Origin of the sequence: Microbulbifer donghaiensis, assembly GCF_900129095.1 — a bacterium.
Lineage (GTDB): Bacteria > Pseudomonadota > Gammaproteobacteria > Pseudomonadales > Cellvibrionaceae > Microbulbifer > Microbulbifer donghaiensis.
This window is the reverse complement of the sequence record NZ_FQVA01000007.1, coordinates 1-115343: the sequence shown is the minus strand read 5'-3', so window position 1 is coordinate 115343 and position 115343 is coordinate 1. Positions and strand designations below refer to the sequence as shown.

Annotated in this window: 98 protein-coding genes, 8 tRNA genes, 2 pseudogenes and 1 riboswitch (1 of these 109 running past the window's edge); of the genes and pseudogenes, 25 read left to right on the top strand and 83 right to left on the bottom strand. The window is 59.5% G+C overall.

Annotation, left to right across the window (positions count from 1 at the left end):
• On the bottom strand, positions 1-421 hold the 5' portion of the coding sequence (locus BUC36_RS16930; protein ID WP_073277382.1) for a prepilin-type N-terminal cleavage/methylation domain-containing protein. It extends 365 nt beyond the left edge of the window; the window shows 421 of its 786 coding nt (coding positions 1-421); the start codon lies at positions 419-421; the stop codon falls past the left edge of the window.
• Between the two features lies 1 nt (position 422).
• Positions 423-1088: a GspH/FimT family pseudopilin gene (locus BUC36_RS16925; RefSeq protein WP_143187031.1), complete on the bottom strand. Its 666-nt coding sequence runs from the start codon at positions 1086-1088 to the stop codon at positions 423-425.
• Positions 1089-1810: 722 nt separating this feature from the next.
• On the opposite strand from BUC36_RS16925, the gene BUC36_RS16920 reads away from it, so the two are divergent.
• Complete coding sequence (locus tag BUC36_RS16920) at positions 1811-2986, top strand: efflux RND transporter periplasmic adaptor subunit (RefSeq protein WP_073277378.1); 1176 nt, start codon at positions 1811-1813, stop codon at positions 2984-2986.
• Between the two features lie 12 nt (positions 2987-2998).
• Positions 2999-6139, top strand: a complete 3141-nt coding sequence (locus BUC36_RS16915; protein ID WP_073277376.1) for an efflux RND transporter permease subunit — start codon at positions 2999-3001, stop codon at positions 6137-6139.
• Between the two features lie 84 nt (positions 6140-6223).
• Here the strand turns inward: BUC36_RS16915 and BUC36_RS16910 are convergent, their stop codons facing one another.
• Both BUC36_RS16910 and BUC36_RS16905 read right to left on the bottom strand, forming a co-directional pair.
• Entirely contained in the window at positions 6224-7237 is a 1014-nt protein-coding gene (locus tag BUC36_RS16910) for a M14 family metallopeptidase (protein WP_073277374.1), read from the bottom strand.
• Entirely contained in the window at positions 7215-8660 is a 1446-nt protein-coding gene (locus BUC36_RS16905; RefSeq protein ID WP_073277372.1) for a glutamate-cysteine ligase family protein, read from the bottom strand. Before BUC36_RS16905 ends, BUC36_RS16910 begins: the two co-directional genes overlap by 23 nt.
• Before the next feature lie 559 nt (positions 8661-9219).
• On the opposite strand from BUC36_RS16905, the gene BUC36_RS16895 reads away from it, so the two are divergent.
• On the top strand, positions 9220-10164 hold the full coding sequence (locus BUC36_RS16895; RefSeq protein WP_073277368.1) for an AEC family transporter: 945 nt from the start codon (positions 9220-9222) through the stop codon (positions 10162-10164).
• A gap of 409 nt (positions 10165-10573) precedes the next feature.
• Here the strand turns inward: BUC36_RS16895 and BUC36_RS16890 are convergent, their stop codons facing one another.
• The 3 genes from BUC36_RS16890 to BUC36_RS16880 form a co-directional block, all read right to left on the bottom strand.
• A complete protein-coding gene (locus tag BUC36_RS16890) occupies positions 10574-11263 on the bottom strand; it encodes a hydrolase (protein ID WP_073277366.1) in 690 nt (229 codons plus the stop codon).
• A gap of 87 nt (positions 11264-11350) precedes the next feature.
• The gene (gene ycaC, locus BUC36_RS16885) at positions 11351-11977 is read right to left on the bottom strand and encodes an isochorismate family cysteine hydrolase YcaC (RefSeq protein WP_073277364.1); all 627 of its coding nucleotides are present in this window, start codon (positions 11975-11977) and stop codon (positions 11351-11353) included.
• A 47-nt stretch (positions 11978-12024) separates the two neighbouring features.
• Positions 12025-12891: a pirin family protein gene (locus BUC36_RS16880; RefSeq protein ID WP_073277362.1), complete on the bottom strand. Its 867-nt coding sequence runs from the start codon at positions 12889-12891 to the stop codon at positions 12025-12027.
• 119 nt (positions 12892-13010) lie between these two features.
• Here BUC36_RS16880 and BUC36_RS16875 point away from each other — a divergent pair, with 119 nt between their 5' ends.
• A complete protein-coding gene (locus tag BUC36_RS16875; protein WP_073277458.1) occupies positions 13011-13916 on the top strand; it encodes a LysR family transcriptional regulator in 906 nt (301 codons plus the stop codon).
• Positions 13917-14003: 87 nt separating this feature from the next.
• Here BUC36_RS16875 and BUC36_RS19405 read toward each other — a convergent pair whose 3' ends face one another.
• The 4 genes from BUC36_RS19405 to BUC36_RS16855 form a co-directional block, all read right to left on the bottom strand.
• The gene (locus BUC36_RS19405) at positions 14004-14354 is read right to left on the bottom strand and encodes an alginate export family protein (protein WP_407661788.1); all 351 of its coding nucleotides are present in this window, start codon (positions 14352-14354) and stop codon (positions 14004-14006) included.
• 162 nt (positions 14355-14516) lie between these two features.
• Complete coding sequence (locus BUC36_RS19110; RefSeq protein ID WP_200797309.1) at positions 14517-16172, bottom strand: phospholipase A2 family protein; 1656 nt, start codon at positions 16170-16172, stop codon at positions 14517-14519.
• 1168 nt (positions 16173-17340) lie between these two features.
• Positions 17341-17428, bottom strand: a tRNA-Ser gene (locus BUC36_RS16860).
• An 80-nt stretch (positions 17429-17508) separates the two neighbouring features.
• A complete protein-coding gene (locus tag BUC36_RS16855) occupies positions 17509-18075 on the bottom strand; it encodes a nitroreductase family protein (RefSeq protein WP_073277356.1) in 567 nt (188 codons plus the stop codon).
• Positions 18076-18312: 237 nt separating this feature from the next.
• Here BUC36_RS16855 and BUC36_RS16850 point away from each other — a divergent pair, with 237 nt between their 5' ends.
• Positions 18313-19707 carry an adenylate/guanylate cyclase domain-containing protein gene (locus BUC36_RS16850; RefSeq protein ID WP_073277354.1) on the top strand — a complete coding sequence of 465 codons (1395 nt, stop codon included), beginning with the start codon at positions 18313-18315 and terminating at the stop codon, positions 19705-19707.
• 29 nt (positions 19708-19736) lie between these two features.
• On the opposite strand, the gene BUC36_RS16845 is transcribed toward BUC36_RS16850, so the two are convergent.
• The 15 genes from BUC36_RS16845 to msrB form a co-directional block, all read right to left on the bottom strand.
• A complete protein-coding gene (locus BUC36_RS16845) occupies positions 19737-20300 on the bottom strand; it encodes a hypothetical protein (RefSeq protein ID WP_143187029.1) in 564 nt (187 codons plus the stop codon).
• 14 nt (positions 20301-20314) lie between these two features.
• Positions 20315-21559 (bottom strand): DcaP family trimeric outer membrane transporter, encoded by a 1245-nt coding sequence (locus BUC36_RS16840; RefSeq protein WP_073277351.1) that lies wholly within the window; start codon positions 21557-21559, stop codon positions 20315-20317.
• A 67-nt stretch (positions 21560-21626) separates the two neighbouring features.
• Complete coding sequence (locus tag BUC36_RS16835; protein ID WP_073277349.1) at positions 21627-23114, bottom strand: alpha/beta hydrolase; 1488 nt, start codon at positions 23112-23114, stop codon at positions 21627-21629.
• 55 nt (positions 23115-23169) lie between these two features.
• A complete protein-coding gene (locus tag BUC36_RS16830; protein ID WP_073277347.1) occupies positions 23170-23691 on the bottom strand; it encodes an HdeD family acid-resistance protein in 522 nt (173 codons plus the stop codon).
• Between the two features lie 176 nt (positions 23692-23867).
• Positions 23868-24698: an NADPH-dependent 7-cyano-7-deazaguanine reductase QueF gene (gene queF / locus BUC36_RS16825; RefSeq protein ID WP_073277345.1), complete on the bottom strand. Its 831-nt coding sequence runs from the start codon at positions 24696-24698 to the stop codon at positions 23868-23870.
• A gap of 8 nt (positions 24699-24706) precedes the next feature.
• Complete coding sequence (locus tag BUC36_RS16820; protein WP_073277343.1) at positions 24707-25480, bottom strand: ABC transporter permease; 774 nt, start codon at positions 25478-25480, stop codon at positions 24707-24709.
• A complete protein-coding gene (locus tag BUC36_RS16815) occupies positions 25477-26412 on the bottom strand; it encodes an ABC transporter ATP-binding protein (protein WP_073277341.1) in 936 nt (311 codons plus the stop codon). The genes BUC36_RS16820 and BUC36_RS16815 overlap by 4 nt, the downstream gene beginning before the upstream one ends.
• Positions 26413-26678: 266 nt before the next feature.
• Positions 26679-26754 (bottom strand) — tRNA-Gly (locus BUC36_RS16810).
• Positions 26755-26793: 39 nt separating this feature from the next.
• Positions 26794-26869: transfer RNA gene (locus BUC36_RS16805), tRNA-Glu, on the bottom strand.
• A 139-nt stretch (positions 26870-27008) separates the two neighbouring features.
• Positions 27009-27084 (bottom strand) — tRNA-Gly (locus BUC36_RS16800).
• Positions 27085-27123: 39 nt separating this feature from the next.
• Positions 27124-27199 (bottom strand) — tRNA-Glu (locus BUC36_RS16795).
• A 220-nt stretch (positions 27200-27419) separates the two neighbouring features.
• Positions 27420-27495 (bottom strand) — tRNA-Gly (locus BUC36_RS16790).
• Between the two features lie 2 nt (positions 27496-27497).
• Positions 27498-27573 (bottom strand) — tRNA-Glu (locus tag BUC36_RS16785).
• A gap of 186 nt (positions 27574-27759) precedes the next feature.
• Positions 27760-28524, bottom strand: a complete 765-nt coding sequence (locus BUC36_RS16780; RefSeq protein WP_073277339.1) for a DUF1499 domain-containing protein — start codon at positions 28522-28524, stop codon at positions 27760-27762.
• Positions 28521-28928 carry a peptide-methionine (R)-S-oxide reductase MsrB gene (gene msrB / locus BUC36_RS16775; RefSeq protein WP_073277456.1) on the bottom strand — a complete coding sequence of 136 codons (408 nt, stop codon included), beginning with the start codon at positions 28926-28928 and terminating at the stop codon, positions 28521-28523. The genes BUC36_RS16780 and msrB overlap by 4 nt, the downstream gene beginning before the upstream one ends.
• Positions 28929-29006: 78 nt before the next feature.
• Here msrB and BUC36_RS16770 point away from each other — a divergent pair, with 78 nt between their 5' ends.
• A complete protein-coding gene (locus tag BUC36_RS16770) occupies positions 29007-30221 on the top strand; it encodes a pyridoxal phosphate-dependent aminotransferase (protein ID WP_073277337.1) in 1215 nt (404 codons plus the stop codon).
• A gap of 5 nt (positions 30222-30226) precedes the next feature.
• Positions 30227-30625 (top strand): hypothetical protein, encoded by a 399-nt coding sequence (locus BUC36_RS16765; protein ID WP_084536214.1) that lies wholly within the window; start codon positions 30227-30229, stop codon positions 30623-30625.
• Positions 30626-30772: 147 nt separating this feature from the next.
• Here the strand turns inward: BUC36_RS16765 and BUC36_RS16760 are convergent, their stop codons facing one another.
• The 5 genes from BUC36_RS16760 to BUC36_RS16740 form a co-directional block, all read right to left on the bottom strand.
• Positions 30773-31705: a class I SAM-dependent methyltransferase gene (locus BUC36_RS16760; RefSeq protein ID WP_073277335.1), complete on the bottom strand. Its 933-nt coding sequence runs from the start codon at positions 31703-31705 to the stop codon at positions 30773-30775.
• A gap of 95 nt (positions 31706-31800) precedes the next feature.
• A complete protein-coding gene (locus BUC36_RS16755) occupies positions 31801-32937 on the bottom strand; it encodes an ATP-NAD kinase family protein (RefSeq protein WP_234995044.1) in 1137 nt (378 codons plus the stop codon).
• 1 nt (position 32938) lies between these two features.
• Positions 32939-34072: a 4-phosphoerythronate dehydrogenase gene (locus BUC36_RS16750; protein ID WP_073277333.1), complete on the bottom strand. Its 1134-nt coding sequence runs from the start codon at positions 34070-34072 to the stop codon at positions 32939-32941.
• The gene (locus BUC36_RS16745) at positions 34069-34977 is read right to left on the bottom strand and encodes a 5'-3' exonuclease (RefSeq protein ID WP_073277331.1); all 909 of its coding nucleotides are present in this window, start codon (positions 34975-34977) and stop codon (positions 34069-34071) included. Before BUC36_RS16745 ends, BUC36_RS16750 begins: the two co-directional genes overlap by 4 nt.
• The gene (locus tag BUC36_RS16740) at positions 34974-35576 is read right to left on the bottom strand and encodes an elongation factor P hydroxylase (RefSeq protein ID WP_234995043.1); all 603 of its coding nucleotides are present in this window, start codon (positions 35574-35576) and stop codon (positions 34974-34976) included. Before BUC36_RS16740 ends, BUC36_RS16745 begins: the two co-directional genes overlap by 4 nt.
• Before the next feature lie 309 nt (positions 35577-35885).
• On the opposite strand from BUC36_RS16740, the gene BUC36_RS16735 reads away from it, so the two are divergent.
• Positions 35886-36572 carry a hypothetical protein gene (locus BUC36_RS16735; RefSeq protein WP_073277329.1) on the top strand — a complete coding sequence of 229 codons (687 nt, stop codon included), beginning with the start codon at positions 35886-35888 and terminating at the stop codon, positions 36570-36572.
• A 67-nt stretch (positions 36573-36639) separates the two neighbouring features.
• Here the strand turns inward: BUC36_RS16735 and tusA are convergent, their stop codons facing one another.
• Complete coding sequence (gene tusA, locus BUC36_RS16730; protein ID WP_073277327.1) at positions 36640-36888, bottom strand: sulfurtransferase TusA; 249 nt, start codon at positions 36886-36888, stop codon at positions 36640-36642.
• A gap of 132 nt (positions 36889-37020) precedes the next feature.
• Between tusA and BUC36_RS16725 the strand changes: the two genes are divergently transcribed.
• Positions 37021-37305: an antibiotic biosynthesis monooxygenase family protein gene (locus BUC36_RS16725; RefSeq protein ID WP_073277325.1), complete on the top strand. Its 285-nt coding sequence runs from the start codon at positions 37021-37023 to the stop codon at positions 37303-37305.
• Here BUC36_RS16725 and BUC36_RS16720 read toward each other — a convergent pair.
• The 4 genes from BUC36_RS16720 to BUC36_RS16705 form a co-directional block, all read right to left on the bottom strand.
• Positions 37302-37958 (bottom strand): alpha/beta family hydrolase, encoded by a 657-nt coding sequence (locus tag BUC36_RS16720; RefSeq protein ID WP_084536210.1) that lies wholly within the window; start codon positions 37956-37958, stop codon positions 37302-37304. The two genes, BUC36_RS16725 and BUC36_RS16720, sit on opposite strands and share 4 nt — an antisense overlap.
• Positions 37951-38175: a YheU family protein gene (locus BUC36_RS16715; protein ID WP_073277321.1), complete on the bottom strand. Its 225-nt coding sequence runs from the start codon at positions 38173-38175 to the stop codon at positions 37951-37953. Before BUC36_RS16715 ends, BUC36_RS16720 begins: the two co-directional genes overlap by 8 nt.
• Positions 38176-38275: 100 nt before the next feature.
• Complete coding sequence (locus BUC36_RS16710) at positions 38276-39082, bottom strand: class I SAM-dependent methyltransferase (protein WP_084536208.1); 807 nt, start codon at positions 39080-39082, stop codon at positions 38276-38278.
• Positions 39083-39097: 15 nt separating this feature from the next.
• The gene (locus tag BUC36_RS16705; RefSeq protein WP_073277319.1) at positions 39098-39403 is read right to left on the bottom strand and encodes an MTH1187 family thiamine-binding protein; all 306 of its coding nucleotides are present in this window, start codon (positions 39401-39403) and stop codon (positions 39098-39100) included.
• Positions 39404-39535: 132 nt separating this feature from the next.
• On the opposite strand from BUC36_RS16705, the gene BUC36_RS16700 reads away from it, so the two are divergent.
• The 4 genes from BUC36_RS16700 (at position 39536) to mnmC (ending at position 43247) form a co-directional block, all read left to right on the top strand.
• Positions 39536-40066: a glycine cleavage system transcriptional repressor gene (locus BUC36_RS16700; RefSeq protein ID WP_073277317.1), complete on the top strand. Its 531-nt coding sequence runs from the start codon at positions 39536-39538 to the stop codon at positions 40064-40066.
• An 83-nt stretch (positions 40067-40149) separates the two neighbouring features.
• Positions 40150-40620 carry a tRNA (uridine(34)/cytosine(34)/5-carboxymethylaminomethyluridine(34)-2'-O)-methyltransferase TrmL gene (gene trmL / locus BUC36_RS16695; protein ID WP_073277314.1) on the top strand — a complete coding sequence of 157 codons (471 nt, stop codon included), beginning with the start codon at positions 40150-40152 and terminating at the stop codon, positions 40618-40620.
• A 15-nt stretch (positions 40621-40635) separates the two neighbouring features.
• On the top strand, positions 40636-41169 hold the full coding sequence (gene fldB / locus BUC36_RS16690) for a flavodoxin FldB (RefSeq protein ID WP_073277312.1): 534 nt from the start codon (positions 40636-40638) through the stop codon (positions 41167-41169).
• A 95-nt stretch (positions 41170-41264) separates the two neighbouring features.
• Positions 41265-43247, top strand: a complete 1983-nt coding sequence (gene mnmC / locus BUC36_RS16685) for a bifunctional tRNA (5-methylaminomethyl-2-thiouridine)(34)-methyltransferase MnmC2/FAD-dependent 5-carboxymethylaminomethyl-2-thiouridine(34) oxidoreductase MnmC1 (RefSeq protein ID WP_073277310.1) — start codon at positions 41265-41267, stop codon at positions 43245-43247.
• A 30-nt stretch (positions 43248-43277) separates the two neighbouring features.
• Here mnmC and BUC36_RS16680 read toward each other — a convergent pair whose 3' ends face one another.
• Positions 43278-43898, bottom strand: a complete 621-nt coding sequence (locus tag BUC36_RS16680; RefSeq protein WP_073277308.1) for a DUF502 domain-containing protein — start codon at positions 43896-43898, stop codon at positions 43278-43280.
• A 24-nt stretch (positions 43899-43922) separates the two neighbouring features.
• Here BUC36_RS16680 and BUC36_RS16675 point away from each other — a divergent pair, with 24 nt between their 5' ends.
• Positions 43923-44687, top strand: a complete 765-nt coding sequence (locus BUC36_RS16675; protein WP_234995042.1) for a glutaminyl-peptide cyclotransferase — start codon at positions 43923-43925, stop codon at positions 44685-44687.
• 113 nt (positions 44688-44800) lie between these two features.
• Here the strand turns inward: BUC36_RS16675 and BUC36_RS16670 are convergent, their stop codons facing one another.
• Positions 44801-45235, bottom strand: a complete 435-nt coding sequence (locus BUC36_RS16670; protein WP_143187027.1) for a hypothetical protein — start codon at positions 45233-45235, stop codon at positions 44801-44803.
• A gap of 150 nt (positions 45236-45385) precedes the next feature.
• Between BUC36_RS16670 and recQ the strand changes: the two genes are divergently transcribed.
• The 3 genes from recQ (at position 45386) to BUC36_RS16655 (ending at position 49879) form a co-directional block, all read left to right on the top strand.
• Positions 45386-47185 carry a DNA helicase RecQ gene (gene recQ / locus BUC36_RS16665; RefSeq protein ID WP_073277302.1) on the top strand — a complete coding sequence of 600 codons (1800 nt, stop codon included), beginning with the start codon at positions 45386-45388 and terminating at the stop codon, positions 47183-47185.
• A 133-nt stretch (positions 47186-47318) separates the two neighbouring features.
• Positions 47319-48815 carry a CoA-acylating methylmalonate-semialdehyde dehydrogenase gene (locus BUC36_RS16660; protein ID WP_073277300.1) on the top strand — a complete coding sequence of 499 codons (1497 nt, stop codon included), beginning with the start codon at positions 47319-47321 and terminating at the stop codon, positions 48813-48815.
• A gap of 389 nt (positions 48816-49204) precedes the next feature.
• Positions 49205-49879 carry a DUF4919 domain-containing protein gene (locus BUC36_RS16655; RefSeq protein ID WP_073277298.1) on the top strand — a complete coding sequence of 225 codons (675 nt, stop codon included), beginning with the start codon at positions 49205-49207 and terminating at the stop codon, positions 49877-49879.
• A 53-nt stretch (positions 49880-49932) separates the two neighbouring features.
• Here the strand turns inward: BUC36_RS16655 and BUC36_RS16650 are convergent, their stop codons facing one another.
• From BUC36_RS16650 to BUC36_RS16585, 14 genes and pseudogenes are all read right to left on the bottom strand, one after another.
• Positions 49933-50397: a GFA family protein gene (locus tag BUC36_RS16650; RefSeq protein WP_073277296.1), complete on the bottom strand. Its 465-nt coding sequence runs from the start codon at positions 50395-50397 to the stop codon at positions 49933-49935.
• Positions 50398-50477: 80 nt separating this feature from the next.
• Positions 50478-50945 carry an AAC(3)-I family aminoglycoside N-acetyltransferase gene (locus BUC36_RS16645; protein ID WP_073277294.1) on the bottom strand — a complete coding sequence of 156 codons (468 nt, stop codon included), beginning with the start codon at positions 50943-50945 and terminating at the stop codon, positions 50478-50480.
• 90 nt (positions 50946-51035) lie between these two features.
• A pseudogene (locus tag BUC36_RS16640) lies at positions 51036-51266 on the bottom strand (glutathione transferase); the annotation flags it as partial.
• Between the two features lie 97 nt (positions 51267-51363).
• Positions 51364-52068: a hypothetical protein gene (locus BUC36_RS16635; protein ID WP_073277292.1), complete on the bottom strand. Its 705-nt coding sequence runs from the start codon at positions 52066-52068 to the stop codon at positions 51364-51366.
• Between the two features lie 417 nt (positions 52069-52485).
• Positions 52486-54177 (bottom strand): diguanylate cyclase, encoded by a 1692-nt coding sequence (locus BUC36_RS16630; protein WP_073277446.1) that lies wholly within the window; start codon positions 54175-54177, stop codon positions 52486-52488.
• Between the two features lie 142 nt (positions 54178-54319).
• On the bottom strand, positions 54320-54817 hold the full coding sequence (locus tag BUC36_RS16625) for a nucleoside deaminase (RefSeq protein ID WP_073277290.1): 498 nt from the start codon (positions 54815-54817) through the stop codon (positions 54320-54322).
• Between the two features lie 112 nt (positions 54818-54929).
• Positions 54930-56654 carry a diguanylate cyclase gene (locus BUC36_RS16620; protein WP_073277288.1) on the bottom strand — a complete coding sequence of 575 codons (1725 nt, stop codon included), beginning with the start codon at positions 56652-56654 and terminating at the stop codon, positions 54930-54932.
• Between the two features lie 131 nt (positions 56655-56785).
• The gene (locus BUC36_RS16615) at positions 56786-57058 is read right to left on the bottom strand and encodes a CDGSH iron-sulfur domain-containing protein (protein WP_073277286.1); all 273 of its coding nucleotides are present in this window, start codon (positions 57056-57058) and stop codon (positions 56786-56788) included.
• Positions 57059-57200: 142 nt separating this feature from the next.
• Positions 57201-57944 (bottom strand): OmpW/AlkL family protein, encoded by a 744-nt coding sequence (locus BUC36_RS16610; RefSeq protein ID WP_159436037.1) that lies wholly within the window; start codon positions 57942-57944, stop codon positions 57201-57203.
• A gap of 404 nt (positions 57945-58348) precedes the next feature.
• Entirely contained in the window at positions 58349-59161 is an 813-nt protein-coding gene (locus tag BUC36_RS16605) for an OmpW/AlkL family protein (RefSeq protein ID WP_407661787.1), read from the bottom strand.
• Between the two features lie 585 nt (positions 59162-59746).
• Positions 59747-60556: an OmpW/AlkL family protein gene (locus tag BUC36_RS18625; protein WP_084536201.1), complete on the bottom strand. Its 810-nt coding sequence runs from the start codon at positions 60554-60556 to the stop codon at positions 59747-59749.
• Positions 60557-60874: 318 nt separating this feature from the next.
• Positions 60875-61180 carry a BolA family protein gene (locus BUC36_RS16595; protein WP_073277278.1) on the bottom strand — a complete coding sequence of 102 codons (306 nt, stop codon included), beginning with the start codon at positions 61178-61180 and terminating at the stop codon, positions 60875-60877.
• A 35-nt stretch (positions 61181-61215) separates the two neighbouring features.
• The gene (djlA, locus tag BUC36_RS16590) at positions 61216-61998 is read right to left on the bottom strand and encodes a co-chaperone DjlA (protein ID WP_073277276.1); all 783 of its coding nucleotides are present in this window, start codon (positions 61996-61998) and stop codon (positions 61216-61218) included.
• A gap of 272 nt (positions 61999-62270) precedes the next feature.
• Positions 62271-63155 (bottom strand): LysR family transcriptional regulator, encoded by an 885-nt coding sequence (locus BUC36_RS16585; RefSeq protein ID WP_073277274.1) that lies wholly within the window; start codon positions 63153-63155, stop codon positions 62271-62273.
• A gap of 96 nt (positions 63156-63251) precedes the next feature.
• Here BUC36_RS16585 and BUC36_RS16580 point away from each other — a divergent pair, with 96 nt between their 5' ends.
• From BUC36_RS16580 to BUC36_RS16570, 3 genes are all read left to right on the top strand, one after another.
• A complete protein-coding gene (locus tag BUC36_RS16580) occupies positions 63252-64277 on the top strand; it encodes an NADP-dependent oxidoreductase (RefSeq protein ID WP_073277272.1) in 1026 nt (341 codons plus the stop codon).
• Positions 64278-64351: 74 nt separating this feature from the next.
• On the top strand, positions 64352-65056 hold the full coding sequence (locus BUC36_RS16575; RefSeq protein WP_073277270.1) for a type 1 glutamine amidotransferase: 705 nt from the start codon (positions 64352-64354) through the stop codon (positions 65054-65056).
• A gap of 576 nt (positions 65057-65632) precedes the next feature.
• Complete coding sequence (locus BUC36_RS16570; RefSeq protein WP_159436036.1) at positions 65633-66781, top strand: alginate export family protein; 1149 nt, start codon at positions 65633-65635, stop codon at positions 66779-66781.
• A 361-nt stretch (positions 66782-67142) separates the two neighbouring features.
• On the opposite strand, the gene BUC36_RS16565 is transcribed toward BUC36_RS16570, so the two are convergent.
• Genes BUC36_RS16565 through BUC36_RS16555 form a run of 3 tightly spaced genes read right to left on the bottom strand, consistent with a single transcriptional unit; the run spans position 67143 to position 70553 of the window.
• The gene (locus tag BUC36_RS16565; RefSeq protein ID WP_073277266.1) at positions 67143-68456 is read right to left on the bottom strand and encodes a sodium ion-translocating decarboxylase subunit beta; all 1314 of its coding nucleotides are present in this window, start codon (positions 68454-68456) and stop codon (positions 67143-67145) included.
• 20 nt (positions 68457-68476) lie between these two features.
• Positions 68477-70264, bottom strand: a complete 1788-nt coding sequence (gene oadA / locus BUC36_RS16560) for a sodium-extruding oxaloacetate decarboxylase subunit alpha (protein ID WP_073277264.1) — start codon at positions 70262-70264, stop codon at positions 68477-68479.
• Positions 70265-70319: 55 nt separating this feature from the next.
• Positions 70320-70553, bottom strand: a complete 234-nt coding sequence (locus tag BUC36_RS16555; protein WP_073277262.1) for an OadG family protein — start codon at positions 70551-70553, stop codon at positions 70320-70322.
• Between the two features lie 433 nt (positions 70554-70986).
• Here BUC36_RS16555 and BUC36_RS16550 point away from each other — a divergent pair, with 433 nt between their 5' ends.
• Positions 70987-71991 carry a tRNA dihydrouridine synthase gene (locus BUC36_RS16550; protein ID WP_073277260.1) on the top strand — a complete coding sequence of 335 codons (1005 nt, stop codon included), beginning with the start codon at positions 70987-70989 and terminating at the stop codon, positions 71989-71991.
• A gap of 107 nt (positions 71992-72098) precedes the next feature.
• On the top strand, positions 72099-73817 hold the full coding sequence (polX, locus tag BUC36_RS16545) for a DNA polymerase/3'-5' exonuclease PolX (protein ID WP_073277258.1): 1719 nt from the start codon (positions 72099-72101) through the stop codon (positions 73815-73817).
• A 120-nt stretch (positions 73818-73937) separates the two neighbouring features.
• On the opposite strand, the gene ftsH is transcribed toward polX, so the two are convergent.
• The 7 genes from ftsH to BUC36_RS16510 all read right to left on the bottom strand — a co-directional run bounded on the left by ftsH (position 73938) and on the right by BUC36_RS16510 (position 84048).
• Positions 73938-75848: an ATP-dependent zinc metalloprotease FtsH gene (gene ftsH, locus BUC36_RS16540; protein WP_073277256.1), complete on the bottom strand. Its 1911-nt coding sequence runs from the start codon at positions 75846-75848 to the stop codon at positions 73938-73940.
• Between the two features lie 123 nt (positions 75849-75971).
• Positions 75972-76979, bottom strand: a complete 1008-nt coding sequence (locus BUC36_RS16535) for a HupE/UreJ family protein (RefSeq protein WP_073277254.1) — start codon at positions 76977-76979, stop codon at positions 75972-75974.
• Positions 76976-77977: a peptidyl-prolyl cis-trans isomerase gene (locus BUC36_RS16530; RefSeq protein ID WP_234995041.1), complete on the bottom strand. Its 1002-nt coding sequence runs from the start codon at positions 77975-77977 to the stop codon at positions 76976-76978. Before BUC36_RS16530 ends, BUC36_RS16535 begins: the two co-directional genes overlap by 4 nt.
• A 127-nt stretch (positions 77978-78104) precedes the next feature.
• Positions 78105-80426: a DUF3604 domain-containing protein gene (locus BUC36_RS16525; RefSeq protein ID WP_084536197.1), complete on the bottom strand. Its 2322-nt coding sequence runs from the start codon at positions 80424-80426 to the stop codon at positions 78105-78107.
• Positions 80427-80648: 222 nt separating this feature from the next.
• Entirely contained in the window at positions 80649-82955 is a 2307-nt protein-coding gene (locus tag BUC36_RS16520) for a DUF3604 domain-containing protein (protein WP_073277252.1), read from the bottom strand.
• Positions 82956-83428: 473 nt separating this feature from the next.
• A tRNA-Arg gene (locus BUC36_RS16515) sits at positions 83429-83505 on the bottom strand.
• A 240-nt stretch (positions 83506-83745) separates the two neighbouring features.
• The gene (locus tag BUC36_RS16510) at positions 83746-84048 is read right to left on the bottom strand and encodes a hypothetical protein (RefSeq protein WP_234995040.1); all 303 of its coding nucleotides are present in this window, start codon (positions 84046-84048) and stop codon (positions 83746-83748) included.
• A 223-nt stretch (positions 84049-84271) separates the two neighbouring features.
• Between BUC36_RS16510 and BUC36_RS18880 the strand changes: the two genes are divergently transcribed.
• Complete coding sequence (locus BUC36_RS18880) at positions 84272-84955, top strand: hypothetical protein (protein ID WP_143187025.1); 684 nt, start codon at positions 84272-84274, stop codon at positions 84953-84955.
• 42 nt (positions 84956-84997) lie between these two features.
• Positions 84998-85858, top strand: a complete 861-nt coding sequence (locus BUC36_RS16495; RefSeq protein ID WP_073277244.1) for a M90 family metallopeptidase — start codon at positions 84998-85000, stop codon at positions 85856-85858.
• A 49-nt stretch (positions 85859-85907) separates the two neighbouring features.
• On the opposite strand, the pseudogene BUC36_RS19270 reads toward BUC36_RS16495, so the two are convergent.
• The 9 genes and pseudogenes from BUC36_RS19270 to BUC36_RS16450 form a co-directional block, all read right to left on the bottom strand.
• Positions 85908-86417 (bottom strand): annotated as a pseudogene (locus BUC36_RS19270) (nucleotidyltransferase family protein); the annotation flags it as partial.
• A gap of 148 nt (positions 86418-86565) precedes the next feature.
• Entirely contained in the window at positions 86566-88839 is a 2274-nt protein-coding gene (locus BUC36_RS16485; RefSeq protein ID WP_073277240.1) for a glycosyltransferase, read from the bottom strand.
• Positions 88840-89039: 200 nt separating this feature from the next.
• Positions 89040-90113 carry a GNAT family N-acetyltransferase gene (locus BUC36_RS16480; RefSeq protein WP_143187024.1) on the bottom strand — a complete coding sequence of 358 codons (1074 nt, stop codon included), beginning with the start codon at positions 90111-90113 and terminating at the stop codon, positions 89040-89042.
• Positions 90110-91027: a glycosyltransferase family 2 protein gene (locus BUC36_RS16475; protein WP_073277235.1), complete on the bottom strand. Its 918-nt coding sequence runs from the start codon at positions 91025-91027 to the stop codon at positions 90110-90112. The genes BUC36_RS16480 and BUC36_RS16475 overlap by 4 nt, the downstream gene beginning before the upstream one ends.
• Positions 91024-92007 (bottom strand): polysaccharide deacetylase family protein, encoded by a 984-nt coding sequence (locus BUC36_RS16470; RefSeq protein WP_159436035.1) that lies wholly within the window; start codon positions 92005-92007, stop codon positions 91024-91026. The genes BUC36_RS16475 and BUC36_RS16470 overlap by 4 nt, the downstream gene beginning before the upstream one ends.
• A 342-nt stretch (positions 92008-92349) precedes the next feature.
• Positions 92350-96348, bottom strand: a complete 3999-nt coding sequence (locus BUC36_RS16465; RefSeq protein WP_073277231.1) for a translocation/assembly module TamB domain-containing protein — start codon at positions 96346-96348, stop codon at positions 92350-92352.
• Positions 96348-98150, bottom strand: coding sequence for an autotransporter assembly complex protein TamA (locus BUC36_RS16460; RefSeq protein WP_234995039.1), 1803 nt, complete (start codon positions 98148-98150; stop codon positions 96348-96350). The genes BUC36_RS16465 and BUC36_RS16460 overlap by 1 nt, the downstream gene beginning before the upstream one ends.
• Positions 98151-98243: 93 nt before the next feature.
• The gene (locus tag BUC36_RS16455; RefSeq protein ID WP_073277227.1) at positions 98244-98618 is read right to left on the bottom strand and encodes a hypothetical protein; all 375 of its coding nucleotides are present in this window, start codon (positions 98616-98618) and stop codon (positions 98244-98246) included.
• Positions 98619-99039: 421 nt separating this feature from the next.
• The gene (locus tag BUC36_RS16450; protein WP_073277225.1) at positions 99040-101016 is read right to left on the bottom strand and encodes an acetoacetate--CoA ligase; all 1977 of its coding nucleotides are present in this window, start codon (positions 101014-101016) and stop codon (positions 99040-99042) included.
• Between the two features lie 181 nt (positions 101017-101197).
• On the opposite strand from BUC36_RS16450, the gene BUC36_RS16445 reads away from it, so the two are divergent.
• Positions 101198-102091, top strand: coding sequence for a LysR family transcriptional regulator (locus BUC36_RS16445; RefSeq protein ID WP_073277223.1), 894 nt, complete (start codon positions 101198-101200; stop codon positions 102089-102091).
• A 15-nt stretch (positions 102092-102106) separates the two neighbouring features.
• Here the strand turns inward: BUC36_RS16445 and BUC36_RS16440 are convergent, their stop codons facing one another.
• From BUC36_RS16440 to BUC36_RS16385, 12 genes are all read right to left on the bottom strand, one after another.
• Positions 102107-103825 carry a phytoene desaturase family protein gene (locus BUC36_RS16440; RefSeq protein WP_143187033.1) on the bottom strand — a complete coding sequence of 573 codons (1719 nt, stop codon included), beginning with the start codon at positions 103823-103825 and terminating at the stop codon, positions 102107-102109.
• A gap of 29 nt (positions 103826-103854) precedes the next feature.
• Positions 103855-104325 (bottom strand): Dps family protein, encoded by a 471-nt coding sequence (locus BUC36_RS16435; protein ID WP_073277221.1) that lies wholly within the window; start codon positions 104323-104325, stop codon positions 103855-103857.
• Positions 104326-104479: 154 nt separating this feature from the next.
• A complete protein-coding gene (locus tag BUC36_RS16430; RefSeq protein WP_200797308.1) occupies positions 104480-105499 on the bottom strand; it encodes a Vgb family protein in 1020 nt (339 codons plus the stop codon).
• 26 nt (positions 105500-105525) lie between these two features.
• Positions 105526-105921 (bottom strand): c-type cytochrome, encoded by a 396-nt coding sequence (locus BUC36_RS16425; protein ID WP_073277219.1) that lies wholly within the window; start codon positions 105919-105921, stop codon positions 105526-105528.
• A 9-nt stretch (positions 105922-105930) separates the two neighbouring features.
• Positions 105931-106680, bottom strand: a complete 750-nt coding sequence (locus BUC36_RS16420) for a HesA/MoeB/ThiF family protein (RefSeq protein ID WP_073277217.1) — start codon at positions 106678-106680, stop codon at positions 105931-105933.
• A 3-nt stretch (positions 106681-106683) separates the two neighbouring features.
• Positions 106684-108207, bottom strand: coding sequence for a thiamine phosphate synthase (thiE, locus tag BUC36_RS16415; protein ID WP_234995038.1), 1524 nt, complete (start codon positions 108205-108207; stop codon positions 106684-106686).
• Between the two features lie 22 nt (positions 108208-108229).
• Positions 108230-109036 (bottom strand): thiazole synthase, encoded by an 807-nt coding sequence (locus tag BUC36_RS16410; protein ID WP_073277212.1) that lies wholly within the window; start codon positions 109034-109036, stop codon positions 108230-108232.
• 16 nt (positions 109037-109052) lie between these two features.
• Complete coding sequence (gene thiS, locus BUC36_RS16405; protein WP_073277210.1) at positions 109053-109253, bottom strand: sulfur carrier protein ThiS; 201 nt, start codon at positions 109251-109253, stop codon at positions 109053-109055.
• Positions 109253-110326, bottom strand: coding sequence for a glycine oxidase ThiO (gene thiO / locus BUC36_RS16400; RefSeq protein ID WP_143187023.1), 1074 nt, complete (start codon positions 110324-110326; stop codon positions 109253-109255). The genes thiS and thiO overlap by 1 nt, the downstream gene beginning before the upstream one ends.
• A 141-nt stretch (positions 110327-110467) precedes the next feature.
• The gene (thiC, locus tag BUC36_RS16395; RefSeq protein WP_073277207.1) at positions 110468-112393 is read right to left on the bottom strand and encodes a phosphomethylpyrimidine synthase ThiC; all 1926 of its coding nucleotides are present in this window, start codon (positions 112391-112393) and stop codon (positions 110468-110470) included.
• A gap of 246 nt (positions 112394-112639) precedes the next feature.
• Positions 112640-112738, bottom strand: a riboswitch (TPP riboswitch).
• Between the two features lie 83 nt (positions 112739-112821).
• On the bottom strand, positions 112822-114189 hold the full coding sequence (safD, locus tag BUC36_RS16390) for a sulfoacetaldehyde dehydrogenase SafD (RefSeq protein ID WP_073277433.1): 1368 nt from the start codon (positions 114187-114189) through the stop codon (positions 112822-112824).
• Between the two features lie 13 nt (positions 114190-114202).
• A complete protein-coding gene (locus tag BUC36_RS16385) occupies positions 114203-114952 on the bottom strand; it encodes a sulfite exporter TauE/SafE family protein (RefSeq protein ID WP_073277205.1) in 750 nt (249 codons plus the stop codon).
• Between the last annotated feature and the right edge of the window lie 391 nt (positions 114953-115343).

Below are 115343 nucleotides of genomic sequence, written 5' to 3'. Positions count from 1 at the left end.
TGCGCAGGCGAATTTGCACAACACCGTTATTCAGCCTGAAGCCGAAGATATTCCCATCATCCAATGTGCCATTATTGTTCGAATCATATGCGTAGAGGATGCATTCACCGGAAGTGCTGATGCCATTTGGATCAGCTACGGAAGGTCTAACGCTCAGGGCGGTAACATCCACCGTATTAAACGGATTCTGTGTCGGATCTGATGCAGCATCCCGCCAATAGCCCGCGCGACGGACATCCTGCACCATCACGCTCATTAGCGTTGTCATTTCCTGGTTCAGGCGACTGGCAGAAATAGAAGCGCCGCTATTGATAACCGTTGTCACATAAACGGAAGAGGCAGCTCCAAGAACGACAAGCCCAATAGTCAGGGATATCAGCAGTTCAACCAGGGTAAATCCACGCTGTTGTTCAAGTCTCATATCAGCAGTCTCCGTCGTCGGACGGAGCCCCGTCCCTATAACCGTTTACACTCCCATCGGGCGAGCAGATTCTGACTTGCCCCAATAGGCCAACCTTGATCAGTAACTGCCGGCCACCGTTTGACTGCAACAGGATTTGGCCGGTGCTGACGTTTCCGGAGTTTTCCATCGCCGTGCCGCGAATAGGTTCGAAGACAATTCTGTTCGCATTGGTGAATTCGGAAAGCGTCATGTCGATGTCATCGTGATCGGCATCGGTGAAACGCATGAGAACTTTATCCGCTGTATCAACAGCACCATCAATGCCGTGCACAGTGCCATCACCATCGTCGACAACCAGGGTGCAGGCGTCATTCTGCGAAGCATCTGTTTCGGCCGTGTCGCAGGTGCCGGTATTGGTGTCGCTGAGACCATAGGACCAGGTGGAGGACCCATCGGCAGAAAAATTGACCCCGACTTCCAATTTACGGCTGATTGCTTCGGAGCGTGCTCGTTGTAGGTGGGAATAGACTTGCTCACTGGCGCCCTTCAGCTCCAGTGCATCGAAGAGGTTCCTGAGACTTGGAACACCGAGGGTTAATAAGATGGAAGCGATCACAATCGTGATCATCACTTCCAAGAGGGTAAAGCCTGGGTCGACTGCTTTATTGATATTATGGGGGCGCACCGAAAATCACTCCTTGATATTAGCGTTGGCGGACAGCTCTCCAGAGTTGCATTTACTCTCTGGCGGTAGTCGAACACCTTTATCCAGCGCTTGGGCTGCGGCAGACGACTTGTCAAACCACAACAACTGAAAAAACAGTTCCGGGGCGATCTCAGGCAATCATTGCCCTGCCCCCTTCACGCACTGGCGCTTTGCGATGCTTCCCTGCAACGCAAGGGTTTATATTAACGCCATTGCTTAACTTCGCAATTTTTTTTTGACAAATCTCACATTTTGAACTTCTACAGTGCCCAACCTGTTCAAAATTCGGCCGAAACAACCCAATTTCTACCGATCTGCTTTGGTCTCCCAGCGCTAAGCAGACCAAGACTTACCTGTCTGACCCGCCCTACCTGCTCTTCCCAGTGCGCCCTTCTGCAGGTGACTTACATCAGCGGCTCAAGCAAAGGCCTTGAATACCTTAATCATCCCCGCTCACTCCAGGCACCCAATTCATCTTCACAGCTCAATTTTTCCCGCGCTCGATAATTTTTTTTACCCCCGCATCCAAATCCGATCCTCGGGCGGTCAATAGAATCAGTGGCAACGGGCATTCACCGCTGATCCGACTCAGTCCGGCTTCCGCTCCGTGGTCAACTGTTGGGAGTTCGTGATTTGATGGGACCCAAGCCGTAAGAACGGCCGCCCTTGGCGAATTTTGTAATCCAGGCAAGATGAGACAAATGAAAAACAAATATTTGAAAGCTGCGGCGCCGGTTGTGGTACTCGCAGTGGGTTTTGGGGTTGTACAACTGATGGCCGCCACCAAGCCGGCGCCAGAGAAGAAGGAAGAGGAACAGCGCCTGGTATCGCTGATGTACGCCGAGGCCCGGGAACAGGCGGTGCACCTCGCGGTGGCGACCCAGGGTGAAGTTCGCCCTCACACCGAAATAGATCTCACCCCCCAGGTCGCCGGTCGCATTGTCGCAATCTCCGACAGCTTCGCCGAAGGTGCCGGCTTCGAGGCCGACGAGACACTGATTCAACTGGATGACGCCGACTACCGGCTGGCTGTGGCCCAGGCGGAAGCCGGCGTGGCCCAGGCCGAAGTCCTGTTGCTGCAGGCGAAGGCGGCGGCAACCATCAAGCGCCAGCAGTGGCTCTCCATCAACCCGAACAGAGAGCCGACGCCACTGCAGGTCAACCAGCCCCAGGTCGAAGAGGCCGAAGCCAAGCTGCGCTCTGCCAAGGCGGAACTCGCCGATGCCAAGCTCAACCTGGCGCGGACACAGATAAAGTTGCCCTTCCGCGGGCGCGTGATCAACCGACAGGTGGGCGTGGGCCAGTATGTGACCGCCAGCGCTGCGCTGGGCCGTGTATTTGCCACAGATCGCGTCGAAGTTCGCTTGCCGCTGACCGACTCGCAATTACTGGAGCTCGACCTGCCGATGGGCTTCGTCGCCACGAGCGAACGCCCCGGGCCACAGGTAACGCTGTCCGCCCAGGTCGGGCGCGAACAGCACCAGTGGTGGGGCCGCATCGTGCGCACCCAGGCGGCGGTGGACCAGCAAACCCGGCTGATCTATGCGGTGGCTGAAGTAGAGGATCCCTACGGCAAGGGCGCCAGCAGCGGCCAGCCACTCGCCGTCGGCCTGTTTGTCAGCGCCGAGGCAGAAGGCGTGCAGGCGCACCAGGCGCTGGTACTGCCGCGGGAGGCGCTGCGCAATGCCGACAAGGTGTATGTGATCGATGAGAACAATCGCCTGAATATCCGCACCGTGGAAGTGCTGTCCACCTCCGAAAACCGTGTGGTCGTCGCCTCCGGCATCGCGGATGGCGAACGGGTGGTGACCTCCACCATCGCCAACGCGGTAGACGGCATGGAAGTTCAACCCGTCACCCAGCTGGCACGGAAGTAACGGAGCGCATCTATGAACAAGTTGATTGAATGGTGGGCGCGCAACAGTGTTGCCGCCAACCTGGCGATGGTGGGTATTTTCGTTGCCGGCATCATCGGCTTCGCCAGCATGGAACGGGAAATGGATCCGCAGGTGCGTTTCCCGGGCCTGGAGATCCGGGTTTCCTGGCCGGGCGCCGCGCCGCAGGAGGTGGAAGAGCAGATCGTCGCCCGTATCGAGGAGGCGGTCAGCGACCTGGACAATATCGAATGGGTGCGCTCGACCTCCTCCGAGGGCCAGGGCGAGATCTATATCCTGGCGGAGTCCAACGTCGACTTCTCCCGCTTTATGAACGACATCAAGATCCGCGTCGACGGTATCTCGTCTTTCCCGCGCGACATCGAACCACCACAGGTACACCAGTGGGTGAACCGCAACGAGTTTATCCGCGTGGCGGTACACGGCGACCTAAGTGAGCGCGAACTGAAGCGGCTGGCGGAACAGCTGCGGCGCGAGGCCGCCACCCTGCCGGCAATCTCCGTAGTGGAGCTGTTCGGCACGCGCATGGAAGAGGTTTCCATCGAGGTCAGCGAAATGGCACTGCGCCGTTATGGCATGACCTTCCAGGAACTGGCCGACGCCATTCGCGCTAACTCCCTCAATCAATCCGCCGGCACCGTGCGCACCGAGGTGGGCACCTACCAGCTCAAGGTGCGCAACCAGGCCGATACCGAGCAGGAATTTGCCAATATCATCGTGCGGCAGACGGCGGACGGCGGCACCATTCGCGTCGGCGATGTTGCCAACGTGGTGGACGGCTTCGAGGACAACGAAATCCTCGCGACCCTGAACGGCGAGCCGGCGGTGCTGCTGCAGGTGATGACCACCGAGACCATGGACATCGTCACCGCCTCGGACTCGATCCGCAAGTGGATCGCCGAGCGCAGCGAGACACTGCCGGCGGGCGCCAGGCTCACGCTGTGGACCGACAATGCCGAAGACTTCAAAGGCCGCATGGAAACCATCGGCAGCTCTGCCTTCCAGGGGCTGATGCTGGTACTGCTGGTGCTGGTATTCAGCCTGCGGCCGAAAGTGGCCTTCTGGGTGGCCATCGGCATCGCCACCGCCTACGCCGGCGCCTTCGTGTTGCTACCCAGCGTCGGCGTGTCCCTGAACATGCTGTCCACTTTCGCCTTCCTGCTGGTGCTGGGGATCGTCGTGGACGATGCCATTGTGGTCGGCGAGAGCATCCACAGTGAGTCCCACAGCCCAGAGCACGCAAGCGATCGCAGTGGGCGCCTGAATGCGGCAGTCCTCGGCACACAGCTGGTAGCCAAGCCGGTAATCTTCGCCGTCGTAACGACAGTTTTGGCCTTCTTGCCGTGGATTTTTATCAGCGGTTCCACCAGCGAGTTCACCCGGCACATCACCTGGGTGGTGATTCTCGCCCTGCTGTTTTCCCTGGTCGAATCCCTGTTTATCCTGCCGGCGCACCTCCGCAACCTGAAGCCGCGCACCGAGCTCGGCCGATTCGGGCGCGTGCAAAAACGCATTGCCGACAGCATCGTTCACTTTGCCCAGAATCACTACCGCCGCATCGGCCAGTGGGCCGTCGATCGCCGCTACCTGACGCTGAGTATCTTTATCGCGGTATTGATGATCGGTTTCGGCATGTTTGGCAGTGGCTGGGTCAAGAAAAGCTTTATGCCGGACATCGAGTCCGACCAGATCGTCGTCAATGTCGTCATGCCCGAGGGCGCCCCCTACAGCCGCGCATTGGAAGTGCTGGCGCAATTGCAGGATGCAGAGAAGCGCCTGGAAGAAGAAGTCAACCAGCGCACCGAAGGCCAGGGCGTGCTGATCGAGAACTGGTATACACGCTCCCGGCGTGACAGCGTGATCGCCATCGTGCAGCTGGCGCCGCCGGAAATGCGCGACATGTCGGCCAAGGATGCAGCCTTGCGCCTGCGGGAGCTGCTCGGTGATGTACCGGACGCGAAGGAAGTTTCGGTGCAGTACTCGCTCAACGATAATGGCCCCGGCTTCGAGCTTTCCATCCGCCACCCGGACCTCGATGTGCTGCGCAGCGCTACCGCGGAGCTGGAAACCCAGCTGCGCACTTACGGAAGCCTGTACGACGTGCGCAACAACCTCGAAGGTGCCTCCGAGGAGATTCGCATCGACCTCAAACCGGGCGCGGCGAAACTCGGGCTGACGCTGGCGGAGGTCAATCGCCAGGTGCGCCAGGCCTATTTCGGTGAAGAGGTCCAGCGGCTGCCCCGCGCCGGACAGGACGTCAAGGTGATGGTGCGCTACCCGCTGGCCTCGCGCCGCTCCATCGAGAGCCTGAAGGACTTCCACGTGCGCACTGCCGACGGCCGCGAAGTCCCGCTGCTGGCGGTAGCGGATCTCGAATACGCGCCGGGCATCAAGCGTATCCAGCGCTGGAACGGCAATCGCGCAGCACGCGTGATGGCGGACCTGAAGGACGATGTGCGCGGTGACATCATGGACGACCTGAACGAAAACTTTTTCCCCGAGTGGGAAAAGCGCTACCCGGGTATCGTTCGTGGTGCCGTGGGCCAGGCCGAGGGCGAGAAGCGCTTTATCCAGGAAGTGCTGGGGCTCTACACCATGGCGTTCTTCGCCATGTACAGCCTGCTGGCGGTGGCTTTCCGCAGCTACTTCCAGCCGATACTGATCCTGATCGCCATTCCGTTTGCGTTCGTGGGCGCCATCTTCGGCCACGGGGTGATGGGCATGACCATGGCCATCTTCAGCTACTTCGGCATCGCCGCGGCCGCGGGCGTGGTGGTCAACGATAACCTGGTGCTGATGGACCACAGCAACCGCCTGCGCGACCAGGGCATGGATCCCATGAAAGCGATCGTGGAAGCCGGCGTAGCCCGTTTCCGCCCTATCCTGCTGACCACGGTCACCACCATTGTCGGCCTGCTGCCGATGATGATGGAACGCAGCATTCAAGCCGCCTTCCTGCAGCCCATCGTGGTGGCTTTGGCGTTCGGCGTATTTGTGGCCTTCTTTGTCACACTGCTGCTGGTGCCGGCGCTCTACACGATCGGGCTGGATATCAGTGCAGGCGCTACACGAGCTAAAGAGTCCGTAAAAAGCAGGATGGTGGCGCTAACCGCGAAAGCCTCAGCCAACAGTTGACTGGTGACCGGAGCCGGACAACCGGCTCCGGCCTTTGCATAGCTACGCGCTAATTTACGATGCTCGCAGCTGAGCAATTCTCACCTAACTGCCGCTATAGGGCTCCATCAAGTACCCGAGGGAGTCCTCCCGCGCAACATCCCTGTCTTTCGTGAACATGGACGGAACAAGATCCTGCAATGCAATCACCTTGCCGTCACGGAATCCAAAATACTTCTCGGTTACCAGCCTGTCACTGTTGTCCAGCACCGCCAGCTGTGGTCCCCCGGGGCGCGCGTAGGCGATTACCGTACCCTTGGTGATACATTGGAAGTTAAAGTGGTCGAACGAGCGAATAAACGAGAAGTCCCTGTCCGTGTTCTCATCGAAATCGAAGTCAAAATCGCAGTAATAAGGTACCTTCAAACGCGCCACGGTATGGTAAATGCGGCAATCGTCTAATGGCGGCTGCTTGTTCACTCCCGCGACCAGCAGTTTTTCCAGATAGGTAAATAGATGCGCTATGCCCTCCGGCAATCCCGGCAGCCCACATTCCAGCGTTACCGAGGGGCAAATTTTGGCAAAGGCGTTGGAGTTAACTTCGTGCGGTTCGGTAAAGTAAATCACGATGTCGGTGAAGCCATCAGCAAGACGCAGGAAATCCGCCGAGGTTCGATTCACGCAGGCGTAATAAGGGTTTCGGCCCGTGGTATTGTGGATATCGATATTGGCGATCACCCCTCGATCGCGGGCATGGCCAAGAACCTCGCGCGCCATTCGCGCTTCCGGAGTCTCGCCCCCGCCCCAGATCCGATTGAAATCCGGCTGCCCTGGCAGGTGCCGGATTCCCTGCGCTGCCGCCGCCACGTTGCCGAAAAAAATTATCAGCGAGCGCGGCAAATTATGGCGGTACTTCTTTAGCAGTCTCTGCAGAGCGAAGAAGCCCGTCGTTTCGTTACCGTGCAGCAAAGTACTGATCATGAGTGGTTCTTTAGCAAACCCTTCGAGCGAAACCAGTGTTGGTCCGCCGAAGAGTTGCCAAAGGTTGCGCGGGTGGTCGACTTGGAAGAAAGCTTCAGGCAGCGTCTCGAGATAACTAAGCTTCACTTTTCCACTCATGTACCGGAATATCCTGTTTCTGGTACTGGTAATAGGCTTCCAGCAACCTCTGGAAATTCGCCCCGTTTGTATTGATGTAGGCTCGCTGCCAGTTGGACCCGTTCTGACCGCCAATCACGCGCGGGCGAATAATTCTGGTGACATAGGTGTAGATATCTTCCGGATCGACTCCCAGAGACTCCAAAGCCTCCTCCGCGGGACCGATCAATTCATCCAGCACTAACCTCTGCAGATTCCAGAGCCTGCCATCAATCCACTCCACCTCGGCATTCAGACCATACTTACAGGCCTGGAAGAAATTCCTTTTCACCGCGGCAAACGGCAGCCGGTCTTCGGGTGCCTCGGGCATTCGCGCGAAGTAGGTTGCCAGGCCGAGGAATAGCGCAGTATTGGCGACCACATCGGGCATAGAAGGCCCGGATGACGGCACCCGGTGTTCAATCCGCAGGTGCGGGGTACCGTCGCTGCCAATGCCAATCAACGGGCGGTTCCAGCGCCAGATAGTGCCATTGTGCAGGCGCAGGTGACTGAGTTCATCCGGGGCGCGATCATAGTTATCCGGCAGCAAAACCGGGTAACCATCCAGGTTTTCCAGAAATAGCTCCAACAGGGATTCGCGCACATAGCCATTACCGAGGGAAACCCGCTTCGCCACGGAACCATCCAGATTGCGGAAACTGCCGAGGTTGACTGCCTGCTCAAAGATCGGGATACGGGTCTCACTCCAAAGCGCCTTGCCATACAGGAACGGCGAGTTGGCGGCGACCGCCGCCATGAACGGCGAGGTAATCGTAGAGGCGTTGAAGAACCGCTTGCCCTCGGCAAGGGACACCTGCAGATGCACCTGTACCGAGGTCGCCGCCGCCTCGAGCATGATGTCCGGGTGAGAGACCCGCAGCACCTCCTTGCCCTCCAGAGACAATACCGTGGGCTGATTGCGCCGCAGTTTCATCACGCGGTTGTTCAGGGCGAAATACCGTTTGTTGGGATAGATATGCTCCAGCGTGAGCATATTGGCACGGATGGTCGGCAGTGATCCTATCGCGATGGCGCGCAGACCCATGGACTCCGCTTGCCGGGTACAGCGCTGCCAGAGTGAGGACAGGCTCCGATGCAGATCGCTGAACACCGTCTTCCGGATCGGCGCGGGAACGCTGTTCAGCTCAAAGTTGAACCGCGAAATCTCCGGTACCACCAGCTCATCGTTTACCTGCGCCAAAAAGGCCTCGCTCTCCGGCGCTGGCACAAAATCCAGGTCCGTCAGCCATCCCTCGAGTTCGAGCCCACACATCGGGCTTTCCGGTACCTCAAATCGTTCCTGCTTAAACCAATGATTGAGGATATTGGTCTCCGCGCGCAGCCTGCGCAGAAATTCCTTTTCGTCTGCATCGCTGAATTCTGTGGTCGCTATTTCCTGGCCCATAGGAAGCTCCCGGTAGTCCCCGTTTTAGCTCGTACGCTGCCAGCCCGGGCTCGCCGGGCAGCCATATTTCATAAAGCCAGCATACTGCAAAGAGGACTCAGTCAGGGGCTGGGAGCGGCATCTACTGTCGCGTAAATCACGCTTCCCTGATCTGGATCAATTAATGGCACCACGATCAACTAATCCGAGATATGGCCCCGCCGGCTAAGGGCAACGAGGTGTTTCCTCCGATATGGAAGACGAGGCGTATAGCCCTCCGGCTGGTGCCGCTAAGAAGGACACTATTTTGGACAAGGCGTCGGATTTTTCCGCTTTTTTATTCCGATGGAACAGGAAATTCCGGCATTTATACCAATCGACAGCGGGTAATAAATCTACTATGACGTCAAACACCGAGAAGGAGGAACCTGAAGATATTTATCGTGCTAGTTTCATTTTCTATGAATTAACAAGCGACCGATTCGTCGAACAACTTCTTGAGATTTTTCGAATGTGATTGCGCCGACTGTCTGTCCGTCACCATATTCATCCAAGTACAGGAACGCGAAAAAACACTGCGATGACTGAGGTCCTGCTCAATTCTCTGGTACCGATTTTCGCCGTCATGGCACTCGGTTATTTTGCCGGCTGGATCCGCGATATCGACAACCGCCATGTCTCGGAACTGAACGCCCTGGTGATGGACTTTGCGCTTCCAGCCTCCCTGTTTGTGGCCACAGCGTCCACACCCCGCTCGCTGCTGCTGGCGCAATGGCCGCTGCTACTGGTCTTCCTCTTATCCATGCTCGTGCTTTACGCGCTGTCGTTCTGGATGCAGCGCCGCTTGTTTCGGCTCGGAGCGAGCGAGGCTGCGGTACAGGCCCTCACAATCGCCGCCCCCAACTATGCGGCCGCGGGCCTGCCCCTGGTTGCCGCCGTGTTCGGTTCGAGCGACACCATTTATGTCGCCCTCGCAATCGCCACCGGCTCGATTGTGCTGTCGCCGCTGACACTGGCCATTCTCGAGGCCAATCAGGTAACAATGGGCGGACAGATGACTCCCGCTGCGATTCTGCAATGCACCGGCCGCTCACTACGCAAACCCATCGTGCTTGCTCCCCTCGCCGGAATGACGTTCTCCTTACTTGGAATCCCCCTCGCGGAGCCGATCAAAGACTCCTTTCAATTGATCGGCCAGGCGGCCGGCGGCGTCGCCCTCTTCCTGACCGGGCTTATACTGTCCGCGCAGAAAATTGTATTTAGCGCTAATGTGCTGAGCGGGACCGCGCTGAAGAACCTTGCCCATCCCCTGCTGGCTCTCGGGTTGATCCTGGCCCTGCCGATGGAACACGACACTGCCCGCGCCGCACTGCTGCTGTGCGCCCTGCCCTGCGGCTTTTTCGGCACCTTGTTCGGCTTGCGCTACGGACTTAAATCCCACCTGCCGGGATCAACCCTGATTGTCAGCTCACTGGCCAGCATCGTGACATTGCCGATTGTGCTTGTACTTACGGAGGGGTGGTAATGCCTGGTCAAGCGGCGATGCTGCCGCTCAGATTGACAGGGCGTCCGACGGGTCATCGGGGACTAGCTTATCTGGGTGTCACTAATATTCAGCCGACTTGCTGACGCCGCTGCCCGATGTTCTGGCGCCCGATGGTTGCGCTTATCGCCTGGCTTCCTGTCCTGCGAACTCTAGGCGCCACGCGATTTATTAACCACCGCTTCATGCTGTCGCGCGTTTCGAATGCCATCGACAAAAATGGACAGCTGCTAGACAAAAGTTCCAGGGAATTACTCGGCGATTTATTGAACGATACCGGTGAATTTATTGATGTTCAAAGGAATGGATAAAGGCATCACTTGAATGGTCGCCGCTACATCCGATATTCGATTCGACGGACAGCGGCGACCCAGTGCATTGCCACCAATATTTATTGGCGTTGAGAGTCCAGCTGTTCGTTGTTCGTGACAACTTCCTGAGCCTTGGAATAGCTCTCAATCAACAGTTGATAATGCGGGAAAATCTGTGTGTACACCGCCGCCCATTCTTGGGCATCATCGCGGTTCCAGGTCTTCTGAAGCTCCGATGCGACCGCGCCGGTATCAATCGGAACTACACCCGCCTGCATGACACGTGCCAGCGTGATCTCTTGGGCCATCTTAGAGTAAGTACCCGAGGCGTCCACCACGGCAAACACTTTGTATCCTTCATTCACTGCACTAATCGCAGGAAAGGCCATGCACACGCTGGTAATGGTACCCGCGATAATGAGGGTCTTACGCCCGGTTTCCTTTACTGCCGAGACGAAATCCGGATTATCCCAGGCATTGATCTCGCCCTTCCGTGCCACGTACTTGGCATGCGGTGCGTTGTCGTGGATCTCTGGAATCAGTGGTCCGTTGGGTCCCTGTGGCACCGATGCGGTTGTAATCACCGGAATCTTCGCCAGTGAGGCTATCTTGGCCAACACGGCAGCATGTGCTCGCAGTGTCGTCATCGGCATATCCTGCACTGTCTGAAACAGCCCACTCTGGTGGTCGATCAGTAGCATTGCCGCGTCATCCGGATCTATCACCGGGCGGGCGCCATCGAAGTTTGCAATTGTGTTGGGGAAGCTCATTGTTGCTACTCCTGATGTCTAGGGACAGTAGTTCGAGTTGAATTAAGTATCGATGGAAGCGGCGCGCTAAGGCGCCGCCGTTACCAGTTATTTACCGGAAGTTTGCTCGGTGTAACTGCTAATGAGGTTGCGGTAGTCGGGGATATGGTTGCTGAACAGAGTTCCCAGCCCTTCCACATCATTACGCCAGTCGCGGTGGAGTTCACATGCGACGCCAAACCAAGTCATCAGTTGCGCGCCAGATTCCGTCATGCGGCTCCAGGCCGAGTGACGCGTGATCTCATTAAAGGTGCCAGAGGCATCCGTCACCACGAATACATCGAAACCCTCTTCAATGGCAGACAGTGCCGGAAACGCAACGCAGACTTCCGTAACAATACCGGCGATCAACAGTTGCTTCTTGCCAGTGGCTTTCACCGCCTTAACGAAATCCTCGTTATCCCAGGCATTAATCTGGCCGGGGCGGGCGATAAAAGGCGCATCCGGAAACTTCTCCTTCAGCTCCGGCACCAGCGGGCCATTCGGGCCATCCTCGAAGCTTGTGGTCAGAACAGTGGGCAGCTTGAAGTACTCAGCCAAGTCCGCCAGTGCCAGCACATTGTTCTTGAACTTGTCCGGATCTATGTCGCGAACCAGTGACATCAGGCCGGCCTGGTGATCCACCAGCAAGACGGCGACGTTGTCTTTGTCGAGTTTTACATAGGGTTTGCTCATCATTGTTTCCTCATGGTTGACAAAATGTTGTGAGTCTTAGGGAAAAATCAGCCGGCCTTAGGCTCGAAGCGGCCGCGATTAAAGTCTTCCATCGCCTGGGCTATCTCGGCCTCGCTGTTCATCACGAAAGGACCGTAGCCGACGATGGGTTCGTCAATCGGCTGCCCCGAAAGAAGAAGCACCATCGCGTCAGTGCTGCTCTCGATTTCGAACTCCGTGCCAGCCGTGTCCAGGGCTACCAATTGCGCATTCGCAGCTCGCGTGTTTCCGTTCACTTGGATGGATCCGTCCAGCACCACGAGTGCGGTATTCCAGCCTTCAGGTACCGACATCCGCGTCCTACCACCCTCTAGTAAGCGCAGGTCCCAAACGTGCATCGGGGTAAAGGTGCGCGCCGGACCTTCATGGCCGGCATAGTCCCCTGCGATCACGCGCACCGTGCCAGCGCCGTCATTCAGGGCCACCTCGGGAATGTCACCGGCGGCGATATGCTGATAGCCTGGCGCAGTCATCTTGTGTCGTGACGGCAGGTTCACCCACAGCTGCACCATTTCGAGGGTTCCACCGGCGCGGGTGAAGGCTTCAGAGTGAAACTCTTCATGCAGGATGCCGGCACCTGCGGTCATCCATTGCACGTCACCGGGACCAATCACGCCGCCCTGACCGGTGGAATCGCGATGGGCTACTTCTCCACGATAGGCAATAGTCACGGTTTCGAAGCCCCGGTGCGGGTGTCGCCCGACGCCGCGTGGTCGCGATGCAGGTTCAAAATGCGTCGGCCCCGCGTAGTCCAGCAGCAGAAACGGGCTCAGCTGCCGACCGTGGCTCTGGTAGGAAAAAAGCGACCGCACCGGGAAGCCGTCGCCCACCCAATGAGGCGCGGGTGCGCGCAGAATGGATGTAACCTTTTTCATGAGTGTCCTCCTCGGGGAACCCCCCTTCTAGTTGCCGTAAAGGATATGCGCAGGACAAAGAGTCGTGTAGATGGCAAAATTGGGCCTCAGCGTTCCATTTTGTGAACAGCGGGATTGATATGCAGGATCTCAACGACCTCTACTTCTTCGTGCAGATCGTCGAACACGGCGGCATTACGGCAGCCAGTCGGGCCTTGGTGACCCCAAAGTCAAAACTGAGTCGAAGGCTGGCAGGCCTTGAGGAACGGCTGGGAGTGCGCCTGATACAGCGCTCAACACGCCATTTCGCCGTGACCGACATAGGCCAAACCTATTACGAACACTGCAAAGCGATGTTGATTGAAGCTGAGGCGGCCCAGGAGGCGATTGAAATGACCCGTGCCGAGCCTCAGGGATTGCTGCGGGTGAGCTGTCCGGTGGCGCTATTGCACAGTCTTGTGGGAGAAATGCTGGCGGAGTTCCTGGCGATGTACCCGCGTGTCAATCTCCATTTGGAAGCGACCAATCGCCGGGTCGACCCACTGGAGGAAGCGATCGACATCGCGATTCGCGTCCGGCCACCACCGCTGGAAGACAGTGGTTTGGTTATGCGTGTTCTCAGTGATCGAGGCCAATGCCTGGCCGCAAGTCCGGCTCTGCTCGCTCAAATGGGCCAACCGACAACACCACATGATCTCGAAGCCTGGCCCAGCCTGGCACTGGGGGGAGCCCTACAGCACTACACTTGGGAACTCTTTACCGAAGATGGCAGGACTGAGCGGGTCGAGCACTCACCGCGCTACACCACATCCGATATGACAGCTCTGCGGCGGGCTGCCGTTGCTGGTGTTGGAGTGTGCCAATTCCCCGTCATGATGGTGCTTGATGAATTGTCTGACGGAGCCTTGGTGAAAGTGCTGCCAGAATGGAGTCCCCGCCGCGAGATCATCCACGCGGTATTTCCCACTCGACGCGGGTTACTTCCGTCGGTGCGAGCACTGATCGACTATCTTGCAGACCGCTTTGTGGCACTGGAGCAGGACTGACTAGTAGTTACGATCAGAAATTTGCAGGAGCTCTTTGTAGTTGCCGGTCTCCTGCCTCAAGTTCACCCTAAAAACGATACTGCAATGTCAGTCTCGCAAATCTATCTCTTCAGAGGGCCCCGTTTCGCGTAAGAATCGACCGGGTCGCAGGTGTGTATAGATGGCGGTAGAAACCAAATTGCGGGCGATTGTGTATCTGGAAGTTAGAGAAAGTGCTTGGCTTACTTCGTGCGCACTGCTGCCCTCCGGAAAGCGGATAATCTGGCCGCTGGGACCGTATACGCCGTCTTCCATCTCCAGTCGCCAAAAGAGATTGATGTCTGCGGTGAATACCCATCGGTCTTTCAACTGCAAGTCGACAAACGTATGAAAATTATAAAAATTCCTCGGCCCCAATACGGCTGCCTCAGAAAAGTAGTTCCCGCGTGGAAATAGCAGATTCAGCGTACATCACGCCACCGACAGCCTGTCTCTGAGGTGGATTAGCTCAGACCAAATAATTCATCCTAGATTATGGCAGCGCCACTGATAAAGATTTCTCCCGCTTTGGGAGTGGCCTTTTCCTTTGCAGACATCCAGGAAAAGGCCATGTGATAAAGGTTAGAATAAGTTTCTTATTTTCTTCACCAGTTTTCTCCCCTTGCGCTTTACAAACCTATATGCGCTTCTACCTCCATTAACAATATCACCCACGTGGACACGAGAAGTGCCACCGCCTACAGGTATGTATTTCCCCGCGATCCGCGTGTAGCTCACACAGGGAGCGGCACTAAAATACGTTGCGGCCGCTGTACCGGCGATACGACCGGCGGCAGAAACGCCGCGAGATAACACCGCTTTTGCCATCCCGCGCACTAATTCTCTATCGCAATCGCAATTCAAGTAGCCTTTCTTCGAATAGCACCTGTCGTGCTTCATACAAACCCTGTCGACTGCATCCACTGGCGTACCGCCGGAGTGGCCCGGACCACACCAGTTGCCGTACACCTTCACACCCTCTGGCTCGACTATCGCTTCTCCTGCAACTGCATTGGGGAAACTACCGCAGGAGCATTCACCTTTTCCAACTGCAGGAGTTTGAATTCCCTGTTTCATATTTTCGAAAGCATATTCTTCCAGGGCCATGACATCATCGCGGAGCTTGTCGACCTCGGTGGCGAGAGACAAGATAAGCTCTTCCTCGGTAAAGGTCTCCTCAAGCGGATCAATAAGAGAGACGTTAAGTTTGTCTAAAACCTTACGTATGTAACAGGCTACAGCATGCTCAGCGGCAGGGCTTGGATTGGTCTCGCCAGCGAAGTGAAGGCCAATCGCAATACCGCGTTCTTCATCTTCGGTCTTTGCCATCCAAAGTGACCCTGAGTCGCCCCCCATACTAATTTCGCCACGATCCGCGGGATAATCTGGATCCGGCTCAACCTCGAAACTATAAATCTCTCTGATGCCAGTATTGATTCCGTAATATAGTTTCGTGACAACGTCGACACGACTGATAATCCCGTGGGTGACACCAGTTGTACGACCGGATTTCCAGACTTTGTCGCCGAGTTCTGGATCGGCAACTTGCTCTGCATGCAAGTCCATGCCCAAAATAGTCTCGTCATATTCTCGGTCTTCAATCGTACAGACAGCACAATCTCCATCACGGCCTACATGACTTCGTACTAATGAACCAACTTGATCCTGTGCCATTCTTCCACCGTCGTATGGTCCCGGCTGTAAAATAGCATCGCCTATTTCACCGTCATCTCCTTGCAGGACGTGCCAATTAGAAAGAATCATCGGATCGCCGGTGTCGTTATCGTAGACAACAGTCCCGAGTGTTCCTGCTGACTCTCTGTAGTTAGATACACTGATTCCTGGTGATAACACGTCATTACGCTTACGACGAATTAGATAGTCAGGAACGTCCTCTGGCACGAAGGCACGGTCAAAGCGCTCAATAATCTGCCACGACGGCTTGTATTCACGCTCCAGAATATCTGTTGGTACGGCACTGCCATCTTCTAACGTGCACTCGGGCGTAATCGGATGAGTGGCGATACCTTCCGCCTGCAAAAGTCCGGGATCGCCCTTTTTTTTGACTGTGAACTGAATGCAGAGATCATTTGACGGTTCATTCGTTTCTCCATATTTCTTGTAGCCAATACCGATGGAAGTGATATTGGGATCCTGCAGCCACCGATCGCGATGGGCATCAAGATAGCGTCGAACCATTTCGATTGAAGGCGCTGACTTCTTTTTTACTTTTGCCATTTTCAAACCTCGATCTACTTATCTAGATAAACAGTAGAACTAAAGACCAGTAACGCTCATTTATCGAGCATATAAATTCTAAAAAGTGGATCATTAGTGAGTTTGTCCGTCACCAATTTTCGAAAAAATTCCAACGCCTTTTTTTGAATTTCGACGACGGTTACCATGCCGTTTGGCGTTTCGAGACGCAGCTGTTCCGGTGACGGGTGCTGCTTTGTGGTTTTCTTTGCGTAAATTCAGAAACCCGACCGCCACCAGCAGTCAAAAATGACGGTACCGACTCAGAACGATAATCAGCTGGCGTCGAACTAGAGAGTGGAATAGTGCGCAACCAAAGAAATCAGCAGATGAAGAGGCGTAAGATGTGCCGCAGGGTGAAGGGCTAGGAAGTAAAGCGCGCACAAGGCCCGGTCGACTCAGTTGCTGGCCAATAACCGGGAAGCTCAGTGATTTACAGCATCATTGCCGCCAGTAATTAAGGAGGGAATAGCTTCGCTCACTTGTCTCCAGGGCTGCACGCCTCCGGCTCGAACGGGGGGAGGCTCATCGACCCTCGTCGTCGCTAAACGAAAAAGCCCGGCATATAGCCGGGCTTTCAGGATCTCGTCATCGTTAGTACAAGCCACACGAAGGGATTAGCTTCGCTACGCTCGCTGGTCTCCGGCGCTACGCGCCTCCGGCTCAAACGGGGGTTCTTTGGAACGCAGATCGGACTCAAGCTCCGGAGGGATTGACTCAAAACACGCTAGGGCGTGTTTTGACCCTGCGGGCTCGGCGCTATTGCGCCTCGGTCCCAACTCGCCTTCGCGAGTTGGTCGAACCCGCGAGGGTTCTCACCCGCCCGCATCGCCACTAAACGAAAAAGCCCGGCATATAGCCGGGCTTTCAGGATCTCGTCGTCGCTCGCACGAGCCCCACCAAGGGATTAGCTTCGCTACGCTCGCTGGTCTCCGGCTCGAACGGGGGTTCTTCGGAACGCAGATCGGACTCAAGCTCCGGAGGGATTGACTCAAAACACGCTAGGGCGTGTTTTGCCCCTGCGGGCTCGGCGCTGGCGCGCCTCGGTCCCAACTCGCCTTCGCGAGTTGGTCGAACCGCGAGGGTTCTCACCGACCCTCGCCGTCGCTAAACGAAAAAGCCCGGCTTGTAGCCGGGCTTTTTCGTTTAGTGGCGGTGAGGGAGGGATTCGAACCCTCGATGCCTTTCGACATACACACTTTCCAGGCGTGCTCCTTCGACCACTCGGACACCTCACCGCAAATTGTCAGCTAAATCAGGGACATAGCCCCGTTCAGCGAGCGCGCACTTTACAGAAACGGAGGCTCCAGTGCAACCCTTATTGACCACTCCATTGGGCGAAATAGTCCGCCACGGCGAGATCCGGGGCCTGGCGTGGGGGTTTCTGGGGGGTACCGCAATAGATGAAGCCGTCGATACGCTCGTTTTTGGCCAGGCCCAGCCCTTCGGCCACCACGGGGCTGTATGCCAGGGCGCCGGTGCGCCAGTAGGCCCCTACCCCCTCGGCATAAGCTGCGGTCAACATGGCCTGGACGGCGCCGGCGGTGGACATATGCTGCTCCAGACGCGGCACCTTCGGGTGGTCCTGCAGGCGGGTGATCGCGACGATGATCAGTGGGGCGCGCAGGGGCATGGCGAGGGTGCGCTCCCGCTGGGCGTCGCTCAGGGGGCCGTCTTCGGCCTGCTCCGCCGCACGCAGCAGGATTTCACCGAGGCGGTTGCGCGCCTCTCCCTCGACCAACAGGAAGCGCCAGGGGCGCAGGCAGCCGTGGTCGGCTGCGCGCAGGGCCGCGCGAAAGATGTTCTGCCGCTGCTGTTCACTGGGGGCCGGTTCGGTCAGAACACCGGTTGAAACTCGGTTGTGCAGGGCCGTCAGGGCATCCATCGCTGTCTCCAGTCAAAAATCGATCGGGGGATTCTAGCGCAACCGCGCAAATGGGCCCACGTACGTCACAGAATTTGCGCCGTTTCACAGATATTTCGCATTATTCTCTCTGTAGGAGTACACTTCCGTCCCATCTGCGGCGGCATCGCGATAGTAAATAAGACCGGGCCAGAACCCGCTGGATTGCCGCCTCGCACATTGCTTATTTTCTGCTCAACCAGACAAAGATAACCACAAATGCAGGACCAGCTTGGGGAGAACACTGGGCGGAATATCGATCCCCGTTACCCGCTCTATTTTCGCACTCTGATTTGCTTTGCCGCGGCCGGCACCCTGGTGAACACCATCCATTGGTCTTCGCCCTGGCAGCTGGACAAGGTGCTGACTCTCGGCGTCGCCGCCCTCCTGCTCGTCTATACCGTTGTCGCCTTCCAGATCAGTCGCGGCGCCAACGCCAAGAATGCCGGCAATGTGCGCCGCTGGCTGTCCTTCACCGACGCCATATTGATTGGTGTGGCCATCGCGCTGGCGAATTTCAGCTTGCTGCCGTCATTGCTGTTCGTCACCATGGTGCAATTCAATGCACTGACCGAAGGCGGCGGTCGCCGCTGGTTTGAACACAATACCGGCCTGCTGCTCGGTGTAGGCTCCGGCTACCTGATTCACGAGCCCGCCCTGGTGGTGAACGCGGACCTGCATATCAGCGCCGCGAGCCTTATCGGCGTATTCACCTATTTCTGCGCGCACGCCTTTTATACGCACAAACAACTCAGCCAGCTGAAGGACGCCAACCGTGTGCTTATGAACGAACAGCACACAGGCAAGATGCGCACCTACAAACTGTCCAAATACCTTCCCCAGCGGTTGTGGCGGGCGGTGACCAACGGGCGCGAAGGCGAGCTGGTCACCGAGCGCAAGCTGCTTACGGTGTTTTTCTCCGATATCAAGGATTTCAGCCAGCTGACCGAGGAGCTGGAAGCCGAGACGTTGACACAACTGCTCAACAGCTACCTGTCAGAAATGGCGCGCATCGCCGGGCAATACGGCGGCACCATCGACAAGTTCATCGGTGACGCGGTGATGGTGGTATTCGGCGATGATGACAGCAAAGGCCCGAAGTCCGATGCGTTGCGCTGCGTGGCTATGGCACTGGCGATGCGCAAGCGGGCGCGGGAGATGAAGCAGGAGTGGTACAACAAGGGCATTTCCCGGCCACTGCAGGTGCGCATGGGTATCAATACCGGCTACTGCACCGTCGGTATTTTCGGCACTGCCAACTATCAGTCCTATACGGTCATGGGCACCCATGTGAACCTGGCCGCACGCCTGGAGGGCGCCGCACAGCCGGGCGAGATCCTGATCAGCCACGAGACCTGGGCCCTGATCAAGCACACCGTCATGTGCCGCGACAAAGGCCACGTAACCGTCAAAGGCTTCAGCACGCCGGTCAAGGTTTACCAGGTCACCGACCTGCGCAAAAACCTCGGCGGTCAACAGGGTTACCTCGAGGACCACGCCCCAGGCTTTTCGATGCACCTGGATCTCGACAAGATCCGCAACTATGACAAAGACAAGGTGTTGCAGTCGCTGGAAAAGGCGGCGGCAACACTGAAAAGCAAAGTCATTATCTAGCCGGGCTATACCAGCCCGAGTCCAAAAATTCAGAGCAGCCCGGCCGCGGAAATCTCGCGGCTGACGACCTCGACATATTCCCGCAGCACGCTGTCCCGCGGATAGCGGATCTCCTCGCCGGTGTGGCTGATCAGATAGGTATCCGATTCGGCCCACCACACAATCTGCTCAGAATTACCGTCGTAGAGTAGAGTCTCGACCACGGCGACCTGGGAGGCGGCGGTGTCCCGCTCCACTTTTTTAAGATCGACCACCCGCGCCACCAATAAGGTATCGAATCCCATTCCCCGGACCGTCGCGACCACGTCGCGCTTTTCTGGCACCGGCAGATCGGGCGCCAGCTGACTCCACGCCTGGGCATCGATACCGCGCTGGCGGAGATGAGTAACCCAGGCGTTTTCGGCGCGGACGCCGACTTCCGACAGGGGGCTGAAAGGTATCGCGAGCACCAGGGTTCTGCCGATGGCCACGGTGGGCCGCACGGGATCGCGCCAGCTATGGGTGATGACAGTGCTGGCGCTCGTGCAGGCGGTCAACAACAGGCAGCTGCTGACAATCAGCCAGGCCACCAATTGCCGGAATTGACTGTTCACATCGCGCTCCATCTTTAAAAGGAAAAGCGACTGGTGATCAGGGTACGGAAATCTGACCCGCTATCGCCATCCTTGTCCTCCCGTGTGCCGTACAGGAATTCGATACCGAGCAGCCACTGCGGAAACGGCGTCCAGGTCAGGTTTGCGCTGCTGTACTGCGTCTCCTTGAAGGCATCCGACAACTGGATCTCCAGATTGTCCTGCCGGATTTCACCATAGGAAATGACGCTGTAGAGCCTGGGGCTCCACCAGTGCTGGTAGCCGACGAACCAGGCCTGTGTCTCTATTGCCTCCAGCGCATTATTTTCCACGTCGTAGCTGGCGTCGGGCGGACCATCATTGAGAACGCCGCCGAAACCATCACCGACGGTCAGGGAAAAAGTTGCGAAATCCTGTTTCAGGTTTCCGGGCATATGCACGCGGCCGGCAAAACTGGCGGCCCAGCCGAATTCGGAAACCGTCGAATCGGGCTCGCCGCTGCCGCGCAGGTCCCGCGCCAGCACGCTGCCCTGCAAATTGAAGTCGTCGGTCTGCGAGCTGAGAACGACCGTGGCATCCGGCCAGCGCGATACCGGATCGGCACCTTCGAAAGCGCGCTTGTCGGGGGCCTCGGCGGCGATTTTCAGTGCCAGATCCGGACACAGGTATTTCGTCCAGCGCACCATCGGATGGCGCACACCGAATACCGTGTTCGGCCCTTCGAAGTCCAGCGTATTCGGCGTCGCGTGGAGATTGGTATAGGTTGTCCAGTCCTGGCCGAACAGCAGATCACCGCCGAACAGTATATTGCTCAGCTCGCCGTAGGCCTTGCGCAGGCGCAATTCCGGCGTAGTGCCGCGGGAATCGTCAAAAAAGTCCACGGAAACATAAGTCGTCAGCAACCGCCCGTGCAGCAGTGTGCGCGTTTCCACCACCAGGCGGGAGGCCTGCACACTGAAATTGGTCTCGCCATCGGCGCCCTCGGCGGCCGTCGCATCCGCCGTGACAATGTCGCTCGTGACGAAATCGCCCGGTGTCAGAATCGCATCGGTGTCGTGAATGACATTCAGCTCGGCGAAACCGCTGATCCTGATGCGGGTAGCACTTCCCGGCAGTGGTATGGAGCCGGGCCAGTCGGCCTTCGCACCGGCGATAGTTTCCTCCAGCCCCTCGTAAGGCGGCACCCGCTTCGATTCACTGGCGAATATGGGCAATGCTGCGGCCAGTAACGCAAACGCGAGCACGGCGATGGCAGCAAACTGTCGCGCGTTCGAAACCATGCCGTTGAGCCTGCTCCTTTTCCCGGCCGCGGAAAGTTGGGTGAAGTGAAAGAATCAGCCAGTAAGCCTAGTTCAACGGTCGAGATTGCGTATTCAACCCCATAAACTCGATAGCGCGCTGTTCCAGCCACGGGTAGAAGGGATTCCAGCGCAGGCGCAACTGCGCCGAAGCGCTGATGGCGAGGGCACCGCGTTCGCCGCGCAAGGCGAGATTGCCGAGCCGTATTCCGGGACCGGGCCCGGAGGGAAAGCCACCGTATACGGTATCGTCCGGGGCGAAAGGCAGCGCGACGTGGGACAGGGAATAAATGCCAGTTGGCCACGAAAGTCCCAGCGCCGTTCTGCTGGCGGTGCGCTGCTGCGGCGGCCAGTGGGCAGCCACGACACTGGAAGAATTGCCGTCGGTGTTGGTCACCACCGTCAGCGCAAAGAATCTGTGCTTTGCGCCCTGGAATGCCGCGATCATACGATCGGGATTCCACGTCAAAAACTGCTCGATCTTGGCCTGGCGATTGATATCAAACAGCACCAGCTCGTGGCCTCCCGCCGGCAGCAGATTGAACAGATCCCGCACCACCGCCGGCGCCTCGACGGTGGCGTCGACCACCGAAGAAAAAGACAGGACCGGCGGCATTTCTCCCAAGCGCCTTTTATTAGCCAGCTCCCTGGTGCGGCGCTGAATCTCCCGCGTGAGACTGTGGGACAACGCAGCCGCATTGATCGCAAAGGAACCGTATTTAAACGGTTCATATTCGAGGGTGTGGATGCTGTTCCACATCAGCTTGTCGATACCCAACAGGCGGCCCAGGCGCTCCTGCCAGGCCGCCAGCGCCGCGACTGGCGAAATACCTATTTCGGGGGAAATGAGTACCAAGCTCTGCACCGGTGGCAGTTCCGGGTCATCGATGGCCGCCAGCGCATAGTGCACGGCCAAGGCCGCGCCGTTGGAGTAGCCGACGATATGAATAGGCCGGCCATTCCCCGTATCCGCCAGGTGTTGCATGGCCAGGCGCACCGCGGCAGCCATATCCTGCCAGCGCACGGTGACCAGCCCGGACGGCGCCGTGCCGTGACCCGGCACGCGCAAGCCCAGCACCGTGGCACCCGATTCGTGCAAGCGTTGCCCCATGTGTCGCAAGCTGTAGGGCGCATCGGTCAGGCCGTGCAACAACAACACCAGGGAGCGCGGATCCTGCGCCTCCAGCAGATAACTTCGATTCCAGTTCGGTGTCCAGCGCGTCGGGTCCGCCAGGCTGCCTCGCAGATAGCGATTGATGCTGTTCGGCCCGGCGGCGCCGGTCTTTTTGTAGATGAGATCATCGAGCTGTGCGAACAGCCGCTCTTCCAGCGCCAGGTATTCAGGGAAGGTAGAGACGGGCGATTCCTGGGTGTATTCCTCGTCCAGCACCGCCGTGTGCCAAATTTGAAGATCCGGCAGGCGTTCAATATAGAGCGCGAACACGACCAGCAGGGTCAGGAGGGCGCCGAGGGCGCTATAAACAATAAAGCGGAAAATCCGCCCGACCCATATTGCGGCGGGGAGTATTGGCAGCATCCGGCTCAGATCTCCCGAGGCACCAGCAGTGAGACGGGGCAAATCAGGTCACGGACTAAGCGCCCGCTGGCCTGGCTCCCGAGACAATGATGATGCCGATAAAAATCAGCTTGACCCCAAACAGGATTCCCAGCGCCCAGTTTCCAGAGAAGGGAAACTGCGTCCACAAGATCACGCCCAGCAGGATCGACACGAGGCCACCCAATATCAGCCAGGTTTTTCCTGTCTCCGGTTTGGCACGCCATCCCGCGAGCATCTCTGCGGCGCCGTCAACAATGAAGTAGATCGCCAGTAGGAGGGTAAGCGTGCTGCTGAGTAGTAATGGGCGGCTCAGCAATATCAGTGCTGCGACGATCGTCAGGAGTCCAAGCACAATTCCCACTATACCTTTGCCGATACTCCCGGCGCGAAACGCCCAGATCAGGCGGAGGACACCGGCAATCAGCACCAGTACGCCGATCACCATCGCGATGGAAAGGCCGGCAATGCCCGGCGCCATTAGCGCCAATGCACCCAGGACTATCGTCAGGATACCGAGCGTCGTCATCGATTTGCCGCCGAAACCCGCATCTCTCATGTGCACCTCCCGGTTAAATCAGAACCCAATTGGGACTTCATCATTAAAGACCATCGTCGCAGTCCAGGGACGAAATGTAGGAATTCGGACTCGTATCGGGGTCAAGAGAGGGGAAACTTGCGGAAAGGGTGCAGGCGCCCGCTTTTCAGAGCGCCTCACCGATGAGACAAAGACACTTATTGACGCGCGAATCGTGGCGGCAGTTTTTTATTCTGCAGCGTGCTGCGCAACGGGTTGATATCGAGGCCACCGCGACGCGTGTAACGGGCGCAGACGGTCAGCTCCTCGAATTCCGCCAACCGCTGCAGATCGCAAAACATGCGCTCCACACAGTGCTCGTGGAAGTCCTGGTGCTCGCGAAAAGAAATAATATAGGCGAGTAGCGACTCGCGCTCGATCGCCGGCCCCTTGTATTCCACGGACACCGTGGCCCAGTCTGGCTGACCGGTTACCGGGCAGTTGCTGCGCAGCAGGTGGCTGTACAGGATTTCGCTGACAGGTCTGTCATCGCTGTCCAATGCCAGCAATGCGGCATCCGGCTGGTAATGTTTGATATCGATGTCCAGCAAATCCAGGCAATAGCCTTCGGGCTTAGCAACGGCCAGCGCGGGGTCCTCCACCTCGAACAGCGTGACGGACATATCTGCGCCGGAGGCCGCGGTCAGGTCTTTTTCCAGGGCGTCGCTTACCGCATCCCAAGACGGAAACACCGTTTGGTTGAAGGAATTCAGGTACAGCTTGAATGACTTGGATTCCACCATATGCGGGCTCGTAGCCGGAAAGGCGAAACGGGCCACCGCCACCTGCGGCTTGCCTTTCGGGTTCAGCCAGGAAAGTTCGAAGCCCCACCACTCATCTTCACCGAAGAACGGCAGCGCCTCGCCGTCCAGCCCGAGGTGCGCGCGCGAAATCGAGCGCTGAATCGGGTGCAACAGCGCGGGGTTGTACGCGGATTCGTATTGCGTTTCCTGCCCCAGCGGCAGGTTCTGCCAGTCTTCTCTCGTCATGATCGCTCTCAGTGTCGCAGGCGCTTGCCGTGGGTCATCAGGTGCAGCCCCCAGGCAAACATTAGCGCGACAAACACCAGTACCCCAACAAAGGCCCAGGCCACGTTGATATCCGAAACTCCCAGCACGCCGTAGCGGAAGGCATTCACCATATATAGAACCGGGTTCAGTTTCGACAGTCCCTGCCAGAAAGGCGACAGCAGTTCGATGGAATAAAAGACTCCGCCGAGATAGGTCAGCGGCGTCAGCACAAAGGTCGGAATAATGGAGATGTCGTCAAAACTGTTGGCGAAGATCGCATTGATAAACCCGGCCAGCGAGAAAAGCACCGCGGCCAGAAACACGATGGAGACCGTCAGCCACAGGTGTTGCACGCTCAGATCGGTGAAGAACAGTGCGATCAGGGTCACCACCAGGCCCACTATCAATCCGCGCGCAACGCCGCCCAGCACGTAGCCGGCCATGATCACCCAGTTGGGCGTCGGCGATACCAATAGCTCCTCGACGTTGCGCTGAAACTTGGCGCTGTAAAAAGAGGAGGCCACATTGGAATAGGAGTTGGTGATCACCGCCATCATGATCAGGCCGGGCACCACAAACTCCATATAGGAGAAGCCGCCCATCTCGCCGATGCGGCTGCCGATCAGCGAACCGAAAATGACAAAGTACAGCGACATGGTAATCACCGGCGGCACCAGCGTCTGCGGCCAGATGCGGGTGAAGCGGCGCACTTCGCGGCGCAGTATCGTCGTGAAGGAAGTCCACATTGTTATGCTGTTCACTGGTCGCCCTCCCCTTTTCTGTCTTCCGCGAGCAGCGACACAAACAGCTCTTCCAGGCGATTCGCGCGGTTGCGCATACTGGTAATGGTAACGCCCTGCTTCGTCAGCGCCGCGAACAGTTCAGTCAGTGACTGGCCTTTCTCGACGGTGACCTCCAGACAGTGTTCATCGATCAGTCGGCCACTGTATCCGCCGAGGTCCGGACACGTGCTCAGGGCCTCGCTCGAATCGAGGATAAAGGTCTCCCGATTCAGGGTTTTCAGCAGCGACTTGATCGAGGTGTTCTCGACGATATCGCCCTTATCGATAATGGCGATATTGCGACACAGGCTCTCCGCTTCCTCGAGGTAGTGAGTGGTGAGAATGATCGTGGTGCCCTGCCGGTTGATCTCCTCGAGAAAGGTCCACATGGAGCGGCGCAGCTCGATATCTACGCCGGCGGTCGGCTCGTCGAGGATCAACAGCTGCGGTTCGTGGATCAGTGCGCGCGCGATCATCAGCCGGCGCTTCATACCGCCGGACAGCATGCGCGCCTGTGTATCGCGTTTGTCCCACAGTCCCAGCTGCTTCAGGTACTTTTCCGTACGCTCTTCCGCCAATTTGCGCGGCATGCCGTAGAAGCCGCCCTGTGTGCAGACGATATCGTAGACCTTTTCAAACTGGCTGAAATTGAACTCCTGCGGCACCACGCCGAGCATCTGCTTGGCCGCGGGGAAATCCTTGTCGATATCGATACCGAAGATGGACACATTGCCGCCGGTTTTACGTACCAGCGAACAGATGATGCCAATGGTGGTGGACTTGCCGGCGCCATTGGGGCCGAGCAAGGCGAAGAAATCCCCCGGCTGCACATCGAAGCTGATGCCCTTCAGGGCCTGGAAGCCGTTGTCGTAGGTTTTCTGCAGATTTTTTATGGAGAGCGCCGCAGTCATCACTTCCTCCTGAAACTGAGGGCGCTATTCAACGCGCTTGGGCAACTTATTTCAACCGGGCGGTGTCTCCGGGAAAGCCTGGGTGGTCTAACTGTATCGTAGGAGCCTGCTCGCAGGCGAACACTGCGGAGCGCGGTTTTTTCGCCTGCAAGCAGGCTCCTACTGGCGGCAGCAGCGCATTCGTACGGGCGAACCGGGTGTTCGCCCGTCAGGGCACTGCAAATCGCACGCATAAAAAAGCCGCTCGATTGAGCGGCTTTTTTATTTGGAGCGGGAAACCAGGTTCGAACTGGCGACCTCAACCTTGGCAAGGTTGCGCTCTACCAACTGAGCTATTCCCGCATTTTGTACAGACCCGGCAGCACTGCTGCCGGGTCGTATTGGCATCCCCAAGGGGAGTCGAACCCCTGTTACCGCCGTGAAAGGGCGGTGTCCTAGGCCTCTAGACGATGGGGACAGAAAACTTGCGCTGACCATTGGTCAGCCGCGGCCACTCTGCCGTGGCGCAGCCTCGGGTTACCCCGAGGCGCTGAACTCCAAACCTTTCGGCTGGATCAGCAGATAAAAAAGCCGCTCGACTGAGCGGCTTTCTTATTTGGAGCGGGAAACCGGGTTCGAACCGGCGACCTCAACCTTGGCAAGGTTGCGCTCTACCAACTGAGCTATTCCCGCACTTTCATTTGGCCCGGCAGCTGTGCTGCCAGGCCGTATTGGCATCCCCAAGGGGAGTCGAACCCCTGTTACCGCCGTGAAAGGGCGGTGTCCTAGGCCTCTAGACGATGGGGACAGAAAACTTGCTTTCGATCCGGGGATCGAATGCTGCCACACTGTCGGTGGCATCGCCACTAAAAATTTAATTTTTAGTGGCATTCACGCGGTGCATGGATGCACCGCCGCCGGCGTGCCGGCGCGAGCAGCGAAAAACCAGCAAAATCAAATTTTGCGCCAGCTTTTTCGCTGCGACATTTTGTTAAAAACAAGGAGGTTTTTAACAAAATGTAGGTAAATGGAGCGGGAAACCGGGTTCGAACCGGCGACCTCAACCTTGGCAAGGTTGCGCTCTACCAACTGAGCTATTCCCGCAGTGGCGTCCCCTAGGGGAGTCGAACCCCTGTTACCGCCGTGAAAGGGCGGTGTCCTAGGCCTCTAGACGAAGGGGACCCCGGAACTACCTCTGCTTCGCTTGGCGTCTTAAAGGTCCGCTCCGCTTCAGAAGTGGGGCGCATTCTATGTAGCACCCGGGGGGCTGTCAACACCCGCGTCAAATCTTTTCTTGGTTTTTTTTCTTTTATAGTCAGGCACTTACCGAATCCGTGGGTCTGCGGAGCGCAGACTCGGGACGGCGCCCTACTCCTCCGCCGCTGCGCGGGCCTGAACCTCGCTAAGGAAGCTGCGGATGCGCTTGGCGTTCGCTCCCAGGTCACTCAGGCCAACGCGGGAACTGGAGCGGATATCCACCCGCGAGCCGCCGTTTTCTTCCGTGACCCGTACCACTATGTCATCGCTGAAACCAAGCAGTGGAGTTCGGTCAACCGCCTCCAGGTGACCGCGTTTTGGCTCCAGCGCCACGACACGCCAGCCCAGGTCCTCGGCCGCGGCCGCAGATAGCTCCGTCGCCCTGGCGACCGGCAATTTCAGTTGCAGCGGCATGATATCCGCATAGATGTCCGCCTCGCGCTGCAGCTTCGCCACCTCTTCACCGGCGTAGTCCGCGCTGTTGTCATCCGCTTCGCGCAGCGACAGCACCGCCTCGTAAGCAGGCGGATTCTGCATGTCGGTGGTGATATCGTGAATCCGCGGCACATCGAAATTGCTCTTGCCCACCGTCAACAGGGGCACGGCCACCGGCAGCAGCCCCAGGATCACTGCCCAGAGCGCGTTGTAGCGGCTCTGCGGATGCCTCTTCACCAGCCCCCAGATAAACACCAGCATGCTGATCAGCGCCACACCGAGGGCGGCCAGGCCGGCGAATTTGAAGATCTGAAAGACCGGCCGGAAGTGCATCAGCTCCAGCCGCAGCGCCAGCCCGGCACAGAATATGGCCGCCAGCAGTAACCACTGCACTCGCACCAGCCAACGGCTCCAATGGGTATATCGCGCTGCCCTGCTCACTTGCCCTCCTTCCCGGACTCGGTATCCAGTTTGATTGACAGGGAGTTTACACAGTAACGCAATCCTGTTTCCGTCGGGCCATCGGGAAAAACGTGCCCGAGGTGGGCGTCGCATTTAGCACAGACTATCTCGATTCGCTGCATGCCCAGGCTGTTGTCTGGCCGCTTGGCCACCACGCCTTCATTCATCTCGGCGTCGAAGCTGGGCCAGCCGCAGTGGGCCTCAAACTTCGAATCGGAGTGAAACAGCACTTCACCGCAGCAGCGACAGCGGTAGACGCCGTCCTCGAACACATCCCAGTATTCGCCGGTAAACGGCCGCTCGGTGCCCGACTCGCGGCAAACGTGAAATTCTTCCGGAGTCAGCTTGTCGCGCCAGTAGTTATCGTCTTTTTCTTTTGACATACTCTTCATCCTGTATCACTGCCTTTGCCAGAGCGGCCGCTCGAGCGAAGTCGCACCTTAAGGGTTACCACAGCCACCATGAAGGACATTCTAAAGTCGGAAAAACTGCACGGCGTCTGCTACGAAATCCGTGGCCCCGTGATGGAACAGGCCTACCGCATGGAAGAGGAAGGTCACCGTATTCTCAAACTGAATATCGGTAACCCGGCCCCCTTCGGCTTCGACGCTCCTGACGAGATCATCCAGGACGTGATTCACAACCTGGCCCAGGCCCAGGGCTACGTGGAATCCAAAGGCCTCTTTGCCGCGCGCAAGGCCATTATGCAGGAGTGCCAGACCCTCGGCATCGAAGGGGTTGATATCGACGATATCTATCTCGGCAATGGCGTCTCCGAGCTGATTTCCATGGCCACCCAGGCGCTGCTGAACAACGGCGACGAACTGCTGCTGCCGATGCCCAACTACCCATTGTGGATGGCCGCCACCAACCTGACCGGCGCGCACCCGGTGCTCTACCGCTGCGACGAGGAAGCCGGCTGGCTGCCGGATATCGAGGATATCAAGGCCAAGATCACCCCGCGCACCCGCGGCATTGTCGTGATCAACCCGAACAACCCCACCGGCGCCGTCTATCCCCGTGCGCTGCTGGAACAAATTGTAGAGGTTGCCCGCACCCACGGCCTGGTGATCTTCGCCGATGAGATCTACAGCAAGATTCTGTACGACGATGCAGAGTTCACCCCGATGGCCAAGCTGGCTCCGGATGTGCTCTGCCTGAGCTTTAACGGCCTGTCCAAGTCCTATCGCCTGGCGGGTTTCCGCTCCGGCTGGATGATCGTCAGCGGCGCCAAGCAGCGCGCCAAGGGATTTATCGAGGGCATGGACATTCTGTCGTCGATGCGCCTGTGCGGCAATGTGCCGGCCATGTTCGCGGTACAGACCGCACTGGGCGGTTACCAGAGCATCAATGACCTGGTGCTGCCCGGCGGCCGCCTGCGCCAGCAGCGCGACCTGGCCCACCGGATGCTGAACGACATTCCCGGGGTCAGCTGCGTGAAACCCCGCGGCGCCATCTACCTGTTCCCGAAACTGCACCTGGACCACCACAAGATCGAAAATGACGAGCGGCTGGTGCTTGAATTCCTGCGGCAGGAAAAAATCCTGCTGGTGCAGGGCAGCGCCTTCCACTGGGACGCGCCGGATCATCTGCGCATCGTCTTCCTGCCGCGCGCCGACGACCTCTCCCACTCGATAGAGCGGCTGGGTTATTTCCTGGAAAGATATTCTCAGTAGTGCCCATGCTGGACGACCTGCACATTCACGACTTCTACCGCGACGCCGGCAGGCTACTGCTGGCGCTGTTCAACCAGTTCCCGGCCCCGGCCACGGTCTACGTGGAGGACATCGCCGGTCCCGACACCCCGGACGAATTCGGCCTGCATTCGCCGCGCCACCTCGCCTGCCTGGGCGCCATGACCTGGCTGCAGCAGAGCGGCTATATGAATTTTTCGCAGCTGGTGCGCCAGGAAGCGGTAGAAGAAGCGGCGCTGAGCCACCGCGGATTTCTGCTGCTGGTGAAAAAGACGGAGTCCGGCGAGAGCAACGCACAGCTGCTCGACAGCGCCGTGCGCAACGGCTCGTCGCCGCAATTGCAGGAGTTGATGGAACGGCTGATGCGGGAATTCCACATCCTGTAGGTTCTCTGTTTCGAGTCAAACCCTCACTGACTCGTTATACCGGCGCAAGCCGGTATCCAGTTCGGTGGCACCTGGGTTCCGATACCAGATCAAGTCCGGCACAGGCTCTACGCCGGAACGACGACAGCGCACTGCGTATCGTGCAGGCTACCTGCGGAATTTTACGTGCAGCATTTTAAGCGCGGCATCCGGATCCCGATCGGGGAAATCCGCATTCTGCGGCAAGCGCTCCACCACTTCGAAACGGCTGTCGGCCCCCTCGATCAATTCACGGAAGTGCACTTCGCTGTGGCGCGGCGAATTCATCACCATCAGCAGATCCGCCTCTTCCGCCAGACAATCCGGTAACAGCTGCAGCAGCTTTTCGTAGTTGAGGCTGACGTCGAAGCGCCCCTTCTGCCGCGTGGGCGGATCCACCACCGCCAGCTGGAAAGGGCCGCGGCGATCGAATCGCTTGAATTCCCGCAGCGCATCCAGCTGCAGGAACTTGATGCCCTTAAGCGGCAGCTTGTTGAACTCGTGGTTCTCGCGGCCGCGATTGAGCACACCGCGATTCACATCGATATTGACGACTTCCAGCTCGCCGGCCGCACGGGCCACGGCGGAAAACGCACAGGTAAACGCAAAAAGGTTCAGCAGTTTCAGATTCTCTGTCCCGGCGCGGGCTTTGACCTGCTGTTCCAGCCAGCGCCGCCCCGGCTCGATATCGAGAAAGAAGCCGACGTTCTGCCGCTCGAACGTGAGCGGAAACTTCAGCTCACCGCGGCGGGCCAGCGGCGCCACCACCGGCTGTCCGCAGTGCCAGTCCACCGGTGCGCCCTGCCGATAGCGGCGCTGCGCCGCCACGCCCAGATAGCCGTGTGGCTCGGCCAGCTGCCACAGCTGTTCGCACAGGTCGTCTTCGCCTTCGTACTCTTCAAAGAAAGTCACCAGCAGCGCCGGGAAAAAGCTGTCGACACAGACCTGTTCCAGGCCCGGGTAACAGCGGCCGCGGCCGTGAAAAAAACGCCGGCTGTCCGGGCTCTTTTCATCCAGTTTTGTTTTCACCTGCTCCAGCAGGATTTGCCAGTTTTTCGACATCTGTCTTCAGGTTGTAGGATGGGCAAAGCGCAGCGTGCCCATCGGCGCCGGTTGATGGGCACGCTGCGCTTTGCCCATCCTACGAACTCGATTCACTACAGGTCCCCATTGCTGAGCGGGTACAGAATCGCGTCCCGATAGCCGGTGATGACGCGAATAAAACCGCTCCACTGCTCGTCCAGTTCCGGATCGCCGCTGTCCACCAGCAGCGGCCGGCCGCCGAGCTCGGTGACCTTGGTCTTGGTGGCGACGACGATCAGGTTGTCGCGCCCGACAGCCCGTAAAACCTGCGGTGAGAACTGCTGGTTACCGCGACCAATCAGGTGCCCCTGACCACCGATCGCGGTGAGAATAATTTTTGCCGGACCATCATGCGCAGCGAGTGCCCGCTCAATCTGTGGTGCGCTGACATCGGCGGCAACCAGCTCGCCGTCGCGCAACAAGTCCACCCCCAACAGTGTGCCGGCGAGACCCAGCTCATCGAGTATCGCCAGCGTGGTGGAACCGGGCCCGACGATATACAGCGTGTCAGGATCCAGCTCCTCGACCACATCGGCGGCGATATCCGCCACCGCCAGCTCCTCCACCTCGCGGCCGGCATTTTTCACCGCCTGCAGGAAGTGTCCCTCTTCCGGCACCAGCAGCTCGCCGTAGTGGCGTGTGCTGACGCGTCCCTCGCGAAAGGATTTCTCGTCGATGTCGCGCACTTCGTGCTCGTGCAGGTCCACCAGCTGACCGGCCATCAGCCGCCGCAGCACTTCGCCGCCGGCCCGGGGGGAAATCGCAAAACAGGCGGAGTGCATCTTCACTCCGGCGGGAATACCGAGCACCGGAAAATCGTCGCCCAGGGCATTGACCATATTGCGCGCGGTGCCGTCGCCACCGACAAATACAATCAGGTCGGCACCGGCCTCTCTGATCACCTGTGCAGCGGCTTCCGTATCCGCCGGCGTGGACGGCTCGGATTCCGCCTGGCCAACGACTCGCGTGGCAAAATTCAGCGCTTTCGCGGCGTCCTCACCCATGTTGCCGGCAAAGCAGAGGATCTCCAGCTGCTCGCGGAAACTTTCCAGCGCTGTGAGCGCAATCGCCGCGCGCTTGTGCGACTGCGGCTCTATGCCCGCTGCCAGGGCCTGCTGCACCGTCTCGGCGCCATCGCTGCCCTTCAGGCCCGCCGGCCCACCGACGCCGGCCCAGGGGTTGATAATCAGTCCGAGTTTTTTCACTTGCACGTCAGTCCGACTCCAGCCCCAGTATTTGCAGTTGCCGCCGCTGTAATTCATCGAGAGCGGCAGCGTCGGCCCGGTAATGGGAAAATTCCAGGCGCTCCGGATATTCCCGGCGCAGCTGATCGAACGCCTTTGCCATTGGCAGCTCGCCCATTGCGGCGGCGCGCAGACGGCGGTCATCGGCGCGCGGATCGTAGATTTGCAGTAGAGCCCTAGCTACCGCGCCAACAGCGGATTCCGCCTTGTCGGGCGACACGACTTCTCGCTTCATTGAGCCCTGCCTCCCGCCCTCTTCCCCGCTTGCGGGTAGAGAAAGCGCCCGAGAGAGGGCCGCGCGGATCATCCGCGTGCCGGCCAGCTTGCCGTCGAGGCTGTAGCCGGCGATATGTGGGGTGCCGATATCCACCAGCTCCAGCAAATCGATATCGATATCCGGCTCGTTTGCCCACACATCCAGTACGGCGGTAAAGCGCTTGCCCCGGCGCAGCAATTGCAGCAGCGCCTGATTGTCCACCACCGCACCGCGACCGGCACTGATCAGCACCGCATCGTCCTTTATCTGGGCCAGCTCCCGCTCGCCAATCATATGGAAACTCGGGTGCGGACCACTCTTTACCAGCGGCGCGTGCAGGCAGATCACATCCTGCTGCAGCACCTGTTGCAGAGTCGCCGTATCGGGATTGTCGGGCAGCCAGGGATCGTAAACCGCACAGGGAATATTCAGTGCGTGCAATCGCCGCTGCAGCAGGCCACCCACATTGCCGCAGCCGACGATACCAAAGCTGCGCCCGTTCCACTCGACACCCAGCGCGGCCAGCGCACAGAAAACATATTCGACCACCGAATTGGCATTGCAGCCGGGCGCGGCACTCCAGGGAATGCCCTGCTGCTCCAGCCAATGGGTATCCAGATGATCCGTGCCAATGGTGCAGCTGCCGACGAAGCGCACCGGCGTGTTCTCCAGCAAGTCCTGATTCACCTGGGTGACCGAGCGCACCAGCAGCACATCCGCTTCAGCCAGCTGTTCGCGCGTCAGGGTGCGCCCGGGCACCCGCACCAGGGTGCCCAGATCGCCGAAGTAGTGCTCCAGCGCGGGGATATTTTCGTCGGCGACGATCGTGAGGTCAGACTGCTTCACACCGTTTCCCTGTTGTCGACTGTCAGTGTCCGTTCGATTTTAGCCTTGAGGCCGCCGATGCCGAATTCATCGGCCAGGGCCTGGGCGACGCCGATATCCGCGGGCTGCGGCTGCAGGTCCGCCAGTTGGATATCCAGCTCGATATTTTCCTCGAGGGTCGCCAGGCGCTTGGCCAGCACGACCTGTTCCGCATGCTCCTGCAGACGCGCGGCAATACCCGTGGCGCCACGCAGCTTGAGGCCGGCCACCTGCTCGGGTCGCTGCAGCAGCGACTCCACATCGTCGAACTCCGCCAGCAGGCGCGCCGCGGTCTTGGCGCCGATGCCGGGTACCCCCGGGATGTCGTCACTGGCGTCACCAACCAGCGCCAGGTAATCGGCGATCTGACCGGGGCGCACGCCAAACTTGGCCTGGATCGCGGCGGTATCCGCATGCTTATCGGCGGCAAAGTCCCACAAGGATGAGGCGCCCCGGTCCAGTAACTGCCCCAGGTCTTTGTCGCGGCTGATGATGATTGGCTCCTGATCGCGGCAGATACCGGTCAAAGTGGCGAGGATGTCGTCCGCCTCGTAGCGCTCACTGGCGAAACTCGCAATGCCCAGCGCCTCGGCCATCGACCGGCAGGCGGCCAGCTGGAAGGCCAGCGCCTCGTCCGGCAGTGCGCGGCTGTACTTGTAGTCCGGGTAGAGCTCGTTGCGGAAGCAGCTGCCCAGGGATTCGTCGAAGGCGCAGGCTATGTGGCGCGGGCGCCTGGCGAGGAGATCGAGCAGGAAGTTGCTGAAGCCGTACACCGCCTCGGTGGAATAGCCGGACTTGCTCGTCCAGTTGGGCGGCAGCGCGAAGTAGTAGCGGAAGATATAGACCGAGGCGTCTACCAGGAAGGTCGCGGAGTTGTTTCCACTCATGCCAGCTCCGCCAGTTGATATAGCGCGGGATCCAATGGATCCGGACGACCGAACTCCGCCGCCAGCGCCCGCGCGAACGTCGCGGCGCGCTCGTTGACCCCCTGGCGGCAGTTATCCCGTACCTGCTGCCAGATCGCCCGCTTGAAGCTGTCGCTGGGGCCTAGGCCACTCTCCAGGTTGTCGGCACTGACCCGGAAACGCAGGCCGCTGGCGCGGGCGAAGATCCACTCCAGCGCCTGGGGCTTGACCTCCACCCGCTCGAATTCCGCCTGCTGCTCCTCACTGCGCCCATCCGGCGCATACCAGTAGCCGTAATCCGGCAACTGGCGCCGCGCCGCGCCCGCCACACACCAGTGGGCGGCCTCGTGCAGGGCGCTGGCGGCATAGTCCCGGGTGAACTCCACCCGGTGATAGCGCAGCTCTTCATGTGCCGGCCGCCCCTCAGTCGCAGGTCGATAATAGGGCTCGTCAAAGCCCCCGCGCAGGCGGGTATTGAGACCGCGCGGGCTGGCGAAACAGCGATCGAAGACCGCCACAATGCGGTCCGCCAGCGCTTCGGTGGTCGGGGCTGGGGCCAGTTCCAGGCTCGGGGCAGACAAGAGGTTCTCCGGGGGCGACAAAGGCGGGGACTATATCAACGCCACCGTCAGGAGCAAAGTCATGGAAAACCACGCCGGGGATAACCAACAGATCTAAAACGCTGGTTGTATTTCCGGAAATCAGCATATACCTTTAGTTACAGGGACGCCGACAAAGGGGCCCCCTCCCCTTTGACCGGATTCCCCCAGGGGGGAATAAGCAGTCAAACGCCCTCCTGCCCCAGCCTTCGTTCAGAGATAGGGCACTCGCGGTACGCAACATCTTCTGGATAGAGGCGGTATATAACCGGCCCTGCAAGGAGGTGCTCCATGACCGACCACAGCTTCAGTAACGTGGTTGACCTCTTCACCGGCGAGCCGATCGAAACTTCAGCGAGCAGGCGCTTTATCCGCCTTTCGCCGGAGCTAGACGGCTTGGAAATGCTCTACTCCAACAGCTCCAGCGGCTCTGATCTCTACAGCCTGAAAATTCTGTGCTGGGGCCTGAAAGCAAATGGCGAGGTCGTTGGCCTCGTCCCCTGGTTAAACTCCATAGTGGCCTGTCCCGACATCAAGGATCCTTTAGACGGACGCTTCGAGGGCTACTACGATCCCGGCATCGAGGAAATCTTCCACGAGCCCCCCATCCACAAGATCGTCGAGCTGGAAACTGCGGCGGAATACTTCGAATACGAGAGCAGCAAGGCCGAGGAGGTGTTGCAGGAGATCCCCGACACCATTGGCACCCACGGGGTGTTTATGGACGAGCAGCGGGAGAACCTGACCCTCACCGAAGTCGTGAGCTGGCGGTTATATGCCAGCGGAGAGATTCACGGCATGCTGATCGATCACGATATCGTGGAAACCACCCCGGTACTGCCGGGCGACCTGTGCCTTTACCCGGCGCAGGAGGCAAAGGGCTTCCGCTACTTCTTTCAGCACCATATCGCCAACAAGATCAAATCCGAAGACCCGGAGGCGCTGGCTGCCATTGCGGCACTGGTGACTTCCCCGTAACCCAATCAGTCGGGGCGAGCCACTGGTTCGCCCCGATACTTACGCTTCAGCCCCCAAGCTCCTGCCGCTACGCTTCCGCCTTTTTGATCCAGTAGATGAATTCGTCGTTTTCTTCGGCGTGATCCACCAGCTCATAGCCGAGAAACTGGCAGAACTTCGGCACATCCCGTTGGGTGGAGGGATCGGTGGCGATCATCTGTAACACTTCACCGGCTGCCACCTTGCGCACAGCCGCGTGCAGCATCATGACAGGCTCGGGACACAGCAGGCCGCGGGCATCGAGCTTGTGATCTGGTTTTATGGGATCTGACTTCATAGTGCTATTGTCCGGAAATTGCCCCCTGTCGTCATCTGCAACTTTGCCTGACTCGTCGGCCAATTTGCCTAACATGATCCGGCGCGGGCGGGCTAGAATCGTCAGGAACCAAAAGCTGATCAAGAGTAGAAGATGATTTACGTATTGATTGAGCGGGAAATTGCCCCGGACATGCAAACCACCTACGAGGAAGCGGCGCGCAAGATACTGACCCAGGCTTACCGCACCGTGGGGTTTGTCGAGGGACAGACTTTTGTCGAAAAAGACAACCCGCTGCGACGCTTCACTCTTTCCAAGTGGCAATCCGAACTGCACTGGCAGCACTGGTATACCAGTGAAGACCGCCGCGCGCAGATGGCCCTGCTGGCACCGGTGCTGGTAGATGAGGAACGGATTACGATTCTGGAAGTTGCCTAAGCCCGTAGAAACTGCGCCACCGCAGCGACCGCCGCCTGCCAGTGCTGCTCGCGGGTCATTCCACTGACCCCGCGAGGCTTGAAGTCGTGATCTCCGTCTTCCAGCCACACCAACTGAACGGACTCTGGCAGTCCGTATCCCGCCACCTCTTCCGCATTGCCCAGCGGGTCGCGACTGCCCTGCACTACCAGCGTCGGGCAGCTCAGCTCCAGCAAGTGTTCGGTGCGCAGCTTGTCCGGCTTGCCGCGGGGATGAAACGGATAGCCGAGGCAGACCAATCCGGCCACGACACCGCGATCGGCATACTCCTGTGCCAGCAGGCTGGCAGCCCTGCCGCCCATGGACTTGCCGCCGATGAAAAGGGGCAGGCCGTCGCCCCTTTCACAGACCCTTTCGATCTGCTCGCGGAAGCACTCCAGTAGTTCCGGCATCCGGTTCGGCGGCCGCTTGCTGCCACCGGTGCGGCGCTGGGCCATATACGGGAACTCGAACCGCACCACCTCCACCCCGTTCTCGCAGAGTCCGGCGGCGATGGCCTGCATAAAGTCGCTGTCCATCGGCGCGCCGGCGCCGTGGGCAAACAGGAAGCGCGCCCGGGGTTCGGCAGGGCTGTCTATCATGGGCTCAAGGCTGTCTATCAACAACTCAGACATCGTCCGGAATATCCCGCGCCAGCACCAGGTTGACCGACTCTTCACCGGGTTCGAACCAGATCACCACTTCGCCGGATTGCAGCTGGCGGCGCAGGCTGGCCACCTTGTCCACCAGGCTTACTTCGCGCTCGCCGTAATCGGTACCGTCGCGGGTGGCATATTCCTCCAGCAGGCTCTGCAGGGTGTCGGGATCCAGTTGTTGGAATGGGATAATCATAAAAGTTGCTACTGCCAGTAATAGAAACGGCCCATGGCCGCGATCATCGGGCAACAGGATACCCTCCAATCGCGGCCATGGGCCGCACTTACCGGAAAAATTAAGACTTGGGCTTGCGGAAGCGCAAGGTCATGCGGTCGCTCTCGCCGATGGCCAGGTACTTGTCCTTGTCCTCATCGCCCAGGCGCAGAGACGGCGGCAGCGTCCAGACACCTTTCGGGTGCTGGGCCGTGTCTTTCGGGTTGGCGTTCACTTCGCTGGACTCCTCCAGCTCGAAGCCAGCTTTTTTCGCCAGCTGGATCACATAGTCCTGGGTCACATAACCGCTGCGGATCATATCCTCGCGGCTGGTGCCCTGCTTAGCGCGGTGCTCGACCACCCCCAGCACACCGCCTGGTTTCAGCGCGGTGAAGAAGCTGTCGAATGCCTGCTGATCGTAGCCACCGTTCATCCAGTTGTGCACGTTGCGGAAGGTCACCACCGCGTCGGCACTGCCGGCCGGGGCAATTGGGCGGCCGGCGGCCGGGTCGAACTCGGTCAGCTTCACCTTGCCGTAGCTGTCTTTGTCCGCCGCCAGTTTTTCCTTAAACGCCTTGAGGGAGCGCTTGTAGTAAGCGGACTCGCTGTCTGCCGGGAAGTGCGCCGCGTACAGGGTGCCTTCTTCCTTCAGATAGGGAGCGAGAATTTCGGTGTACCAGCCGCCGCCCGGAGCAATCTCCACCACAGTCATATTCGGCTGAATACTCAGGAACTGCAGAGTTTCCTGCGGGTGGCGGTACTTGTCGCGCGCCGCGAAAGATTCGGTGCGGTGATCCCCCTCGACGACGGTCTTGAGATCGGAGGCCTGCACGCTGCCGGTAAAAGCGGCCGCGCATGCCAGTGACACCAGCATCTGTTTAATCTTCATCCTGACTCCTCGTTGTTATCGTTGGTCCAACTTCAATCGCACGCTGTCGATCTTATCCTGTAGAGACTGCTCGCGGTCCGTACGAGTTCCCAGTTTCAGGCTGGTACTGATCCGCGGCGCGCCCATGGCGTGAACGCGTTCGTGGCAGCGCTTGACCGCCGCCATCACATCGTCCCACTCGCCTTCAATATTGGTGCCATAGGCGTGCATTCGATGTTCCAGGCCAGCCTCATCCAATACTTTCTGGCACTCCGCGATATATTCCCCCACCGACACACCGGTCCCAATGGGGATGACACACAAATCCGCGTGCACTTTCATCGACAGCCTCCGAAAGTTATCCGGCATGGCGCCGGGAAATAATACCTTTACGACCAGCCGATGGTGTTATCAGACAAGCCGTCAGTCGCTACAATCAGTGTAATCGCCTCCCCTGCAGCAAAGGAATACCATATGCAACAGCACCTCGTTATCTCCCTGATCAGCAACGATAAGCCCGGCGTGGTGGAAAAGCTTTCCGCCGTGGTGGCGGAAAACGGCGGCAACTGGGAGGACAGCCGCATGGCGCACTTCGCCGGCAAGTTCGCCGGTATCCTGCGCGTCAGCGTGCCCGCCGATTCCTGCCAGGGCCTCAAGGACGCACTCGCGGCGCTGAGCGGAGACGACTTCAAGCTGGTCGTGGAAGAGGCGGTCGCCGTCGCCGCGGGCCCACAGCAGACAGTAACATTGAAGCTGGTGGGCAACGATCGCCCCGGCATCGTCCGCGAGATATCCCGCGCCCTGGCAGCGCGCCAGATCAATATGGAGCAGCTGGAAACCGGTTACGGCAGCACCCCCTGGAGCGGCGAGCCGCTGTTCACCGCCGAATGCGTGATCACCGTGGCGGAGGACATGGATCTGGACGGCCTGCGCGACGAACTGGACGAAATCGCCAACGAGCTGGGCGTCGAGATCGACTGCGAGGAGATCGCCTCGACTCTCTAAGTATGAAATAATCCGCGCCGAATTGGGCCGGGCACTTCCGCCCGGCCTGTCCAGATATGGCCGCCACTGCCGGCCACTAGCCCATGTTTAAGATTGTTCTCTACCAACCGGAAATCGCCCCCAACACCGGCAATATCATCCGCCTGTGCGCCAACACCGGTGCCGAGCTGCACCTGATAGAACCGCTGGGCTTCGCGATGGACGACAAACGCCTGCGCCGCGCCGGGTTGGACTACAGCGAGTACAGCCGCGTGGTGCGCCACCGGGACTGGCAGGCATTCGTCGACAGCGAGCAACCGGCCCGCGTGCTGGCCCTGTCCACCAAGGGCAGCCGCAGCCACACGGATATCGAATACCAGTCCGACGACGCCATCGTCTTCGGCCCCGAGACCCGCGGCCTGCCAGCGGAGTTTCTCGCCGAGATTGGCGCGGAGCACACGCTGCGCATTCCCATGCGCCCCGAGAGCCGCAGCATCAATCTCTCCAATGCCGCCGCCGTGGTCATATACGAAGCCTGGCGCCAGCTGGATTTTTCCGGCGCGCTGACAAAGTAATTTTTAGTTGTTGTTATGCACGAATCCACAGCCCCGATAGGACTATTTTACGGCTCCAGTACCTGCTACACCGAAATGGCCGCAGAGAAGATTCGCGAGCGTATCGGTGCCGAGTGGATTGATCTGCACAATGTGGCCGAAGACGATATCGCCCTGGCGGAAAACTACGACTTCCTGATTTTCGGCATTCCCACCTGGGACTACGGCGAACTGCAGGAGGACTGGGAAAACATCTGGGATGACCTGGCGCAGCTGGATCTGCATGGCAAAATCGTTGCCCTCTTTGGGCTCGGCGACCAGGAAGGCTATCCGCAGTGGTTCCAGGACGCCCTCGGCTACCTGCACGCGCAGTTGCTCGCCTGCGGCGCGCGCGCGGTCGGCTACTGGCCGGCGGAAGGTTACGAATTCGAGGAATCCAAGGGCCTCACCGATGACGGCTCCCAATTCGTCGGCCTGGCGCTCGACGAGGAAAACGAGTTCGACCGCAGCGAGGAACGCATCGACAAGTGGTGCACGCAGGTCATGCGCCAGTTTGGGTTGAAAACATAACGGGCTACAGCCTTGAGCCACGAACAAGCCCTGAGCCACGAACAAGCCCTGAGCCATAGGAAAGCCTTGAGTCGAATGAGCGGGACAGAACGATCGTGAGCGACAAAGACCTGCACGCCGATATCGAGTGGCGAGACGACGGACTGCCGCTGTCGCGCGCCTTCGACGATATCTACTTCTCCACCGCCTCCGGACTGGAGGAGAGCCGCTACGTCTTCCTGCAGCAAAATGACCTGCCCCGGCGCTGGGCGGAGCTGGGGGACGGCGATTCCTTCACCATCGGCGAGACCGGCTTCGGCACCGGGCTCAACTTTCTCGCCGCCTGGGAACTGTGGCTGCAGGCCGCCCCGGCGAACGCGCATCTCAATTTCATCACCGTGGAAAAATACCCGCTGCGGGCCGAAGACCTGCAGCGCGCACTGGCGCTCTGGCCGCAGCTGCAGCCGCTCGCGGAACAGCTGAGCGAGCGCTACCCGCCGCTGCTGGCGCGGGGTGTGCACCGGCTGCATTTCGGCCGCGTCAGCCTGACGCTGGTGATCGGCGAGGCCAGCGAGGCGTTTCGCTCGCTGCGACTGGAAGACGACAACCGCGATCGCCATGTCGATGCCTGGTTTCTGGACGGCTTCGCCCCGTCCAAAAATCCGGACATGTGGACGCCGGAACTGTTCGAGAATATCGCCGCGCTGAGCAAGGCCGGTGCAACATTTGCCACCTTTACCTGCGCCGGACTGGTCAAGCGGGGCCTGCAAGACGCCGGTTTCACACTGAAGAAAGTGCCGGGCTTCGGACACAAGCGGGAGATGCTGCGCGGACAGCTGGAAACCACCGCGCCCACGCGGATTTCGGCAACGCCCTGGCACCTGCCGCACACTGCAACACAGCGCCGGCCGAAAACCGTCGCCGTGATCGGCGCCGGTGTATCCGGCGCGACCGTGGCCAGAGCACTGGCGGAACGCGGCATCGCCGTGCAGGTGTTCGATCAGGGTTCGCAACCGGGCGCCGGCGCCTCCGGCAATGAACAGGGCATCCTCTACGCAAAATTGTCGCCGAAACCGGGCCCCAACGGCGACTTCAATCTGCACGCGCTGATGTTTGCGCAGCGCTACTACCGCGAACACTGCGCGGACGTAACCCACTTTGGCGGCTTGTTGCAGCTGGCACAGAGCGACAAGGAACAGCAACTGCAACAGCAGATAGGCCAGCTGCTGGACCAGCACAAAGCGGAACAACTGGCCCGCATGGTAAATGCTGAAGAGGCCAGTGCCATTGCCGGGGTACCGCTCAACTTTGGTGGGCTCTATTTCCCGACGGCGGGCTGGATCGAACCGCAAAGGGTCTGCGCCACACTGCTGCAGCACCGCAATATCGCACTGCATTGCGCTACCCGCATCGACACCCTGATCCCGCAGGAAGCCGGCTGGCAGCTGTGTTCTGCCGATCAGGAATATACGGCCGATGCGGTGGTGATCTGCAGCGCCCACGGTATCCGCCAGTTCGCGCAGACGACCGCCCTGCCCCTGCGCCCGATTCGCGGCCAGGTCTCCAACGCCCCGGCCAGTACCAATTCACGGCAGTTGCAGACAACGCTGTGCGGCGAGGGCTATATCGCGCCCGTTTTCCGCGAGCGCCACAGCTTTGGCGCCACGTTCAAGCTGAAGGAAACGGAAACTGAGTTGCGTGAAGAAGAGCACCGGGAGAATCTCGACACCCTTGCCGAGCTGCTGCCGCAGGTCGCCGCCGACTTCGCACAACACCCGGTGAGCGGGCGCGCCGCAGTGCGCGCGGCGACGCCGGATTATCTGCCGATGGCGGGCCCGGTGCCCGACTGGGAATCGGTCGACGAGACCTACGCCGACCTGAGAAAGAACCGCAAGCTGCTGATTCAGCAACAGGCCGCCTACCAACCGGCGCTCTATGTGCTCGGCGGCCTCGGCTCGCGCGGCTTCACCTATGCGCCGCTGGCCGCCGAGGTGCTGGCGGGCTGGCTGTGCGGCGAGGCCATGCCGGTTTCCGCCGAACTGGTCAAAGCCCTGCACCCGGCGCGCTTCGCCATTCGCGCGCTCGGCAAAAACCGCTGATCGGGTCAGCGGCTACCTAACGGCTGGCGCTTACGCCGGTTCCGCGGGTGCGAGCAGATTCGCACTGCCGGAACCACAGGCAACGATGGATTTCATCGCTGCTTCCACCGTGACATCCGGCAGGATTTCCACGCAGTCGGCCGGCACGTGATAGACGAAGCCCGAGGTCGGCACCGGTGCCGTCGGCACATAGACAGTGAAATCGCCGTTGGCGTGCTGGGATGTGACGATGGCGGTGACCGAAAGCGGGACCTGGGCACCGTGAATGCGCACCCGCGCCACCGGCCCGGACAGCACTCCCTCACCGGCACCGCCGCCGATAAACTGCAGGACCAGGTCCTTGATGGTGTTGTAGCCGGGTGCGAGGCGACCGAGCCAGTGGTCCAGGTGCCGGTGCGCCCAGCGACCGACGCTGGTTTTGACCAGCAGGCCAATCAGGAAACAGGCGCCGAGGATCAGCGCTATCACCGCCAGCTTGGCGACGGTATCCTTGAACTCGGTATGCGCTTCCAGCCAGACGACCGCCGGCGCAACCAGTTCGCTGATCTGGCCGAACAGCCACTGGAACAGCAGAATAAAGATGGCGATGGGCAGTACCACCGCCAGGCCCCCGAGGAGGGTCAAGGTGATAAATGTTTTAACTCTGGTCATAAATTCTCTATGCAAAAGCTGCTAATGCACAAATGGAGACTTCTGCTGCTGGCCCTGCTGCCGCTGGCCTGCGCAGCAGAGACAAACCTTGCAGTGACCCCCTTCGCCACTGTGGACGAGCGCGACCGCCCCGCGGATCACTTTACCCAGGGGCTCTATTACGACGGCCAGCGCTGGTGGGAAAGCAGCGGGCAGTACGGGCGCTCCTGGCTGGCCGAGTATACAGATCCGGGCGCCAATCCCCTAAGGCGCAAATGGCTGGCTGCGAACCGCTTCGCAGAGGGGTTGACTGTTCTCGGCGACAGGGTGTTCCTGCTCACATGGCGGGCCGGCGAACTGTTGATTTATCGTGCCGACGACCTGTCGCCGCTGGGTATGCGCCACTATGCAGGCGAGGGCTGGGGGCTGACCAGCGACGGCGAGCAGCTGATCATGAGCAACGGCAGCGACGAGCTGACCTATCGCGATCCCGACACCTTCGCGGTCAAGCGCCGCCTCAAGGTCCGCGGCGGCGGTGAGCAGTGGTCGAACCTCAATGAACTGGAATTCGCGCAGGGGCTGATCTGGGCCAATATCTGGCAGGACACCCGCATCATCGCGATAGATCCGGCCAGCGGGGCAGTGCGAGGGGTGATCGACCTGCGGGAGCTGGCGCCGGACGCCGGTCACCCGGACGCCGTCGCCAACGGCATCGCCTGGGACAGGAAGCGCAACGGGCTCTGGGTAACGGGAAAATTCTGGCCGAAGCTGTATCTGATCCGCCCGCAGGGACTGGGGTTTGAGGAGTAAATGCAGAAGCGGCGATGGCCGCGCCCAACGTAGTTCTTCCGTCATTCCGGCGCAGGCCGACCCGCCGGATGGATACCGGCCTGCGCCGGTATGACGAGTCGATGGGCAAGGGCTCAACCCCGATAGTAATCAATCACCGTCAGCAGTCCGCCGCCGCGCACCTGATCGAGTGCGGCGCCGCGGATCTCCAGGCGGAAACCGTGGCCGCGACTCTGCAGGCTGATCCCGTCCGGGCCGCCGGCACCGTCAAACAGCATCGAATGCTGGCCGTTATCGCCGCGCCACTGTACCCCTTCCACCTTGCGCATCCCCGGCAGATCGAGTGTCAGCGTATGCACTTTTTCCGGCAACGGCCGCAGTTCCACCCGCGCTATGCCAGAGGCGGTGGCTACCGAGTAAGCGAGCTGATTTTCCGGCGCGGGCTGCCAGCCAAGATGGGTGTCTGCGAGTGCGGACTGAACCAGCGTCCGCGGGGGAGTCGTGGAGCAACCGGCTAGGCTTCCCAGCCCGATCGCCAGCAGCAAAGACAGCATTATTGAAGCACGCATAGCCTTATCCTTAGCTTGTCGCTGTGACGCAACGATTATAAACGTGAACCCCATCACAAAACAAAAGCGCCGGATTTTAGTTTATTTTTTCGACAGCGGTGATGACAGCCCCGCCACATTGTGGGCTCCCCCGCGGTATACTCCGCCACCATGAACTCTCCCCAAGATATTCTCGAACACGTCTTCGGCTATACCCAGTTCCGCGGCCCCCAGGCAGAGGTGATCGACACCCTGATGGCCGGACGCGACGCGCTGGTGCTGATGCCCACCGGCGGCGGCAAGTCTCTCTGTTACCAGATCCCCGCCCTGGCGCGGCCCGGCTGCGGCGTGGTGATCTCGCCGCTGATCGCACTGATGCAGGACCAGGTGGAGGCGCTGCAGGCCGCCGGTGTCCGCGCCGCCTTCCTCAATTCCTCCGTGGCTTTCGACGAAGCCCAGGATATCGAGAGCGCGCTGTTGCACGGCGAACTGGACCTGCTCTACCTGGCGCCGGAGCGGCTGCTGCAGCCCCGCACCCTGGGGCTGCTGCAGCGGGCGCAGCTGTCCCTGTTCGCCATCGATGAGGCCCACTGTGTATCCCAGTGGGGCCACGATTTCCGCGCCGACTACCTGCAGCTGAACTGCCTGCACGAGCAGTTCCCCAATGTGCCGCGCATCGCGCTGACCGCCACGGCGGACCAGCGCACCCGCGCCGAGATCGCCACCCGCCTGGATCTCGGCGATGCCCGCCATTTCGTCAGCAGCTTCGACCGCCCCAACATCCAGTACCGCATCGCGCAGAAAGACAATGCGCGCCGCCAGCTGCTGCAGTTCCTGCAGGCCGAGCAGCAGGGCAACGCCGGTATCGTCTACTGCCTGTCGCGGGCCAAGGTGGAGAACACCGCCGAGTGGCTGAACCAGCAGGGCTTCACCGCCCTGCCCTATCACGCCGGCCTGCCGGCGGCGACCCGCGCCGAGCACCAGCGCCGCTTCCTGCGCGAGGAAGGCGTTATCGTCGTCGCCACCATCGCCTTCGGCATGGGCATCGACAAACCGGATGTGCGCTTCGTCGCCCATATGGACCTGCCCAAGAGTGTCGAGGCTTATTATCAAGAGACCGGCCGCGCCGGGCGCGACGGCGAGCCATCCACGGCACTGCTGCTGTACGGCTTCGAGGATGTGGTCAAACTCGGGCAGATGGTGGAATCGTCCGAGGGCAGCGAGGAACACAAACGCCAGGAGCGCGCGCGCCTGAACGCGATGCTGGGCCTGTGCGAGATCACCAGCTGCCGCCGGCAGGCGCTGCTGCGCTACTTTGCCGAGGAACTGCCGGAGCCCTGTGGCAACTGCGACACCTGCCTGGAACCACCGCAGACCTGGGACGCCACCGAGGCCGCGGCAAAACTGTTGTCGTGCGTCTACCGCACCGGCCAGCGCTTCGGCGCCGCCCACGTGATCGACGTATTGCGCGGCTCGGAAAACGAGAAAGTGCGCAAGTTCGGCCACGACCAACTGAGCACCCACGGTATCGGCACCGAGCTGTCCGCCAACGAGTGGAGAGGGGTCGTGCGCCAGCTGGTGGTACGCGGCTATCTCGAAGTCGAGGGCGAGTTCCAGGGCCTGCGCCTGACTGAAGCCTGCCGCCCGCTGCTGCGCGGAGAGGAAACCGTGCAGTTGCGCAAGCTGCCGCCGAAAGCCGCGCGCGCCGAGACCCGCCGCTCCGCAGCCGCCGCAGATTTAACCCCCGCCGACGAGCCGCTGTGGAATGCGCTGCGCGCCTGTCGCAAGCAACTGGCGGACGAACACGGCGTGCCGCCCTATGTGGTCTTCCACGATGCCACGCTGCGCGGCATGGTGAGCGCGCGCCCGCAAACCCGGGAAGAACTGTTAGGGGTATCCGGCGTCGGCGACAGCAAGCTGGAACGCTTTGGCGATGCCTTCCTGGCGGTGCTGCGCGACTTTTCCGAATGATTGCCGCACACTGCGGTGACTGATCTTCAGCAGGCGACTTCCCAAATGGAATTGCCTGCCCCAAAAAATAACGATGCAAAACAATAACGACGCAAATCAATAAACCAATAGCGAAGCGACCAGAGAGGAATCCATGCGAACCATCGGCCACCTGATCAACGGCAAGTTCGTTGCCGACGACCCGCGCCAGCAGGACATCACCAATCCCTCCACCAACGAAGTGGTGGCGAAAGTCTCCCTCGCCAGCAAGGCCACCGTGGAGGAAGCCATCGCGGCGGCCGCAGCGGCCTACCCCGCCTGGCGCGATGTGCCGCCGGCCAAGCGCGCGCGTATCATGTACCGCCTGAAAGAACTGCTGGAGCAGAACGCCGACAAGATCTGCGAAATGCTCACCCGCGAGCACGGCAAGGTGCTCAACGATGCGATGGGCGAACTGCAGCGCGGTATCGAAAACGTCGAATACGTCTGCTCCGCGCCGGAACTGTTGAAAGGCGAGCACAGCAAGAACGTCGGCCCGGCCATCGACTCCTGGAGTGAATTCCAGCCGCTCGGCGTCTGCGCCGGCATCACGCCGTTCAACTTCCCGGCCATGGTGCCGCTGTGGATGTGGCCGATGGCCATCGCCTGTGGCAATACTTTTATTCTGAAACCCTCCGAGCGCGATCCCAGCTCCGCACTGTTTATTGCAGAACTGGGCCTGGAAGCGGGCATTCCCGCCGGCGTGCTGAACGTGGTGCACGGCGATAAGGAAGCGGTGGACACGCTACTGACCGACAAGCGTGTGCAGGCGGTCAGCTTTGTAGGCTCCACACCGATCGCCGAGTACGTCTACTCCACCGGCAATGCCAACGGCAAACGCGTGCAGGCCTTCGGCGGAGCGAAAAACCACGCGCTGGTAATGCCCGATGCGGATCTGGACAACGCGGTCAGCGCACTGATGGGCGCCGCTTACGGTTCCTGCGGCGAGCGCTGCATGGCCATCTCGGTGGCCGTCGCCGTCGGCGATGCCACCGCCGATGCGCTGATCGAAAAGCTGCAGGCGCAGATCGCCAAGCTGAAAGTCGGCGACGGCATGGACAACGGCAACGATATGGGCCCGCTGGTAACCCGCGCGCACCTCGACAAGGTCGAGGGCTATATCGCCAGGGGCGTCGAGGAAGGCGCGGAGCTGGTGGTCGACGGCCGCGGCCTGAAAGTGCCCGGCTTCGAAGACGGCAATTACCTGGGCGCCAGCCTGTTCGACCGGGTGAAACCGGGCATGGCCATCCACTCCGACGAAATCTTCGGCCCGGTGCTGTGCGTGATGCGCGTCGACACCATGCAGGAAGCGATGGACATTATCGATGCCCACGAGTACGGCAACGGCACCTGCATTTTCACCCGCGACGGCGAGGCCGCGCGCTACTTCTCCGACAATATCAAGGTCGGCATGGTCGGCATCAATGTGCCGCTACCGGTGCCGGTGGCCTACCACAGCTTCGGCGGCTGGAAACGCTCCCTGTTCGGCGACCTGCACGCCTACGGCCCGGACTCGGTGCGTTTCTACACCAAGCGCAAGACCGTCACCCAGCGCTGGCCGGCCAGCGGTGTGCGCGAAGGAGCGCAGTTCAGCTTCCCCAGCAATAATTGATTGCTCGTCGACAGCCGAAATAGAAAAAGGCAGCTTTAAGCTGCCTCAGACTGTTGATAAACCCCGCATTCCGTTCTGAGCTGGTGCGGTGGCGGCCAAGCACTAGGACGACCATTTCGAATCGCTGTGAATACATCCCTGTAAGCTCCGGCGGCGACGTCCTGTCGCCGACGGTTCGAAATACTCGTCCTAGCACTTTGCCTTAAATTTTAACTGCATTACTTTGTCAGCGACCTGAGGCAACTTTAAGCTGCCTTTTTTTAACCGGCAAAAATACCTGCGCCCCAAATTGATCAGCGGGCACAGCCGGCCGATAATCCACCGGGACAGAGCCCAAGTACCGCAACAGTGCAAAAAATAACCACACCGGCCATTGCAGGAGCCGCGCCATGAAATACCTTGTCCTCGCCAGCCTTGTGTTGCTCACGGCATGTGCCAGTACCACGCCAGCCGACCAGGCGCCCTCACCCGATGCCGCGGCACTGGCCGAAAATGCCAACGGTGACTGGTACAAGCAGTCACTGGCGACCCTGAGGCAGAAAGGTGAGCAGGCGGAAACTGCCGATTTCCAGCGCGTGCGCGAGGCCTACACCTCGACCCGCCGATACGCGCCCTACATGGATCCCGTCTATGACATCATGAAGTACGGCATCAACCAGATGCACAATGGCAACGGGAAGGCCTGCGCCCAGGCCGCCACCAAGATCGTTGCGGTCAACTTCACCAGCCTCACCGGCCATTACCTGGGCATGGTCTGCAACAGGATGCTCGGCAACCGGGTGGTCGCAGAACAATACAAGTTCGCCCTGAACGGCTTTATGGACGCCATCCGTGCCACCGGCAGTGGCAAGACCATAGAGACCGCCTTCGAAACCTACAGCACGCAGGAACTGCGCGCGTTTTTGCAGTTGCAGGGGCTGGAGATCGTCGGCCAATCGCTGGTACAGGGTGATGACGGTGTCTATGACCAGATGAAAGTCCGGGACCCGGAAACCGGCAAAGAGTCCTCGCTCTTTTTCAATATCACCAAGCAGTGGGCCAAGGGCATGACCGCGCAAAAATAGCGTCAGAGCCTTCAGCTTCGGCGGACGGTATATCAGCCACCGCGCGCGGGAAATCAGCCCTGGCGCGAAGAGAAATAGGCTCGCAACGGATCGCGCACCACATCGTCCGTGGGCCCCTCATCCAGCTTGATGGTATCCGGCAGGAAGGGATGCCAGGCCTCCGCACGGGAGACCCACACCTCGTGGGTGGGCTGGAACATGCTCTGATCATCGAGGCCACCCACGGCCAGCAACACCACCCCCTGCATGTCCGGCCAGTGCGCCGATATCGGCGAGCCGCACTCACCACAGGAATTCCTGCGCAGCGTGCGCCCGCTTTCCGCCTGCACATCGTAGAAGTGCAACTCGGTCTCAATCTTGTAATCCAGCCGATCGGCCGGCACGAACATCGTGGCCGCGAACGCAGCACCGCTGGCGTGCTGGCAGTCGCGGCAATGGCAGATCAGCTGTACTATCGGTTTTTCCGAGCACTCGTAGCGGACCTTGCCGCAGGCGCAGCCGCCGGATAGAAGTGGCATTATCAGTGTCCGATTTTTCGTGAGTTTATATTCCAGGGTCGCGTAGCGGATTGTTCCCTGGAAGCGGTTGTCACGCCGCGTCAATTGTTCCCATCAACTGCAATGTCGAAGTGCAGAACATCTTCACGCGTTCCCAATTTCGTATACAGCGCGATGGCGGGCTCGTCCTCGATGCCGGTATCGGCCTGGACGAAGACGACATAAGCCCCGCGCTCTGCCGCGACCCTCTTCAGTTCTTCGATCAACCTCGTCGCAATACCTTCGCGCCGGTGTGCCGCTGAGACGGCTAGATCGTAGATATAGACTTCACTGCGCTCTTGTTCAAACTTTCTAAGCTCGTAGGCCGCAATGCCACCGACAACACTGCCATTCTTCAAGGCGGCCAGCGCAATGAAAGAGTCACCACCCAGCAGCCGCCGAAGGTAATCCGCACTCGGACGATTCCCGGTGTAGGTGTCCGCGTCGCCAAAGGCCTCGCCGAATACCGAGGACAGCGCCTCCATCAGAGAGACATCGTCAGGCTTGAGATGGTGAATCACCAGCGACACAAAACACTCCTAAGCAGCATTACGCCACGGATCAGCGCCTTAGCACACACGGCGCCGAAAACGCGAAGTTGATTGACTTGCAATGATTGCCTACATCCATACCAGGCCTTGATACGGGCTGAATTTGAGAGACTCCAAACGACTGTCTAAGCAACCACTATGAATCTCAAATTTATGGCCGTTAGGATCTAAAAAATACCGTGAATTCCCTTCACTCCTACTTTGCTTCCATTCAACCACATTTGCTGCGCGAAGCTTTTCAGAAATCGCGTTGAAATTCTCCTCGGAAACATCAAACGCTAAATGACAGTAATCCTGACTGAGCGGTGAATTGGCGACTTTTCTGACCCAAACAAGAAAGAGGACAATTTACCCAAGCCCGCATGTTTTGCCTTACCCTGACTTTATGCAATCGGGCTTATATCTTCTTGCAAGCCGAGTCCAGGTTAGTCACGAAATCTATGCCACTAACTGGGTTTGATTTTTCGTAAGAAGAATTCATTATTTCCATTAAGAACTCTTTCAATGCTCTTTCCATGTTAGAGTTCATAGCATCATCACTTAGATGCTTACTGGAAATCTGAACTAACTTATCAGACAAACGATTTGCAGCATCGCTCTGTATTTTTGCACCAAGCTCTTCCTGATAATGTATACCCTCGATAGTAAACCACTCTTTCGGGGCTACTTTTTTGTTTTTATTCGTCCATATTGCTTTAGGTTTTCTAACAGTTACAAAGCTAGGCTTGACCTCTGACAGCGATGCACACCAAGCCCAATCTTCAAGGTCATATCCATATGTAAAAATGTAATCTGTTTTATATAGAATATCCACCTGCTCATCGAGTACCCCACTCCCGCCCTTAGGACGGTCATATTCTTCTTTGAATCTAAATGATATTTCAGTAGGGATATTCACAAATTCGAAGATTGCCTGCTTTACCTGAATTCCTTCTGAAACAGATATTTCATTAAGTTTTTTCAGGTGTTCAAGCGCGCTTCTAGTATCCTCATAATCTTTCTTGGCTTGCTCAAACTTACTAACATAAAAAAACAATGCAACCCCTAGTATTGCTGCAACAACTATGGCCCCAATTAAAACACTTCCTTTTTGATTATTCATTTTCTTATCCTAAGTTTCCAAGTGATTTCCTGGAGATTCATAACACTTATATCGTGCCCCTAACGCCGTTTTGCTATCGACTTATATTTCGCTCGTGGAATTGTGTCAACACTACCCACTTCGCTTGAATCTTAGAGCCCTAACTGACTTTTAACTTTTCAACGATCGTGTACCAACAGCCCTGACGACACATACCTATATCGCAACACTAAAGTCTAACCCCTTGATAAATAAAGATTTTTTGTTTACTTTTCGTAAACTCCAGAAATATCTGTCGCCGGGGCTGTTTTGTGGCCGCCATCACTGGAGCCACTACATTCATACAGTGATCGACAGCACATGCCCGGACACAGGGAGATTCAATACAGGTATCGTCTTCCGCTCAATAGACGCAATCTCTTGTCAGCAGATCCCTTATCACGCGGGTTCCAGCACCACATCACCGACAACCTCCACCAGTACTCTATTCCGCCCCGCCTGCTTGGCCCGATAGAGCGCCGCATCCGCGGCCTCAAACAGCTGCACCGCCGCATCGAAGTTGCCGCCCTCGAAGCTCGCCACGCCGATACTGATCGTCAGCGGCATACCGTGGCAGTCCAGTTCCGCCACTCGCTGCACCAGTCGCTCAGCCAGCACTGCGGCCTGTTCGCCCTTGGTGCGCGGCAGCAGTATCGCGAATTCCTCGCCTCCGTAGCGGCAGGCCAGCATCGGTTTGCGCACCTTCTTCAGGATCAGTTCGCCGACGGCACGAATGGCGAGGTCGCCGTGGCGGTGGCCGTAGCGGTCGTTGATGGCTTTGAAGTGGTCCAGGTCGAGGACCAGCAGCGACAGCGGCGTGCCGGAACTGGCGGCCAAGTTGAATTCCCGTGGCAGCTGCTCGTCGAAATAGCGGCGGTTGTAGAGGCGCGACAGCTCATCGGTATAGCCGAGCTTCTGGATCTCGCCGACGCGGGCGCCGAGGGCCAGCGACAGCAACACCATCTCGATCAATGCGCCTCCTTGGAAGGCATTCTGGGTAAAGCCGTTGTGGGGCAGCAGGCCGAAGGTCTTCAGCATATAGACGATCACGCTGGACAGCAGCGTGATCCACGCCACCATAAAATAGCGCGCAGAAATCGAGCCGCGCAGCACGCTGATGGTGCCCATACCCAGCAGCAGCGCACAGACCACCAGCGTCAGCATTGAAAACACCAGGATGGTGATGCCGTAGCTGAACAGCGGCGCTATGGCAGTCAATGCAATCATGCCGTACAGCAGCCAGCGCGCGACGCAGTCGGTGCGCGGTGCCAGCTGGCGGCCGGCGCAGACGACGCGGGCAAATTGAGTGGCGAAGATCAGGGACAGGCCGAGCAGTACGATCAGGCTGTGGTTGCCGAACCACGGGCTGCCGGGCCAGACAAACTGGAAGGACACGCCGTTGTGCACACCGAAATAGAGCCCGTAGCTGATCGCGTAACCCATGTAATAGACATAGGCGGTGTCGCGCATGGCGAGAAACAGGAACAGGTTGTAGATCACCAGCACCAGGAAGCCGCCGTAGTAGATACCCAGCAGCAGCTGCTCCAGGTTCAGCTGAGGCAGAAAGGCGGTTTCACTGCTGACGGACAGGCCGATATTCAGCGAGCCCTGGGTGGCGTAGCGCAGGTAATAGGTACGCTCGCTGTGCGCGGGCAGCGTCACCGGAAACACGAAATCCCGCAGCGCCAGCGGGCGGCTGGCAAACGGCAGGCGATCGCCGGTGGCGATTTTCTGCCACGCGCCGCTATCGTCCTGGCCCCAGAAATCCAGGTAATCGATCAGCGGGTAGTCCTGGCGGATGACCAGCGGCACCGCTTTGTCGGTGGAATTGCGCAGCGTGAAGGCCGCCCAGTAGGCGGAGCGGGTAAAGCCAAAATTGGCCGAGGATTTGTTCCAGGGTTGCAGCCGGGCCTGCACTGCCGGTGTCTGGATGCGGGAGAAATCCAGTTCAGCGCTCTTGTCTTCCAGCAGCCGCAGTGACGGCGTCAGCGCTGTGGGCTGCATGCCCGGCGCGACGTTCACGGCTTCCGCGCTGGCACAGGTCGCCAGGCAGAGAAAGAATAACCCCCAGAACAATTTGGCGATTTGCATCGCGGCCATCCATCAGCGCTGTTTTTTTGTTAATTCCGTCGATGGTATCACAGCGGAGCTGTGACTAGCGCCATCCTACCCCTAACGACTTTCGATATTCAGTAACCGAGCACGGCTATTCACGTCGCTTATTTCTAGCTGCTTATTCCCGATCCTTGCGCGCCTGCCAGTCCCGATATACCGCCGGCCCTTCGGCGAGCGGCAGGTATGCCATTGGCAGCTGGCGCTGTTGCGGCGGCAGCGTGAGTTCATGGTAGATGTCGGCGGTGGAGAGGCCGTAGGGATCGCCGTCTTCCTGCGAGCAGGCGTAGTAGACCGCGCTGACGCCGGACAGGTACATGGCCGACAGGCACATGGGGCATGGGTGGCCGCTGGCATAGATGACGCAGCCATCGAGGCGCGGCTCACCCGCCTCAATCGTTGCGCGGCGCATGGCTTCGAGTTCCGCGTGGCCGGTTAGATCGCCGTTGATATGAATGGTGTTGACGCCTTCGGCGATAATTTCGCCATCGCGCACCAGCACCGCGCCGAACGGGCGACCGCCTTCATTAGTCACGTTGTCCCGCGCTAGTTCGACCGCGCGGGCGAGGAATTTCCGGTGCTGCGCAGCCTGTGGGCCCTGCTCCGCCGTATTACCCATGGATTGCCTATCCTGTTATCTGCTTACTCGGCGGACAGGATAAGCCATTAAGCGCGAGCGCGCTTTTTAGACGCGATGATTCCGGTGCGCATTTTTTGGGTAGCCGCGATTGTTATACCTTCGCGGGTTCCCGCCTTTTCGTCACCGCGACACCATCGGCCTGGCCGGCATCCGGTGCGCTCACCACCACCCGGTTGCGCCCCTGTTGCTTGGCCCGGTACAGCGCCATATCCGCGGCTTCGAACAGCTGCAGCGCCGCCTCGAAATTGTCGCGCTCGAAACTGGCCACACCGATACTGACTGTCAGCGGCATCTCGTACAGATCCAGCTCCGCCACCTTACACACCAGCCGTTGGGCAATGACCGCGGCCTGCTCTTCGCTGGTGCGCGGCAGCAGGATCGCGAACTCCTCACCACCGTAGCGGCAGGCCAGCACCGGTTTGCGCACCTGCTTCAGGATCAGGTCACCAATCGCGCGGATGGCGCGGTCACCCTGGCGGTGGCCGTAGTGATCGTTGATCGCCTTGAAGTGATCCAGATCCAGCATCAGCAGCGACAGCGATGTCGAGGAGCGGGCGGCGAAGCTGAATTCCCGCGGCAGCTGTTCCTCGAAGTAGCGGCGATTGTGGAGATGGGAGAGTTCGTCGATGTAGCCGCGTTTGCGGATTTCATTGACCCGCGCCCCCAATGCCAGGGACAGCAGCATCATCTCGATCAGCGCGGCCACCTGGAAGGCGTTGTGAGTGAAAGCGTTGTGGGGCAACCAGCCAAAGGTCTTGAATACGTAAACGATGACACTGGCGAGCAGCGCAATCCAGCCCATCATAAAGTAGCGCGCCGAAATAGAACCGCGCAGCAGGCTGATCGCCCCCATCACCAGCAGCAGTACGCTGGCCACCAGGGTAAACACCGTGAAGGTGGTGACCATCAGCCGATAGCTGGCAAACGGGGAAATTGCGGTCAGCGGTATCAGGATATACAGCAGCAGGCGCGCGAGCTTGTCGGTGCGCGGCGCCAGTTGCCGGCCGGCACAGATCTCGCGCGCAAACTGGACGCCCGAGATCAATGTTAGCCCCAGCATAAATACCAGGCTTACATTGGCGAGCCAGGGATTCTCGGGCCAGACAAACTGGAAAGTGACGCCGTTCAGTGCGCCGAAGTAGAGACCGTAACTGAGCACATAGCCCATGTAATAGACATAGGCCCTGTCCCGCACCGCCATAAACAGGAACAGGTTGTAGATCACCAGCACCAGGAAGCCGCCGTAATAGATACCCAGCAGCAGCTGATCCAGTTCAAGCTTGGATAGGTAATTGGTCTCGCTGGTGACGGATAGGCCGATATTCATCGCCCCCTGGGAGGCGTAACGCAGGTAGAAGGTGCGCTCACTCTGTGCAGGCAATGTCACCGAGAAGATGAATTCCCGTAGCTCCAGTTGGCGGCTGGCGAACGGCCGACGGTCTCCGGTGGCGGTCCGCTGCCAGTTGCCATCGCTGTCCTGGGCCCAGAAGTCCAGGTAATCAATCAGCGGGTAGTCCTGGCGGACCAGCAGCGACAGAGGCTGCTCGGTGGGGTTGCGCAGGGTGAATGCCACCCAGTAGGCGGAGCGGGAATAACCAAAATTGGCTGCGGGCTGGCCCCAGCTGGTCAGCCTGGCCTGATATTGCGGGGACTGAATCTGGGCAAAATCCAGCTCGCCGCCCCTGTCTTCAAGCAGACGCAGGACCGGAGTCAGTGATGTCGGTTGCAGATCCGGGGTAACTGTGAGGGTTTCCCCATAGACCCTGCCGCACAGACAGAGCAACAGCAGCCCCCAGATGGTAAAAGCCCGCTTCATCCCTAAAAGCCCGTGTCATTGTTATGTCATTATTGGCAAGCACTGCCACAGCTTCCCTGTGCGGCCCGGCTAACTAAGGAACGATGGTATCACAAGTGTGCTGAGAGGCTACCGCACCAGCTTACAGCCGATTACAGCGGCCTCTCCTGCCCCACATCTGCCGGGGTGAACTGGTTGTGGTGACCATCACAAAAGGGCCGGTTCTCGGTGTGCTTGCAGCAGCACAGCCAGAAATCACCGCTCTCCTGCACGGTGAACTTCATCGGCTTCAGGTCCGTTTCCTTGTGGCTGCCGTCGCAAAATGGTTGATTGGCAGAGCGCCCGCAAACGCAGAAGAAGTAGGCTTGGCCGGCTTCGAGGTGGACACGCTTGGGCAGGTTATTGGCGACGACGGGTGAACTCATATCTGAGCCCTGCTGTTATGGATTTTCTATTGGATGGCGCACTGCCAGCACTAAAGATACTCCTGCCAGCAGTGCTCGGGAAAGATACCGGCATGCCATTCGCGAACCTGTGGCACAGAAACCGCACTGCCTCGGCCCGGGATTACAAGCGGAACTTGTAACCAAATCCAATGCTGTAGATCCAGGGATCGAATTCGACCCGTGTTCTGGCGGCGTGGACGAATGTCTTGGGGATGATTACGCCGGGCACCGCGAAGTGCAGATCCGCAGTCACCTCCACGTCCTGGTACTGGATGGCGGCATTAAAAAACCAGTCGTTTTCCGGGCCAAACATGACATCGAGGCCAACCTGCGCCGCCCAACCCCAGGTGTCATCCAGAAAAACTTTCGCTTCTCCAATGCCATCGGAAACCACAGCCAGGTACTCGTTGGCGACCCTGCCAAGCTTCACATCGTCAAAGTCCGTGTAATTAAAACCGACACCCACATAAGGCTGCACCCAGGATTCCGTGCAAACAGGAAACCAGTTGAACATGATGGTGCCGCTGCGTCGTTCGATATCGCCGGCACGAATCTTGCGCCCCGCAAACGGAGACTGAAGCCCCTGAAAATCCAGGTCATGCGTCGACTTACCGATATAGCCCACCTCCACCGCAAAGTGGTCCATAGGCATGAAACCCGCAGTGAAGTTCCAGGTGTTTGCAGTGCTAATTTTGTACCTGAGCCCATCCAGGAAAGGATAGCGGACCCGATCGAAACGCCACTTGCCTTTTTGATCATCCGCTTCAAGGTAAGAGCCACCGAGACGCACCATCACGGTTCCGGCGCTGTATACCGCAGTTGACGATCCCGGCAGCGTGTATCGATACTCATCGGATTCCGCCACTGCGGCAATCGGAAGTGCGGCGCAGAATATAGCCAGTGCCGAAATTGTCCGAATTCGGGTTATCTCCATAACCGACAATTCCATTCGTTGATCGAATTTCCATGGCAAAACGCCTGGTCACACTTCAGTCTAGACATTGAGAAATGCAGGCTTTCGAAAAAGATTCAAAACACGATATAAAAAGAAATCTTTTGCAAAGTTGGCGCAATATCTGTGGCAGCGCTCCGCCGCTTTTTACCGATTGCGGACCGGAAATTATAAATCCTACTCATTTCTGCAGCGGCTACTGGCGAACAGAGTTCCCGTTATTTTCGATGATGTTCCTTGACCATTGGCTGAACCCCGTTTCCGGCCATGAAAAAAGGCGCCGAAGCGCCTTTTTCCACGAAAAGATAGTCCGGAGATCAGAACTTGTAACCGATTCCGAGATTCCAAACCCAGGCATCGAGATCCAGGTCTCTCCGCGCTGCGCGCACGAAGCTTCCCGGCTCTAGTTCACGGGGGAATGCGTAATGCAGATCCGTTACCGTATCCACATCGTGGTATTGCCCCGCGAGGTTCACCAGCCAGTTGCTATCGCGCCCGAACATGATGTCAACACCGAACTGGGCGCCCCAGCCCCAGTCGTCTTCGAAGTACATCGTGGCCGGACCCGTCAACACCTCATTGAGATCCGACAAATAGTCGTTGGCGGTGGTTCTGAACCTCAGATTGTCAAAGTCGGTGTAGATGGCTCCAAGACCGACGTACGGTTGTATCCAGGACTCCTTGCACACCGGGAACCAGTTAAAGAACAGGGTACCGGTCTGGCGATCGACACTGCCGACACGGAGCTTACCCGGCAAGGGTTCAAACTCCGGTCCGACTGCCGGAAACACAGGCTGTAGCAGGCCGGTCCAGTCGACATCGTGCTCAGTTTTGCCGATGTAACCCAACTCAATCGAGAAGTGATCTATCGGCATGAAACCCACGGAGAAGTTCCAGCCGGTATCGTTGTCGATCTTGTACCCGAGCCCCTCGAACTCCGGAAATAGATCCCGGTTGTATCTCCAGCGGCCGGAATCGTCATCCGGGTCGACCCAGGATGCGCCGAGCCGCAACATTACGGTACCGGCCTTATAGACTGCCGGAGGTGCCGCAGGTGGCGGCGGGGCGTAACCGGAGGGGCCGGCAGATGCCGCGACTGAAACTACAGCAGTGGAAACTGCTAGTGCCATAGGTGTCAGAATGCGCGTCATTTTCATAAGTTTTAACTCCATTGATATTCGGCTAATTCAACAGCAATCAACCCAATCATTTTTCAGTCTAGACACGAAAGAAACGCCTGTAGAAAAAACACCCAACCACCCACCTAAAGCTTGGAATTTTCGTGTAAAGTTGGCGGAACATTGATTTTTTTGGCGTACGTATAAACAAAAATGCGTGGCCGGAAGAAAATATGGGCGGAAAATTCAACGAGCAGAAGAAGAATTACGCGTAACTCCAATCAAAATTTTGGCGGCTAGCTCTTTCCCCGGTATAAATGAGCGCCAAAAAACGGTGCTATACGTGCCGCGCTTTCCGAAGGGAATCGGCCCCAAGTGGCGGTAATTCTCACTGGGCTACTCCGACACAATACAGTCGTCATAATAACCTTCATGGTATTCCTTTATGGATCGGCGCACGCAAGATTTTTCGTCTGCGGAAAGTCTGCATAGCCAGTCAAAACAATGCGGTCAAGAACCGCCAAATTATCCCGCCCTGCCAATTCTTAAAAAAAAGAGGGCGCCGAAGCGCCCTCGTTCAAGTATCGATTGAAATACTCAGAATGAGAATTTGTAACCGACACCCAGGTTGAAAATCCACGGATCATATTCGTAGTCGGCGGAGTAGGCTTCGAAAAATCTATCCTCCTGTGGTATTGCCACCGGGTCTACATCGAATACCGAGAACCGGATATCAGATTCCGCGCGCGTATAGATCGCAGCCGCGTTGACCAGCCAGGCACTGTCGTGGCCGAAACTGAAGTCCACACCGATCTGCGCCGCGTAACCCCAGGAGTAACCCATGCTGAAGCGACTTCTGAGGCCAAGGTCCCGCAGCTCTCTGCGTCTCCAGCCCCGGAATTTCTCGCCACCGAAATCCGTATAGTTGATCCCGAAGCCGGCATAGGGTTGTACCAGGCAAGACGGATCCAGCGGATACCACTTCATCATTAACGTGGTGATTTCTGGCTCGAATTCGCCAATGCTACCAACCGTTACGTCGGGTAAGACAAAGTTAAAATAACGCCGGGCACTGCCGCCCCTGTGGGAGCCTCCATCGGTATAGTTGAGTTCAAGGCCAAAGTGATCCATTGCCTTCCACTCAAAGTTAATGAACCAACCCCATTCATCATCAGGATCTACAGTTCCGCGGAATGAGCGGATATCGAGAAAATCAAAACGCTCATCCGTAAAGGTAACTGAATCCGCTCTCGGGGAGACGTAGGAACCGCCCACGCGAACAATGAATTCCTGTTTCTTGGGAGGAGGCGGAGGCGGGGCATATCCAGAAGGTCCTGCGGACGCTACACCAGATACCGCCAATGCCAGGGGCGCCATAACGGGAACTAAAACACGCGTCATCTTCATTTGCTAACTCCATTTAGAAATTCAGCAAGTCAAACAGCAACCTGCTCAATCAATGATCAGTCTAGTCGCGTGAAATCACCGCTGTAGAAAAAAAAACCAATTATTGGCGTTGAAAAAGAACCTTCCTGCAAATTCGGCACGGTATTAATTATTTGGGCGGGAAAGATTTCTTAATGCGCAAAGAAAAATGCGCGACTTTTGAAGAACGAATACTGCAAAAGCAGAAAACTGTGCGTCAGTGAGAGGCTCGTCGAAAAATCGCCGAGCCATTGGCAGGGAAATGGGAGGGAAAAATCGGCGTTAAAAACGACTGAAAATTTACTTTTTACCGCCACCGAGACATTGCGGGCTCTGCGGTGCGGCGCCTTCCCACTCCTCGGGGCTGTAAGTGTGCAGCGCAAGGGCGTGAATCGGGCCGGCCATTTCTTCAGCGAGCGCCGCATAAATCTTCTGGTGGCGCTGGACCTTGCGCAGTGGTGTAAATACATCGCTGACCAGTACTACCCGAAAATGCATCTCAGAACCGGCAGGTACGTTATGCATGTGGCTCTCGCATTGCACTTCTATATATTCCGGTGCGAAAGCCGCTGTCAGTTTCTGTTCGATTTTCTCGGCAAGGCTCATAAAGATATCTCGGTTACCTGAACGCTTCGGACTACTTAAGAGGCGACACTCGCCTGAAGCTTGCGCGCTTCAACGATGGTTTCGTAGGCGACGGTGACGCTTTTCATCTGGTCCTCCGCATAGCGCATAAATTCCTCCGGCAGTCCCTTGGCGGCGATTTTGTCCGGATGGAACTCGGCGGCTTTGCGGCGGTAAGCCAGCTTCAGGTCGCGATCGTTGGTTTCGGGCGAGCATCCGAGCACATCGTAATGCTGTTTGAGGCTATCCATGGAGGCCGGCGCGCGATGGTCGAACTCTCCGCGCATGGTGGAGAAAATGGAATCGTGCAGGCCGAGATCCCCGGGGATACGGCGCAGTATTTCCTCTTCGGCCGCATGCAGATCGCCATCGGCATAGGCGACCGCAAACAGCAGGCGATAAACCATCTCGCGCATCGCCTGGTTGCGCACCAGTTGCTGGTACTGGCGCGCGTAGTCGTAGATGCTGTAATTGTCGGTCTTGGCGTTCTGAAAGATCTTGATCGCCTGCTTGCGATCCTCGGCGCTGAGGCGGAGGTTGTTCTGCATGAAGTCTTCGATCAGCTGGACTTCCGCTTTCGAAACCGTACCGTCCGCCTTGGCAATTTTGGCCAACATCGAAAACAGCGTGACGATAAAAACCGTCTGCGCCCCATCGCGGTTCAGGCCGGCTGCCGCTGCGCCGACGCGCTGCAGACCGGCACTGAAAGAACTGCCGATCCAGGCGCCCAGCGCTGCGCCAATGGGGCCGCCAAACATCAAACCGATACCGGCTCCAATACCCGCGCCCAACCAGGACATATCTTTTCCTCCGAGCGCCGCAACGCGCCCCAATCGTGACAAAAAAACGCGCCTATCATAACACGCGCACCGCCGCGCCAGTGGAATATCCAGACTCCATGGTCATGCTGCCCGCAGCAGCTATTCGACCACCCCCACTACCGACCGGGCGCGGTGAACTCAAGGTAGCGCCACCGGCACTGGTCAGCGCGAGGACCGCAATCACGGGGCGAGCGCACCCAGCGATTGCTCAAGCCCTGCGACACGCGCGGCCGGACAGTACGGGGAGACACTCAGATTGCCGGCACCAGCCGATCCAGCCAGCCTTCACTGCCGCCGCGCCAGACGGCAATCAGGTGTTCGGTACAGTAATAAGGGCAATCGACCACCTTTATTCTCACGGCGCCAATCTCGGCGAGCAGCTGTTCCGGCAGGTAGGCGAGTAACCCACCGCTCATCACCATACTACACAGCACACCGTAGTCATTTACCACCGCGCCGATCTTGCGCGGCAGCGCGTCCTCGCGCCAGCCATCGCTACCGATTCCGCGCTCCTCGCCGCAGAACGGAGAAACCGTCGGCGCCGCAAACGGATGCTGCAGAATCGTTTCCGTGGTCACCTCTATCGGTCTTGCCGTCCGCCCCGCCACCAGCGGATGCGAAGGTGCCGCGGCAACCCGCATGGTGGTGGAACCGATAGCACGCACGGACATGCCGTTCGGGATCTTCCCGCTCATGGCGTCGGTAACCAACGCGAAATCCACCTCGCCACGCACCAGCATCTTCAGTGCCAGCGCCTCGTAGGCCGAGGTCATGGAGAGACGCGCGTTTCCATGTTGCTGCACCAGCACCTGCTGAATTCGCCCCGCCCACTTTAACTGCAACATCGCCGGCGCCGCCACACGGCACTCCAGGGTATGGGCCAGGCCGCTGAATTCGGCCCGCGTCTGCTGCGTCATGGCCACGATTTCCGCGGCGCGCCGCTGCAGGCGGCGCCCGGCATCGTTGACCTTGATCTGCTTGCCCACCCGGTCAAACAGGCGCGTGTCCAGTGCGGTCTCCAGACGGCGCAGCGACTTGCTCAGGCCACCGGCCGTGGTATCCAGGCGATCCGCCGCCCGCTGCAGGTTCTCGGTGGCGGCTATGACCAGAAACTTCTCCAGGTCTTCTATTTCCATTTTGGAACTAATACCGTACGGTCAAGAATCGATTGGGCACTAATGTATGGCTAGAATCGCCGCCTGACAAGAGCGACTGTCGACAGTGGTAACCAGATGAGCACACGAGAGAACCAGCGCTGGATCTATTGCCAGCGCCCCAGCGGCGAGGTGAATGAGAGCCACTACCGGCTGGAAACCGTCCCGCTGGACAGCGATCTCGCTGCCAACGAGGTTCTGATTGAAAACCACTACATCAGCGTCGATCCCTATATGCGCATCCAGCAGTCGGCCAAGCCCAATTGGGAAGAGCCGCATCCGCTGAACACGCTGCAACGGGGCGCCGTCGTCGGCCGTGTCGTCGCGAGCCGCAATGCCGCCTTTAGCGATGGGGACTGGGTCTCCGCCTATACCGGCTGGGAACGCTACTCCCGCGTGCACATTTCTGCGGCAACCAAGCTGGATCCGCAACTGGCGCCGGTGACCACGGCGCTGGGGGTACTCGGCATGCCCGGCAGAACCGCCTGGTTCGGTCTGATGGAGGCCGGCCAGCCGCGCCCCGGTGACACGCTGCTGGTTTCCGGCGCCGCCGGAGCCGTCGGGTCGCTGGTGGTGCAATTTGGCAAGAAGGCGGGTTGCCGCGTGGTCGCCTTCGCCGGCAGCGACGAAAAATGTGAATGGCTCAGTGACGAACTGGGCGCTGACAGTGCGATCAATTACCGGCGGTTTAACGGCGCTGCGGAGCTGGATGCTTTTTTCAAAGCCGAGCGGATCCGCGCCGATATTTATTTCGACAATGTCGGCGGCACTATTACCGATGCGGTGATTCCGAACATCAATCGCCGCGCCCGCATCGTTATCTGTGGTCAGATCAGCCAGTACAGCGGCAACCTGGATGAGGTGGAAAACGGTCCGCGATTCCTGCACCACATGCTGTACCAGCGTGCGTGTGTCCAGGGCATTCTCGCGCGCGATTTCAATTATCGCATGGACGAAATGCTCGCCGTGGTCGGCCCCTGGGTCGGCAACGGCGAGATCCGCTACCGGGAAACCATCGTGGACGGATTCGAGCGCCTTCCGGCGGCGTTGAGTGGCCTGTTTCACGGCGATAACACCGGCAAGATGATTGTCAGGGTTAACTAGGGCCGCCCAATCATGGCCCAGGGAAGCATTGAGGACGGATTCAGGAATTTTGAGATGAAGGAAATTCACTAACCATGGGTAACCGGCTGCTGATCATCCAGCACGAACGGCGCGAGGGGCCGGGCTATATCGCCGACTGGGCCGCAGCGCGCAACGTCGCACTGGATATTGTTGATCCCAAGAGAGAGATGCTCCCGGACGGCGGATACGACGGACTGATCGTCCTCGGCGGGCTGATGGACGTGCGCGACCGCGAAAAGCTGTCCTGGCTCGCACGGGAAATCGACTGGCTGGGTCGGGCCATTCGCCAGCCGATTCCTGTTCTCGGGATTTGCCTCGGCTCACAACTGCTTGCCCACGCACTCGGTGCTGACGTGATAGAAATGCCTACCGAAGAGCTGGGCTGGCTGCCGGTCAACCCGGTGCCGGGCTGGAAAATGGGCACCGGACTGGTGTTTCACGCCCACAAGTACCGCTTTGCCATTCCCGCCGGTGCGCGGTGCCTGGCCGAGTCCAAACTTTGTCCGCACCAGGCCTTCTCTGCCGGCGACAATATTCTGGGCCTGCAATTTCACCTCGAGTGGTCAGCGGATGATATCGCGCGCCTCTTTCCCAAATATTTCGCCAGGCACGGATCACCGGAAATCTTTCACGACGCCGGGCGCCGCGCGCTCTTCGAAATCCTCGACACGCACTTCAGCCCACTGATTTCTGTCGACGCCCCATCCAAGTCCACTTCACCACTGCGGCGCTTCGCACAACGGCTGTACCTTCAATAGCGATCTACTGCAGCGGTCCGTCACCCGACGCGCTGCAGCCCGGAGCAATAAGCCGCGATCACCACCTCGCTCATCACCACCCCGCATACTTCCCCCAAAGGGAAGGACTTAAGCCCGGCACAGCGCTCATCCAACCGCCCCCCCCCCTAGGCCCACCCGCGCGCAAACTCTCGCCTGACACCGGCCACACCATGGCGCAGACAGTTACTGCCGGCAACGAACCAATCTGGAAAAGTGCAAATTCCCCGACTAGCTTTTTATCTCGACGAATACAGTCGGAGGTGTAGGCACCGCCGGATTCAACCGCAGCCAACGGCCAGGACTTTCGATTCGTTCAGCATCGAACTCGCGCTGAGCAATTCCAACGACAGGCCGTGGAGATGCTGGCATGAGACGTTTCGCACTCGAACCTGGCACATATCTATGAGCGATTGTCGAATTCTACGTTCTCCCGCCCCGCCCTCTGCTCTCAAGCGAGCGGTGTCGTCCCTATTGTTATTTGGTGTGTTATTTGGCGGTTTCTGCCAACCGGTACTGTCCGACCACGCCACCGCTACCGACTTGCACAGTGCGATTATGCAGAGCTGCGTAGACGTGGACTTCCGCTATCGCTACGAACGAGTCGATCAGGAAAATTTCACCAAAAACGCGAATGCCAGTACCCTGCGCAGCCGTGTCACCTGGCACACTGCCTCACTCAATAACTGGGTTGGACTCATTGAACCGGACAACGTCTCGTCGATCGGTTCGGAGCGCTACAACTCCACCGTCAACGGAAAGACCCAGTACCCGGTGGTAGCCGACCCCACGGACACAGATCTGAACCGGATTCAGGTGCAGTACAAGACCAAGCCCTTTACCGGTACTGTGGGCAGGCAGCGAATCAACCAGGACAACCAGCGCTTCGTGGGTGGCGTCGCGTGGCGTCAGAACGAGCAGACATTTGACGGCGGGCGCGCGGAATTCTCGATGGGCTATTACGCCAAGGGATGGCGCGGGGACGTGGCGTGGATTGGAAACGTCAACCGGGTTTTCGGGCCCGACGGACCCAATTCGGACCTCAGGGGAACGGTTATTCCAGTCCGCCTGCCCTATTCACCGGTGGAAAACCACGAACTGGTGCCTTACCTCTACTGGTTCGACTTCGACAGCGGCGTCAACAACTCCAACGGTGAAAACCTTTCCACCGGCACCCTGGGCCTGCACTATCACGGTTCCTGTCCGCCGGGTAAGAAGCCCTTCGCCTGGGACTGGTGGCTTTCGGCGGCAATCCAGAAAGGCATTGAAAATAATCCCATCGATTACACCGAGCGCTATTTCCTCGCCGAATCCAATGTCAAATTCGAGCGTTTCAGTTTCGGTGGTGGCTACGAGTATCTGGGCGGCACCGGCAAAGCGGCATTTATCACCCCCCTGGCGACACTGCACAAATTTCAGGGCTGGGCCGACCAGTTCCTCAATACTCCCGTTGATGGCGTCGGTGACGCCTATGTCAAGGCGGGCTTCAAATGGTGCAACTTCAATTTTGGTCTGATCTATCACGACTTCCGCTCGACCAAGGGCAGCCTTGACTACGGCCATGAAACCGACGCCGTGGTCGAATTCAAGGTCAATCGCTGGCTGAAGCTCCAGGCAAAATACGCAGATTACCGGGCAGACGAGTTTAGCCAGGATACGGAAAAATTCTGGTTCTCCATTTTGATCAACCCATCAGCGCCCAAGTAGTCCCGGTAACCGCTTCGCACCGCCGAATTTGGCCGTGCTTCACCCAGTTGTTGCGCAATAAAAAAGGGCGAACACAAGGTTCGCCCTCAGGTTGCTGACAAAGTAATGCAGTCAAAATTGAAGGCAAAGTGCTAGGACGAGCATTTCGAACCGTCGGCGACAGGGCCGAAGGCGCCGCGAATGCCTGCAGCGGCCGGACCGTCGCCGCCGGAGCTTACAGGGATGTATTCACAGCGTTTCGAAATGCTCGCCCTAGTGCTTGGCCGCCACCGCACCAGCTCAGAATGGAATGCGGGGTTTATCAACAGTCTAGGGCGAACCCAGTGTTCGCCCTTGTTTCCTCGCAGCAGTACCGGGATCGTCAGCCGGTCATCGCGCGCACCATGGTAATCATGACGCCCGCCGCCACTGCGGAACCGATCACCCCGGCCACATTGGGGCCCATCGCGTGCATCAGCAGGAAATTGTGCGGGTTGGACTCCAGACCAATCTTATTCGAGACCCGTGCCGCCATCGGCACTGCGGATACGCCGGCCGACCCAATCAGCGGGTTGATCTTGTGCTGGCTGAAAACATTCAGCAACTTCGCCATCAGCACGCCGGCGGCAGTACCGATCGCGAAGGCGACAATGCCGAGCGCCAGAATTCCCAGTGTCTTCGGGTCCAGGAACTTGTCCGCAGCCAGCTTGGAACCGACGGACAGGCCGAGGAAAATAGTGGTGATATTGATCAGCGCGTTCTGGGCGGTATCCGACAGGCGCGCCACTACGCCGCACTCGCGCATCAGGTTGCCGAAGCAGAACATCCCCAGCAGCGGCGCCGCGTCCGGCAGGAACAGTGCGACCAGAATCAGCAGCAGCAGCGGGAAAGTGATCTTCTCGCGCTTGCTGACATGGCGCAGCTGCACCATCTCGATCTTGCGCTCCTCCGCTGTGGTCAGCGCGCGCATGATTGGCGGCTGAATGAGCGGCACCAGCGCCATATAGGAGTAGGCCGCAACCGCGATGGCGCCGAGCAGATCCGGTGCCAGCAGACTGGAAACGTAGATCGCCGTGGGGCCATCGGCGCCGCCGATAATACCGATCGCAGCCGCGTCGGCGATGGAGAAATCCATGATGCCGGCCACGGACAGACCGACTGCACCCAGCACGGTGGCGAAGATGCCGAATTGCGCCGCCGCCCCGAGAAACAGGGTGCGCGGGTTGGCGAGCAACGGACCAAAATCCGTCATCGCGCCCACCCCCATAAAAATCACCAGCGGCGCAACGCCTGAGGCGATGGCCACGGAATAGAAGTTATACAGCATGCCGTTGCTGAAGCCGGCGTCCAGCGCGTACTGCGCGACCTGTGCCTGCACTGCCGCCGGCGCATTGGCCAGGGCCTCTTTCAGCGCATACAGGGACTCCCCGCCGCCGACGCCGAGAATCTGCGCCATCTGCGCCAGTACGGTTGCATCACCGGACGCCAGCGCCGTCTCCGCCGCCGACAGTGCCAGATCGGCACCGGGAATATTGGCGAGCAGACCACCGAATCCGATAGGCACCAGCAGCAGCGGCTCGAAATTCTTGCGAATGGCCAGGAACAGTAATACCAGGCCGACAAGAATCATCGTGAACTGACCGGGTGTCATCTGATAAGCGCCGGACGACTGCCAAAGGTTGAGTAGGTTATCCACGTGCGACTCCTATTCCTGCGTTACGCGATGGACAGCAGGGCATCGCCCACTGCCACGGAATCGCCCTCTTTGATCGCCACACTGGTCACGCTGCCGGCACGGGGCGCGCTGACCGCAGTTTCCATCTTCATCGCTTCCAGCACGACGATGGTCTGGCCTTCCACGACCTGGTCGCCGGGTTTGACGACGACCTTGAAGATATTGCCCGCGAGCGGCGCCTTCACCGCTTCACCACCAGTGGCGACCGGCGCCGCGGCAGAGGTGGGCGCGGCGGACGCATCGGCCACCGGAGCGATGCCGGTCAGGTCGCCGCCGTCGGCAACAGTGACGGTATATTTCTGCCCCTCCACTGTTACCGTGTAGACTTCCTCGCCCTTGTCATTCTTGACCGCACTGCCCTCATTGCCGGTGGGCACCGGCTCGAAGGCGTCCGGATTGCCGCGGTTCTTCAGGAACTTGAGGCCTATCTGCGGGAAGAGCGCGTAGGTCAGTACGTCGTCTATCTGCTCCTCGCCGCTCGCCAGAACGACACCTTCATCGCCGGCCTTTTGCTGTAGTTCCGCCGTCAGCTTGTCGAGCTCCGGCTGCAGCAGATCCGCCGGGCGGCAGGTGACGGGCTCGGCGCCTTCCAGCACGCGAGTCTGCAGTTCCTTGTTCACTTCCGCCGGGGTCGCGCCGTACTCGCCTTTCAGCACTGCGGCGGTCTCTTTGGAAATGGACTTGTAGCGCTCACCGGTAAGCACGTTCAGCACCGCCTGGGTGCCGACGATCTGGGAGGTCGGCGTCACCAGCGGAATAAAGCCGAGGTCTTCGCGCACCCGCGGGATCTCTTCCAGCACTTCGTCCAGGCGATCGCCGGCGCCCTGCTCGCGCAACTGGTTTTCCATATTGGTCAGCATGCCACCGGGAACCTGGGCGACGAGAATGCGTGAGTCGACACCGCGCAGGGAGCCCTCAAACTTCGCGTACTTCTTGCGTACCTCGCGGAAGTAGGCCGCGATCTCTTCCAGCAGGTTGATATCCAGGCCGGTGTCACGGTCGGTACCCTCGAGGATTGCCACCAGCGCCTCGGTGGGGCTGTGGCCGTAGGTCATCGACATGGAAGAAATGGCGGTGTCGACATTGTCGATACCCGCCTCGATGCATTTCAACGCAGTCGCGGTGGAGAGACCTGTGGTGGCGTGGCACTGCATATGGATCGGAATATCCACCGCCGCCTTCAATTTCTTCACCAGTTCGTAGCCCTCGTAGGGGCGCAGCAAGCCGGCCATATCCTTAATTGCGATAGAGTCCGCCCCCATATCTTCGATCTGGCGGCCGAGATCCACCCACAGGTCCATGGTGTGCACGGGGCTGACGGTATAGGAAATAGTGCCCTGGGCGTGCTTGCCATGCTTTTTAACGGCGCGCAGTGCCGTCTGCAGGTTGCGCATATCGTTCATCGCATCGAATACGCGGAAGACGTCCACGCCGTTTTCCGCCGCGCGCTCGACAAATTTTCCCACCACGTCATCGGCGTAGTGGCGGTAGCCGAGAATATTCTGGCCACGGAACAGCATCTGCTGCGGCGTGTTCGGCATTGCCTTTTTCAGTTCGCGGATACGCTCCCACGGATCTTCGCCGAGATAACGGATGCAGGAGTCGAAAGTGGCACCGCCCCAGGATTCCAGTGACCAGAATCCGACTTTGTCGAGCTTTTCCGCAATCGGCAGCATGTCGTCCAGTCGCATACGGGTCGCAAACAGTGACTGGTGGGCGTCGCGCAGGACTACATCAGTAATTCCCAGTGGCTTTTTAACCTCAGTCATGGGTCGTCTCTCTCGGCAAATTTATTGGAGGTTGTTCAGCAGTAATGAGCAATCATCAGCGTCTCTTGCGATGCTGTTCGATCGCCGCCTTGATCACTTTGCGCAGGCGCGCCTCATCATCGGCTGCACTGCTGGGTGCGGGAGCCACCGGCTCCGCTTCGGGAAAGTTGCGGGTAATAATGCGGGACATAATGCCGGTGCCGATCACCAGCACCAGTAGGAAAGTAAAAACAATCCCCATGCCGAACAGCGTGATGTCCAGCCCCTGTTGAAGTAGCGTGTCTTGCACTTTGTTATTCCCCTAAGTATTCAGGCAATAAAACCGATCATCCTGAACGGTTTTATTTACACCCGCAACACAATGATTCGCTGCGCGATATTATGGACATGTCACGGTTGTTTATCGGCCTGCGGCCGACTGCAGCAATACCCGTTTCGATTAACTTCCCTAACAAATTCTTATGACAGGTATTTGTACTGAGCGGGCGCTATTATCAATACAAGATGCTTTTAAAATCAAACACTTATTAGTTTCAGCCGCAACGATAGCGATATAAATGACGCCATAAATAATTCGCGATAGAGCGCGTAAATTGAGGCAATGACACCGCCCTATTACCGACTTATCTTTCAGTGCCACGCTGCTCATTTTTACACCAACCACCCCCGCAAGCTGTTAGAATACGCGCCCACAATTCGCCAGAGCGTCCAGGCGCCAGTTTATGACCGCAGAGACAGATTCGTTATTACCCAGAATCTACCAAGCCCCGATGGAAGGCGTGATCGACCACCATGTCCGTGCGCTGCTGTCCGCCATCGGCGGCGTGGATATCTGTGTCACCGAATTTGTGCGCGTCACCCATACGAAGCTGCCGCGACGCGTCTTTACCCGCCTCTGCCCCGAGCTGGAAAGCGGAGCCGCCACCGCCAGCGGCATCCCGGTGCGCCTGCAGTTGCTCGGCGGCAATCCCGAGGCCATGGCCGTCAATGCGGCCCGGGCCGTCAGCGCCGGGGCCAGGGCCATCGACCTGAACTTTGGCTGCCCGGCCAAGTCGGTCAACAACAGCGACGGCGGCGCCTGCCTGCTGCAGAGCCCGCACCGGGTGGAAGCCATCGTCGGTGCCGTGCGCCGGTCAGTTCCGGACAGTATCCCGGTAACGGCCAAGATCCGCCTCGGCTATTCGGACAGGTCCAGCTATCTGGACAACGCCCGCGCCGCGGAAGCCGGCGGTGCCAATGAGCTGGCGGTCCACGCCCGCTCCAAAGTCGATGGCTACCGCCCGCCCGCCTACTGGGAATATATCGGCGAGATACGCGAGCAACTGTCCATCCCGGTGATTGCCAACGGCGATATCTGGACGGTGGCGGAATTCCAGCGCTGCCGCCAGGTGACCGGCTGCAGCGCCTTCATGTTTGGCCGCAGCCTGCTGGCACGGCCGGACCTGGGGCTGCAGATCAAGGCCCTCTGCGCCGGCCATGACTACACACCGATGGATTGGCCACAGGTGATGGGGCTGCTGTGGGACTACTACCAGACCACCCGCGACCACTATCCGGCCAAGTACCTGGGCAACCGTATCAAGCAGTGGCTGGCTTACCTGAAACTGGCCTTTCCCGAGGCGCAGCTATTCTTTGAGCGCATCAAGCGCCTGCGCGAAGCGGAAGCGATCGAAGCCGCCTTCGCCGACGAACTGGCGACCGAAGTCGAGGGCATCGAAGCGGCCTGATGCCGAGGGCGAGTGGCACATTCGCCTCGCCCCGACCTCTCCTCTTCCCATTTATCACAGCTCCTATACTGATCGGACTACCACTTCTGCGATCAGTCCGGCTCACCATGCCCGTCCATAACAGCGAAATCGCCGACGCCTTCGACAGGCTCGCCGACCTGTTGGAAATCGAGGACGCCAACCCCTTCCGCGTGCGCGCCTACCGCAACGCCGCGCGCACCGTGCGCGGATATCCCCGCAGCATGTCGGACCTTCTCGCAGACGGCATCGACCTGACGGAACTGCCGGATATCGGCGACGACCTGGCCAAAAAAATCCAGGTGCTGGTAGAGACCGGCAAACTGCCCCTGCTGGAGGAAGTGGAGGCGCGCACCCCGCCCGCCCTCAGCGAACTGATGAAGATCGAGGGCCTGGGGCCGAAGCGGGTTCGGGCGCTTTTCCTGGAACTGAACATCAAGACTCTCGACGACCTCAAGGAGGCCGCGGAAAGCGGCAAAATCCACGACGTCGCCGGCTTCGGTGACAAGAGCGAAGAAAAGATCAGGAAGCGGGTGGAGAAATTCTCCGGGGAAAGACCGCGCACCCTGTTGATCGACGCCGAAGAGAACGCCCGGCCGCTCGTCGAATACCTGCGCAAGGCCGAGGGCATCAAAGACGTCATCATTGCGGGCAGCTTCCGCCGGCGCAAGGACACGGTGGGCGACCTTGATATCCTGATTACGGCCAGGAAAGATTCGCCGATCATGGACCACTTCACCCGTTACGACGAGGTGGAAGAAGTCGCCTCCAAGGGCAAGACACGCTCCACCGTTTACCTGCGCTCGGGCATACAGGTGGATCTGCGAGTCGTGCCCCAGGTCAGTTACGGCGCCGCCCAGCACTATTTTACCGGTTCCAAGGCGCACAATATTGCCGTGCGCAAAATGGGGATCAAAAAAGGTTACAAGATCAATGAGTACGGTGTTTTTGACGGCGATCAGCGCATTGCCGGTAAAACGGAAAAATCCGTCTACGCCGCGGTCGGCCTGCCTTTTATTCCACCGGAGTTGCGCGAAAACCACGGGGAGCTGGAAGCCGCCGGCCAAGGCAACCTGCCGAAGCTGATCACGCTGGAGAATATCCGCGGCAATCTGCACACGCACACCAAAGCCAGTGACGGTCACAACACCCTGAGGGAAATGGCTGAAGCAGCAGCCAAATTGGGCTACGACTATCTCGCCATTACCGAGCATTCAAAAAGCCTGGCCGTGGCCCGCGGCCTGTCTGTGAAGCAGCTGCGCGAGCACCTGGAAAAAATCGATGCGCTAAACGAGCAGCTCGACGGCATAGTGCTGCTGAAATCCAGCGAAGTGGATATTCTCGAAGACGGCTCCCTGGATTATCCCGACGAGGTACTGCGGGAACTCGATTTCACGGTCTGCGCTATACACCAGAAATTCGACCTGCCGCGCAAAAAACAGACCGAGCGGATACTGCGCGCGATGGACAACCCCAATTTCAATATTCTTGCCCACCCCAGCGGCCGCCTGATCAACAAGCGGGATCCCTATGAAACAGACCTGGAAAAAATCCTCGAGGCGGCAAAAGAGCGCGGCTGCTTTGCCGAACTCAACGCCCAGCCGCAGCGGCTGGACCTGACCGATGAGGGCTGCATGATGGCGAAAGACATAGGAGTCAGAATATCCATTGCCACCGATGCCCACAGCACCTTCGATCTGGAGCATATGCGCTGTGGCGTCGACCAGGCGCGCCGCGGCTGGCTGGAAAAGAGCGATGTCATCAACTGCCTGCCGCTGCAAAGTCTGCTCAAGCTGTTTTCCCGCTAGCCTGTACCCGAGCTGCCCGGGCAGCGGCACCGAGCTGAAAACCACCAGGGTCACCGGGCGTGCTATCTGGCACCACCCAGAATACCAGGCACAATGACAGGTCCGCGGGGCTGCACGCTTTTATTCTTCGTGAATTATCTGCCGGATCTCCGCTGCCTCCAGCGTTTCCTTCTCCAGTAATCCCTTGGCCAGCGCATCCAGCTTGTCACGGTGTTTCTCCAGCAGCTCCTGTATTTCCGTCTCGATTCCTCGTATCAGGTCGACAATTTCCTCATCGATAATTTCAGCCGTGTGCTCACTGAAATCTTTCTGTTGCGCCATCTCGCGGCCAAGAAAAATATGTTCCTCACCGCGGCGGAAAGCTACAGGCCCGAGCTTTTCACTCATGCCCCAGTGGGACACCATATGCCGCGCCAGCCGGGTCGCCTGTTTCAAATCCTCTTCCGCGCCCGAACTGACCTCGTGGAACACCACTTGCTCCGACACGCGCCCGCCGAGCATCACGCCGATGCGGTCGCGCAGGTAGCTGGCACGCAGGCTGTGGTGTTCTTCCTCCGGGATCTGCTCGGTGGCGCCGAGACTGCGCCCGCGGGGAATGATCGTCGCCTTGTCGAGGGGATCGGCGTGGGGCAGCAGGCTGGCGACCAGCGCGTGTCCGGCTTCGTGATAGGCAATGATCTTCTTGTCCTCATCACTGATGGCCATTTCCCGCTCGCTGCCCAGCACCACCTTGTCCCGAGCCAGCATCATGCAGGCCATATCCACCGCCGACTTATCCTCGCGCCCGGCGAGCAGCGCGGCCTCGTTGATCAGGTTTTCCAGGTCGGCGCCGGCAAAGCCCACCGTCAGCGCCGACAGCCGCTCGAGGTCGACGTCATCGGCCAGGGGCACCTCGCGCGAGTGGATCTGCAGAATCGCCTTGCGAGCATTTTTATCCGGCAGATCCAGGGTGATCTTGCGGTCGAAGCGGCCGGGGCGCAGCAGCGCCGCATCGAGCACATCCGGACGGTTGGTGGCGGCGATCACCACCACCGTCTCGTGGGGATCGAAGCCGTCCATCTCACCGAGTATCTGGTTCAGCGTCTGCTCCCGTTCATCGTGGCCGCCGCCCAGACCCGTGCCGCGGGCACGGCCCACCGAGTCGATCTCATCGATAAAGATGATCGACGGCGCCTCTTTCTTGGCACTGGCAAACATATCGCGCACCCGCGACGCACCGACACCGACGAACATCTCGATAAACTCGGAACCGCTGATGCTAAAAAATGGCACGTCGCTCTCGCCGGCCAGCGCCTTGGCCAGCAGAGTCTTGCCCGTCCCCGGCGGCCCCATCAGCAGGATGCCCTTGGGAATCTTCGCCCCCAGTTTGCGGTAGTGCTCTGGATTTTTCAGGTAGCCGGCGATTTCCTGCAGGTCCCGCTTGGCGTTGGCCAGCCCGGCCACATCGTCGAAGGTGACATTCGATTCGCCCCGCTCGAAGCGTTTGGCCCGCGAGCGGCCGAAGCCGAAGGCGCCGCCACCGCCGACACCGCCCATGCGCTCCTGCATCCTGCGCCCGGCCCAGATAAACAGGCCGATAATCAGAATCCACGGCAGAAAGCCGATCAGTACGCGGGTCCACAGATCCGCCTGGGCCGATTCCGCGCGAATTTCTACCTGCTGTTCCTCCAGCAGCGGCATCAACTCAGGATCTTCCACCGGCGGCAATATGGTGACAAAGCGGCTGGAGCGGGTGTCACCGGACGGGATCTGGCCTTCCTGGCTCCGCTCATAGCTGCCGGAGATGCGATCGCCCTGCAATATCACACTGGCAACCTGGCCACTGCGGACCTTTTCTTTGAAGTCGGTGTAGGAAAGCGTCTGCTGCTCCTGGTCCTGCAGAACGCTCGACCAGTACTGGGCGATCAGCATCACGAAAAAGATCCAGATCAGGTACTGGCCCCAGCCGAGTGAAGGGGGGCGTCGCTGCGGCGGAGGTGACTGCGGCCCCTCTTCGTCCGATTTTCTGTCTTCGCCCTGCTCGTCTGCCATATGTGGTTCGCTGTGCCTGTGGCGGGGAGCTGCTGCCCGCTGAATAGAATCCGGACCGCCGGGGCCCGCACTCCGCATAGCTGCAGTTCAACAGGGACCAGTATAGTTTCCCGGGTACTTGGACTAGACAGAGAGCAAGCGCTGGATCATCCAGAAGGCGCCGAGGGAGCCCACCGCGTAGGCGGGCAACAGTTGCACCGGTCGCGGCCAGCGCAGCGTCAAGGCACTCAGGCTACGGGCCAGCAGTAACACAACGGCCACGAAGGCCAACTGGCCGAACTCCACGCCGATATTGAAGGACACCAGCGCGAGGGGAACCGCTGTCGGCGGCAGGCCCGCGGCCGAGAGGGCGCCGGCGAAGCCGAAGCCGTGCAGCAGGCCGAAGGCGAAGGCCGCGACCCAGGGGTGGCGAATGGTGAAGCTGGTGCCACCGCGGCGGGCGCGGAGCACCTCGAGGCCGAGGAAGAGGATCGACAGCGCAATGGCGGCCTCGATGGGCGGCGCCGGCAGCTGCACATAGCCAAGGGTTGCCACCGCCAGGGTAATACTATGGGCGATGGTAAAAGCGGTAACGGTTTTCACCAACATCCAGCGCCTGCGCACGAGCAACAGCAGGCCAAACACGAACAGCAGATGATCCGGTCCGGAAAGTATGTGCGCGAACCCCTGCCGGAGAAAATCGGAGAAGGTGGCCCAGCCGCCGCTTGCCGCAACCATTTCCACCCAGGGTTGTGAAGGCCTGGCGATCGCCATCCAGCTGCGGCCGTCGAGGAGGTGCACCCGCACCACCACATCGGTAATGCTCAGCTGCAGGCCGGCGAACTCGATGCGCGCGCCGTCGAGGCCCTCGGGGCCGGCGTCGATCCAGCGGCGCTCCAGCTGGGAGTCGCTCAATTCCTGCACCACCGGCGCGCGCAGGTTGCGCACGCCCTCGGGAAAGCGCGGTACCACCAATAGACGCCGTCCCGCCAACACCGGCGTACGCCACAGCACCGTATATTGGCCCGCCGCCGTCTCGCGGATCTCCATATAGGCCGGCCGCGATTCATGCGCTTGTGCGGCTGGAACAGCCGCAAGCAAGACCAACAGGCCGGTGAGCAGCCAGCGGGCGGAACGACACAATCGGCTCATAGGGGCGCTCCGCTACCTTGCGTAAGCGTGTCCGTATCGGAAGCCACCGAAACCGTATCGCTATTGGGCGGCGCCGGCAGCAGCACAGTGTACTTGGCCCGCATTTCCCGATAGGCCTTTGCCCAGGCCGCTTCCTTCTGAGCGCCGAGCCAGGCGGTCTTTACATCCGGTTCGATCTCCTCAAAGGCCGGCACCCGACCCGGGGTGAGGGAATCGACGTAGACGAGGTGCCAGCCATAGCCGGACTCAAGCGGTCCCTGCCAGGAGCCGAGCGGGAGCTTGGGGGCGGCCACTGCAAACTCCGGCCCGAAGTCCTTGGCCAGCGACTCCGACGTACGGTCCGCGTAATAATCCTGGAACATGAAACGATCGGCGAGTGATTCGGTGGGCGTTGATTCCTCGGGCTGGCCGGCCAGCTCGGCGAGGGCCTGCGCCGCGTCGTCGCGCGCCCGCGCCCCCCGGCGATCCGGAGAAAAGTACAGATGCCGAAAGCTTACCCGGCTCGGCAGCGAGAACTTGTCGCTATTCTTTTCGTACCAGGTCTTCAGTTCCTCGGTGGTGGGTTCGCGGGCAGCGGCCACGTCCTCTGCCAGGAACTGCATCTTCTGCGCCATGCGACGCTTCACTATCTCGTCATTTTTGTCGAGACCCATCGCCAGCGCCTCGCGGTAGAGGACCTCTTGGCGAATCTTAAACTCCACCAGCTGGGAAAACTCCTCGGGGGTCGGCTGGCGGCGCCACTGCGCATTGAATAGCAGGCCGAGCTGGCGCAGCTCGTCGAGCGTCAGCGCGATCTGGTGAGGCGACTCATCCCTATCGCCGGAATACAGATAATCGTAGCCGGCGAACAGCGCGGCACCGAGCACCAGGAAGTGCACCAGGGGCTCCCGCAGCAGGCGCCGCGCAGATCGCAGGAAGAACGGGTCACGGCCGGGGCGGCCCGACCCCACCACAGGCTCCGTCTCGGCGTTTATCCGCTTCCGTGTGTTCAAAGTCACTGGGTCTGGCCTCCTATCTCTCCACGGCGGGCGTCCTATTCGAAACTCGCGGCGACACCGCAACCCGCAAGCAGCGCAGGCCCGGCGACGGCCGTCCACGAAATGCTGCTCGCTGAAACCTTCATTCTCATTTTTTCTGCGGCGAAGGGCCCGGGGGGACAGGCCCGTGTTTCGGTGCCACCTCGCCCTTGCCCAGTGGGTTCAAAAACTCGACCGGCTTGGGCAGAACCTCGTAGTTGGCATAGCCGAACTCGTTGCTCCTCGCCCCGTAGATCGCATCGCCGACCTTGTAGAAGGCGAACTCGAATGGCGCCTCCTGAAAAAAGGTCACCACCCTGCCATTCTTGATCGAGTAGGCCGAAGTCACGCCCTCATAGCCATTCCGGGCGACGTCGCCGACCTGGCTCGGCTGGGGAACATTCTTACCGATGTGCCACACGGTTCTTTGCCCATTCGCGCTGTAACTGACCTTGAATTTCTCACCCGTCACGTTGTTGCGCACCCAGTGAGCCTTGCCAACGATCAGCGCTTCGACCTGCTTCTGGTCCAATTCCGTGGCCCCCCTCCCCTTGAGCTCGGCAACAGTGAGACCCGCCTTGGCCGCCTTGCGGGCCTTTTCCATGGGCGTATACCAGATGGGTGAACTCCAGGCTCGCTCTTGCACCGTCGGCGGCACTACGTCCGGCGGCGCGATTCCGAGCTGTTTGGCCTGGATGGTCGACCAGCGCGGCGTCGGTATCTCAAGCACGCGCGCGTAGTAGAAGGCGTGCAGGCTCGGATCGAACTCCGGATCGCTCCATACCGTCTTCAGCTCGACCGACCCCACGGAATTGCTGTAGGTCGCCTTGTCGATGTCCACTGTGCTCCCGATCGGCGGGACCTTTCCTGTCCAGCGGTCGGGCTTGCGATCGCCCGACCACGCCACATCGAAGACCTTCTCGAAACTCTGGCCATGCTGCGACCAGCCCTTGACGATCTGGATGCGGTCGAGATTACCCGCGGTCGGGTCCTTTACCGCCCACACGACAAAGGTCGGTGCGGTGGCCTTCGCCGACGGCAGGTCGCCACCCATGGGGACGCCGTCCTGATAGGCCGCCTTGACCCAGTCCCGGTCCTTCAATAGGCCCCTGTCGTAATCCCAGCCGCCGAAGAAACGCACCTTGATGTGCGGACCGCTGACCCCGAAGGTCTCCTTGCGGTGCATGGCGTCCCAGATCGAGGCGCGGGTGTTCTCCTCGGCCCATACGCCGGTGAGGCCGCCCGGCTCTTCGTAGCGCACGTCGATGCCTGCGAAATTGTGGCCGGCCATGCGCGTCTCAATGGTTCCGTCCTCGTGCGCATGCCCGCCAAAGAAGTTCTCCTGACGATAGGGGCTCGCGGAATTGTGCGCATCGGAGCCCCCCGCCATCCCGAACTTATACGGGTTGTAGCCCCGCGCGTCCTGCATCGTCAGGCCGTCCTTCAGGGCCTGGCGCGCGTAGCTGCCGACGATCCTGTCGACGCGCCCGGACTCCGGGGGCAGCCCGAGCAGTACACTCCAGACCGCATAGTTGGCGAACTCGTCGTTGGGCGAGAGCAGTGGGTGGGTCTCCGACTGGCCCTTGATCTGCTTCATCTCGATGAGCCGCTCATTGCGCATACGCGACTCGGCCCAGGCGGCATCGATGGGCCGCCCCAGGCTGTCCACGTCGGTCGGGTACATCCAGCCGTCAGAGAGGTTTGCGTTGTGCGATATCGCCAGCAGCTCGTTGCCCGCCTTGCGCTGCGTGTCCATCCACTTCCACAGGTCCTCAGGGTGCCAGGAATCGAGTGCGCTGTACGGCGCCTCCGGGACCTTGGCGCAATCGCGGAAGAAGACATTGCGGTGCAAGTTGCGGTTGTCCGGCATCGAGGTCCACTCGTAGGAACAGAAAGCGGTGAACTTGCCGGGCTCGTTGGCCGCGTCGGCGATATCGTTGTTCTCCTTCCAGACCGTGCCGGCGACCTTCGGCGACATCAATGCTTTGACGGGCGGGCCCGACAGCAGTTTGACGACAGCCAGGAAGGCCCGCTGCTGTTGCTGCTTGCTGTTCGGGTCGGTAATGATCAGACCCTGGGCCTCGGGCAGCTTGCTGGTATACGACCCCGGCGTGTTCGCCTGTTTGGTGACCCCGACATACTCGGAGTGGTCCGTCACACCCATGAAGTCGAGTGGCGTCGTGATTTTGATGTCATAACCCAGCGGGTGCTTGATGGTCTCGCCCTTCGCGTACTTGTAGGCATCGGCGGGACCCGTGACGCGATTGCCGAATACCCACGCGTCCAGCGACCAGCTGGTGTGAAGGTGCGTCTCACCGAAGTAGGCATTGCGCTCGGGATTTGGCTCCTCGGCGCAGGCCGCAGCAGTGACAAATACAGCCCCCACCAGCAAAGCTGCCCCTGTCAGAACTCTTGTATCGTCGGAAAACATCGCATCCTGTCCTTGCGCAAAGCACCTCGAAGACAGCTTAGTTCAGGGTTCCGGGTCAGCGATTTACCGACATGGCACGCGAGGAGATTTGGTCGCCTGGCCGCCTAACCGCCTGAATAGGACAGATAATTAAAGTCCTGTACTTGCGGACGGGGCCTTCGCCATAGTGATGCAGTGCGCAACCGTGAAGGCGGAGCTCACCTGAACTTCCGTTCATCGCAATCACTCCGTTACGCGCAGATAACTGGCCTGGTCCTTCTCCTTGTACTCACCCTTGTTGAGCTCGACCAGGTTGGCCGGCCCCTTTTTCAGGATCTCGTAGTTGGCGTGGCCGAACTCATTGCTGCGCGCGCCGTAGTATTTGTCACCGGACTTGTACACGGCCATGCTGATCGGGGTGCCGCTCAGCTCGGTAATGATCTTGCCGTTTTTGATGCGGTAGGGAGATGCGCTGACCTGGTAGCTGGCGCGCACGACTTCGCCCACCTTGCTAGGCAGGGTCGCGCCACGCCCCACATGCAGCACCACGGCGCTGCCTTTGTCGTCGTAGCGGATCTTGATCGGCTCGCCGGTGACGTTGTTGACCACCCAGATGGACTTGCCGACGATCAGTGCCTGCAGCTCGGCATCGCTCAACATCTTGGCACCCTTCGCATTGAGGTCGGCCACGGTCAGTCCAGGTTTTGCGCCTTTGCGCGCCGCGTCCGTCGGTGTGAACCAGATGGGAGAACTCCAGGCGCGCTCCTGCTGGGTAGCCGGCACCACGTCCGGCGGTGCCATGTTGAGTTGTTTGGCCTGGATAGTGCTCCATCGTGGCGTGGGTATCTCGAGCACCCGGGCGTAGTAGAAGGCGTGCAGGCCGGGATCGAAATCCGGGTCCGTCCACACGGTTTTCAGCTCGGTCGCGCCTACCTTGTTGGTATAAGTGGCCTTCTCCAGGTCCACGGTGCTCTGCACCGGCGGTACTTTTCCGCTCCACTTGTCCGGCCTGCGGTCTCCGGACCAGGCCACATCGTAGACCTCCTCGAAGCTCTGGCCGTCTTTGCTCCAGCCCTTGACGATCTGGATGCGGTCCAGGTTGCCTGCAGTGGGGTCCTTCACCGCCCACACCACAAAGGTCGGTGCCTTGGCCTTCGCCGGCGGCAGGTCGCCGCCCATGGGTACACCGCCCCGGTAGGCCTCCAAGACCCAGTCCCTGCCCTTCAACAGACCCTCCTCGTAGCCCCAGCCGCCGAAGAAGCGCAGCTTGATACGGGTGCCGCTGGTGGCGTAGGTCTCCTTGCGGTGCATGGCGTCCCACAGGGAGGCGCGGGTGTTCTCCTCCGCCCAGATGGCGCTGAGGCCCGCCGGGCTCTCGTAGCGCACATCCATGCCGGTAAATAGATATCCGGACATGCGCGTTTCGATGGTGCCGTCGTTGATGCCGTGGCCGCCGTAGAAGTTGTTCTGGCGGTAGGGGGCGCCGGTGTTGTGGGAATCGGACCCGCCGACGACCCCGAATTTGTAGGGGTTGTAACCGCGCGTATCCTGCATCGTCAGGCCATCCTTCAGCGCCTGGCGGGCATAGCTGCCAACGATATGCGGGATGCGCCCGGATTCCTCCGGCAGGCCGATCAGGAAGCTTACGATCTCGTAGTTGGCGAACTCGTCGCTGGGCGACAGCAGCGGGTGGGTTTCAGACTGGCCCTTGATCTGTTTCATCTCGATCAGGCGCTCGTTGCGCATCCGCGACTCGGCCCAGGCCGCGTCGATCGGCCGGCCCAGGCTGTCCACATCGATGGGATACATCCAGCCGTCCGAGAGATTGGCGTTGTGGGAGATGGCCAGCAGTTCGTTGCCCGCCTGGCGCTGGGTGTCCATCCACTTCCACAGGTCTTCCGGGTGCCAGGAATCCAGTGCGCTGTAGGGCATCTCCGGAACCTTGGCACAGTCGCGGAAATAAATGTTGCGGTGCAGGTTGCGGAAGTTGTACTGGGAAGTGAACTCGTAGGCGCAGAAGGCGGTAAATTTGCCCGGCTTATTGTTCTGATCGGCTATCTCGACATTCTGCTGCCAGATAGATCCGGCCACCTGCGGGCTCATAAAAGCCTTGATCGGCGGCTTGCTGACAAGGGAGACAAGATAGTTAAAGACTTTCTGTACGTCCGCCGGGTCGTTGGGGTCTTTTAATATCAGCGGCTGCGCCTCGGGCATCTTGCTGAGTGCAGAGCCCGGCGTGTTCGCCTCCTTGGTGACGCCTACATACTCGGAGTGGTCGGTGACTCCCATCCAGTCCAGCGGCTGCTCGATCTGGATCTGGTAACCGAGCGGGTGCTTGATGGCCTGACCCTGCGCGTACTGCAGCGCGTCGTTCGGACCGGTCAGGTGGTTGCCGAACAGCCAGGCGTCCACAGACCAGCTGGTGTGAATATGTTGTTCGCCGAAATAGACGTTGCGCTCCGGATTGGGGTCAGCGGTAACTGCCACTGCGGCCCCCAATATCGCCAGGGCGGCAGTGCGAGCGAAAAGTCTCTGGTAGACAGCGGACATTGGTTCCTTCTCCGCGTACAAAGTAATTCGCTTTCAGTTTAGTTGTCGGTCCCCCTTCTCTTGCGGCAATCAACGACACTCAAACAGCTGAGTATTCGCGGAGTGCGCGGAGATGACAGAGGGAAGGGACAGGTTAAGAGTGAGTCACCTTGAACATTCAACCGGGTGCGTTTCGCTATAGCGCTCACTTTGCTCGGTCCAAGCTCGCTGGTGCGAGCCTGTCGAACCTGGGGAGGTTCGTCCACCGACCGAGCAGGCCATACAAAAAAAGCCCCATCCGGGATGGAGGGCTAATTCGTACTGTGGGCGGGGAGGATTGACTCAAAACACGCCGGGCGTGTTTTGACCCTGTGGGCTCGCTTCGCTCGGTCCAGGCTCGCGGTGCGAGCCTGTCGAACCTGGGGAGGTTCGTCCACCGACCGAGCAGGCCATACAAAAAAAGCCCCATCCGAAAGGATGGGGCTTTTTTTGTATGGCGCGCTCGGGAGGATTCGAACCTCCGACCGCCTGGTTCGTAGCCAGGTACTCTATCCAGCTGAGCTACGAGCGCGTTGTGGTTGCGAACTATAGTGAGTTGGCTTGGCGGAGTCAACTCTTTTTTCAGGCCTCTTTGAGAAAAAATGCCTTAGAAATCCGCAGCTTACCGAACTTCTGGGCTTCCCGGAGAACGCCGTTGAAGCTCGATAGGGCGCGCATTCTGCCCCGCCTTTCGGCGCTTTGCAAGCCCTATTTTCAAAATAGCCGTTTTTGTTTCCACCGCTCGCCGGCGGCGCGGCAAACACCCGTCGGGTTAGCGGTATGCGAGCCACACGACGCAGGCCGCGAGCAGGCCTCCCAGCAGCAGTGCCAGCCCCTTCAACATCAGGGACTTGGCATACTCCGCTTCCCGATAAATCAGCGCATAGGGGAGCCCCGTGATCGGTCCCAGGACAATCGATACAATGCCCCACAACCATCTCTTGTTCCCCAGCGCGGTCAACGCGGCAACCAGTCCGCCGAACCAACAGAGGGTAACGCCGATCACGAGGACGATAAAAACCGGGATGGTGATCCACTGATGGGATATGAAGACTTCCATCAATTCTTTTTCCAACTTATTTCTCCCACTTTCCGTTTAAAACTTCACGCCGAATAAATTTCGCGCACCACTGCGGCTAAACGCGACTGGAGGCATATTATCACTGCACATTTTTGCCGCGCCAAATTCCCTGAGTCTGCCATGTCCCCTATCCCACCGAATTGCCCCAGAACCAATTGCCCCGCCCAACGTTCAAACTTTCCAGGACTAACTCGCAACGGAAAGCAGCAACCGGGCCGTGTCACAAACTTTTGCGCTACACTCACCCCCTCCACTGATCCACGGCCAATCCCGACGCACGGTCTTCGCCCTGCTGATCGCGGTTGCCCTGCACGCCATACTGCTGGCACTGCCCAATTTTTTGTCGCGGGACCTGCCGCTCCGCCGCACCACAGTCCATCTCACGATCACGCCACCAGCAGAGCCGAAAGCAGCACCTGTTTCCAAAACACAGATCGCTGAACCCGAAAAGACGAGATTGCAGCCCGAACTCGAGCCCCCGGTCGATCGCCCATCGTCGCCCGATATCAAACGAAACCACCCCAATTCGGCGGATTCAATAATGCCCCGAAAGAAACCGGAAGTCGCTGGTGACCGTAATACCCAACCAATCGACCAGCCTGGCAAAGCGTGGCCACCGGAAGCCGGGGCCAAATCCCGCGCTACGGTGTTCGACCCGCGGCTCGCCCGGAAGCTCGCCAGCGAGCGCAACAGAGTGCAAAAATTCGAATCGGGCAACATCGAGTTAATGACCGCGACCGGCACCTTTATCCGCAAGGACGACTACTGTGCGGAAATCAGAGAACTGGTGCCGAGCGATATCGACAGCAATGTCAGTCAGCATTTCAAGATTAAATGCACAAAGAGACGGCGGCCGCAGGAAGAAACAGACCGGCTCGCGCGCAAGTACGGAATTCCCTAGAATCGTCTCTTCGATTCCACGACAACGCACTTCGGCCGATTTATGACCACGTTCCTGGTGATCATCCTGCTCGCAATCCTTCTCTGGGTGGTCCCCCACTACTACCGAACTTGGCGCAGCCGCTATCTGCGCTCCAAGCCGCTGAACAGCGAACAGCGGCAGCTGTTGGCGGATACACTCCTCCTCTACCCTCAACTGCCCGCCGCGCAGCAACGGGAGCTACAGGCCAATGTGGCGCTGTTCCTCCACGACAAGGAATTCGTCGGCTGTGACGGGCTCCGGGTCACGGAAAGAATGCGCGTTGGCGTCGCCGCTCACGCTTGCCTGTTACTGTTGGGCCGCGAGAACCGCTGCTACCCCAATCTTTACTCCATACTCCTCTACCCCGACACCTACGTCGCCACCGAAACCCATCGCGACGGCTATATCGAAACCACCGGCCACAGCGCCCGCGAGGGTGAGGCCCACTATCGCGGGCCCGTGGTGCTGTCCTGGGCGGATCTCGAGGAAGACCTGTTGCGGCCGGAAAAGGGACGCAATGTAGCGCTACATGAGTTTGCACACAAAATTGATGAGGAAGACGGCTACTACGATGGGCGCCCACTGTTCGAGAGTGCCGGTGAAGGTGAAAACTGGGCCGCGGTGCTCGGTGCGGAATTTTTTCGCCTGCGCGAGCGCGCGGTAAACGGTGATCCCTGGGCAGGAACACCGCCGGTACTCGATTTCTATGGGGCTGAGTCACCGGCGGAATTTTTTGCGGTAGCGACGGAAAGCTTTTTCGTTATCCCCGCTGCGCTGCAACAGGCACATCCCCTTTTGTACCGCGAGCTGCGTAAATTCTACCGATTAGATCCGGCTGCGCTGTCAGGAAAAAATCCTCCGGACGATCGAAATCCAGGATAACGCCAGGATCGTCGACAACCAATTCCCGTATGGAGTCCGAATGTGCGCGCAGAATCTTTTCCGTACCGCGTCTGCCCCGCAGCTTTGTCAATTCGGGAAAGAATTTTTTTCCGAAAACTATCGGATGTCCGCGCCTGCCTTCATAGAGCGGTACGCAGATACTGTTTGGCCTGACCCCATACATAAGTCTGCGCAGGGTGTCGGGCTTTACGAAGGGCATATCCGCCAGACAAATCGCCACCGCATCGGGCCGGCACCCCCGCGCCAGCAACGCATTCACGCCGGCGGCAATGCTCACACCCAGCCCCACCGGCCAGGCGGGCGCCTGGAGCAGGCTGTCCGGATGCTTCTTGACGATATTAGCCAGCATCGACGTCACTATCGAGTCCTGCGCCCGGACCACGATCTGCAGGTCGACACTCGACATCCCTGCGATCGCCGACTGTAAATTACGCACGCTAGCCAACAGCATCGGATCTCCGTTTACGTTGGCCAAGCGTTTGTCACTGCCAAATCGCCGTGAAAAACCGGCGGCAAGCAGTATGGCGGAATATTGCATAGTTCCCTCCCTGTCAGACGTTCCTGTCCCTGCACTAAAGCGCCGCGAAAATCCGCGCGTAGTTAGTGGGATCCAATTAGCCGCGCTGCGACGACTGCCCCGTAGCTTTGCCCGGGCTTTTGCCACCACGGCAACCCGGGCAGAAAAATTACATGCCGGGAAACCAGCCGCTTAAACGAAAAGCGAGCAGCGGATTGGATAGGCCTCGGGTTAACTGATCCCGCACCTCGAAGGCATCCAGGTCATGGCGCTGCAGACGGGTCGGATCGGTCTCCGCGGTATTGACCCCCGTGGCCGTGGTCACGGCCCTGGCATAGCCCGCTTCCGCGACGGCCCGCGCACTGGCGTCGTCGCAGTCGCCGTTCGGATAGCAAAAGGAATCCACCGACTGATTGAGCCAGCCCTCCAGGACAGAGCGGGACTCCTCCAGCTCACGCCGCCGCTCATCAACGGCGCACTGCGGCAGCATCACGTGGTTAATCGTGTGGGATCCGACTTCGTGGCCCGTATCGCGCACACGGCGCAACTGAGGTTCATTCATCAGCAACGCCCAGGGCGGTACTTCGGCATCGGGTACTGCGCGATGCAGCTCTTCGATCAGTTCGCGGCGATCGTTGGTGGAGAGGTGCTTGGCCTGCTCTACCAGCCGATCCAGGGGGCGCGGGCCCGCTGGCAGTTGCAGCGACCAGCGCTCGAGCCGGCGCTCGAACGCGTTCCACGCACTTGTAGAGCGCGCAGCGGCCAGTGCGGCAAAACCGAGAGTGTCGTGCCAGATGGCATCGCCGCGCGTGACGTGGCCCGTGGGGACAAAAAACGAAGCGCGCAGCCCGGCCTTTTGCAATACGGGCAATGCGTATTCGAAATTGTCGCGCTGCCCATCGTCAAAGGTGATCGCCAGTAACGGCTTCTCGGGCCGCTCGCCCGCCGCAAAGCGCCGGTGGCATTCCGCCAGCGTGCCGCAGCTATAGTGGCGGGCAAAGTAGGTTAAAAACCAGTCGAGCTCTTGCGGTGTTACCGCCAGTCGCGGGAAGGGATACTGGCGCCGCAATGCATCCGGGAGAACGCGGTGAAACGTCACCACGGTAAGGTTGTCGCCGTGTCGAGCCGCGGGGCTACTCCGTCCGCTTATCGCAAGTGCCTTGCCCAGGGTATCCCGCGCAAGACGCTTCACCGTTCCGGCGATGCCGCGCCGCTCTCGCGGTATCAACAGCTCCCGTGCCGCGCTTACCGAAAGGCGGCTGGCGATAGGTTGTACGGCCTTGCCGATATCAAATTCGGCAGCAACGCGCGCTCGCCCCGCCTGCGCAAGTCGCTCGCGCAACGCCGCATCCTTCGCCAGTGTCTCCAGCCGCTCAGCCAGCTCCTGCCAGTTACCGGGGCTGAAAAGCAGACCCGTCACGTTGTCCTCCACCAGTTCGGGGATACCGGCCACTCGCGGGGCAACGCAGGCTACACCGAGCGCCAGCGCCTCCATCAGCACCACCGGGAGCCCTTCCATAAAGCTGCCCATGGCAAAAATATCGGCGCTGGCCAACTCCCCGGGAACCTCCGCTTCGCTCACACGCCCCGCCAGTGAAACCCGCTCACCGAGTCCCAGGGTCTCCACCTGCTCGAGCAGTCGCTGCCGCTCGGGTCCATCGCCGACAATACGCAGCTCCAGTTCAACACCGCGCTCCAGCAGAGAGTGCACAGCCTGGAGCAGGCCCGTCAGCCCTTTTTCCGGCGACAGCCTCGCGACACACAGGATCCGCACACGGCTGTTCGCACTTTTTACCAGCCCGGTTGCACCGATTTTTCCTGCATCGACGCCGCAACGGTTGATAAACATTTTCGACCAGTGTTCCGGCTCCACCATGCGCATCGCCTGCGCGCGCGTAAAATGCGCAACGCAGGCGACAAAATCTGCATGCCGGAGCTTATCCGGTAACAGTTGTCCGGCGGGATAATCGAATTCGCTGATCCCATGTAGCGTGAGACTCCAGGGCAGGTCCAGATAACGAGACGCGAGTAAACCCACCGTCGCTGCCGGGTTGGCGAAATGGTTGTGAATATGACCCACCCGCTCAGCGCGCATACGCTCCGCCAGGTAAATCGCCTCGCCGAAATACAGAATCGCGCGCGATAGCGCAGCGATGCCGGGCACGCGGTGACGCAGCGCTGCAACAAAAGTTCCACTGTAAGCGAAAGGGTGAAAACCAATTCCGCGAAGATGCGCCCACAGTAGATCGGATTTCGGAGGAACGACATACCAGGTATTAACGATTTCCCTCTGCTCCTCCTCGGAACTGCACTCGCCGGAATTCGGATGGCGAATGGAGTAAGTGCGAATATCCAGTTCGGCAGCGCGCAGCGCGTCGATTTCACGACGGATAAAAGTATGGGAGGTCGCCGGATATTGACTGGTCAGAAAAGCAATGCGCATGATTTATAGGAAATTCGACACTGTTATTGTTCCGCTAAAGCATAGTGCAATCTGAAATTTTCAGCGGATTTCTGTGCGGTATTTCGCTCACATACGCTACTGCCTGCTCAATAAGTATGGAGGCTTTTCGGCGCCGGCAGCACTCCGTAAAAACTGTACGAACCCGTATGTATTTCTGTTAATTGATACGTCAGGACCGGTCACGCAAAACGCTGTCTGCGCAGCCAGCGCTTTGCCAGCCGCAACAGCGGTCGGGCCGGCTCGATAAAGCTGGTTTCACGCAAAGTATCTTCCGCACTGCTGGCCAAACTGCGCACGGAGTGACCCAGCGATGGGCGCCAGGCAAACCCCTCGGCTATCGGATTCGCACAGTCGGCAAAACTGTTTTTATAGGCGTCGTCCCCCTTGCCCAGATCCAGTTGTTGCAGCCCCTGCGCCGCCGCTTCTTCGGCCACTTTGCGCAGCAGGATTCCACCTGGTGAGTACTTGGCAAATTTGCGCTCGTAGCCGGGAAACCACCAGTGCCAGACACTGGCCGAGCGCATGCCCATATGGGTGGCCACCAGCTGATCTCCGGCGTAGAGGGCCGACAATTGTCCGGCAAACTGGCAGTTTTCCGTTTGCCATATCTGTTGCACCAGTGCCCTGGCCCAGTCGTGGGCGAAGAAGTCCACGACGCCGGTGCGCCGGCACTGCTCTGACTTCCACTGGAAAACCTGATCCAGCACCGCGCTGTCCCGCGTATGCGCGACAAACCGCAAGGGACCGACCTCCCGCGCGAGTTTGCGCGCCTTGCGCTCCAGCTGAAAGAAACGCCCAGCGCCCGCGGCGCGACGCCGGTCGCGGTAAGCGGCGAATCCCTGGGACAGATCGAGTGCCGGCGATACTTCCCAGCGGCTGTGATAGCGCTCGAACGGGAGCTGTTCGGCGACAAGGTGATCAAACTCCCAGTAGGCCAGGCCGCACGCCCGCAGCAATGCCTCGACACACCAGGCCGTCTCCGGCGCCACTATGGCGCCGTGATAATCCGACAATGCGCCACCGACCGGCCGCCCCTTACCGAGCGGGCCACGCTGAAACGGGAAAAAACCCACTGCAGTGCCGCCCTCTTCCAGCACGGCGACCCGCACATCGTTCCGCACTGCGGCGGCCGCAACAGTAAATTCAGGGCAGAAATACGGGCTTTTCAGCGTCGGCGTGGTTTGCTGCAGTTGCCGCCAGGTTTGCAAATCTGTGGCCGTCAGCTCGGCAGCCGTGATCACTGAGTATTTCACGACGCCGTCCCCCGGGCGGGCGCTCGCAGTATCGGGGCGCTGATCCTCGCGCGCAGCGCATCGTCGGGGCGCCGCTGCACGAAACGAGCTGCCGCTTTGGCGGTCAGGATTCCGATCTCCGCCAGCTCCGCCAGGGCCGCGGCCGGCCAGCCAAAATGCTTGCACAGGTAATAAAAGCGGCTTTCGAAGTAATGTTGTGCGATACAGCCGGCGTAGAGTTCTTGTCCGGTAGTCTTAGCACTGGCGGCATTTTCATGGGTTGCCACCGCTTCACCCTGCGCCCAGATCTGCCAGCCCGCCTCGCGGGCCCGCCACCAGAGATCGGTTTCCTCGAAATACAGGAAAAACCGCGGATCAAAGCCACCGATCTGATCCAGCATCTCGCGTTTCAACAGCACCACAGCGCCGCAGACCCAGCTGGTTATGAAGGGCGGATCGCCGGGATGTATCGGCCGCACTTCGGGGTCTGCCACTGTACCGAGCATATTTTTTATCAGCGACTTCGGCGTAAGCAGCCCTCCCGCGGCCTGCAGTTCACCGTCCGGTTCGCGGATAGCAGGTGCCACGACACCGGCGCGAGGCTTTGCCTCGAGGAACTCCACCATCCGCTGCAGATCCTTATGGGGCAAGGTGGCATCCGGATTCAACAGCAGGATGTAGGATCCGCTGGTCCGCTCGATACCCACATTGCAGCCGCGACCGAAGCCGAGATTGCGGCCATCCGCTATCAGCTGGCACCAGGCGTGCTGCTTGCGCACCCAGTCCGCGGTGCCATCGATACTGGCGTTATCCACCACCACACATTCGGCGACGAGGCCCGCTTCATAGGACGCCCTGATTGAGTTCAGCGCCTCGGGCAACACGGCAATGGAATTGTGGGTGACGATGACGACGCTGACGCTGGGTGTATTCATGCGCGACCAAAAACCTCCAGCGAAGCCTGTGGGTAAGCACCGCTCGTATAGAAAGGAAAGAGTGCCATGTTCGACGGTGCCGAGAGCCGCGGCAGCGCATAGGGATCACCACCGGCGCGAACCAGTACCGCGGGTTCGGTAACGGCAGCCGAGCTGAGATTTGCCGCGATCACGGCGTGCCGTGCCGCCGGGTTCGAGCGGCCGTACGGGAATGAAAAGTGGGCTGGCGCAATGTCGAGTTCCCGCTGCACATCGGCTGCCGACATCGCCACTTCTGCCGCGGCATCCTGCGGCTCGCAGGCGGTCAGATCAATGTGATCGCGGGTGTGCACACCGATTTCGATACCGGGATATAACCGGCGCATCTGCCGGATTTCTTCCCATGTCAGCGTCAGTGGCGGCGGTTGTCTTAGCGGGCGCAGCGCATCGGCAATCCCACCCAGTATTTTCTCGCGCTGCTCGCGAGAGGCCGGCAACAGCTGCTCCGCCAGCGCGTAGTAGGCGGAGCGCGCCTCCAGTGGATTGTCCAGATTTGCACTACCCAGCTTTTCACCGGTGGTCTCGAGGAAGTCGCGACTGCGTGTGTTGAACATCGAGTAGAGGCGATCTATCCACTGTGCCTCAACGCGGGAAACCTGGCCGGTGGCCAGGTACAGCGTGGCGGGCAGCTGGTAGCGCTTGAGAATCGGGGCGGCCTTCGTAAAGACGCTGCGATAGCCGTCGTCAAAGGTAATCACCACGCTGCCCGGCGGCGGCGAGTTTCCAGCCTTAATCAGCGACAACAACTCTTGCAGTGCAATCACATTGCGATTTTTGGCCAGGAACCGCATTTGGCGTTCAAACACCGTGACCGGAACGGCGAACCTGGGGTCGATCCAGTTGGCATCCTCCTTGTCTGTGATGCCGTGATACATCAGGATCACCGCGCCGTCGACACCGCGGCGGCGAACGTAAGCCGCGCCCATTCCGGAAAGGGCCATCCCGCGTTGCAAAACATGCAGCAACCGCCGCCGAAAGCGCATCGGCTCAAATGTCAGAGGGCGCGAATAAGTGGTGTCGTGCATTTACTCCCCTGCCCAGCCAGCGATTTCGGACAAGGTTATTGCTCGATCTCGACCGCAGAACTGGGACCAATGAATCAGGCACGTACCGAGGGCAATAGCGTCTCGGCTCTGAGGGAGTGACTCGTCACGAGGAAGTGAGCAGACGAGACCACAACCGAAGCGAGACAACTTCCGCTCAGTAGTCGGACACTTGGCGCGACTGCAACCTGCGGTCGGCGGCCCGGTGTCGAAAGTGCCAGGTGGATTGAAAGTCCTGTATTAATAGTCCTTCTTCCACTGCAACTCCACACTGCCGGCGCCGCTTTCGCCTTGTTGCGCGGACTTGATTTCCAGGCTCAGATTGCGGCGCAGCTCGATCTGCATTTCCGCCTGCCAGGGATTGAGAGGATCCGTGCTGCGTTGCAATTCGATATAGATACGATTGGTAATGTATTTACCCAGGCTGAGGGCATACTTGTCCCCCTCGTCAGATTCTTCGGTTTCGATATCCAGGGTGTCGACCCCGAGTAGTTCGCGGGTCTTGGCCACGGGATCAAAGACGGAGCCGCCACTCTGCAAACTCCTCACCACACTGACCAGGCGCACCGCCTGAAGTGGTGAAATGTCCGTCAGGGACTTGCCGAACAGCAGTTGCGCGAAGATTTCATCCTGGGCTGCGGCGGGCGATGAACTGAAAGTGACATCCAGGTCCTCGGTAGTACCGGATATTTCCGCGGTGATCTCGCCGTCGCTGTATTCGTGCAGCCCCTTGACATAAATCGCCGCCTTGTTGTTTTCGAACCTTACCTCGCCCTCCTGCAGTTCGAACTTCTTGCCGAACAGGTCAAAACTGCCGCGCACGATTCGCAGTTCGCCTGAAGCATCCGGTCTGGCCGCCGTGCCGCCGATATCGACTTTGCCGCGCAACTGGGAATCCAGGCCCAGGCCGCGCACGTAAGACTGCTTATCCAGTATGACTTCGATATTCAGGGCCATTTTTTGCAGCAGCGGCGGCGCCCGCTCCACCTGCGGGCCATCCACATCCACTTCGACGACTTCAATCTCGGGCACACTGCTGCCGAACAGCTGCTCTATCTGTACCGCGAGCGGCCGCAGCGTCAAGCGGCCGGCCAGCAACGCATCCTCGGTGGTACCCGTCAGGGCGACAGCACCCGAGATGGCGCCGCGCACCGCCGGGGTGCTGAGCAGGTGCGCCTTATCCGCGCGCAATTCGAAGTCCAGTGACGGGGGCGCCGGCGAGACAAACGTGACGGCACCGCTGAGACTGAGGCTGCCGCGCTCGCCGTCGTCTGCACGGGCGCGCACTATGCGCCACTCCGCCGGACTAAGGCGGGCCAGAAAATCGATATTGCGCAGGCGCGTATTGCTCGGCCGATGCTCGTAGGAACCGCCTTGCAACTCGATGCTGCCGTCCAAAACCGGCTTGGTCAGAGTGCCATCGGCACTGATGGCGAAATTCAACTGGCCGCGCATGGCGTGAATTTCCGGATCGACAAATTCGGCCACAACCGACAGGTCGGCGCTGCCCCGACTGCGCAGCTCCAGGGGCAGTGGCGGCGCCCGCTCGCCCTCGGCCCTTTCGCGCAACAGCTGCTCCAGTATCGGCGCCACCGCGAGGCTGGCACTGGCATCGATGGCCTGGCGCGCGCCGTGATGGGCCGCCAGGGAAATTTGCAAATCCCGTTGCACGGTCTGCCAGTTGAGCACCAGACTGAGGGGCTTGATCTCGACGCGCTGGCGCGCCAGCCCGGGCGCCTCACTGGTGATTCTCAACTCTCCTGCGAGCCGCGGCCGCTCGGGACTTCCCGCCGCAGTGGCAGTCAGCGTGATTTCCCCGCGGTCGGCAATATCTGCCGGCAAGCCGATATCGAGATCCGCAAGCAGCGCCCGGCCGCGAATTTCCAGGTCGAGTTCCTTCGGGTTGAGACTGCCGTGGGCCGACAGCTGATTGCGCTCTGCCCACACCAACTCCACGCCGGCGAGGTCCACGCGCCCGCCGCCATAGCCGACATCGCCCCGCAGCTGCCAGGGTTCGCCGCGGAAATTACCCAGTGCCAGCAGGTTGGCTTGCGCCTCGGGCCTGGCAAAGGGGCCGGAAAATTCGCCGTCGATACTGATTTGCCCCTCCAGTGTCGCTGGCAGCTCCACGCCCGCCACCTCTGCCAGCGACAGGGGGATATTGCGCCCGGCCACCTTGCCGTGCGCCCGGCCCGCCTTGGGCTCTATGACACCGTCCACCTCGAGCCAGGCGACACCACGGCGACCGAGGCGCCGGGCGTCCTCCGCCATCTCGGCCGCGCGGCTGTGGTTTTGCAGCGGCCGCGGTTTGCCGTCTTCGGCGTCTTTTGACGGAATCAGCGATTGCGGACCGCGCAAATGCTCGGGGGTAAACTGGTCGGCACCACTGCCTGCGGACAGTTCCAGGCGCAGCTGATCGAGGACAAGCTTGTCCAGGTTACCCGCGGCACCGCCGCGCAAGGTGAAGCGGTAGTCGCGGAAGTTGCCGTCGGACTGAATCTGCGCATTCATTTGCGGATTCGCCCAGGGCCCGGTCACCCCCACCGCGGCGCGCAGGTCGAGAACCGCACCCGCAGCAGCGGACACCCCCAGATCCCGCGCGGGGCGGAAGTCACGCGCTTCCACATCCAGCTGCAGGTCCAGTGACTCCTTGGCGATGGCCACGGTGCCGCCGCCATTGATATTCAGCCTGTCGCTCAGCAACTGGAAATCGGCAATGGTCAGTTCCTGCAGATCCCCTTTGACTGCGGCACTGAGGCTGGCATCGAGTTGCCGGTAGCTGGGGCTGGCCTTCAGGGTCGCGTTCAGGGCCGGATTTTTCCACGGGCCCTTGGCCTCAACCGTCAGCTGATCCACGCCGCCCTGCAGTTCCTCCGGGATCTCTACCGACTCGGTGCCCGGCAATGCCTTGAGCAGGCTGCGAATGTCATCCACGGACACCCGCTGAATCTCGCCGCGCAGGTCGATAGCTTCACCGCCAATATCCACACTGCCTTCGGCGTCCAGGCGGGTATCGACATACTCGAGGCTGGCCGACTCCAGCTGAATCACACTATCGCTGGTTTCAACCCGCCCCTGCAGGCGCAGGGGGCGCTCGCGATAGGAACTGTTCAGGTCGACGATACCCGACACAGAAGGAAGCGACAGGGGACCGCGGACGCTCAGATCGGCACTGAGCCAGCCGCCCACGAGAAAGTCCTGCCACGGTTGGGAAATGGCCACCGGCAGCTGGTTGAAATCAATCTCCGCATCGACCTGCTCCGCACTGACCGATCCGGAAACCCGGTGCTGGCTGCCGTCCACGTCGAGCCGTATACCGTCGCTGCGGATTTCCCAGGGTGAGAGCGTGGCGGTGGCGCGCCCGGACAGGGAAAATTGGTGCTGCACCAGTGGCAGGGAAAAAGTCTCGATATCAATGAGCAGCTGATTTTCCTCTGGCTGTTGCAGGGAAACCTTGCCCCGCGCGTCCAGCGCCTGCCCCTCGGGCAACTGCAGATAACGCCCCAAAAATCCGGACGCCTTTTCCCTGGCAGAGAGCTCCAGCACAAAGCGGCTACTCTCCACTTCATTGCCCTCCAGGCGCAGATGCAGCGCTGCGCCATCCAGCTCCTGTATTTCCAGCAGTAATTGCGCCGCCTCTGCGCGCCAGCGATAGCGGATACTCGAAGCCACCGATACCACCGGCAGGTCCGGCACACGTTTGTCGATGACCTGCAGACGGTCGACACGCAGGGATCCGAGCCGCGTCTCCGGTATCGACAGTGGCTCCGTCGATTCGTCGGCGACATCCGCTGTGGCTTGGGCCTGCGCTTCGAGCATTTCATTCAACACATCGACATTGACGACCAGCTCGGCGGCACTGACGCTTTCGATATCGACACGGTTGCGCAACAGTGCGCCCAGATCCACGTCGACGGCGAGGTCGCGCCCCTGCGCCAGCGTAGTGGCACCGTAGTCAATTTTCAGCTGGGAGAAATACCAGGCGCCCAGGTGCTCGCTGCGGATCCCCTCCGCCTGCACGACCAGTTCCGGCATCAACTGCCCGGCCCCGTAGATGGCGGCGCGGGTCAGGCTAACCCGCCCCTGCTCGGTGCCAAGTAGATAGAGAAGGGCCAACAGGAAGACGAGGAACAGGCTGAGCAGCAGCGAACCGCGCCCACTCAGCGATTGCCACAGGCTTTTCAGCACGACCCCCAGCGCGCGAACGTAACCGGCGGCGAGTTCCGCTAACGCGCGCATCAGAAAGCCTGCCCCAGACTGACGTAGATCTGGTAATCGCTGTCGATCCCCTCCCGCTTATCGAGCGGGAAGGCGATGTCCAGGCGCAGGGGCGCAAAAGAGGTGAAATAGCGCACGCCGAATCCCGCCCCCCAGAAAAGGTCGGAGAATTTCGGCCGCGGCTCCTCATAGGCATTACCGCCATCGACAAACAGTACGCCACCCCAGGTGTCGCTGAAGCGGAAGCGTCCCTCGAGTGAAATTTCGCTGAGTCCGCGCCCACCGATCGAGTCGGACAGCGTCGGCTGCCCGCCCGGCTCTGCCGGTGGCACCAATACCCGCGGCCCCAGCTCCTGGTAGCCGTAGCCCCGCACCGAGCCGCCACCGCCGGCATAGAAGCGCTCGTCCGCCGGCAATTCAAGGTTGGGTACACCGGTGATGGCACCCGCCTTGATACGCAGTGCCAGCGTCGGTTCGTAGCGCATCTGGCGGCCGGTCTTGTAACCGGTTAGCAGCAGGGTGTTCTTCACGAACGAGGTATTCGAATTCTTGAGATCGAGGTAGGGCTTTACTTCCATTGCCACCGTCGCTCCGCGGCGCGCATCGAGCGGGTTGTCGGTGGTATCCCACTTGAGGCCCAGCGGGAAGGCCAGCAGGCGGAAATTCTTATTCTTGTCTTGCTGCGGCAAGACGTCTACTTCCTCATCGACCTGGCTGAATTTCAGCTCGGTACCGATACTGGCGGTGCGGTTGCGGCTCAGATCCCGCGAGACGGTCGCGCCTATTTTTATGGACTCCGACCGATAGGAATCGCGTTCTTCGTTCCCTACCTCGACGCTCCCAGTCAACTTTTGCTTGTCGTGCAGAAAGCGCGGGATCAGTAGTTTGCCTTTCAGTGTCTGCTGTGCCGGATTCACCTTGCTTTCGACTTCGATTTTCTCACCGCGGCGGAACACGTTGCGGTGCTCCCAGCCCGCGGAGACACCGGCGCCTTCATCGGAAGTGTACCCGACCCCGAGCTTCACGGTGCGGTGACGGCGCTCCTGTACTACGAAGGTGACATCGACCAGTCCCTGGTAAGGCTCCGACACCTCGCTGTTAGCGCTGGCGATCAGGTTGGTGCGCAATAGCCGCAGCCGCGCCGCATCTATTTTTTCGCGGCTGAAGCAGTCGCCGGTTTGAATCTTCAGCTTGCCCTGCAGATAGTCTGCTTCTACAGAGGTGAGCCCTTCCAAGCGCACTTCGCCCACATTGACTTCGGGGCTCGGCGCCACCCGGTATACCAACCGCGCTGCCGCCTCGCTGTGAATCGCCGTCGCCTCGTAACTGACATCTACGTTCAGCAGGCAGGTATTTTCATGCAGGTACTTCTCGATAGTCTTTACGCCCTCAAGCACCTTGCTCGCGACCAGGGGATCTCCAACCTGCAACGGCAGTCCGCTAAAGCCCTGACGCAAGTAGTCCGGCATATCGAGGACAATACTTTTTATATGGTATTGGGGGCCGGGATTGACGCGATAGAGAATCTCGCCATCGGTTACCGTCTGTCGCACGCTGGCATCGTAGTAGCCCCTGGAGCGCAATAGTTTTTCCAGCGTACCGCGTTCATAGCGGGCGACATCGCGTGGATCATCGTAGGTTTTCAGTACACTGCTGCCCTTGCGCTGCTCCTTCATTTGTTCACGCAACCAATCCTGCAGCTGTTGGTCATCCTGTACCCGCACCTTGAACTTGGGCAGTTGATCGAAAAAGGGGATGGCCCGCGCCATAGGCAGTGGCGACAGCAAAAAGGCAGACAGCAGGATACCGATGAAAATTCGCAAAGGACTTATCCGTTATCAGCGACTGAGGCCCGGCCCCAGCGGGCCGGGTAACAACTCCGATCCTTTCTTTACCAATAAGTTGCCGGATCGAGGTTAGGGGCGCGGGGTCGGCTGGCCGATTAGGGGATTGCAGTCACGGATAATAACCCGGCCCTCGAGAATATTGCCCTTGGAGTATTCCGTGAAAATACACTGGTTGGTCTTCGGGTCGTAATTCTCGATCCAGAGATTATCCTCTTTCCAGGTGGCGCCGATATGGCGGTGGCCTTCCGGCACCGATATGCGCATTACCCCGCCAAACCGTTTCACGAATACCTGTTCGTAGTGGAAGTAATAGGCCAGCCAACCGGTCACGAAGAAAATGGCGGCGGCTATGGCACCGAACTTCAAGCTGCCGAGGCGACTTCCAACAAAGAGGGATAATACAACCAGGGCGATCACCGCCGCCCAGTAAAGGTATGTGACCATGTGTGCTCTTCCGTGAAGATTATTGAGGAACCTCTGAGTAAGTCCGTAATATCTCTGCGGGGCCTGAAGGCTGCAGATGTTAGGCGCAGCTCGCCGCGAATGGCCCAGCCCTTTGCAAGAGCTGCAACGCCGCAGCTGCGGCCTTAAGGCCCCGCCCTTCGGGGCTTTCAGAGCGATTCACACACTGCGTTGTGACTTCTTGAAAGGTCTAGACATTCCTGCGAAGCCGCGCCTTGATTGTAAACCGCTCTGAAAGCCAGAGGTATCACGGACTTACTCAGAGGTTCCTTGAAGCTTGTGACAGGAAAGGGTAGCGCAGATTGGCGGCTAACTGAATGGTGGTTGCTTGCCCAGTGGGAGCTTCCCGGGCGAAGGGAACCTTCGCCCGGGATCGGTCGCTTGCAGGGGATGCCAGCGGTAATCAGTCCTCTGCCAGCTGCGGCAGATTCTCGTACAATTTCAGGGCTTCCGGATTGGCCAGCGCTTCCTGATTCTTCACCGGCTTGCCGTGCACGACATTGCGCACCGCCAGTTCGACAATCTTTCCGCTGATGGTACGCGGAATATCCGCCACCTGGATCACTTTGGCCGGCACATGGCGCGGGGTCGTATTGGCACGGATGGTTGCGCGGATTTTCTGGATCAGCGCATCGTCCAGCTCCACGCCTTCGCGCAGCACCACAAACAAAACCACCCGCACATCGTCGCGCCAGTCCTGGCCGATGCAGATGCTGTCCAGCACCTCTTCCACTTTTTCCACCTGGCGGTAGATCTCCGCCGTACCGATGCGCACGCCACCCGGATTCAGCACCGCGTCGGAGCGGCCGTAGATGATGACGCCGCCGTGCTCGGTCACTTCCGCATAGTCGCCGTGCGCCCAGACGCTGGGCCAGCTTTCGAAATAGGCACCCCGATACTTGGAGCCGTCCTCGTCATTCCAGAAGCCGATCGGCATGCAGGGGAAGGACTTGGCGCAGACCAGTTCGCCCTTCTCACCGATGACAGCCTGGCCATCGTCATTCCACACTTCAACCGCCATACCCAGGCCGCGACACTGCAGTTCGCCCGCATAGACCGGCAAGGTGGGATTGCCCAGGGCGAAGCAGGAGACGATGTCGGTACCGCCGGAAATGGACGACAGGCAGACATCTTCTTTGATGTCCCGGTAGACATAGCGGAAGCCTTCATGTGCCAGCGGCGAACCGGTGGACAGCACCGCACGCAGCTTCTCCAGCTTGTGACTCTCGCGCGGTTTGCTGCCGGATTTCTCCAGGGCGGCGATATATTTGGCACTGGTACCGAATACACTGATACCCTCCTCGTCGGCCATATCCCACAGGCCCTGCGCCGCCGGGTAGAAAGGCGAACCGTCGAACAATACCAGCGTGGCGCCACAGGCGAGGCCGCTCACCAGCCAGTTCCACATCATCCAGCCGCAGGTGGTGAAATAGAACAGCGTATCGTCCCGCTTCAGGTCACAGTGCAGGCGATGCTCTTTGATATGCTGCAGCAGTGTGCCGCCGACGCCGTGCACGATGCACTTGGGCACGCCGGTGGTACCGGACGAATACATGATGTAGAGCGGGTGGTTGAAGGCTGTCTGGGCAAAAGTGAGCGCGCGCTCCGGCGCCGCGCCCACAAAATCGTCCAGGGCCACCGCCCGGTCCAGTGAGTCGACGGCCGCTTTGGTTTCTGCCGCCGAGCGGGCCACCGGCACTACCACCATCTTCTTGATGGAGTCGATACGGGCGACTATCTCCCGCAGGCGCGGCAGCGAGTCGATGGTCTTGCCGTTGTAGAAATAGCCCTCGCAGGCGAACAGCACCTTGGGCTGCACCTGGCCGAAGCGGTCAAATACACCGTTGATGCCGAAGTCCGGTGAACAGGAAGTCCAGATGGCGCCGATGCTGGTGGTAGCGAGCATGGCCACCACGGTGTCGATAATGTTGGGCATAAAGCCGGCGACCCGGTCGCCCTGCTCCACGCCTTCGGCAGCCAGGGCTGCTGCAAGGCGTTCGACCCGGGCATAGAGCTCGGCATAGCTCAGCTGGCGGCGACTGCCGTTCTCCAGGCGCTCCACCAGCGCAATCTTGTCGTCGCGGTAGCGCAACAGGTTTTCGGCGAAATTCAGCCGCGCATCCGGGAACCACTCCGCTCCCGGCATAGTGTCCTTGCCGAGAACCTGTTCCCCGCGCTCACTGGCAATCACCTCCGCATAGTCCCACAGATCGCTCCAGAAAGTTTCGCGCTGGTCCACGGACCACTGCAAGAGTTCGGCGTAATCCGCCAGGTTTAGCTGGTGCCGCTCGTTGACCCGGCGACGAAACTGGTCCATCTGGGTGGCGGCGATAGCCTCGGGGGTGGGCTGCCACAGGGGCTGGGCGTTGTTATTGCTCATCTCGGCTGACCTTGTACGTTGGCTGGTACTCAGTGGTTATTGTTATCAATGGTTGACCATTATTCGCGCACACGCGAAGAGAGCAATAATGCCTTGGTAGGACACTTTAAACTATTTTAAACTTTCTCATATCTGTTAAATTTTATTTAACACTTCTTCCCCCCCAGTGAGCGAGGCATTCGTGAGCGCTACCGTCAAACAGTTGCGGGCCTTTATTGCCGTGGCGCGCACCCATAGCCTGGCCGAAGCCAGCGCGCAGCTGCATATTTCGCAACCGGCACTGTCGGTGGCGATCCGCAACCTGGAATCCGCCGCCGGCGGACCGCTGTTCAATCGCGATAGCCGCCAACTGGTGCTGACGCCCGAAGGGCGGGAGTTTCTGACCCGTGCGGAGCAGCTTCTGCACAACTGGGATCAGTCCCTGGATGCCATTCAGCAGCGCTTTCGGCTGCAGCGCGGCCAGCTGTCGCTGGCGGTAATTCCGGCCTTCGCGCTGAATCGCCTGCCTGCGCTGCTGGCGGAGTTCCACCGCCTGCATCCACAGGTCAACTTCGCCCTGGAGGATATCGTGATGGAGCGGGTAATCCAGGCTGTACAGGAGGGGCGCGCGGAGCTGGGTATCAGCTTCCGCCCGGACGATCTCGAGGGCCTGGAGTTCATCCCTTGCGACCGCGACCGTTTTGTCGCGGTGCTACCGCCGGATCACCCGCTGGCGGGCAGGAAATCGCTGCGCTGGAGTGATCTGGCAACTGCCCCCTTTATCGCCATGAACCGCGGTTCCGCGGTACGACGCTGGACCGACGAGGCCTTCACCCAGTGCGGTAAGCCGGCACGGCTCCTGTGCGAGGCGAATCAGCTCAGCACCATCGGCCAGCTGGTTAAGGTGGGGCTTGGCGTCAGCGCGGTGCCGAGCCTGTGTGAGCCACAGATGCACGACCAGGGGCTCAAGTGCCTGCCCCTGACTACTCCGGTGGTGGCGCAAGAGGTGGGAATACTGGCGAAGGGACTTGGCGGCCTCTCGGCAACCGCCAGGGCATTCCTCGCCCTGGTGGCAGCCGACACGGGCACAGCCTGAGCCGCCATGCGGTGATCAGCGGTCCTTGAGAATCTCCCGCGCCGCATTGTGACCGGGAACCCCGGTAACGCCACCACCGGGGTGCGTACCGGAGCCGCAGATATACAACCCCGCGACCGGAGTGCGGTAGTCGCCGTAGCCCATAAACGGCCGATTGCTCCACAACTGGTCCAGTCCCAGCGCACCATGAAAGATATCGCCGCCCATCAGACCGAATTTGCGCTCCAGGTCCAGGGGGGAATGGATCTGTCGGGCGAGCACGGCATCCCGGAAATTGGGCGCGTAGCGCGTGACCGTATCGATAATGGTATCCGCCGCCGCTTCGCGGTGTTCATCCCAGCTGCTACCGTCCGGCAACTGCGGGGCAAACTGCTGACAGAACAGACTCGCCACATGCTGGCCGGGCGGCGCCAGCGTATCGTCCACGGTGGACGGAATCAGTACTTCCACGATGGGTTCCCGCGACCAGCCGAACTGCTTGGCGTCCAGGTAGGCCTGCTCCAGGTAGCCCATCGTCGGCCCGATCACGATTCCCGACTGGTGGTGCTGCTGCAGCTGGGTGCCCGGGCGGCAGGTGAAATCCGGCAATTCTGAGAGCGCCACGTTCATGCGGAAAGTACCGGAGCCCACTTTGAAGCCGCGCACCCGGCGCTGGAATTCCTCGCTCAGGTGCTGAGGATCGACCAGCTTCGTATAGAGCAGCTTGGGCCCGACATTGGAGATCACCTTATCCGCAGAGAGTCGCTCCCCGCCTGCCAGGCGAACGCCAACCGCACGGCCGTTGTCGACCAGCACTTCCTCCACCTCGACGTCGGTGCGCACTTCCACCCCCAGCCGCAGGGCCTCCTTCAGCATGGCCTGGGTGATAGCCCCCATTCCGCCGACTGCGTGTCCCCAGGCGCCCTTCTCGCCATTCACCTCGCCAAACACGTGGTGCAACAAGACATAAGCCGAGCCGGGAGTGCTGGGGGCACCATAGTTGCCGACAATGGAGTCGAAGGCGAATGCCGCTTTTACATGGTCATTTTCAAACCAGGCATCCAGTACATCGGCGGCGCTCTTGGTAAACAGATCCAAGGCATCGCGCCTCTGGACCATGGACAGCCTTTTCGCCCGCAAGCCGAAGCTGCCGGCGCGGATGAGATCGGACAGGCCGCCGCCAACATTGGGGGGCGTGCGCAACAGTTCCTCACGCAGGATATCTGCCACGCTCTCCAGCATCGCGTAGAAGTCCGGCAGAGCGGCGGCATCGGTCTCGGAAAAGCGCGCTATCTCCGCTTGTGTGTCGGCGAAATTGCGGTGAAAGGACAGGCTCTCGGAGTCGGAAAGCGGGAAGAAATTCGACTGGGGCCGCAATTTTACTTGCAGGCCGTGCTCGTGCAGGTTCAGGTCCCGAATGATTTTGGGGTTCAGCAGGCTGACCGTGTAGCTTGCCGCCGAGTTGCGAAACCCGGGATGAAATTCCTCGGTAACCGCGGCACCGCCGACGACAGAACGCCGCTCCAGGATTGTGACTCTTTTGCCCGCCCGGGCCAGGTAACAGGCACAGACCAGGCCATTGTGGCCGCCGCCAATGATGATGTTGTGTGACATGACGTTCTTATTATGTAGTACTTCGTGGCTGCCCCGGGGGCAGGTGAAGACCGTAGAATATAAGTGCCACAGCGTTGAAACAAGTGCCGTGTTGGGGAAGGTATCCGAGGTGCGCGGCGCCGACACGGCGCCGCTGATCATGGGCTTGCAGCGACAATTGCTGTCGACAGCTACTGGGAGGTCGCGCGCAGCATCCACGCGGTTTTTTCGTGTACCCGCATCCGGTCAGAAACGAGAGCCACGGTGGATTCATCATCACCCTCCTGGGCTGACTTAAGCACTTCACGACAGGTTTTCACCACTTGCTCGTGGCCGCGGGTCAGGATTTCCACCATATCTGTCGCCGGAGGAATCTCGGCCACTTCCTTGATCGAGCTAAGCTGCGCAAACGCCTGGTAGGTGCCCGGCGCCGGCACTCCCAGGGTGCGGATGCGCTCGGCAATATCGTCCACCGCTTCCGCAAGCTCCGTGTACTGCTCCTCAAACATCAGGTGCAGCTCGCGGAACATCGGACCGGTTACGTTCCAGTGGAAATTATGGGTCTGAAGGTAAAGCGTGTAGCTGTCCGCCAGCAGGTGCTTGAGCCCGCCGGCGATTTTCTCACGATCCTTTTCGCCAATACCGATATCGATCTTGCTCATAAATAACCTCGTCCTTTTGTTTATCGACAATTTTGCAATCAGGATAGCTTCCTGCCAGTTACGATAAGTTCAATGTCCTTGATTTAAAATTTATTTATTAAATAGAAAAGATTGAAAATGACTATAGCAAGAGCGTTCTTGCTTCACTGGGGGCTTAACTCCTGGGCATTCCCTGCGCCAGAAATCCTGTGTCAACACCAAACCAGAAACTGCCGTCTTCGTCATTGAAATACATATGCCGTATATTGCCACCGCTCGGCACCTGGCTCTCGCTGACAAACTTTTCCGTTGCGAGATCAAAGGCCAGGATGCGATTGGGAATAGTTCCGGTATCGGCGATCCAGAGCCGCCCCTTGTCGTCAAGCGCCGTGCCGTAGGGTCGCGGCGTTTCGCCCGGAAGTTTCCATTCGGTAAATTTTGCGGTCTCCGGCACATAGCGCCCCAGATAACCGCCGGTATAGTCCACATACCAGATATTGCCGGCATCATCGATCTCCAGCCGGCGCGGGCGGGCATCGGCCCGCGGCAATTCGATTTCCGTTACGGCCATCGTCTGCGGATCAATCCAGGCCAACCGGTTGGTACCGAACAGCGCAATCCACGGCCGGTCTGCCGCATCCATCTTGATTCCGTAAGGGCGCGCTCCGGACGTCGCCGGTGAGGCCACTCTTACCTCACCACTTTTGACATCCAGTAAGCCGATGCGATTGCTGTTCTGGGCGGTAAACCAGATGTTGCCGGCGCGGTTAAATACCAGAGTGTGGGGATCCTTCACCTCCGCCGGCAGCGCAAACTGTTCGATCTCACCGCTTTTTGGATGCAGGCGACCGATATGGGCATTGCGATTGCCCGCGTACCAGATGCGGTTTCTACGGTCGACAATCAGATTGTGCGGGTGGGTACCGTCCGGCACCGAAAACTGTTTGAAGATTCCGCTGACCGGCGCGAAGCGGCCGATATAGTTACCGGACTGGCCGCAAAACCACACATCGCCATTGCCATCCACATAGGGATCCCGCGGTCGCCCCTCCCAGGGCACCTTCCACTCATTCAGCGCCAGGTCGTCCGGCAGAGAGTCTGGCTGCGCTATCGCGCCCGGGGCACACAGTGGCTGCAGGAGAAGCGCAATGAAGACGGATCTGAAAAATGGATACCACAGGGAAAAAGCACGCATGGTCTGCTCCGGTATCTGCCACCAGTTTACTCGGGGCCCGACTGTTCCCCGGCCATATAACGAATCAGCCCCGCAAACTGGGCTTCAGTACAATCAAAGCACAGACCGCGCGGAGGCATGGCCCTGTAGCCATTCATCGAGTTAACCACCAGGGTATCCATGCCCTTCGCCAGCCTCGGAGCCCAGGCGACACTATCCCCCGCACGCGGCGCACCGTTGACACCGCTACCATGGCAGCTGTGACAACTGCGCAAGTAAAGTTCTTTGATCACTGCGGGATTCAGGGGGTCGCGAGTCGACTCCGCAGACTTATTGACCGCGGTTTTCTGTACCGGCTCGCCGGGCGAGCATGCCCCAAGCACTATTGTCGCCAGTGCCGTCAGGCATGCCGCCAGTACCAAAGTGATTCTTGTTTCGCGCATTTTTTATTTTCAGTGACGACAAATCGGACAATCATTATTACTTTGCAGTTGCAGGGCTCGCAACTCCAGGGTCTCGGCCTCAAACAGATGCAATTTCCCGCGACTGGGCACGGGCAACCCCAGCAGCATTTTCATCGCCTCGAGTGCCTGCATACTGCCGATGACACCCAGGGCAGGCCCGATCACTCCGGCAGTGGAGCAGTTTTGCGCACTGCTCTGTTGCCCGGGCGGAAACAGGCAGGCGTAACATGGGCTGGAAGTTGCGGCAAAATCGAAACTGATCAACTGGCCGGAAAAGCCCTGCACTGACGCCATGATCACCGGCCGCTGTACTTCGCGGCACACACGGTTGATAACATGGCGGATGTCCAGGTTGTCGGTGCAGTCAAGCACGAGATCCATCTCCGGCACCCGGTCCCGCAGCCAGGACTCCTCCGCCATGCAGGGGTGTGCATAAATGCGAATCTCGGGATTGGCAGCCGTGAGCTGTTGCGCGGCAACCTGCGCTTTGGATTTGTCGCGGTGATTGGTCTTGTAGAGAACCTGCCGCTGCAGATTCGAAATATCAACATGGTCGCCATCGACCAGGTGCAATTCACCAATGCCGGCCGCGGCCAGGTAAAGTGCAACCGGGCTGCCAAGTCCGCCGAGGCCGACAATCATTACTCGCGCCGCCGCCAGCTTCTTCTGCCCCTCCTCGCCAACCTCGGGCAACATGATCTGGCGGCTGTAGCGCTGCAGTTCCTTACGACTTAGCATGGTTCAGTTTTCCAGTATTCGTTTGAATTCGCCAACAGCCAAAGCGCAATCGTCGGCCTTGGTTATGGCACTCACCACCGCAATACTTCCGACTCCGGTGGCCACCACGTCCGCCGCGCGCTCGAGACTGATCCCCCCGATAGCGACCAGTGGATAGTCCGGTAACAACCGGGCCATACGCGCAAGCTTGGCCACGCCCTGCAACTGGCCGCTCATATCTTTGGTATCGGTGGCATAAATTGCGCCGATCGCCAGATAGCTGGGGCGGTAACGATAGGCGCGCAGCAATTCGTAAAAGCCGTGCGTGCTGATTCCCAGCTTCAGGCCGGCCTGCTGGATCGCATGCAGATCCGCGCTTTGCAGATCCTCCTGCCCCAGGTGCACACCATAGGCGCCACACTCTATCGCCAGCTGCCAGTGGTCGTTGATAAACAGGCGCAGGTCGTACTGCTTACCAATGCTGACAGCTTGAGCTATCTGCTCGCGAAGATCATCCCCGGGATCTTTGATGCGCAGCTGCAGCGTCCGCACCTCCAGTTCAGCCAATCTCTGCAGCCAGTCAATTGAATCCACTACCGGGTAGAGCCCCAGGCGAATGGAGTCGGTCGCGGCAAATCCCTTTACAAATGCATTTCCACCGCCGACCGGCGAGTATTCATAAAATCTCGCTCTCTCTTCCCCTGGCAGCAGAATCTCGGGAAAGTCCCGCAGCTCGGTCGGCCAGCCGCAGTGCCCGACGGGGCCCGCGCCGACGCCTATCTTGTCACCGTTGCCCAGGCGCAGGCCGCGCTGTACATACGCCTTGGCCACGACACAGGCATCGCGCAGCGGGTAGCCGAGCGCCAGACAGGCAGTGATGGCCGACGATAGCGTGCAGCCGGTACCGTGGTTATTTTCGCTGGCGACTTTCTCACTGACAAACCAGTCGGCCCCGCTGCCATCCGACAAAAAATCGGCAATTTCTCCGGCGACCAGCTCACCGTGTCCACCCGTCACCAGCACCGCTGCACAGCCGCAGTTGCGCAGCAACTGCGCCGCGCTGGCAATCTGTGCCGCGCCGTTCACCGACGCGCGGGCCAGCCACTCCAGTTCGTGCCAATTGGGTGTGACCAGGTCGCATAGCGGCAGTAATTTTTCGATCACTGCCTCGCCAATACTGTCTTCGGTCAACGCGCCACCGCTGCTAGTGACCGCCACCGGATCGTACACGACCGGTACCTTATCGCTCTTCGACAGCGTGCGCAGAAACTCCGCTACCGCGTTCACCTGCTCTACATTGGCCAGCAGGCCAATCTTGATCGCTGCGGGGAAAAGATCCCCCTGCAGAGCAAGCAGCTGCGAAGTAAGCGCGTCCAGCGGTACCGCATTGATCGCCGCCACCGCTGTTGTGTTCTGCGCGGTATTGGCGGTAACCGCGGTACAACCGTGACAGCCAAAATCGGCAAAGGTCAGTAAATCTGCCTGAATGCCGGCGCCACCACCGGAGTCGCTGCCGGCGATGGACCAGACTATTGGTCTGTGATGCAAAGTTTCCTCTCGCATAGATGACTCAATCCTGCGGCACTTTATCGACCTGCTGCCAGAAAGGCATGTCCAGTGTCGGCGTGCTGGGGCTGGCGGTCTGGCGCTTCACCATCAGGCCGGCGACACAGGCGTTGCGCCCTGCCTCTACTGCCAGCTTGAAGGACTGCGCCATCAGGGCCGGGTTCTGCGCCTTGGCAATCGCAGTGTTCAGGAGTACCGCATCGAACCCCATTTCCATCGCCTCCGCCGCCTGTGAAGGTGCGCCGATACCCGCATCGATAATCAACGGGACATCCGCAAGGCGCTCGCGCAGCGTCTGCAAATTGTATCTGTTCAGTAGTCCCTGACCGGTACCTATAGGCGCCCCCCACGGCATCAGCACTTCGCAGCCGACATCCAGTAGCTTGCGGCATACGACCAGATCATCGGTACAGTAGGGCAAAACCTTGAAGCCGCGCCCGACCAGCTCCCGCGCCGCTTCGATCAGCCCGTAAGGGTCCGGCTGCAGGTTGTAGTCATCGCCGATGACTTCCAGCTTGAGCCAGTCGGTCTGGAAAATCTCCCGCGACATTTCCGCCAGTGCGATCGCTTCCCGCGGTGTCTTACAGCCGGCGGTATTCGGCAGTAACTGACAGCCGGACTCGCGAATATAATCCCACAGTATCTTGCCCTGCTGCTGGTCCGGACTCTGCCGGCGCAGCGACAGGGTAATGATCTCCGCCCCGGAGGCCGCCACCGACTGGCGCATAACCGCTGGCGACGGATAGAGGGCGGTACCAACCAACAACCGACTGGTGAAAGTCTTGCCGTACAGGCTCAGTTGCTCATTCATCTTTAACCGCTCCCTTTTACCCACCGACGACCGGCGCCACCACATCCAGGGTATCGCCGTCATGGATTTCCGTGCGCAGGTAACTGACCCGCGGGACGAATTCGCCGTTCAGCGCCACCGCAAAAGTCTCACCGCTGTATCCCAGTTTTCGCAGGAGACTGTTCAGGTCCACCGGGCCCTCTATGTTTTTCGCCTCGCCATTGATGAAAATCTGCACTATGCCACCTGTAAAACCTGTTCTGTTACCAGCTTTTCAATGTTTGCCACCAGCGCTGGCGCCAGCAGATAGCCGTGGCGGTGGAGGCCATTAACGCGCACCAGGCCCGGCTCGCAGTGAACGTACGGCAGATTGTCCATGGTTGCCGGGCGACAGTTCACCCGGGTTTCCACAATGCGCGCTTCGGCAAACGCCGGGTGCAGTGAGTAGAGCGCCGAGGACAGCTCCATGGTGGAACGCACCGAAATCGGTGACATGTCCTCGCTTTCAATTTCGGTTGCTCCGATCACCGTGTGACCATCCCCGCGGGGCACCGCATAAAGCTTGTAGCGCGGATGCAGCAGACGCACCGGACGCTGCAGCGCCACTTCCCGGGTTTGCACCACTAGAACTTCACCGCGCACACCGCGCAGACCCTGAATCTGTTCTCTCGCCCCCAGGCCGCGACAATCGATCACACAGTCAAAGCGCGCCCTGCCCTCCGCGTGCTCCAGCTGGTAACCGTGGCACGACACCGGCGTACGCTCTTTGAGAGAGACGCCCTGCTGGCGCAGCACGTTGAGCAGTATTGGTAATAAACGGCGGTTGTTGATATCACCCTCACCGCGCAGGTAGAGCCCCTGCTCGAAGTTTTCCAAGGCGGGCTCCAGCTGCCGCAGCTCGTCGGCACCGAGTGGCTGTACACAGGCGGAAATATCACCGTTGAGCTTCCCCCGTAGTTCGCGCTGAAACTGCAACAGTTCACTCTTATCTTGCCCGTGCGCCACCAGCACGCTGCCAAGACTGCGAAACTGCACCGAACGGCCGCTCTGCGCTTCAAGCTGTTCGGCCCAGCCTGGCCACAGCTCCAGGCTCTGCACACCGAGAACGTAGATTTCCCGCTCGCTGTGCACCAATTCCGACAACGGTGAGATCATGCCGGCGGCGGCCCAGCAGGCACCGCTGGGCGTCGACAGGTCACCCGCTTCATACAGGCTGATATCGAAATCCTGCAATGACAGCCGCCAGGCCAGCAGGCGCCCCATAAGACCACCACCGGCGATGGCAATGCTTGGCTTCGTTTCGCATTTCACTGACAAAATACCGTCTATTTTCGCTACCAATCCCTGGGGAAATGCACGCCACAGGGAGCCAGACTGGAGATTTTGCGCGCCGCTGCGTCTCGATAATGCATTAGCCGCCAACAGGATTCTCCGTATTCCCTTTGGTGAAAATCATTCCTTGTGGTAAAGCTCGCTTCCCAGCTCCTTGAATTTGATCGCCATGTCTTCCATCCCTCGCTCGGCCTCCTGCTGCGCCGCCTCCAGCTCTTCCGAGTAGGCGCGCACGTCCTGGGTAATTTTCATGGAGCAGAACTTTGGACCGCACATGGAGCAAAAATGCGCAACCTTGCCGGATTCCTTTGGCAGCGTCTCATCGTGAAAAGCGCGTGCGCGCTCGGGGTCCAGGCCCAGATTGAACTGGTCTTCCCAGCGGAATTCGAATCGCGCCTTGGACAGGGCGTCGTCGCGCTGCTGCGCACGCGGGTGGCCCTTGGCGAGATCCGCCGCGTGCGCGGCAATCTTATAGGCCATCAAGCCCTCTTTAACATCCTCCTTGTTAGGTAGACCCAGATGTTCTTTCGGCGTCACGTAGCACAGCATCGCGCAACCGTAGGTACCGATCAGCGCCGCGCCGATGCCGGAGGTAATGTGGTCATAGCCGGGCGCAATGTCCGTGGTCAAAGGCCCGAGAGTGTAGAAAGGCGCGCCGTGGCAATGCTTCAGCTGCTCATCCATATTCTCTTTGATCTTGTGGATCGCCACGTGTCCAGGCCCTTCGATCATCGTCTGCACATCGTGCTTCCACGCAATCTCGGTCAGTTCGCCGAGGGTGTGCAGCTCTCCGAACTGGGCCTCGTCGTTGGCGTCGGCAATTGAACCGGGACGCAGGCCATCGCCGAGGCTGAAGCTCACGTCGTAGGCCTTCATGATTTCGCAGATATCCTCGAAGTGCGTGTAGAGGAAATTCTCCTTGTGATGCGCCAGGCACCACTTGGCCATAATGGATCCGCCGCGGGAAACGATGCCGGTGACCCGTTTTGCAGTCAGGGGCACATAGCGCAGCAGCACACCGGCGTGAATAGTGAAGTAGTCCACACCCTGCTCCGCCTGTTCGATCAGCGTGTCGCGGAAAACCTCCCAATTAAGCGCCTCGGCTATGCCATCGACCTTCTCTAACGCCTGGTAGATGGGCACAGTGCCGATCGGCACCGGGGAATTGCGCAGAATCCATTCGCGGGTCTCGTGGATATTGGCACCGGTGGAAAGGTCCATGACCGTATCCGCTCCCCACTTGGTGGACCACACCAGTTTTTCTACTTCTTCCTCGATGGAGGAGGTCACCGCCGAATTGCCGATATTGGCGTTCACCTTGCACAGGAAATTGCGACCGATGATCATCGGCTCCAGTTCCGGGTGATTGATATTCGCCGGGATAATCGCGCGGCCCTCGGCCACTTCGCGGCGCACGAACTCCGGTGTGATCTGCTCCGGAATGTAGATGCCGTCGCGCGCCTGTTGATAGTGAGAGTCCGCCAGCGCATCGTCGAGCCGCGCGCGCCCCATATTCTCGCGAATGGCAATAAATTCCATTTCCGGCGTGACGATGCCGCGGCGCGCATAGTGCATCTGGGAAACATTTTGCCCCGCCTTTGCACGACGCGGGGATGGCAGATTCTCGAAGCGGATATGGTCCAGCCCCTGGTCCGCCATACGCTTCTGGCTGTAGGCCGCCTGGCGCGAGCTCAACTGCTCGCTATCACCGCGCGCCTCGATCCAGGCCCGGCGCAACTTTGGCAGTCCCTGGCGGACATCGATCCTGTAATCGGCGTCCGAATAGGGTCCGGAGGTATCGTAAACCCGCAGCGGGGCATTGGGTGCCAAAATCGGGTTGGTCTCGTCGCCCCCCACGACGCTGTCGCCGAGACAGATTTCCCGCGCACCCACGCGCATATCCGGCTTCTCGCTCTGAAGATAGACCTTACGGGAATTCGGAAAGGACTGCGCGGTGAGATTGTCGAGGAACGTCTTGGCGGAATCGCGGCTGGCGGCGCGGGAAGATTTCGCGGTGTGGCTGGGCTGATCGGTGATGTCAGACATGCTTACCCCTGTGGCTTGCGGTAAATGACGCCGCAGCACCCGTGGGCAGGCAAATAGAGATAAGTCGCACGATTTATTTAGGGTGTGGGCGCCTCTAAAATCGTAGCGAGCGGGTGGCTAGGGGTGGCCGCCGGAGCGCAGGAAGCGGAGTGTACTTTAGTACATGAGCATTCCTACCGGGCTGGCGTTCCAGCACCGCCGGACGCCGCTAGGCGCACGCGTAGTAGATTTTAGAGGTGTCCACAGGCGACTTCAGATCTTGTTCCCTACGCGGGGGTTACCCCGATCAGGTTCAACGGATCTCGCAACAGCGATCTCAGCCCGCAGGCACTCCGACAAGTAGTGCCGGAGTATAGGGGAAGGTCGCCACTGTGAACAGTGAGCGGCGCCGCCTTTGTGACAGCGCTCCGCAAAACTTGTCACAGGCCTCAGATCACCAGGGCCTTTTGGTAGCTCATCTCGCGAATGGCGTAGCGCACCCCTTCGCGCCCCACACCACTCTCCTTAACCCCGCCAAACGGGAAGTGTTCGGCGCGGAATCCGGGACCGTCATTCACCGCCAGCAAACCCACATCGAGTCGATTGAACAACTGTTTCGCCAACGCCAGATTCTGGGTAAACACGCCCGCCTGCAGTCCGAACGGGGAGTTATTGACCAGCGTGACCAGCTCCTCGACGGATGCGAAGCTACGCAGCGGCATCACCGGCCCAAATGTCTCCTCCGCCACCAAGTCCGCATCATCTGCCACATCTGCCAGGATCGTCGGCCACAGGATATTGCCCTCCCGCCGATTGCCGAATAACACGCGTGCACCGCCTGCGACCGCCGCATGGATGCGCTGCTCCACTTCATCTGCCGCCGCCGAATGAATCAGCGGGCCGACAAAGGTTTCGTCGTCCATCGGATCGCCGACCTTCAGTTTCTGCGTAGCAGCAACCAGCTTTTCGGCGAAGGCACCAAATACATCCCGGTGCACAAACAAGCGCTTGGCGGCTGTGCAGCGCTGTCCCGCAGTGGCGAAGCGCTGGTTGATTGCCGCATTGACGGCCGCGTCCAGATCGCCGTCCGGCATCACGATCAGGGGGTCGTTACCGCCCAGTTCGAACAATAGCTTCTTGTAGCCCGCGCGCGCTGCGATGGCATTGGCCGCCGCAGTGCCACCAGTAAAGTTGATCGCCTGCACCTGAGGGTGCGCCACCGCATAGCTGGTAGCATCGATATCTGGAATTAGCATCTGCAGTACAGAACGAGCCATGCCAGCGGCATAACACAGCTCCACCAGCAGCTCGGCAGAACGCCTATTCTGCGGACCCGGCTTAAATAAAATCGTATTGCCGGCGGCATAGGCAGGGCCGATCTTATGCACGGCAATATTGATGGGGAAATTGAACGGTGTGATACAGAGTGCCGTGCCCAACGGCTTCCACAGAACTACGCCTATCTTGTCCCGCTGAGGGGGAAATGCATCGGAGTCCAGAGCTTCACCGCAGATCGCCCGCGCTTCCATGGCGCTGGCCAGGGCGGTATTGTAGGCGCGCTCAATCTCTACACGGCTATCACTGATGGTCTTGCCGGTCTCTTCGGTAATCAGTCTCGCCAAGTCTTCCTTGCGATCCTGCAGCAGCTGCGCCAGGCGCAGTAATATATTCGATCGTTCAAAAGCCGGAGTGGCCCGCTGGATTTCCCGGCCCTTAACGAGCAGCTCGAGCACCGCATCTACTTGCTGCCGGTTGGCGAAATTGTATTCCTCGATCAATTCGCCGTTGTAGGGATTCACAATTTTAAAGTCAGCCATTTCACCCACCTTCTTACGCGGCAACCACCTGGTAGACAATCCGCACACCAGCGATCAACAGGGCTACCCGCATCAATTTAAAGAACAAGTCACTGTCCAATTTATTTAGTAGCGCCACGCCAACCCGCGTGCCAATAACAGCCGCCAGCGTCAGCAGCAGAATCAACCCCAGATGATCGGAGAACGCAAAACCAAGAAAAATAAAGGCTGGTATCTTCAGAGCATGACACCAGGCCTGCATCACCGATTTATTGGCCACGACTTCTTTCGGGCTCAGGTCCTTGCGCACAAAAAAAGCGGCCAGTAACGGATCCACAGCGCCGGCCAGGATGCCCAGTGTTCCTGTCGCCAGGCCAACCCAGAAGTAATTCCGAGCAGCCAGACGAATCTCCGGCAGCTTCTTGGGTTTAAAGACCGTGTAGAAGATCAGCAGGGCCAGTAGCGCCATTGGCAACTGCTGCCAACTCAGGCTCGCTAGCCCTAAGGTCATGGCTGCTGCACCCAATGTGCAACCAACAAAAAACGGAACACACAAATCCCAGCGGATAAATTCCCGCACATAGTAAATCCGCGCGAGATTGTTTATCAGCTGGACTGCACCATGAATAGGTACCAGCATGCGTAACGGGATTGCCGTATTCAGCGCTGCAAACATCAGCACTCCACCGGCACCACCGGTAACCGCGGAAATGAATGCACTGACGATGCAAGCCGCTAATAACAGCGCCAATGTCAGATTGGAAATGTCCCCCAGCTCGACCAAGATGAGCCCCGTCACTGTTGGTTTTTTAGTCGATGCAGTCTATCCGGAGCGACTCCAGTGACCTAGTATCCGCAGGTCTCTTATTGGTTACTTTCGGCCATCATGAATGGAGACTGTTATACGACGTTCTAGTTGGCTAGCTGTAAATAGACCTACCAGGTGGAAGACGTGATCGATAGGGCTGGCGAAAAGACGTGATGTCCTCGAGCGACATTCTCAAAATGAATGGCTGGGGGATTGTGGAGGGAGGGGCGTTTGTTTGGATGGCCCTTTCCTTTATCTAGAAGCTTGTATGCAGGGGCGACTGGCTTTTGTGTTGCCTTCCATGGCGTAGCTCCGGCTTGTTCGATCGGGCCCCGGCCCGGCCATCCATGGCCGGTCGACCGAAAGC

Coding starts and splice junctions, on each gene's coding strand:
- BUC36_RS16920 (WP_073277378.1), top strand. CDS start 1,811: ATGAAAAACAAATATTTGAAAGCTGCGGCGCCGGTTGTGGTACTCGCA.
- BUC36_RS16915 (WP_073277376.1), top strand. CDS start 2,999: ATGAACAAGTTGATTGAATGGTGGGCGCGCAACAGTGTTGCCGCCAAC.
- BUC36_RS16910 (WP_073277374.1), bottom strand. CDS start 7,237: ATGAGTGGAAAAGTGAAGCTTAGTTATCTCGAGACGCTGCCTGAAGCT.
- BUC36_RS16905 (WP_073277372.1), bottom strand. CDS start 8,660: ATGGGCCAGGAAATAGCGACCACAGAATTCAGCGATGCAGACGAAAAG.
- BUC36_RS16895 (WP_073277368.1), top strand. CDS start 9,220: ATGACTGAGGTCCTGCTCAATTCTCTGGTACCGATTTTCGCCGTCATG.
- BUC36_RS16890 (WP_073277366.1), bottom strand. CDS start 11,263: ATGAGCTTCCCCAACACAATTGCAAACTTCGATGGCGCCCGCCCGGTG.
- ycaC (WP_073277364.1), bottom strand. CDS start 11,977: ATGAGCAAACCCTATGTAAAACTCGACAAAGACAACGTCGCCGTCTTG.
- BUC36_RS16880 (WP_073277362.1), bottom strand. CDS start 12,891: ATGAAAAAGGTTACATCCATTCTGCGCGCACCCGCGCCTCATTGGGTG.
- BUC36_RS16875 (WP_073277458.1), top strand. CDS start 13,011: ATGCAGGATCTCAACGACCTCTACTTCTTCGTGCAGATCGTCGAACAC.
- BUC36_RS19110 (WP_200797309.1), bottom strand. CDS start 16,172: ATGGCAAAAGTAAAAAAGAAGTCAGCGCCTTCAATCGAAATGGTTCGA.
- BUC36_RS16855 (WP_073277356.1), bottom strand. CDS start 18,075: ATGGATGCCCTGACGGCCCTGCACAACCGAGTTTCAACCGGTGTTCTG.
- BUC36_RS16850 (WP_073277354.1), top strand. CDS start 18,313: ATGCAGGACCAGCTTGGGGAGAACACTGGGCGGAATATCGATCCCCGT.
- BUC36_RS16840 (WP_073277351.1), bottom strand. CDS start 21,559: ATGGTTTCGAACGCGCGACAGTTTGCTGCCATCGCCGTGCTCGCGTTT.
- BUC36_RS16835 (WP_073277349.1), bottom strand. CDS start 23,114: ATGCTGCCAATACTCCCCGCCGCAATATGGGTCGGGCGGATTTTCCGC.
- BUC36_RS16830 (WP_073277347.1), bottom strand. CDS start 23,691: ATGAGAGATGCGGGTTTCGGCGGCAAATCGATGACGACGCTCGGTATC.
- queF (WP_073277345.1), bottom strand. CDS start 24,698: ATGACGAGAGAAGACTGGCAGAACCTGCCGCTGGGGCAGGAAACGCAA.
- BUC36_RS16815 (WP_073277341.1), bottom strand. CDS start 26,412: ATGACTGCGGCGCTCTCCATAAAAAATCTGCAGAAAACCTACGACAAC.
- msrB (WP_073277456.1), bottom strand. CDS start 28,928: ATGTCAAAAGAAAAAGACGATAACTACTGGCGCGACAAGCTGACTCCG.
- BUC36_RS16770 (WP_073277337.1), top strand. CDS start 29,007: ATGAAGGACATTCTAAAGTCGGAAAAACTGCACGGCGTCTGCTACGAA.
- BUC36_RS16765 (WP_084536214.1), top strand. CDS start 30,227: ATGCTGGACGACCTGCACATTCACGACTTCTACCGCGACGCCGGCAGG.
- BUC36_RS16760 (WP_073277335.1), bottom strand. CDS start 31,705: ATGTCGAAAAACTGGCAAATCCTGCTGGAGCAGGTGAAAACAAAACTG.
- BUC36_RS16745 (WP_073277331.1), bottom strand. CDS start 34,977: ATGAGTGGAAACAACTCCGCGACCTTCCTGGTAGACGCCTCGGTCTAT.
- BUC36_RS16735 (WP_073277329.1), top strand. CDS start 35,886: ATGACCGACCACAGCTTCAGTAACGTGGTTGACCTCTTCACCGGCGAG.
- tusA (WP_073277327.1), bottom strand. CDS start 36,888: ATGAAGTCAGATCCCATAAAACCAGATCACAAGCTCGATGCCCGCGGC.
- BUC36_RS16725 (WP_073277325.1), top strand. CDS start 37,021: ATGATTTACGTATTGATTGAGCGGGAAATTGCCCCGGACATGCAAACC.
- BUC36_RS16720 (WP_084536210.1), bottom strand. CDS start 37,958: ATGTCTGAGTTGTTGATAGACAGCCTTGAGCCCATGATAGACAGCCCT.
- BUC36_RS16715 (WP_073277321.1), bottom strand. CDS start 38,175: ATGATTATCCCATTCCAACAACTGGATCCCGACACCCTGCAGAGCCTG.
- BUC36_RS16710 (WP_084536208.1), bottom strand. CDS start 39,082: ATGAAGATTAAACAGATGCTGGTGTCACTGGCATGCGCGGCCGCTTTT.
- BUC36_RS16705 (WP_073277319.1), bottom strand. CDS start 39,403: ATGAAAGTGCACGCGGATTTGTGTGTCATCCCCATTGGGACCGGTGTG.
- BUC36_RS16700 (WP_073277317.1), top strand. CDS start 39,536: ATGCAACAGCACCTCGTTATCTCCCTGATCAGCAACGATAAGCCCGGC.
- trmL (WP_073277314.1), top strand. CDS start 40,150: ATGTTTAAGATTGTTCTCTACCAACCGGAAATCGCCCCCAACACCGGC.
- fldB (WP_073277312.1), top strand. CDS start 40,636: ATGCACGAATCCACAGCCCCGATAGGACTATTTTACGGCTCCAGTACC.
- BUC36_RS16680 (WP_073277308.1), bottom strand. CDS start 43,898: ATGACCAGAGTTAAAACATTTATCACCTTGACCCTCCTCGGGGGCCTG.
- BUC36_RS16675 (WP_234995042.1), top strand. CDS start 43,923: ATGCACAAATGGAGACTTCTGCTGCTGGCCCTGCTGCCGCTGGCCTGC.
- BUC36_RS16670 (WP_143187027.1), bottom strand. CDS start 45,235: ATGCGTGCTTCAATAATGCTGTCTTTGCTGCTGGCGATCGGGCTGGGA.
- recQ (WP_073277302.1), top strand. CDS start 45,386: ATGAACTCTCCCCAAGATATTCTCGAACACGTCTTCGGCTATACCCAG.
- BUC36_RS16660 (WP_073277300.1), top strand. CDS start 47,319: ATGCGAACCATCGGCCACCTGATCAACGGCAAGTTCGTTGCCGACGAC.
- BUC36_RS16655 (WP_073277298.1), top strand. CDS start 49,205: ATGAAATACCTTGTCCTCGCCAGCCTTGTGTTGCTCACGGCATGTGCC.
- BUC36_RS16650 (WP_073277296.1), bottom strand. CDS start 50,397: ATGCCACTTCTATCCGGCGGCTGCGCCTGCGGCAAGGTCCGCTACGAG.
- BUC36_RS16635 (WP_073277292.1), bottom strand. CDS start 52,068: ATGAATAATCAAAAAGGAAGTGTTTTAATTGGGGCCATAGTTGTTGCA.
- BUC36_RS16630 (WP_073277446.1), bottom strand. CDS start 54,177: ATGCAAATCGCCAAATTGTTCTGGGGGTTATTCTTTCTCTGCCTGGCG.
- BUC36_RS16625 (WP_073277290.1), bottom strand. CDS start 54,817: ATGGGTAATACGGCGGAGCAGGGCCCACAGGCTGCGCAGCACCGGAAA.
- BUC36_RS16620 (WP_073277288.1), bottom strand. CDS start 56,654: ATGAAGCGGGCTTTTACCATCTGGGGGCTGCTGTTGCTCTGTCTGTGC.
- BUC36_RS16615 (WP_073277286.1), bottom strand. CDS start 57,058: ATGAGTTCACCCGTCGTCGCCAATAACCTGCCCAAGCGTGTCCACCTC.
- BUC36_RS16605 (WP_407661787.1), bottom strand. CDS start 59,161: ATGGCACTAGCAGTTTCCACTGCTGTAGTTTCAGTCGCGGCATCTGCC.
- BUC36_RS18625 (WP_084536201.1), bottom strand. CDS start 60,556: ATGAAGATGACGCGTGTTTTAGTTCCCGTTATGGCGCCCCTGGCATTG.
- BUC36_RS16595 (WP_073277278.1), bottom strand. CDS start 61,180: ATGAGCCTTGCCGAGAAAATCGAACAGAAACTGACAGCGGCTTTCGCA.
- djlA (WP_073277276.1), bottom strand. CDS start 61,998: ATGTCCTGGTTGGGCGCGGGTATTGGAGCCGGTATCGGTTTGATGTTT.
- BUC36_RS16585 (WP_073277274.1), bottom strand. CDS start 63,155: ATGGAAATAGAAGACCTGGAGAAGTTTCTGGTCATAGCCGCCACCGAG.
- BUC36_RS16580 (WP_073277272.1), top strand. CDS start 63,252: ATGAGCACACGAGAGAACCAGCGCTGGATCTATTGCCAGCGCCCCAGC.
- BUC36_RS16575 (WP_073277270.1), top strand. CDS start 64,352: ATGGGTAACCGGCTGCTGATCATCCAGCACGAACGGCGCGAGGGGCCG.
- BUC36_RS16570 (WP_159436036.1), top strand. CDS start 65,633: ATGCAGAGCTGCGTAGACGTGGACTTCCGCTATCGCTACGAACGAGTC.
- oadA (WP_073277264.1), bottom strand. CDS start 70,264: ATGACTGAGGTTAAAAAGCCACTGGGAATTACTGATGTAGTCCTGCGC.
- BUC36_RS16550 (WP_073277260.1), top strand. CDS start 70,987: ATGACCGCAGAGACAGATTCGTTATTACCCAGAATCTACCAAGCCCCG.
- polX (WP_073277258.1), top strand. CDS start 72,099: ATGCCCGTCCATAACAGCGAAATCGCCGACGCCTTCGACAGGCTCGCC.
- ftsH (WP_073277256.1), bottom strand. CDS start 75,848: ATGGCAGACGAGCAGGGCGAAGACAGAAAATCGGACGAAGAGGGGCCG.
- BUC36_RS16535 (WP_073277254.1), bottom strand. CDS start 76,979: ATGAGCCGATTGTGTCGTTCCGCCCGCTGGCTGCTCACCGGCCTGTTG.
- BUC36_RS16525 (WP_084536197.1), bottom strand. CDS start 80,426: ATGTTTTCCGACGATACAAGAGTTCTGACAGGGGCAGCTTTGCTGGTG.
- BUC36_RS16520 (WP_073277252.1), bottom strand. CDS start 82,955: ATGTCCGCTGTCTACCAGAGACTTTTCGCTCGCACTGCCGCCCTGGCG.
- BUC36_RS16495 (WP_073277244.1), top strand. CDS start 84,998: ATGACCACGTTCCTGGTGATCATCCTGCTCGCAATCCTTCTCTGGGTG.
- BUC36_RS16485 (WP_073277240.1), bottom strand. CDS start 88,839: ATGCGCATTGCTTTTCTGACCAGTCAATATCCGGCGACCTCCCATACT.
- BUC36_RS16475 (WP_073277235.1), bottom strand. CDS start 91,027: ATGAATACACCCAGCGTCAGCGTCGTCATCGTCACCCACAATTCCATT.
- BUC36_RS16470 (WP_159436035.1), bottom strand. CDS start 92,007: ATGGCCCTTTCCGGAATGGGCGCGGCTTACGTTCGCCGCCGCGGTGTC.
- BUC36_RS16465 (WP_073277231.1), bottom strand. CDS start 96,348: ATGCGCGCGTTAGCGGAACTCGCCGCCGGTTACGTTCGCGCGCTGGGG.
- BUC36_RS16455 (WP_073277227.1), bottom strand. CDS start 98,618: ATGGTCACATACCTTTACTGGGCGGCGGTGATCGCCCTGGTTGTATTA.
- BUC36_RS16450 (WP_073277225.1), bottom strand. CDS start 101,016: ATGAGCAATAACAACGCCCAGCCCCTGTGGCAGCCCACCCCCGAGGCT.
- BUC36_RS16440 (WP_143187033.1), bottom strand. CDS start 103,825: ATGATCAGCGGCGCCGTGTCGGCGCCGCGCACCTCGGATACCTTCCCC.
- BUC36_RS16435 (WP_073277221.1), bottom strand. CDS start 104,325: ATGAGCAAGATCGATATCGGTATTGGCGAAAAGGATCGTGAGAAAATC.
- BUC36_RS16430 (WP_200797308.1), bottom strand. CDS start 105,499: ATGCGTGCTTTTTCCCTGTGGTATCCATTTTTCAGATCCGTCTTCATT.
- BUC36_RS16425 (WP_073277219.1), bottom strand. CDS start 105,921: ATGCGCGAAACAAGAATCACTTTGGTACTGGCGGCATGCCTGACGGCA.
- BUC36_RS16420 (WP_073277217.1), bottom strand. CDS start 106,680: ATGCTAAGTCGTAAGGAACTGCAGCGCTACAGCCGCCAGATCATGTTG.
- BUC36_RS16410 (WP_073277212.1), bottom strand. CDS start 109,036: ATGAATGAGCAACTGAGCCTGTACGGCAAGACTTTCACCAGTCGGTTG.
- thiC (WP_073277207.1), bottom strand. CDS start 112,393: ATGTCTGACATCACCGATCAGCCCAGCCACACCGCGAAATCTTCCCGC.
- safD (WP_073277433.1), bottom strand. CDS start 114,189: ATGGCTGACTTTAAAATTGTGAATCCCTACAACGGCGAATTGATCGAG.